Origin of the sequence: Sporosarcina aquimarina (assembly GCF_023715615.1) — a bacterium.
Classification (GTDB): Bacteria; Bacillota; Bacilli; order Bacillales_A; family Planococcaceae; genus Sporosarcina; species Sporosarcina aquimarina_A.
Map to the genome: position 1 here is coordinate 1 of NZ_JAMBOM010000001.1, position 115,343 is coordinate 115,343.

At 42.5% G+C, this 115,343-nt stretch carries 110 protein-coding genes and 2 riboswitches (1 of these 112 running past the window's edge); of the genes, 72 read left to right on the forward strand and 38 right to left on the reverse strand.

Annotated features, from left to right (window positions below; all coding sequences use genetic code 11):
- Positions 1-677 precede the first annotated feature (677 nt).
- From M3197_RS00005 to M3197_RS00015, 3 genes are all read right to left on the reverse strand, one after another.
- Positions 678-1,859, reverse strand: coding sequence for a NupC/NupG family nucleoside CNT transporter (locus M3197_RS00005; RefSeq protein WP_251657968.1), 1,182 nt, complete (start codon positions 1,857-1,859; stop codon positions 678-680).
- Between the two features lie 120 nt (positions 1,860-1,979).
- A complete protein-coding gene (gene deoD / locus M3197_RS00010; RefSeq protein WP_251657969.1) occupies positions 1,980-2,687 on the reverse strand; it encodes a purine-nucleoside phosphorylase in 708 nt (235 codons plus the stop codon).
- A 193-nt stretch (positions 2,688-2,880) separates the two neighbouring features.
- Positions 2,881-4,317, reverse strand: coding sequence for an AcpB/EbpR/MafR family transcriptional regulator (locus M3197_RS00015; protein ID WP_251657970.1), 1,437 nt, complete (start codon positions 4,315-4,317; stop codon positions 2,881-2,883).
- A gap of 230 nt (positions 4,318-4,547) precedes the next feature.
- Between M3197_RS00015 and M3197_RS00020 the strand changes: the two genes are divergently transcribed.
- From M3197_RS00020 to M3197_RS00060, 10 genes are all read left to right on the forward strand, one after another.
- A complete protein-coding gene (locus tag M3197_RS00020; RefSeq protein WP_251657971.1) occupies positions 4,548-4,961 on the forward strand; it encodes a BlaI/MecI/CopY family transcriptional regulator in 414 nt (137 codons plus the stop codon).
- A 3-nt stretch (positions 4,962-4,964) separates the two neighbouring features.
- Positions 4,965-5,309, forward strand: a complete 345-nt coding sequence (locus M3197_RS00025; protein ID WP_251657972.1) for a hypothetical protein — start codon at positions 4,965-4,967, stop codon at positions 5,307-5,309.
- Complete coding sequence (locus tag M3197_RS00030) at positions 5,303-5,818, forward strand: M56 family metallopeptidase (protein WP_251657974.1); 516 nt, start codon at positions 5,303-5,305, stop codon at positions 5,816-5,818. Before M3197_RS00025 ends, M3197_RS00030 begins: the two co-directional genes overlap by 7 nt.
- A gap of 36 nt (positions 5,819-5,854) precedes the next feature.
- Positions 5,855-6,508, forward strand: a complete 654-nt coding sequence (locus M3197_RS00035) for a DsbA family protein (protein ID WP_251660000.1) — start codon at positions 5,855-5,857, stop codon at positions 6,506-6,508.
- Entirely contained in the window at positions 6,498-6,902 is a 405-nt protein-coding gene (locus M3197_RS00040; protein ID WP_251657976.1) for a disulfide oxidoreductase, read from the forward strand. The genes M3197_RS00035 and M3197_RS00040 overlap by 11 nt, the downstream gene beginning before the upstream one ends.
- A 28-nt stretch (positions 6,903-6,930) precedes the next feature.
- Positions 6,931-6,993, forward strand: a complete 63-nt coding sequence (locus tag M3197_RS17430) for a 4Fe-4S binding protein (protein ID WP_432813971.1) — start codon at positions 6,931-6,933, stop codon at positions 6,991-6,993.
- Positions 6,994-7,635: 642 nt separating this feature from the next.
- Complete coding sequence (locus M3197_RS00045) at positions 7,636-8,370, forward strand: metallophosphoesterase (RefSeq protein WP_251657977.1); 735 nt, start codon at positions 7,636-7,638, stop codon at positions 8,368-8,370.
- A 25-nt stretch (positions 8,371-8,395) separates the two neighbouring features.
- On the forward strand, positions 8,396-9,043 hold the full coding sequence (locus M3197_RS00050; protein WP_251657979.1) for a response regulator transcription factor: 648 nt from the start codon (positions 8,396-8,398) through the stop codon (positions 9,041-9,043).
- 79 nt (positions 9,044-9,122) lie between these two features.
- Positions 9,123-10,403, forward strand: a complete 1,281-nt coding sequence (locus M3197_RS00055; RefSeq protein WP_251657981.1) for a sensor histidine kinase — start codon at positions 9,123-9,125, stop codon at positions 10,401-10,403.
- A 36-nt stretch (positions 10,404-10,439) separates the two neighbouring features.
- Complete coding sequence (locus tag M3197_RS00060) at positions 10,440-12,746, forward strand: glycoside hydrolase (RefSeq protein ID WP_251657984.1); 2,307 nt, start codon at positions 10,440-10,442, stop codon at positions 12,744-12,746.
- Positions 12,747-13,035: 289 nt separating this feature from the next.
- Here M3197_RS00060 and M3197_RS00065 read toward each other — a convergent pair whose 3' ends face one another.
- From M3197_RS00065 to M3197_RS00080, 4 genes are all read right to left on the reverse strand, one after another.
- The gene (locus M3197_RS00065) at positions 13,036-13,443 is read right to left on the reverse strand and encodes a VOC family protein (protein WP_251657985.1); all 408 of its coding nucleotides are present in this window, start codon (positions 13,441-13,443) and stop codon (positions 13,036-13,038) included.
- Positions 13,444-13,886: 443 nt separating this feature from the next.
- Complete coding sequence (locus tag M3197_RS00070; protein ID WP_251657987.1) at positions 13,887-14,681, reverse strand: DUF4097 family beta strand repeat-containing protein; 795 nt, start codon at positions 14,679-14,681, stop codon at positions 13,887-13,889.
- 3 nt (positions 14,682-14,684) lie between these two features.
- The gene (locus M3197_RS00075; protein ID WP_251657989.1) at positions 14,685-15,257 is read right to left on the reverse strand and encodes a DUF1700 domain-containing protein; all 573 of its coding nucleotides are present in this window, start codon (positions 15,255-15,257) and stop codon (positions 14,685-14,687) included.
- Positions 15,250-15,567, reverse strand: a complete 318-nt coding sequence (locus tag M3197_RS00080) for a PadR family transcriptional regulator (RefSeq protein WP_251657992.1) — start codon at positions 15,565-15,567, stop codon at positions 15,250-15,252. Before M3197_RS00080 ends, M3197_RS00075 begins: the two co-directional genes overlap by 8 nt.
- A gap of 683 nt (positions 15,568-16,250) precedes the next feature.
- Between M3197_RS00080 and M3197_RS00085 the strand changes: the two genes are divergently transcribed.
- Positions 16,251-16,601 (forward strand): protease inhibitor I9 family protein, encoded by a 351-nt coding sequence (locus M3197_RS00085; protein ID WP_251657994.1) that lies wholly within the window; start codon positions 16,251-16,253, stop codon positions 16,599-16,601.
- A gap of 247 nt (positions 16,602-16,848) precedes the next feature.
- Positions 16,849-21,048 carry a S8 family serine peptidase gene (locus tag M3197_RS00090; protein ID WP_251657996.1) on the forward strand — a complete coding sequence of 1,400 codons (4,200 nt, stop codon included), beginning with the start codon at positions 16,849-16,851 and terminating at the stop codon, positions 21,046-21,048.
- A gap of 52 nt (positions 21,049-21,100) precedes the next feature.
- Here the strand turns inward: M3197_RS00090 and M3197_RS00095 are convergent, their stop codons facing one another.
- The gene (locus M3197_RS00095) at positions 21,101-22,378 is read right to left on the reverse strand and encodes a DUF5068 domain-containing protein (RefSeq protein WP_251657998.1); all 1,278 of its coding nucleotides are present in this window, start codon (positions 22,376-22,378) and stop codon (positions 21,101-21,103) included.
- A gap of 437 nt (positions 22,379-22,815) precedes the next feature.
- Here M3197_RS00095 and yedE point away from each other — a divergent pair, with 437 nt between their 5' ends.
- Positions 22,816-24,024, forward strand: a complete 1,209-nt coding sequence (yedE, locus tag M3197_RS00100; protein WP_251657999.1) for a selenium metabolism membrane protein YedE/FdhT — start codon at positions 22,816-22,818, stop codon at positions 24,022-24,024.
- Complete coding sequence (gene yedF / locus M3197_RS00105; protein WP_251658000.1) at positions 24,014-24,253, forward strand: sulfurtransferase-like selenium metabolism protein YedF; 240 nt, start codon at positions 24,014-24,016, stop codon at positions 24,251-24,253. The genes yedE and yedF overlap by 11 nt, the downstream gene beginning before the upstream one ends.
- A gap of 133 nt (positions 24,254-24,386) precedes the next feature.
- Here yedF and yiaA read toward each other — a convergent pair whose 3' ends face one another.
- From yiaA to M3197_RS00120, 3 genes are all read right to left on the reverse strand, one after another.
- Positions 24,387-24,857: an inner membrane protein YiaA gene (yiaA, locus tag M3197_RS00110; protein WP_251658001.1), complete on the reverse strand. Its 471-nt coding sequence runs from the start codon at positions 24,855-24,857 to the stop codon at positions 24,387-24,389.
- A 228-nt stretch (positions 24,858-25,085) separates the two neighbouring features.
- The gene (locus M3197_RS00115) at positions 25,086-25,544 is read right to left on the reverse strand and encodes a hypothetical protein (protein WP_251658002.1); all 459 of its coding nucleotides are present in this window, start codon (positions 25,542-25,544) and stop codon (positions 25,086-25,088) included.
- 127 nt (positions 25,545-25,671) lie between these two features.
- Positions 25,672-26,769, reverse strand: a complete 1,098-nt coding sequence (locus tag M3197_RS00120; RefSeq protein ID WP_251658003.1) for an acyltransferase — start codon at positions 26,767-26,769, stop codon at positions 25,672-25,674.
- Between the two features lie 602 nt (positions 26,770-27,371).
- Between M3197_RS00120 and M3197_RS00125 the strand changes: the two genes are divergently transcribed.
- Positions 27,372-28,220 carry a 5'-methylthioadenosine/S-adenosylhomocysteine nucleosidase gene (locus M3197_RS00125; protein WP_251658004.1) on the forward strand — a complete coding sequence of 283 codons (849 nt, stop codon included), beginning with the start codon at positions 27,372-27,374 and terminating at the stop codon, positions 28,218-28,220.
- A gap of 48 nt (positions 28,221-28,268) precedes the next feature.
- Here M3197_RS00125 and M3197_RS00130 read toward each other — a convergent pair whose 3' ends face one another.
- The 4 genes from M3197_RS00130 to M3197_RS00145 all read right to left on the reverse strand — a co-directional run bounded on the left by M3197_RS00130 (position 28,269) and on the right by M3197_RS00145 (position 33,286).
- On the reverse strand, positions 28,269-28,985 hold the full coding sequence (locus tag M3197_RS00130) for a 3-ketoacyl-ACP reductase (RefSeq protein ID WP_251658005.1): 717 nt from the start codon (positions 28,983-28,985) through the stop codon (positions 28,269-28,271).
- Between the two features lie 331 nt (positions 28,986-29,316).
- A complete protein-coding gene (opuFB, locus tag M3197_RS00135) occupies positions 29,317-30,834 on the reverse strand; it encodes an osmoprotectant update ABC transporter permease/substrate-binding subunit OpuFB (RefSeq protein ID WP_251658006.1) in 1,518 nt (505 codons plus the stop codon).
- A complete protein-coding gene (locus M3197_RS00140; RefSeq protein WP_251658007.1) occupies positions 30,831-31,781 on the reverse strand; it encodes an ABC transporter ATP-binding protein in 951 nt (316 codons plus the stop codon). The genes opuFB and M3197_RS00140 overlap by 4 nt, the downstream gene beginning before the upstream one ends.
- 140 nt (positions 31,782-31,921) lie before the next feature.
- Positions 31,922-33,286, reverse strand: a complete 1,365-nt coding sequence (locus M3197_RS00145; protein ID WP_251658008.1) for an alanine/glycine:cation symporter family protein — start codon at positions 33,284-33,286, stop codon at positions 31,922-31,924.
- 521 nt (positions 33,287-33,807) lie between these two features.
- Between M3197_RS00145 and M3197_RS00150 the strand changes: the two genes are divergently transcribed.
- Entirely contained in the window at positions 33,808-34,788 is a 981-nt protein-coding gene (locus M3197_RS00150; protein ID WP_251658009.1) for a c-type cytochrome, read from the forward strand.
- A 60-nt stretch (positions 34,789-34,848) separates the two neighbouring features.
- Here M3197_RS00150 and M3197_RS00155 read toward each other — a convergent pair whose 3' ends face one another.
- The 4 genes from M3197_RS00155 to M3197_RS00170 all read right to left on the reverse strand — a co-directional run bounded on the left by M3197_RS00155 (position 34,849) and on the right by M3197_RS00170 (position 37,745).
- Positions 34,849-36,042, reverse strand: coding sequence for an alanyl-tRNA editing protein (locus M3197_RS00155; protein WP_251658010.1), 1,194 nt, complete (start codon positions 36,040-36,042; stop codon positions 34,849-34,851).
- Positions 36,043-36,128: 86 nt separating this feature from the next.
- Positions 36,129-37,037, reverse strand: a complete 909-nt coding sequence (locus M3197_RS00160) for an EamA family transporter (protein WP_251658011.1) — start codon at positions 37,035-37,037, stop codon at positions 36,129-36,131.
- Positions 37,038-37,175: 138 nt separating this feature from the next.
- Positions 37,176-37,418, reverse strand: coding sequence for a YczO family protein (locus tag M3197_RS00165; RefSeq protein WP_251658012.1), 243 nt, complete (start codon positions 37,416-37,418; stop codon positions 37,176-37,178).
- A 21-nt stretch (positions 37,419-37,439) separates the two neighbouring features.
- Entirely contained in the window at positions 37,440-37,745 is a 306-nt protein-coding gene (locus M3197_RS00170; RefSeq protein ID WP_251658013.1) for a DUF3243 family protein, read from the reverse strand.
- Between the two features lie 153 nt (positions 37,746-37,898).
- On the opposite strand from M3197_RS00170, the gene M3197_RS00175 reads away from it, so the two are divergent.
- Positions 37,899-38,402: a general stress protein gene (locus M3197_RS00175; RefSeq protein WP_285850996.1), complete on the forward strand. Its 504-nt coding sequence runs from the start codon at positions 37,899-37,901 to the stop codon at positions 38,400-38,402.
- Positions 38,403-38,545: 143 nt separating this feature from the next.
- On the opposite strand, the gene M3197_RS00180 is transcribed toward M3197_RS00175, so the two are convergent.
- Positions 38,546-38,725: a CsbD family protein gene (locus M3197_RS00180; protein WP_251658015.1), complete on the reverse strand. Its 180-nt coding sequence runs from the start codon at positions 38,723-38,725 to the stop codon at positions 38,546-38,548.
- A gap of 220 nt (positions 38,726-38,945) precedes the next feature.
- On the opposite strand from M3197_RS00180, the gene M3197_RS00185 reads away from it, so the two are divergent.
- Positions 38,946-39,353, forward strand: a complete 408-nt coding sequence (locus tag M3197_RS00185; protein ID WP_251658016.1) for a UCP033725 family protein — start codon at positions 38,946-38,948, stop codon at positions 39,351-39,353.
- Positions 39,354-39,388: 35 nt separating this feature from the next.
- Here M3197_RS00185 and M3197_RS00190 read toward each other — a convergent pair whose 3' ends face one another.
- Entirely contained in the window at positions 39,389-40,204 is an 816-nt protein-coding gene (locus M3197_RS00190; RefSeq protein ID WP_285850997.1) for a flagellin N-terminal helical domain-containing protein, read from the reverse strand.
- A gap of 106 nt (positions 40,205-40,310) precedes the next feature.
- Positions 40,311-40,433 (reverse strand): hypothetical protein, encoded by a 123-nt coding sequence (locus tag M3197_RS17295; protein WP_285850998.1) that lies wholly within the window; start codon positions 40,431-40,433, stop codon positions 40,311-40,313.
- 176 nt (positions 40,434-40,609) lie between these two features.
- Between M3197_RS17295 and M3197_RS00195 the strand changes: the two genes are divergently transcribed.
- The 6 genes from M3197_RS00195 (at position 40,610) to M3197_RS00220 (ending at position 46,093) form a co-directional block, all read left to right on the forward strand.
- On the forward strand, positions 40,610-41,419 hold the full coding sequence (locus M3197_RS00195; protein ID WP_251658017.1) for a polyphosphate polymerase domain-containing protein: 810 nt from the start codon (positions 40,610-40,612) through the stop codon (positions 41,417-41,419).
- Positions 41,388-42,071 (forward strand): DUF4956 domain-containing protein, encoded by a 684-nt coding sequence (locus M3197_RS00200; protein ID WP_251658018.1) that lies wholly within the window; start codon positions 41,388-41,390, stop codon positions 42,069-42,071. Before M3197_RS00195 ends, M3197_RS00200 begins: the two co-directional genes overlap by 32 nt.
- A gap of 128 nt (positions 42,072-42,199) precedes the next feature.
- Positions 42,200-43,279: an AI-2E family transporter gene (locus M3197_RS00205; protein WP_251658019.1), complete on the forward strand. Its 1,080-nt coding sequence runs from the start codon at positions 42,200-42,202 to the stop codon at positions 43,277-43,279.
- Between the two features lie 89 nt (positions 43,280-43,368).
- A complete protein-coding gene (locus tag M3197_RS00210) occupies positions 43,369-44,196 on the forward strand; it encodes an ABC transporter permease (RefSeq protein WP_432813961.1) in 828 nt (275 codons plus the stop codon).
- Positions 44,197-44,200: 4 nt separating this feature from the next.
- The gene (locus tag M3197_RS00215; protein WP_251658020.1) at positions 44,201-44,974 is read left to right on the forward strand and encodes an ABC transporter ATP-binding protein; all 774 of its coding nucleotides are present in this window, start codon (positions 44,201-44,203) and stop codon (positions 44,972-44,974) included.
- 27 nt (positions 44,975-45,001) lie between these two features.
- Entirely contained in the window at positions 45,002-46,093 is a 1,092-nt protein-coding gene (locus M3197_RS00220) for an ABC transporter substrate-binding protein (protein WP_251660007.1), read from the forward strand.
- Between the two features lie 47 nt (positions 46,094-46,140).
- On the opposite strand, the gene M3197_RS00225 is transcribed toward M3197_RS00220, so the two are convergent.
- The 3 genes from M3197_RS00225 to M3197_RS00235 form a co-directional block, all read right to left on the reverse strand.
- Positions 46,141-47,106 (reverse strand): DMT family transporter, encoded by a 966-nt coding sequence (locus M3197_RS00225; protein ID WP_251658021.1) that lies wholly within the window; start codon positions 47,104-47,106, stop codon positions 46,141-46,143.
- Positions 47,107-47,118: 12 nt separating this feature from the next.
- On the reverse strand, positions 47,119-48,345 hold the full coding sequence (gene pepT, locus M3197_RS00230; RefSeq protein WP_251660018.1) for a peptidase T: 1,227 nt from the start codon (positions 48,343-48,345) through the stop codon (positions 47,119-47,121).
- Positions 48,346-48,474: 129 nt separating this feature from the next.
- On the reverse strand, positions 48,475-48,696 hold the full coding sequence (locus M3197_RS00235; RefSeq protein ID WP_225217776.1) for a DUF2187 family protein: 222 nt from the start codon (positions 48,694-48,696) through the stop codon (positions 48,475-48,477).
- Positions 48,697-48,939: 243 nt separating this feature from the next.
- Here M3197_RS00235 and M3197_RS00240 point away from each other — a divergent pair, with 243 nt between their 5' ends.
- The 3 genes from M3197_RS00240 to M3197_RS00250 all read left to right on the forward strand — a co-directional run bounded on the left by M3197_RS00240 (position 48,940) and on the right by M3197_RS00250 (position 52,133).
- Positions 48,940-49,206 carry a metal-sensitive transcriptional regulator gene (locus tag M3197_RS00240; protein ID WP_025785245.1) on the forward strand — a complete coding sequence of 89 codons (267 nt, stop codon included), beginning with the start codon at positions 48,940-48,942 and terminating at the stop codon, positions 49,204-49,206.
- 140 nt (positions 49,207-49,346) lie between these two features.
- Positions 49,347-50,282 carry a hypothetical protein gene (locus M3197_RS00245; protein ID WP_251658022.1) on the forward strand — a complete coding sequence of 312 codons (936 nt, stop codon included), beginning with the start codon at positions 49,347-49,349 and terminating at the stop codon, positions 50,280-50,282.
- Between the two features lie 332 nt (positions 50,283-50,614).
- Positions 50,615-50,729, forward strand: a riboswitch (SAM riboswitch).
- A 114-nt stretch (positions 50,730-50,843) separates the two neighbouring features.
- Positions 50,844-52,133 carry an O-acetylhomoserine aminocarboxypropyltransferase/cysteine synthase family protein gene (locus tag M3197_RS00250; protein WP_251658023.1) on the forward strand — a complete coding sequence of 430 codons (1,290 nt, stop codon included), beginning with the start codon at positions 50,844-50,846 and terminating at the stop codon, positions 52,131-52,133.
- Positions 52,134-52,182: 49 nt separating this feature from the next.
- Here M3197_RS00250 and M3197_RS00255 read toward each other — a convergent pair whose 3' ends face one another.
- The 3 genes from M3197_RS00255 to M3197_RS00265 all read right to left on the reverse strand — a co-directional run bounded on the left by M3197_RS00255 (position 52,183) and on the right by M3197_RS00265 (position 55,359).
- Positions 52,183-53,679, reverse strand: coding sequence for a BCCT family transporter (locus tag M3197_RS00255; RefSeq protein WP_251658024.1), 1,497 nt, complete (start codon positions 53,677-53,679; stop codon positions 52,183-52,185).
- Between the two features lie 950 nt (positions 53,680-54,629).
- Positions 54,630-54,860, reverse strand: coding sequence for an excisionase family DNA-binding protein (locus M3197_RS00260; protein ID WP_251658025.1), 231 nt, complete (start codon positions 54,858-54,860; stop codon positions 54,630-54,632).
- Between the two features lie 13 nt (positions 54,861-54,873).
- Complete coding sequence (locus tag M3197_RS00265; protein WP_251658026.1) at positions 54,874-55,359, reverse strand: QueT transporter family protein; 486 nt, start codon at positions 55,357-55,359, stop codon at positions 54,874-54,876.
- A gap of 9 nt (positions 55,360-55,368) precedes the next feature.
- Positions 55,369-55,414: riboswitch (PreQ1 riboswitch) on the reverse strand.
- A 325-nt stretch (positions 55,415-55,739) separates the two neighbouring features.
- On the opposite strand from M3197_RS00265, the gene M3197_RS00270 reads away from it, so the two are divergent.
- From M3197_RS00270 to M3197_RS00295, 6 genes are all read left to right on the forward strand, one after another.
- Positions 55,740-55,955 carry a KGG domain-containing protein gene (locus M3197_RS00270; RefSeq protein WP_251658027.1) on the forward strand — a complete coding sequence of 72 codons (216 nt, stop codon included), beginning with the start codon at positions 55,740-55,742 and terminating at the stop codon, positions 55,953-55,955.
- Between the two features lie 267 nt (positions 55,956-56,222).
- On the forward strand, positions 56,223-56,552 hold the full coding sequence (locus M3197_RS00275) for a four-helix bundle copper-binding protein (RefSeq protein WP_251658028.1): 330 nt from the start codon (positions 56,223-56,225) through the stop codon (positions 56,550-56,552).
- A 172-nt stretch (positions 56,553-56,724) separates the two neighbouring features.
- Complete coding sequence (locus M3197_RS00280) at positions 56,725-57,099, forward strand: GntR family transcriptional regulator (protein ID WP_349774099.1); 375 nt, start codon at positions 56,725-56,727, stop codon at positions 57,097-57,099.
- Positions 57,096-57,992 (forward strand): ATP-binding cassette domain-containing protein, encoded by an 897-nt coding sequence (locus M3197_RS00285; RefSeq protein WP_251658030.1) that lies wholly within the window; start codon positions 57,096-57,098, stop codon positions 57,990-57,992. Before M3197_RS00280 ends, M3197_RS00285 begins: the two co-directional genes overlap by 4 nt.
- Positions 57,976-58,731: a hypothetical protein gene (locus tag M3197_RS00290; RefSeq protein ID WP_251658031.1), complete on the forward strand. Its 756-nt coding sequence runs from the start codon at positions 57,976-57,978 to the stop codon at positions 58,729-58,731. Before M3197_RS00285 ends, M3197_RS00290 begins: the two co-directional genes overlap by 17 nt.
- Complete coding sequence (locus tag M3197_RS00295; RefSeq protein WP_251658032.1) at positions 58,728-59,435, forward strand: hypothetical protein; 708 nt, start codon at positions 58,728-58,730, stop codon at positions 59,433-59,435. Before M3197_RS00290 ends, M3197_RS00295 begins: the two co-directional genes overlap by 4 nt.
- A gap of 42 nt (positions 59,436-59,477) precedes the next feature.
- Here the strand turns inward: M3197_RS00295 and M3197_RS00300 are convergent, their stop codons facing one another.
- A complete protein-coding gene (locus M3197_RS00300) occupies positions 59,478-59,651 on the reverse strand; it encodes a hypothetical protein (protein WP_285851000.1) in 174 nt (57 codons plus the stop codon).
- Positions 59,652-59,795: 144 nt separating this feature from the next.
- On the opposite strand from M3197_RS00300, the gene M3197_RS00305 reads away from it, so the two are divergent.
- The 4 genes from M3197_RS00305 to M3197_RS00320 all read left to right on the forward strand — a co-directional run bounded on the left by M3197_RS00305 (position 59,796) and on the right by M3197_RS00320 (position 65,326).
- Positions 59,796-60,485: a response regulator transcription factor gene (locus M3197_RS00305; protein ID WP_025783152.1), complete on the forward strand. Its 690-nt coding sequence runs from the start codon at positions 59,796-59,798 to the stop codon at positions 60,483-60,485.
- A gap of 156 nt (positions 60,486-60,641) precedes the next feature.
- Positions 60,642-62,864, forward strand: a complete 2,223-nt coding sequence (locus tag M3197_RS00310; RefSeq protein WP_251658033.1) for a sensor histidine kinase — start codon at positions 60,642-60,644, stop codon at positions 62,862-62,864.
- Positions 62,865-62,984: 120 nt separating this feature from the next.
- Positions 62,985-63,251 carry a hypothetical protein gene (locus M3197_RS00315; protein ID WP_251658034.1) on the forward strand — a complete coding sequence of 89 codons (267 nt, stop codon included), beginning with the start codon at positions 62,985-62,987 and terminating at the stop codon, positions 63,249-63,251.
- A gap of 170 nt (positions 63,252-63,421) precedes the next feature.
- A complete protein-coding gene (locus M3197_RS00320) occupies positions 63,422-65,326 on the forward strand; it encodes a mechanosensitive ion channel (RefSeq protein ID WP_251658035.1) in 1,905 nt (634 codons plus the stop codon).
- Between the two features lie 46 nt (positions 65,327-65,372).
- On the opposite strand, the gene M3197_RS00325 is transcribed toward M3197_RS00320, so the two are convergent.
- The 6 genes from M3197_RS00325 to M3197_RS00350 form a co-directional block, all read right to left on the reverse strand.
- Positions 65,373-66,008: a response regulator gene (locus tag M3197_RS00325; protein ID WP_251658036.1), complete on the reverse strand. Its 636-nt coding sequence runs from the start codon at positions 66,006-66,008 to the stop codon at positions 65,373-65,375.
- Positions 65,983-67,029, reverse strand: coding sequence for a sensor histidine kinase (locus tag M3197_RS00330; RefSeq protein WP_251658037.1), 1,047 nt, complete (start codon positions 67,027-67,029; stop codon positions 65,983-65,985). Before M3197_RS00330 ends, M3197_RS00325 begins: the two co-directional genes overlap by 26 nt.
- Positions 67,026-67,727 (reverse strand): cell wall-active antibiotics response protein LiaF, encoded by a 702-nt coding sequence (liaF, locus tag M3197_RS00335; protein WP_251658038.1) that lies wholly within the window; start codon positions 67,725-67,727, stop codon positions 67,026-67,028. The genes M3197_RS00330 and liaF overlap by 4 nt, the downstream gene beginning before the upstream one ends.
- Before the next feature lie 32 nt (positions 67,728-67,759).
- Entirely contained in the window at positions 67,760-68,647 is an 888-nt protein-coding gene (locus tag M3197_RS00340; protein ID WP_251658039.1) for a hypothetical protein, read from the reverse strand.
- A 154-nt stretch (positions 68,648-68,801) separates the two neighbouring features.
- Positions 68,802-69,410: a PspA/IM30 family protein gene (locus tag M3197_RS00345; protein WP_251658040.1), complete on the reverse strand. Its 609-nt coding sequence runs from the start codon at positions 69,408-69,410 to the stop codon at positions 68,802-68,804.
- A 12-nt stretch (positions 69,411-69,422) separates the two neighbouring features.
- Positions 69,423-69,770, reverse strand: a complete 348-nt coding sequence (locus M3197_RS00350; RefSeq protein WP_251658041.1) for a lmo0954 family membrane protein — start codon at positions 69,768-69,770, stop codon at positions 69,423-69,425.
- 199 nt (positions 69,771-69,969) lie between these two features.
- On the opposite strand from M3197_RS00350, the gene M3197_RS00355 reads away from it, so the two are divergent.
- The 25 genes from M3197_RS00355 to M3197_RS00475 all read left to right on the forward strand — a co-directional run bounded on the left by M3197_RS00355 (position 69,970) and on the right by M3197_RS00475 (position 101,695).
- Complete coding sequence (locus M3197_RS00355; RefSeq protein WP_251658042.1) at positions 69,970-71,118, forward strand: thiolase family protein; 1,149 nt, start codon at positions 69,970-69,972, stop codon at positions 71,116-71,118.
- Between the two features lie 27 nt (positions 71,119-71,145).
- The gene (locus M3197_RS00360; protein WP_251658043.1) at positions 71,146-72,294 is read left to right on the forward strand and encodes an acyl-CoA dehydrogenase family protein; all 1,149 of its coding nucleotides are present in this window, start codon (positions 71,146-71,148) and stop codon (positions 72,292-72,294) included.
- Positions 72,295-72,349: 55 nt separating this feature from the next.
- Positions 72,350-73,963 carry a long-chain fatty acid--CoA ligase gene (locus tag M3197_RS00365; protein WP_251658044.1) on the forward strand — a complete coding sequence of 538 codons (1,614 nt, stop codon included), beginning with the start codon at positions 72,350-72,352 and terminating at the stop codon, positions 73,961-73,963.
- A gap of 413 nt (positions 73,964-74,376) precedes the next feature.
- Entirely contained in the window at positions 74,377-74,988 is a 612-nt protein-coding gene (locus M3197_RS00370) for a DedA family protein (protein WP_251658045.1), read from the forward strand.
- 6 nt (positions 74,989-74,994) lie between these two features.
- Complete coding sequence (locus M3197_RS00375; protein WP_251658046.1) at positions 74,995-75,822, forward strand: undecaprenyl-diphosphate phosphatase; 828 nt, start codon at positions 74,995-74,997, stop codon at positions 75,820-75,822.
- A 174-nt stretch (positions 75,823-75,996) separates the two neighbouring features.
- On the forward strand, positions 75,997-76,701 hold the full coding sequence (locus M3197_RS00380) for a response regulator transcription factor (RefSeq protein WP_251658047.1): 705 nt from the start codon (positions 75,997-75,999) through the stop codon (positions 76,699-76,701).
- Positions 76,691-78,046, forward strand: a complete 1,356-nt coding sequence (locus M3197_RS00385; protein ID WP_251658048.1) for a sensor histidine kinase — start codon at positions 76,691-76,693, stop codon at positions 78,044-78,046. The genes M3197_RS00380 and M3197_RS00385 overlap by 11 nt, the downstream gene beginning before the upstream one ends.
- Positions 78,047-78,089: 43 nt before the next feature.
- Entirely contained in the window at positions 78,090-78,824 is a 735-nt protein-coding gene (locus tag M3197_RS17300) for a PepSY domain-containing protein (protein WP_285851001.1), read from the forward strand.
- 885 nt (positions 78,825-79,709) lie between these two features.
- Positions 79,710-80,612: a chemotaxis protein gene (locus M3197_RS00395; protein ID WP_251658049.1), complete on the forward strand. Its 903-nt coding sequence runs from the start codon at positions 79,710-79,712 to the stop codon at positions 80,610-80,612.
- 161 nt (positions 80,613-80,773) lie between these two features.
- Positions 80,774-82,180, forward strand: coding sequence for an alanine/glycine:cation symporter family protein (locus M3197_RS00400; RefSeq protein WP_251658050.1), 1,407 nt, complete (start codon positions 80,774-80,776; stop codon positions 82,178-82,180).
- 144 nt (positions 82,181-82,324) lie between these two features.
- Complete coding sequence (locus tag M3197_RS00405) at positions 82,325-84,442, forward strand: methyl-accepting chemotaxis protein (protein WP_251658051.1); 2,118 nt, start codon at positions 82,325-82,327, stop codon at positions 84,440-84,442.
- 430 nt (positions 84,443-84,872) lie between these two features.
- Positions 84,873-87,095: a ribonucleoside-diphosphate reductase subunit alpha gene (locus M3197_RS00410; RefSeq protein WP_251658052.1), complete on the forward strand. Its 2,223-nt coding sequence runs from the start codon at positions 84,873-84,875 to the stop codon at positions 87,093-87,095.
- A complete protein-coding gene (locus M3197_RS00415) occupies positions 87,080-87,529 on the forward strand; it encodes a flavodoxin (protein WP_251658053.1) in 450 nt (149 codons plus the stop codon). Before M3197_RS00410 ends, M3197_RS00415 begins: the two co-directional genes overlap by 16 nt.
- Entirely contained in the window at positions 87,499-88,536 is a 1,038-nt protein-coding gene (locus M3197_RS00420; RefSeq protein ID WP_251658054.1) for a ribonucleotide-diphosphate reductase subunit beta, read from the forward strand. Before M3197_RS00415 ends, M3197_RS00420 begins: the two co-directional genes overlap by 31 nt.
- 709 nt (positions 88,537-89,245) lie before the next feature.
- Positions 89,246-92,923 carry a nitrate reductase subunit alpha gene (locus tag M3197_RS00425; protein ID WP_251658055.1) on the forward strand — a complete coding sequence of 1,226 codons (3,678 nt, stop codon included), beginning with the start codon at positions 89,246-89,248 and terminating at the stop codon, positions 92,921-92,923.
- On the forward strand, positions 92,913-94,520 hold the full coding sequence (gene narH, locus M3197_RS00430) for a nitrate reductase subunit beta (RefSeq protein ID WP_251658056.1): 1,608 nt from the start codon (positions 92,913-92,915) through the stop codon (positions 94,518-94,520). Before M3197_RS00425 ends, narH begins: the two co-directional genes overlap by 11 nt.
- Positions 94,513-95,082, forward strand: a complete 570-nt coding sequence (narJ, locus tag M3197_RS00435; protein WP_251658057.1) for a nitrate reductase molybdenum cofactor assembly chaperone — start codon at positions 94,513-94,515, stop codon at positions 95,080-95,082. The genes narH and narJ overlap by 8 nt, the downstream gene beginning before the upstream one ends.
- The gene (narI, locus tag M3197_RS00440) at positions 95,075-95,755 is read left to right on the forward strand and encodes a respiratory nitrate reductase subunit gamma (RefSeq protein WP_251658058.1); all 681 of its coding nucleotides are present in this window, start codon (positions 95,075-95,077) and stop codon (positions 95,753-95,755) included. The genes narJ and narI overlap by 8 nt, the downstream gene beginning before the upstream one ends.
- Before the next feature lie 51 nt (positions 95,756-95,806).
- A complete protein-coding gene (locus M3197_RS00445) occupies positions 95,807-96,271 on the forward strand; it encodes a GAF domain-containing protein (RefSeq protein WP_251658059.1) in 465 nt (154 codons plus the stop codon).
- Positions 96,268-97,353: a sensor histidine kinase gene (locus M3197_RS00450; protein ID WP_432813962.1), complete on the forward strand. Its 1,086-nt coding sequence runs from the start codon at positions 96,268-96,270 to the stop codon at positions 97,351-97,353. Before M3197_RS00445 ends, M3197_RS00450 begins: the two co-directional genes overlap by 4 nt.
- Positions 97,331-97,978, forward strand: coding sequence for a response regulator (locus tag M3197_RS00455; RefSeq protein ID WP_125102618.1), 648 nt, complete (start codon positions 97,331-97,333; stop codon positions 97,976-97,978). The genes M3197_RS00450 and M3197_RS00455 overlap by 23 nt, the downstream gene beginning before the upstream one ends.
- Positions 97,979-98,008: 30 nt before the next feature.
- Positions 98,009-98,533: a hemerythrin domain-containing protein gene (locus M3197_RS00460; RefSeq protein ID WP_251658060.1), complete on the forward strand. Its 525-nt coding sequence runs from the start codon at positions 98,009-98,011 to the stop codon at positions 98,531-98,533.
- A 63-nt stretch (positions 98,534-98,596) separates the two neighbouring features.
- Positions 98,597-100,087, forward strand: a complete 1,491-nt coding sequence (locus M3197_RS00465) for a nitrate/nitrite transporter (RefSeq protein ID WP_251658061.1) — start codon at positions 98,597-98,599, stop codon at positions 100,085-100,087.
- Between the two features lie 68 nt (positions 100,088-100,155).
- The gene (locus M3197_RS00470) at positions 100,156-101,175 is read left to right on the forward strand and encodes a ThiF family adenylyltransferase (protein WP_251658062.1); all 1,020 of its coding nucleotides are present in this window, start codon (positions 100,156-100,158) and stop codon (positions 101,173-101,175) included.
- Positions 101,176-101,209: 34 nt separating this feature from the next.
- Positions 101,210-101,695: a MogA/MoaB family molybdenum cofactor biosynthesis protein gene (locus tag M3197_RS00475; protein WP_251660026.1), complete on the forward strand. Its 486-nt coding sequence runs from the start codon at positions 101,210-101,212 to the stop codon at positions 101,693-101,695.
- 25 nt (positions 101,696-101,720) lie between these two features.
- Here the strand turns inward: M3197_RS00475 and moaC are convergent, their stop codons facing one another.
- Positions 101,721-102,215: a cyclic pyranopterin monophosphate synthase MoaC gene (gene moaC / locus M3197_RS00480; RefSeq protein ID WP_251658063.1), complete on the reverse strand. Its 495-nt coding sequence runs from the start codon at positions 102,213-102,215 to the stop codon at positions 101,721-101,723.
- A gap of 66 nt (positions 102,216-102,281) precedes the next feature.
- On the opposite strand from moaC, the gene M3197_RS00485 reads away from it, so the two are divergent.
- From M3197_RS00485 to M3197_RS00515, 7 genes are read left to right on the forward strand one after another with little or no spacing between them, the layout of a single operon-like run.
- On the forward strand, positions 102,282-103,529 hold the full coding sequence (locus tag M3197_RS00485) for a molybdopterin molybdotransferase MoeA (RefSeq protein ID WP_251658064.1): 1,248 nt from the start codon (positions 102,282-102,284) through the stop codon (positions 103,527-103,529).
- On the forward strand, positions 103,526-104,035 hold the full coding sequence (mobB, locus tag M3197_RS00490) for a molybdopterin-guanine dinucleotide biosynthesis protein B (protein WP_251658065.1): 510 nt from the start codon (positions 103,526-103,528) through the stop codon (positions 104,033-104,035). The genes M3197_RS00485 and mobB overlap by 4 nt, the downstream gene beginning before the upstream one ends.
- Positions 104,022-104,468 (forward strand): molybdenum cofactor biosynthesis protein MoaE, encoded by a 447-nt coding sequence (locus M3197_RS00495; RefSeq protein ID WP_251658066.1) that lies wholly within the window; start codon positions 104,022-104,024, stop codon positions 104,466-104,468. The genes mobB and M3197_RS00495 overlap by 14 nt, the downstream gene beginning before the upstream one ends.
- Positions 104,465-104,698 (forward strand): molybdopterin converting factor subunit 1, encoded by a 234-nt coding sequence (gene moaD / locus M3197_RS00500; RefSeq protein ID WP_251658067.1) that lies wholly within the window; start codon positions 104,465-104,467, stop codon positions 104,696-104,698. The genes M3197_RS00495 and moaD overlap by 4 nt, the downstream gene beginning before the upstream one ends.
- Positions 104,699-104,702: 4 nt before the next feature.
- A complete protein-coding gene (locus M3197_RS00505; protein WP_251658068.1) occupies positions 104,703-105,257 on the forward strand; it encodes a molybdenum cofactor guanylyltransferase in 555 nt (184 codons plus the stop codon).
- A gap of 4 nt (positions 105,258-105,261) precedes the next feature.
- Positions 105,262-106,278 (forward strand): GTP 3',8-cyclase MoaA, encoded by a 1,017-nt coding sequence (moaA, locus tag M3197_RS00510; RefSeq protein ID WP_251658069.1) that lies wholly within the window; start codon positions 105,262-105,264, stop codon positions 106,276-106,278.
- 37 nt (positions 106,279-106,315) lie between these two features.
- A complete protein-coding gene (locus M3197_RS00515) occupies positions 106,316-108,139 on the forward strand; it encodes an SEC-C metal-binding domain-containing protein (RefSeq protein WP_251658070.1) in 1,824 nt (607 codons plus the stop codon).
- Positions 108,140-108,553: 414 nt separating this feature from the next.
- Here the strand turns inward: M3197_RS00515 and M3197_RS00520 are convergent, their stop codons facing one another.
- Complete coding sequence (locus tag M3197_RS00520) at positions 108,554-109,348, reverse strand: TIGR00266 family protein (protein WP_251658071.1); 795 nt, start codon at positions 109,346-109,348, stop codon at positions 108,554-108,556.
- A 62-nt stretch (positions 109,349-109,410) separates the two neighbouring features.
- Positions 109,411-110,319 (reverse strand): TetR/AcrR family transcriptional regulator, encoded by a 909-nt coding sequence (locus tag M3197_RS00525; protein ID WP_251658072.1) that lies wholly within the window; start codon positions 110,317-110,319, stop codon positions 109,411-109,413.
- A 172-nt stretch (positions 110,320-110,491) separates the two neighbouring features.
- Here M3197_RS00525 and M3197_RS00530 point away from each other — a divergent pair, with 172 nt between their 5' ends.
- The 3 genes from M3197_RS00530 to M3197_RS00540 all read left to right on the forward strand — a co-directional run.
- Positions 110,492-112,033, forward strand: a complete 1,542-nt coding sequence (locus M3197_RS00530; RefSeq protein WP_251658073.1) for a DHA2 family efflux MFS transporter permease subunit — start codon at positions 110,492-110,494, stop codon at positions 112,031-112,033.
- A 692-nt stretch (positions 112,034-112,725) separates the two neighbouring features.
- The gene (locus tag M3197_RS00535) at positions 112,726-114,204 is read left to right on the forward strand and encodes an aldehyde dehydrogenase family protein (RefSeq protein WP_251658074.1); all 1,479 of its coding nucleotides are present in this window, start codon (positions 112,726-112,728) and stop codon (positions 114,202-114,204) included.
- Positions 114,205-114,219: 15 nt separating this feature from the next.
- Positions 114,220-115,343: the 5' portion of a saccharopine dehydrogenase family protein gene (locus M3197_RS00540; protein WP_251658075.1), read on the forward strand. Its footprint extends 43 nt past the window's final position; the window shows 1,124 of its 1,167 coding nt (coding positions 1-1,124); it begins with the start codon at positions 114,220-114,222; its stop codon lies off the right edge, out of view.

Sequence of the window (115,343 nt, forward strand, 5' to 3'; positions counted from 1 at the left end):
GCGTACCCATGGACGTTTGAAGATTCAAATATCTAATTATTATTGTTTATCTGCGTGTCAAAAAAATATTTTTGGCACCCTAACAACGGGTCAAACCGTTGATACATCAACATTTATAGAGGGAGGAAGTTTTATGACAAGCGTTATTTTATAATGGCGTTGTGGGAAAACGGGAAATCCCCTCTTCTGCATGATGAATGGCCACATTAATTTTGAATTCCAAAGGGGTAAAAGGATGAACGCATAGTGGATTGAACTACCAAACCGTTAGAGGTTGTGGTTTTTTGCTTGTCACATTCGTGTCACACAGAGAATGGATTGAAAATGATAAGGTAATATTTGATTGTAAAATACATAAAAGACCATCAGTAACAAGGAATGCCATTAAGCTATTGGAAGTTCTTCAGTAACCTGAAAGTATAACCACTCTAGCAAATCAGATGACGTAACATTTTACGGATATACGTGAATGGAGGAGAATTTGTAACAGGGTAAAAGTTAATTAATGAGTGTAGCTTTGAAATAAAGAAGTTGTTTTGAACAATCCTTGATCACAGGGAGTACCTCCAGTCTTTTGGATGTATAAGACGACTAACGTTCTACTAGACTTGGGGAGGTACTCCTTTTTTATGTCTTCCACCCCTTGGTGTGCAAAGGATGAAAATCGTTCAAATCAATTAAAATACAAGGCCGATGATGATGGCAGATAAAACACTTACAAGAGTTGCTCCATATAACAATTTTAGTCCGAAGCGAGCAACGACATTCCCTTGTTTTTCATTTAATCCTTTTACCGCGCCTACGATGGTACCGATAGACCCAAAGTTAGCAAATGAGATGAGAAATACGGATACAATGGCTACTGTACGTTCACTGAGACTTTCTTGAATCTTCACGAAGTCAAGCATGGCAACAAATTCGTTGGCAACAAGCTTTGTTGCCATAATGCTACCGGCTTGAACGGCTTCATGCCATGGGACACCCATTAGAAAAGCAATTGGTGCAAATACATATCCTAAAATTCCTTGGAACGTAATTCCAAATACCCCATTAAAGACTCCGTTGATTAAGGCGATTAACCCGACAAAACCAACTAACATGACTCCAACGATGACAGCTACTTTAAAACCATCCATAATATATTCGCCTAGCATTTCAAAAAATGTTTGTTTTTCTTCTTCCTGGACCTCAATAATATCTTCTTCGGGATTTACTTCATACGGATTAATGATAGAAGCGATGATGAAGCCACCAAATAAGTTTAACACTAATGCAGCTACTACATATCTAGGCTCCAGCATGGTCATATAGGACCCGACTATTGACATAGAGACCGTCGACATTGCCGAAGCGCATAGTGTGTACAAACGATTTTTATTTAATAATCCGAGCTGGTCCTTTACTGAAATAAAAACTTCATTTTGCCCAACAATTGCTGCTGCAACGGCGTTGTACGATTCTAATTTCCCCATGCCATTTATTTTACTGAGTACAAAACCAATATATTTAATGATAAAAGGCAGGATTTTAAAATGTTGTAAAATCCCAATGATCGCTGACATGAATACAATTGGCATCAAAACATACAGGAAAAATGTATGAGCTCCTTCATTAGCCATTCCACCAAATATAAAGTCAATACCTTCATTGGCGTATTCTAGTAATTTTGCAAAGCTACCGGCAAAACCTTTAATTAAAAATTCTCCGACGCTTGTCTTTATTAAAATAAACCCTAGAATCATTTGAAGAATTATCATTGTAATGACGGGGCGATATTTAATATTTTTCTGATTATAACTCGCAAGCCAAGCCATGACTAGAACAAGCAATAGACCCACAATAGAAATTATATAATGCATTTTTCTTCCCCCAGATTATTGGTTAATGTGTAAGCGGTCGAGATCTAAATTGTTAGATCACTACATCAATACGATTATTTGAGAAGTGTGGCTATCAATGCCATCATCTTTAGGAATCTTTTAGTGAGCAATAGCCGTATTCAAGGCGATTTCCGCCATTTCGTTAAACGACTGTTCACTTTCCTGATGAGTTAGGTGTTCATTAGTTAACAGTTGACTTCCTACTGTGAGAATAGAAAGTGCTTGTACACCATATTTAGCAGCTAACGTATAAAGAGCTGTACTTTCCATCTCGACTGCTAACACACCAAAATCCATAAACTTATGAAGTCTATCTAACGTTTCACGATAAAATTCATCTGAATTGTAAATGTTGCCGACAAAGACTTTTGCATGTTTACTTTGTGCCTGTTGAAATGCCGTCATTAGCAATGAAAAATCTGCTACTGGAGCATAATTACAACCGTAAAAAATCTTATCGGTTAAATTACTATCTGAAGAAACCGCTTGGGCCAGTATAATATCGCGAATATTTACTTCTTTTTGCATCGCACCACATGTACCGATACGTATCAATTTTTTAGCACCATAATCATTTATCAATTCAGTAGCGTATATACTCATAGTTGGATTTCCCATTCCTGTCCCCTGCACCGAAACAGGCACGCCTTTGTACAATCCAGTGTAGCCATACATGCCTCGAACTTCGTTATAGCAGTAAGCCTCGTCTAAAAAGTGTTCGGCCACAAACTTAGCTCGCAAAGGATCTCCTGGAAGCAAAACGCGTTCTGCTATTTGTCCTTTTTTTGCTTCTAAATGTCTACTCAAATGTTGTTCCTCCCTTTTTCACAAGCAACCTCAAGATTCCCGAAGAAACCGTTTTCATTTCCAAATAAGAACATCTGTCCAAAAAACGGTAATCATTTAATTCAGTATAATCGGCTGCTTTGAGCATAGGACTTTTTGTAAACACAAGCTAGACCAAAATATTATGTTGCATCAGGGAAATAATTGTCCCCGTTTATAAAAGCAATTCTTTTCGAATGTTTTCCAAATCCTTTTTAGTTGGGATGGTAGAAATTATGACTACTGGTACGTCGCTTAATGCAATAGGAAAATTGCTAATGACAAAATCTATCTCGTGTTGCTTTACAATATCATCCGTCAGCTCTTTCATAATCGAGGTATTCACGATCAAATCGTCCCCAATTTCTTTTTTGATGAGCTTGGCGACATAATGTCTTATTGAAAATTCTTCTCCTATTACTAAGAAAGCTTTTTTACTTTTATAACGTAAGCTTGAACTTACTAATAGTGTTAGTTTTACTAAATGGGAGTCATTATATATGACTGAAGGGTGAAGTGCAGTCCACATTTGCATACAAGCTTGCATTTCTTGATAAATCTGCAGACACTCTTTTTGAACATACTCCGTCAAATTATTCTTTGAAATGGCCATCCATTCGGGAATGGCATTATCGATTAATAACTTGTCAAAGAACTCATACACTTCCAGGACAAAACGTTCTTTCATATCAAGATTGGGATAATGCCGTAATAATAGTGCTAGAAACTGATTCACCATCAGAAATTCTTCTTTACTCTTACGCAATTCCACTTCTTTACTCCTTGCCGAGTTGGTTCCATCATAATAGTTGTACTGACTAAGACTAAACATAGACTGCATAAAAAGAAGTTCGCTTTTTGTCCATGTAACCGTGGTCATTTTCTCGAGTGATTTTGCGAAGTTCGACACGGGTCTATAAAAAATGCCACGTTCCCAAGGGTAATGATTATCAGTGATGTTTACATACCTCTCGGAGTGAATTCTTTCTAAAACAATTGCCACTAAAAAGGTTAAACGTCTTTTAGAATTAATAAAGAAAATGATGTTTTCCTCGCTCTCAATCGTAGTGATCAATTGGTTGATGAAAGTAAAATCAATTCTAGCAAATGGCCATCCTGTAAAATCATAAGCATCACAATATAACTTCCAATAAAAATAACGAATATGGATTTCGTTCCCTTTCACTGTTGGGGAGGCATGCGAAATACGTAAATTATATGGTTTCAGATCGTTATTATTTAATTGGATAATCAATTTTTTCAAAGATGAGGTGCTCATAAACATCGCATCAGCAAGTTCTTCTAATGTAAGCTGACCCTCTTTCGTAAATAAGAGGTGCATTAGCCGATAAAAAGTGGTTTGTCTAAACATAATTGAAATTACTTCACTAATTGTTGTACTGTGACCATCCCGTTGGAGAAGGACTCCTTTTCCTCTAAAAACTTCAATGATGATGGAAGGAGGTAATTGTTTGCTTATTTCTTCCACCATTTTGCGTATTGTTTTATCGGAAATCCCTAACTTTTTTTCGATTTCAGCTAAAGTAAACCATCTTTTTTCTGTATCGAGCAGCGTTAATAGTTGGCTCGCTAATTTAAAGTCCTTATCCACTTTCTCACCCTTTCCTATTGAAAACCTATATGATTATTGGTCCTCATGTACATCACTATACTAAAAGGAACCACTGCAATAAAAGTTTACAAGTAAGCACTCGCAGTCTAGCGTGAAGCAGGACCTTATTTAAAAAGGTGTTTTGCTTAGTGGACGGAATAATTTCAACTAAGTATTCTTGACGGGCTAATTACTTCACACTACAATGAGTAATGTGAGGTGAATAGCAGGTGAGGATACGAAAGTTTAAAATCAATGAAAGTGGATTGAACCGTTTTTTTGGACCTCTTGAAGCCAAAATTTTGGACGTCTTATGGAATGACGGTGAGAGAACCATTAAAGAAGTTCAGCAAGCCCTTGAAAAAGAAAAAGTGACAAATTTCAATACTGTCATGACAGTGATGAATCGGTTAACAGAGAAAGGGGTCCTTCAAAAAAGAACCGAGGGGAGATCTTCCTTGTATAAACCGGTTACCTCAAGAACCGAGTTTTTGAATACGCAGTCGAGAGAGATGACAAATGAACTGATGGAGGAGTTTGGATCGGTTGTCGTAAGTCATATGCTCGATGCGCTTGAAGATGTGGATGATGATCTGGTCGCAAAGCTCGAAAAAAAAATTAAAGAATTGAAAAAGGACGTTTAAGGTATGTCCAAACGTCAATCAAGCCTTATGCTTTTCGGATCACTTATCATCTCAGGAATGATTTTTCTTCAAATGAGTATCTACATTCTCTCGATGTTTGCAGGCTGGAACGTCCGGTTTAATCTTGTTGCAGTTTGTCACAGTTGGCTTAAAGTAATCGGTCTATCTTACCTTGAATATGTTCTCGATGTGTTTGTTATATATACGCTATTATTTTTGTTGTGGAAAATGACAATTCATTGGTTCCATGCAATGCAAATGAAAAAACGATTCGAGCTATATAAAGAAAATGCGCTCACAAACGAGATGAATAAGAAATACAACAATGAAAAAAAGCTTTCATGGTGATCTCACATCCTGCGGCAATTGCAATTACAATGGGACTTGTTCGACCTAGAATCGTCCTATCAACAGGTTTGATGAAACTTTTAACTGATGATGAGTTAACAGCAGTTATATATCATGAGATGTATCATAAAGAAAATCACGATCCGTTAAAAAACTTTCTGATTTCACTTTGCTCATCGACGTTATGGTACATCCCGATTCTTAAATGGTTTAATCAGAAATATAGAATTTTTAAAGAATTATTGGCGGATGAGTTTGCAATTGAAAAACAAGCAACATCTCTGAATCTGGGGAGTGCACTTTTGAAAATGCTGAAAGTGGGCAAGCAAGAAAAAATTCTTTTTGCTCATGCATCATTTGCTGATACATCGGTTAACTATCGGATTAAATACCTTTTGAATCCGTTTAGTGAAATTCAGTTAAGGATTCCGGTAAGAGTCGCATTTCTTTCAATATTGGTTTTTAGTTTTATCTGTACGCTCTTTATGTACGCACTTGTGTATGCATAGTACTTAAATACACTACAAAATGTAGTTGAAATGGAAGTGTTTGTATTGTCAAAGAAAATTTTTTGGATTATCGGGATAGTGGCTGTATGTATCATTGGAGTTATTGTGTTAACGGATGTTAGCGAAAAGTCGGTTGTTTTGGACTATGAGGGTCAACCTTTTTTAGGTGAAGAGTCTGCACCAGTTGAAATTGTTGAATTTGGCGATTATAAATGTCCAAGCTGCAAAGACTTTAATGATAATCTATTTCCAATTATTTATAAGGAATTAGTTGAAAATGGGAAAGCGAAACTTTACTTTATGAATTATTCATTTATAGCTGCTGATTCGACAACTGCTGCTCAATTTGCGGAAACTGTTTATCAGGAGCTTGGAAATGAAGAATTTTGGAAGTTCCATGAATTATTGTTCAAAAATCAACAACCAGCTGCTGAACAAACCAATTATTTCACCGAAGCTTTTTTGGAAGAACTTCTGGCTGAAGTAGCAAGTTCCGAAGATGTGAAAAAGGTAATGTCCGCATATCAGAATCACGAAGGGGAAGCTGCTTTGAAGAAAGATATGAAAATGGCAAAAAACCTTGGAGTTTCTTCAACTCCCACAATCTTTATTGGTGGGAAAGAATTCAAGGGACGTACAATGAGTGACTTTACTAAAATGGTGGAAGAGGCGGCTGCGGATGGTAAGTAAACCATTGCTCTTTGCTTGGATAGCCTCGATCACTGCGATGATTGGAAGTTTGTTTTTTAGTGAACAGATGGGATTTGTTCCTTGTACGCTCTGTTGGTATCAGCGTATTCTGATGTATCCTCTTGTTCTTTTCCTAGGCATCGCATTCTACCGGAATGATCGGGATATTGTTAAGTATGTGCTCCCATTGTCTGTAATGGGTGTGCTAATGTCCGGTTATCATTATGCTTATCAAAAGATTCCTTCACTGCATGAGTTTAGTGTATGTACGAGCGGAGTCCCTTGTTCAGGGCAGTATATAAATTGGTTTGGTTTTGTAACGATCCCTTTTTTGTCACTGATCGCTTTTGTATTTATTACGATTATGATGCTAATCCTCTGGAAACGTAAGTGATCGTTTGTTAGTAGTTTTTTAGCGTCAAGTGCAGCAGCGGCACTTGACGGGGAATTGCGTAGAGGTTTGTCCTGTTGAAGCGATTAAATGAGGTATCAGAAGAGGAATTGGCATCAAATCTTATTGCGAAAGAATACTTAGCCGATAGCGAGGAATGGATACTTTTTCTAAAGGTATAAAGAGCAATAACAGTTGTTGCGCAGGAGATGGTGTATTCCCCTTAAATATGGATCTGAGATTGCTTTTGCATTTGTACGTTTAAAATCCATGTTACTAGCTCTTAAAAACATTTAGTTGTTTAGGCGATAGGTCTTGTTATTCAAGACAAATTATCGATACAATTCCATTATTTGATCTGCAATATAGTCCGAGCTGAACTGAATACCATGGATAGTGTTTTAAAATTAATGAAAGCCGTTTTAGAAGGGGTGACCTTCCGAAACGACTTTCTTTTTTATTGTCATTACGCATAAAAAACCCAATGATCCATAGTTATTTTAACTGAAATACTACAGCTTTATAGTTAACTGACTCACTTCCTTTAGGTGTGGGTTTTTGGTCGTAACATTGGTGTCACACAGAGAATATATCGTAGTAGTTAGTCTTTAGACAGTAGGAAGGTAGTGAAACTTTGAAAAGAATAATTTGGAGAGTTATCAAATGCTCTTTCATTCTAGGTATAGTTGTAGTTGGGATCATATTTTATGCATTTAAAATAGAGCCAAAACGTTTGGTGACTAGGGAATTTGAAGTGGAGCTATCATCTGAAGATGGAGATTCCATCAGAGTTGTTCAGTTTTCAGATGTGCATCTGGGTCCTCATTATTCATTGCAACAGCTTAAGAAATTGGTCGAAAGAGTAAATGAGCTTGAACCTGACGTCATCGCTTTTACAGGTGATTTGATAGATGTTCCATCTGCCTTCGAGGGAAGGTCAGAAATAAGTGATATTTTGGGTAAACTACGCAGTAGATATGGTAAATATGCTGTTTGGGGAAACCATGACTATGGTGGCGGTGGGGTTAGGTTTTATGAAAATATTATGAAAGAATCAGGGTTTAAGTTACTTGAAAATCAGAATAGTGTCATAGAGCTTGATAGTGGACAAAAAGTAACGATTATTGGGTTGGATGATGCGATGCTTGGACACCCGGATATTGAAAAAGCGTATACAGGTGTTGATGATCAGGGAGACAAGTTGCTATTGCTGCATGACCCAGATCTTGTAGACCATATAACGATTGAACGTTTTGATTTGGCGTTGGCTGGTCACAGTCATGGTGGACAAGTTGTTGTCCCATTATTTGGTCCCTTGGTAACACCGCCTTTAGCTAAGAAATACACAAAAGGGATGTATCAGCTAGCGGAAGACAACTATTTGTATGTGAATAGTGGAATCGGCACGACGAGGATAACTGTGAGATTTTGGAATCCTCCGGAGTTATCAGTATTTGACTTAGCTATGTAAAATTGTTGCGAAGGGGGAATGGGAAATGACTATTTTAATCGCAGATGATGAGCCGCAAATGCTTAAGGTACTTTCAGCATATTTTAAAAATGAAGGCTTTGATGTCCGGACGGCTAAAGATGGTCAGGAAGCATTAGATATAGTGGAGTCTACCAAGATTGAGTTGGCTATTTTAGATTGGATGATGCCGAAAATTGATGGTATAGATGTATGTAACTATATAAAGGAAAATAGCCAAACTAAAGTTCTGATTTTGACAGCGAGAAGTCAAAATCAAGATGAACTAGTGGCCTTAAATACAGGTGCTGACGACTATATCAGGAAACCGTTTGATCCACAAATATTGATAGTAAGAGCTAAAAAACTTATGAATAGTAGCAAAGAAATTAAAGTAAGTGATATTCGGATTATGGAAAATGAAAAAAAAGCGTATAAGAATGATGAACTAGTTCAGCTAACTAAGACCGAATATGATTTGTTGTTGGTTTTCAGTAGAAATAAAGGTGTTATTTTATCGAGAGAAACGCTAATTGACCGAGTTTGGGGCATGGATTATGATGGTGACCCTCGAACGGTTGATACGCATATCCGGAGGCTAAGAGCTAAAATTGGTACTGAGCTTATTAAAACTTACAGAGGGGTGGGCTATTGTTTGGAGGTGAAGGGAGATTAAAATCGGAACCAAGTTTTCAGTGGGTGTGTCATCGATTGTTATTTGCACGTTTATTGTTTCAATAGTAGCAAATTTTTTCTTGGTCGACAGATATTATATATATGAGCAAAGAAAGATTTTAAACGAGGTAGCGAATGATATACGTAGTGTTTCTGAAAATGATTTTGCGAGTAATTTGAAGCGCATAGAAGAGGAACACACCGTAACAATTGTCTATTCAGAGGTCAGTAGTAACTTGGATCAACTGAATGATAGTATAAGATCAGAATTTGAAACGAAAAAATTAAAACTAAACAAATTTTGGATTACGGAAAATACGTTAAATACTTTACAGAACAATAGTGTAAATAAAATATATGATCAAGGCGTAACAAAATATAAAGTTCTAACAAAGTTTATAAAAATAGATGATTATATTATTGCCATAGCGTTGCCTTTACCACATATGGAAGAAACAGTCCTAATCATCAATCGATTTAATATGGTTCTGATGACTTTTTCAGTATTACTGATAATTTTTTTAGTACTTATTCTATCTAACAAAATCACAAGACCTTTAGAATCCTTGAAAGGTTTGTCCCAGGATATAGCCAGTTTGAAATTTAGGAGAGAAGAGATTAACACCAATGATGAGGTAGGCGATCTAGCGAAAAGTATAAATAGTATGAGTGAGAAATTAGAGAAAGCCCATAACGAGGTCAGTCTTCAAAATAAGCGATTAAGAGATTTGATGTCAGATGTGTCCCATGAGTTAAAAACGCCACTATCCATAGTGAAAGTGTATGAACAAGGTATAGTGGACGGTTTAGATGACGGAACGTATAGGGAGGTAATTGAAGAGCAGATTGAGAAAATGGATTTATTGATAGGGAAGCTTTTGTTCTGGACAGAGTTAGAAAATAGTTCATTAAATAAATGTGATTTTGACATAGGCAGCAGAATTATCGATATTACTGGAAAGTACACGCTGATACTACAGGAAAACTGTATTGATTTATCATTGAATATAGAGGACAAGGACTATATTATTCGTGCAGATCAAGAAGGGATAGATGTTGTACTCGATAATTTAGTTACCAATGCGATTAAATATACCAATGACAAATGTATTGAAATTACGTTAACTAAAGATACTAATGGTGTGAACCTTACTATTGCTAACGGAGTTGGGGAGATAGACGAAGGCGATTTAGAAAGTATATGGAGACCTTTTTACGTATTAGAAAAATCAAGAAGTAAGGAACTTTCGGGGACAGGGTTAGGCTTGCCTATTATCAAGACCATTTTGGATAATCACAAACTAGATTATGGGTTCAAGTTAAAAAATAATAGGTTAACGTTTTTTGTAACATTCGTGTAACGCACTCGCATTACTCTAATGGTGGAGGTGTGATACATGAAAAAAATACTACCAGTCATGTTAATAACTGCAATGGTAACTAGTGTTCTTGCGGGGTGTGTGAATGACAAAAGCGTACCAAGCAAAGTGGACAATACCCAAATAGCTAATCTGGATTTTAACTTTCATGTGGATCCAGAGACCCTAGCGTTGGAGGTAGAGTCCAATGGAATTGCTGAGAGGGCATCGGAACCACTGGAGAAGATGGAAGTTTCAAATTTAAAAGACAGTGGAGACACTATTACCTGGTCCTATTTAGAAAAAGATATTGATGTTGAAATTAAGAAAAGTGATAAGTATGTAGATGTAACTATAAAAACTAGCAAAGATGAGGACAACAAGTTTGCATGGCCAAAAGTGACTGGGGACGGATATATGCTCCCGTTAAATCAAGGGAAGTATATTCCAAGCAATGATTCTATTTGGAAAGATTATTTAAATGGAGAAAAAATGAAGGTGATTGAGGCTTTATCTATGCAGTTTTTTGCAGTCGATAAAAGTGCATATTCGCTAGTCTATATAATTAATAATCCTTACAATAGTGAACTTAATTTTAAAACAGACAATAAAATTGAGTTTACTTATAATCATGAGTTTCCAGCAATTAATGAACAGAAGGAATATGGTTTTAGAATATATGTAACGGATAAAAAACCAGTAGATGTTGCAAAGACTTATAAAAATTATTTAATCGAACAAGGGGCATTCAAAACCTTGGCAGATAAGGCAGAAGAAAATAGTAATATTGAAAAACTTTACGGTGCACCCCATGCTTACTTTTGGGATAGAACTGTGATTTCAGAGGAAAATATAGAGTGGAATAAGCTGAGAGACCACCTACCAGAAAAACTGAAATTATGGATTCAGGGATTATTAACTACTAAAGTTGAGGATGGATCAGAACTCTCAGCGGCCTTCGATGATTTAAATAACTTAGATTATGTAGACAAATATACTGAAAATAGAATAGTAAAAGGCTTAAGTACCGTGATGCAACTAAAAGAATTCTATAATCCGGAAATATTTACTGGAATAGATAAAGAAACACAAGAGCTTGTAAACCGGAAAACAGAAAACTTAAATCCTATTGAGTTGATTGACCTAAATAAGAGATTGTTTAAAAGCGAACTTGGAAATGCAGTTGACCCCATCGCGAAATGGGCAGATGCAAACACTGTCGATGTGATAAAGGATATGAAGGATTCAGGGTTAGGAAACATGTGGATTGGACTGGATGACTGGCAGGAAGGATTTATTAAACCAGAATTAGTGAAAGAAGCAGAAGAACTCGGCTATTTAATAGGTCCCTATGATTCGTATCATTCAATCCATGAACCAGGTAAAGAGAAGTGGGAAACCGCTAAGTTTAAGGATACCTCACTATACGAGAAAGCAACTGTGACTAATAAAGATGGGAATAAGATTGAAGGATTCCAAGGTGAAGGTAGAAAGTTGAATCCCACGCTTGCAATGCCTAGTGTAAAAGAAAGAATAACTTCGATTTTAGATACTGGCATTAAATTCAACTCATGGTTTTTAGACACGGATGGTACTGGAGAAATCTACGATGACTATTCGCCAGAGCATATTACCACTGAAAAAGAAGACATCCAGGCTAGAATAAAAAGAATGGAGTATCTGCAGAAAAAGTGGAAAATGATAGTTGGAACAGAAGGCGGCAATGATTTTGCAAACAAGACGATTGCCTTTGCTCATGGAATAGAAACGCCATCTTTTTCTTGGATGGATGAGGATATGAAAACAAACAAAGAAAGTAAGTACTACGTCGGGAGATACTATTCAAGTAGTGGTGGGGTTCCAGAACTGTTTTCTAAACAAATACCTATAAAGGATAAATATAAGAAATTATTTATGGATTCAAACTACACGATTCCATTGTATAAGTTAGTTTACAACGATTCAGTGATCACGACTTATTGGTGGGGATGGGGAACCTTAAAAGTAGAAGATGAAATTACAAATAGGATGTTGTATGAGGTACTCTATAATGTCCCTCCCTTATATCATATAGATAAACACGAGTGGGATAAACATAAAGAAACAATCGTAAGACATTCTAATGTTTGGTCAAACTTCAGTAGAAAAGCAATAACAAAAGAAATGACAGATTTTAAAATTGTTTCAGAGGATAGACATGTCCAAATGACAGAGTATGGTAAATCATTAAGTGTAATAGCCAATTTTTCAGAAGATGAATTTAATTATCAAGGAGAGACAATACCAGGTAAATCATTATTAATCATTGATGGAAATAGTAAAACTATCTATACGCCGAAAGAGTGAGCGCGAATATTGCAACATTCTAATTGCTTATATTTACTGAAACAATTTTTCAATACCTAATATTTCTTGGTAGATTGCTCTCGCCAAAACTTATTGCTAGTATTAAAAAAACATGTTACGTGCTTAAATGTAAGAGGGGATTGGTCAAATCCAAACGAATCAAAAGGCATCGTTTACTCATTTTTTGAGAGAACGATGCCTTTTTTTGATGGGAATATTTTTAGTTATTAGAAGGGTCGAATACAAATAGAGGCTTTATTATAAAATTGATCGCTTACAATATGACTCGTCAATACAAGGGATGAGTTTCATTGAGCTCTAGTAAATCCCATAAGTTTCCGTATAAATCTTTGAAAACTGCTACAGTTCCATACGATTCTTCACTGGGTTCCCTTGCGAAATCTATACCTATAGAGACCATTTCATTGTAATCTCTCCAAAAATCATCTGTCCTTAGAAATAAAAAAACGCGCCCGCCAGATTGGTTTCCAATGAATTGCTCTTGTTCAGGTTTTGAAGCTTTTGCTAATAGAATCGCGGAACCAGATCCTGAGGGAGATACTACTACCCAGCGCTTATCTTGCTTCGGCTGATACGTATCCTCCACTAGGTTGAATTTGAGCTTTTTTGTATAAAATTCTATCGCCTCATCATAGTCTTTAACTACCAAAGCGGTATGCAATATTGACTGTGTCATTACTTTACACTCCATTCATCTACACTTTTGGATTTCCTTGCTCCACCTTCGTTTGTTAGCATTGCATGCGCTTGTATGACAAAAGGAATTTTCCTATTAACAATTCTTACTCTTTCAGCTAACCCTACATGTGGGAGTAAACACACTGCTGTATAAAGCACATCTAGACACGTACTTTCAGGAGCTCGTCAGAATGTTACAGAAAATTCTCACGCCTATTAGCAGAGCTCATCAAACGCGTTGCCTTATTTTATCAGCGTGCTACTCGATGTAATGGAAACCATACACAGTGTTGTCCCTCATTGAACTCCTCGATATAAAACAATATTTTAGAACTAAAAACTACCTTATCTATGCCGCAATTGTGGGAGCACATTTCATATGAATCAGGGAAGTGTGCACCCACATATAAGACAGTTCAATAGACATTTTGAGAATCTAGGTTATTCGACGAATTCGAGATTGATGTCCCCGTTATTTGCCCCAACATCTAATGTTTTATCTCCACCTTTTTTGGTTTCGGGGAGATTATTGTCACCTTTGGAGACCTCACTAATAATTTCAAACATATCATACGAACCTTTCACAGTTCCGGTAATATCTCCATCTTTTGTCCTTAGCTTTAATGTATTGCCGACTGATACATTCGAAACTTTAGCGCCGCCTTTGTTAGTTGTGGCTTCAATGCTGCCTTCAGTAATCACTTCGTTCAAAATAATATCATCATTTTTGGTTTTCATTGTTATATTTTTGTTAGCTGTTATATTCGAAGCTTCAATTTTCCCTTCATTTGTTTTGGCTTCGACTAATCCATTTATTTTCAAATCAGATAAAATGATATCCTCATTCGATGTTTCGATGGTAATTGCGCTAGAAATGCCATTAGGAACAGCGATTTTTACTAGGTGATGTTCTTTGTCTGTTTTTAACCCTACATAATCTTTCCAGTCTTTATCTGTTACTAACTGCATCACTAAATCACCGTTATCTTGAAGATCCACATTATAAGATTCTTTATCACTTTCAAAATAAGTGATATGAATTTCATCATCCTTGGACGCTTCTAACTCGACACTTCGCCCTTTTGTGGATAATGAGATTTGTTGTACTTTTGAAGCCTCTGCAGAATAAGTTTTTTTCTCATAAGACACTTCTGAATCAGATGAACACGCTGCAAGGATAACGATTAAAGTACATGCAAAGATACTTCCTATAACTTTTTTGAAAGAGATATTCATTGTTTAGTCCTTCTTTCTTATGAATTTTATTTTAATATACCTTATTACCAATGTGGTTAATCCCCATAATTTTTTTGAACCCTTTTTAATAGGGGCGTATAACACGATACCAATTCCGATAGAAAACAAACTGACGATAAATATAAGTATATTTATCGGTATGTTATTTCTGAAATCTACAATCGAGGCAACTATTCCTGCTAAACCAACTAGCACAAAAGAAATATTAATTAAATACAGAGCACTAATAACTAACCATACAGAAAGATAAATCAATATAACGATCCCAATTAATAAAATGATTAGGGGAGAACACAAAACTAATAAAAAAATATCTGAACTGGACAACGGCCTGTTAGGTAGAATGAATTTCGAGATAGGTGTAGCATCGAGCACTATTTCCTGAGCGATTTCATCAATATCTCCAAGACCAGATACAGCGACTTCCTCACACATGCCGTCTTCCATTCGGTCTGCAATTATTTCTGAATAATATGCGAGGGATTTGTTGATTTCGTGTTGTGGCAAGGTATTAAGTCTAATGGAAAGTTCTGACATGAACTTCGACTTATTCATCTTTCCCACCCCCTTTAACAAATTTATATATTGCTAAAACAGATTCCCAGTCATTTAAAAATTCTTGAATCTTTTCTTGACCCACCTGTTCTATTTTGAAGTATTTCCGTAACCGACTTTTATGTTCAACCGTGTAAGCGGACACACAATTCTGTTTCTCCAAGCGCTTTAAGATTGGATACAGTGTTGATTCAGTAATCTCAACATGCTCTGATAGGTCTCGAACAATTTTGTATCCATACGAATCTTCTTTTGACAAAATGGTCAATACACATACTTCAAGCAAACCTCGTTTTAATTGTGTGTCCATAGCACCCCTCCTGAAACTAAAAAAATTATTGAGACCTTTTATCCCCACGCATTGAAAAGTATTGGTTTTCACAACTTCAAAGATACTTGTTAACACAATATACTATGCAACACGTAGTATGTCGAGAAAAAAGGTTTTTTTAACTAAAAAATAACAATTCCGGTTATTCATCACTACTTTTATACAGTTACCATGTGTTTTCTTTTATCTTAATAATCAATTCATCCTAGACATCGCTTTAAACAATAAATATCAAAATAAAAATCACTTCTCAGAAATTCACAGAAGTGATTTTTATTAATTGGAATCGCACTCACAATTTCTAGAAGTTAGAACTTATAAGCAGTTGTATTTTGCAAAATGAAAGTACTTAGATTTGCAATTAGACTAGGCTTCTCGACTTTAAATGGAGAGGCGCTATATCAAGTTGAAACATTATGGACTTCTCGTTTCAATCAGCAAGTAATTTCAGGACGAGTTTCATTATTTCCTCATACCAATAGTTGCTGTGTAGATATTTTTTAATATTCATTTGGATAGGTAACATAAGGGTTCCTTAAAAAACTCTTAGAAAATTAAAAGAACTTTTTGCATATGCTTCTTTATCAAGATTGGATGTGTCATGTAGAATTGTTTAATAAGGGATGGTTTCAGGTCATGAACATTCAGGGAGGAGGAACGCGATGATTTATATCAATCCAGATGTGGATTTGCATACTAAGGAATTTGTACAGGTCATTATTGAATTCATAACGAGCCCTGCCCATGTCGCCGTCTTAACAAATTCCTTTTTGTCATTGGAACAAGCGTCAGAACAAGTCGAACAATGCCATAGACACTTTCAAAAGGAACTTGAAATTTTCTTGGGGAAAAAGCATTATCCATATACGATCATGCACTATTATAAAAAAGGTATAAACGGTGTCGCTTTAGAAATTCAAGGAATCGCTATCCAGCAACTGTTGCCTTCCCGGGTGATAAAATCAATCTATCCGAATCGTGAAATGAGGATTCCTGAGAACCCGCTAATGTGACAACTCATTCATAATAACAATCAGCCCATCTACGTAAAAATTACGTGCAGATGGGTTTTTCGCGTTTGAAAATAAATAATTTGAATTGAATATTCGAATTATTTAAATTACCCCAATTTACAAGTCGAAAATTATTGGTACGCTTAAAGTAGAATCCTCGAATTATTTACTAGAAAAGGGAGTGGTTGAAAAAAGTTTTTGGTGGATAAAACGCACAAAAAATCTGAGGTCAGAAAGGAAGAAGATGATGAGCAAACGAAAGACGAAACGTTTTATGACAGTGGCTATGTCCACATTTCTAGTTACAGCTTCATTAATAGGGCCACATGCACTTGCGATCCAAGCAAAACAGAATTCAAATGATGCAAGGGAAATTTTGGACAAACTAACTAAAGAACAGCGTGCTGCGATTCAAGAACTTGAAAAAGAAGTCGGATTTACAGTTCACCCATCCATTAATCAAAAAAGTAAAGCACCAGTAGAGCTCATTATAGAATTTAAACAAGATCCCGCAAAGGTAGCAGTGGCTAAAAGTCAGCTCCAAGAAAAACGGAGCGTGATCTCTTTAAAGGATGCAAAAAACAAAGTGGAGGCGTCTCACAACGAATTTAAGAATGCGATTAACAGTTTGGAAGTTCAACCTTATAACAAATTAGGCTCCCATTCTGTTGGAGGAAACAGCGTCGAAATCACGAGAGAATATCGTGATGCGTTCAATGGAGTAGCTGTTACGATGCCTGGAACAGCAATAAAGGAAGTGCTGAATACGGGTTTAGTGAAAAGAGTATGGAAAAACGAAGAATTGAAGGTAGATCTGCCGAAAATTACAGAAGAAACAATTGAACCCAAAATGATTGATAGCATCCCTCAGATTGGTGTAGACCGACTGCACGCGGATGGGATCACTGGTGAAGGTATCAAAGTCGGTGTTATCGATACAGGAATCGATTACAATCACCCAGACTTAGCGAATGCCTACAATGGCTATCAGTCTTCAGAGGGAAAAGATCCAGCTACAATTGCCCCGGATAGTGTAAAAGGTTGGGATTTTGTAGAAGATGATGCAGATCCAATGGAAACAACTTATAAAGACTGGTTAAAATCTGGACAACCTGAATTTGACCCTTATCAAAATAGTTATTATACATCTCATGGCACACACGTTTCTGGGACAGTTGCTGGACAACAAGAAAATGACGTAGACTATGCCGTTAAAGGTGTCGCACCGGGTGTCGAGTTATATGGATATCGTGTTTTAGGGCCATACGGAACGGGAGACATGATTGGGGTAATGGGTGGAATCGACAAATCAGTCCGTGATGGGATGGATGTCATCAACCTCTCTCTAGGGACCTCAGTGAATGACCCTTTATCCCCTGTGTCGATTGCGGTAAATAATGCAATGCTTTCGGGTGTTGTTAGTGTCGTAGCAGCAGGAAACGCGGGACCTAATGCACAAACAGTGGGAGCACCTGGAACTGCAGCACTCCCAATCTCTGTTGGTGCGAGTGATGTATCACAAACTTCGCCGACGTATTCAGCTACTACTGAAGAATCATCGTTTAGTGACGTGAGGTTATTGGCAAAAGACTTTTCCGATAAGATTGAAGAATTTCAAGGTCAATCGTACCCGCTAGTTTATGTAGGTTTTGGTGGGGAGGGTGAATTTGAAGGAAAAGACGTAACGGGGAAAATTGCATTGATTCAAAGAGGACAGCGTTCGTTTGATGAAAAGCTAATGAATGCAAAGAATGCAGGTGCTAAAGCGGTAATCGTTTTCAACGATTCAGAAGGTCAGATTCCTTATTACGTTGGCGAAAACACGTCATTCCTACCTTCTTTCCGTGTATCTAATGCAGATGGTTTGAAATTGGTAGAATCCGCTGAGAAGAATAGCAGTTTTACATTTGGAGAACTGAGCAACATCAAATCTGAAGGAGATTATCTGGCTGCATTCAGCTCCAGAGGACCCGTCGCAAGTAGTTATGATATTAAGCCGGATCTTGTTGCGCCAGGGGTATCTATTTTCTCTACATACCCAGCGTATGTAAACGATCCCATTGATAATAGCTATGAGAGTGCTTATGCACGAATTCAAGGTACTTCAATGGCGGCGCCACACGTGGCGGGAGCTGCAGCACTTATCTTGCAACATCATCCTGATTACACGCCATTCGAAGTCAAGACGGCATTGATGAACAGCTCAGTAGACATGAAAGAGGATTATTCGGTCTACGAAGTGGGAGCGGGACGTATTAATGTGTACGATGCCGTGTATGCGGATACAGCTGTAACTGTGCTTGATCAAATCAGCATGGTAGACGATGAAGAACCAATTACACTGGAACACGAAACAGGTTCTCTTCGATTCGGTAGTTACTATATTACTGAAGGGGAAGCCATTAAGAATGCTAAAAAAATAGAACTAGCGAACCTTGCGAATACGGAGAAGTCTTATTCGATTGAAGTGGACTTCTTACAAGCAAACGATAAACGACCAGATGCCGCTGCCAATGGCGTCGTGCTTAACGTGCCAGAGAAGGTGACGGTAGCTGGCGGTAAAGTGGTGGAATTTGAAGCTGAAATTAGTGCTTCTGAAAAAGCAGCATTCGGAACGTATGAAGGGTATCTTCGAATTTCGGATGGAGACGGTGCAACACATCAAATTCCATTTGCACTTCGTATCTCCAGTAAAGGATTCGCTTCCATGGACTTCGATCGTCCAGCCGTTCCAAACGTGTGGAAGTATCATCCGTTTTTGCTTCCATTCATGGGGTTGAAATTGAACTTAAAAAGCCCAATGGAAACGGTTGACTTGGTTATCAAAGACTCTAAAACAAACGAGCCACTAGGAATAGTGGGTACGTTTAACGATTTGAAGCCCGACGTGGATTATGTTGCATCTAAAGGTTTCATGGGCAACATTCTACCCTTCACGGGAGATCCCAAGAACCCGATTGGCGCTGATTGGGTCCGCTTACCAGAAGGAGATTATCTCTACGAACTATTGGGGACGGATAAAGATGGTGCCGAATACTCAATGGAAAAAGTTGTAGTGGTAGACAACACGCCTCCTGAAATGACGACCCTAGATCACAAACCAGGGATTATTGAGGTCGATGAAACAATGTATACAAACGAATTTGGTTTCAATGCGTTTTGGGTGCATACGAATATTTATGATTCAACGATTGACTTGTTAAATGGAAAAGGATTGAAATACGACCAATCTGGAAATATCGTCACTGTTTATCAAAATAAGTCGTTTCCAAATGGACTTGGGGTAGCACCAGATGGCTCAATGAGTTTCGGAGTATTACCGGAGGAAATTGAAGCTGGCCCCGTGGAAATTGACTTAGTACCTGTAGATTTAGCATCCAATGCAGATACAAGAAGTTTTACGAGATATACGGTCGTCAAAAAAGGGACACCATATGCGTTGCAAACATACGACAAAGAGAAGTTGTATCTCAATGATCAATTTACGATGACCCTGAATTTATCACAAGTTGAAAATTTACTCTCAGGGACATTTGGTGTGGAGTATGATCATGAAATCTTTAAGTTTGAAAGTATGTCGTTAAATGATGAATTTAAGAAGTTTGCAGATGAAAATGGAATTGAAGTACAGTTGGATGAACCTAAAATCGATGAAGGAGAGTGGTTTAACATGCTTCACGTTGGCGCCACACTTCAATCTGAAGCGGAATTCAAAGGGTTTACTGGAGACAGCCCATTCATTGACGTGACGTATACAATGATTAGTGATGCGTATTATGAAGGTGCAGGCGCATTAGGTGTTGACGCCTTCAAATATAAGAAACATGATGAGACAGAACTACAAGATTTACCTGTATTTCTTAAGGATCCATTTGAAGTTGTACCCAAGCATTCAATTCTTTCAGGATTCATCACACCAGAAGCATTTACCCATGATGGATTTTTAGACATACAAGATTATGACAAAATGGGTGCAAAAGTATATGCGAAATCTAAAAGTGGTAAAGTCTATCATACAAAAGTAGATGAATACGGGGAATACTTCTTCTACAATATGCCCGTTTCGGAAAAAGAGTATACTGTCTATTTTGAAGTACCTGGACATTTAAACAAGCAACGGACAATCCGACCGGGTGTTGAGTACAATGGTGAGTTCGTTGGGGAAGAATTTTGGGTAGATGCTGTAGATGCCCCTGCCGGAGATGTGAACAATGATAGTGTTATCGATATCCACGATGTCATGCGTGTTGTTGCACAATACGGTAAAAACCATCCGAGTACAGACATTAATAAGGATGGAATTGTAGATGAAACTGATATTCGTTACATCGAAAAGAATTTCTTGAAAGTCGGAGACGACGCTAAAAACAAAAAGCCACTTGAAAAACTCGGTTCAAAAAGCTTGAACGATTTCTTAAAAGCATTAGGACTTGAACCGAGGGAATGAAAAATAAAAGCGACATCCAAATGGCCAAAGCCTTTTGGATGTCGCTTTTTTCTTATTTCATCGGTAAGTCGAACGTGACAGACTGCTCTTTGAATAATTTTTTAGCGTTGCTGTCCGTTAGCGGACCGAATTGCAATTTGAGTTCTTTTAATAGGCCGAATTCGTCCTTACGGAAAAGGAAGACAGTTAAAATTTCTTCCGATTCACCTGGTTGCATATCTCCATAGAGCGTAGGCTCCAACATTCCTTGTGATAACATGGTGCCTCGGTTCTGATCTAACAACAACCGACTTTCCATCATAGATTTTGAAATCGCTACGCTGCTGTCATTCTTCACTTGGAACTTGGCCGTTACCGCAACAAGCGGGCCGTCACCAAAATTGCGGAAGCGCTCAGCGTGTGCAGCTGTTGGCTTGACGTCAGCATATTGGACACCTTCTAGGGTGATTGCAACGCCATCAATCTTTTGAGTTTCGTTAACATCTTCCTTTGCGAAAAACAGTTCTTTATCCGCAATCGTGTCTGTTACCATTTTATCGGCATAGAGTGCAGAGCTCTTCGTTGCTTTCTCAGCCCCATCAGCGTTGAATGGGACTTTAAAAATGGCGTCTTTGCCGATTCGCTTATTAAAGTCATCTTCTAACAATGGAATGTCAATGGTGTATGTCGGAGCAGTCAAACGCTGGTACTGATCCTTAGTCATCGTGTAAGATTGCATGCCGGTATATTTGCCAGGAGCGAACTGACGGCCGGCTTTGTCTTTATCGCCTTTTAGCCAATCAGCTCGATCGACAAGACCAATCCGCATGTATAAGTTTTCCGTGCCATCGTCGGAAAGCATCATTGTACTTGCGTTGAAAAACACATCCTCATCTAAATTGTTTTCAAAGGCAAGTTTGTATGTGATGACATACCCTTCGTCTTGGTCTTCAAAATTGTGTTTCGCCGACTCATTCATATTTGTCACATGGGCAATCTGGTATTCCTCTATGGAGATTGTGACTTTGTCCGAATAGGCATGTATTAGCCCTGGTTCGGTATTTGTGTAAACAATTTCTATGTCTCCACCTGTCTCTTCTTCCATATAGGGATTCATGTTTTCTGAGGACTCGCTTTCCGCACTCCCTGTATCTTCTGCAGTTTCTGTAGCGTCTTCTTCTATTTCAGTTTTTGGTTCGCTCGCATTTGTCTCAATTTTTTTCTCGGTTTCTTCACTTTTTGGTGGCTTAGCAGCTGCTGCTTCCTCTTCCTTATCTTGCGTTTTCCCACAAGCACTAAGTACAAGTATCGCTACCAATGTGCTGCTGATTACTAATTTTTTCATATTCATTTCGTTGCTCTCCTTTGTCAACATAGTTATCTAAATAATTGTACCAGTTCGATTAATAGAATAACGAACTATTTAGAAAATGAATCTTAAGTGATTCCTTTAACGGAATGATATGTGGAAAGTCCTGGGTGAAACAGGAAGAAAAAAAGAACTATAACAACTGTTCGTTCAGAAGGGGTAGATGGAATTTAAAAAGTCATACTTAACAGGCAGAAGCCCATGAATGGACCTCTGCCTTTTCTCACACTTAAATGTAGAAAAGAACTTCCACACAAATTTTTTGTTTAATGCGATCTGGTGGTTTAGGCTTGTTGCCAACGATGAGCGTGGTGATCTGGACACTTACCGAACTTACTGTTGCATACATGTTTCGTGACTTGCTTTCTCCCCAATAAGGTCTAAAATAGAAAAGTACTTTATTGGAGGAGAAACACTATATGAAAACTTTTGTGCAACTTATTTTTCAACGATATTGGAATCCTTATGTCGTATTGCTGATTGCAGGGATTCTTAGCGCATTATACTTTGGCCTGACTTCTACAGTTTGGGCGGTCACAGGTGAATTCACTCGTCTGGGGGGAGATCTCCTGAAGCTGTTTGGGGTGGATATTTCCGGCTGGGAATATTATGACATGGTACACCTGAAAGGAACGACTTGGAGCCGTCCGGATGGCTGGATTGTCTGGGGAATGTTTATCGGTGCCTTGATGATGGTGTTATTGAGTAATAATTTCAAGATTCGTCTTCCGCAACAGAAACGCAGATATATTCAAGGACTTGTCGGTGGCGTCATTGCGGGATTCGGAGCACGTTTGGCACTTGGCTGTAATTTGGCCGCATTTTTCACAGGAGTTCCACAGTTCTCATTCCATTCATGGATTTTCATTGTCGCAACTGGAGTTGGTACGTTCTTTGGAGCAAAGTTGACGAAGATGCGCTGGTGGAAAGGTAAGCCGACGTTAACGAGAGGCGCTGCAAAACCAACTAAGGTGAAAAAACATGTCATCCAGCCTTATGTGGGAGTCGCGATCGCAATTGTCTATCTTGGTTTGATGATCTACTTCTTTGCAACTGGACAAAAACTGCTTGGGTTAGGTGCTCTTTTCGGACTCGCATTCGGAATTCTCATTGAACGCGGTCAAATCTGCTTTACTTCTGCTTTTCGTGATCTGTTCCTTGTAGGACGCAGTGTCATGGCAAAAGCAATTATTGTCGGAATGGCTATCAGTTCCGTACTAACAGTTATTATTATTTCTGTATATGATTTGACACCAATTACTCAAATCGCAGCACTTAGCACATTTGTCGGTGGCGTATTGTTCGGTCTCGGTATTGTTATGGCTTCTGGCTGTGAAACCGGAATGATGTACCGACTCATGGAAGGACAAGTTTTGTTCTTGCCTGTATTTGCGGGTAACATTATCGGCGCTACGTTCCTTGCCTACGCATGGGATCATCTAGGCGTCTATGATGTACTCGTCAAAAGTGGAACAAAAATAAATATTTTGGACTCTTTTGGTCCAGTCGGTGCCATTCTTGCAACGCTCGCAATGTTAGGGGTACTATATGCATTAACGATTTATCGAGAAAAAAGCTATCATCGCCAGTTGGCAATGAAGAGAGGAGTGAACCAACATGCAAGCTAACAAAGAAGCTGATTTCACACTCGATCTACGCGGTGAATCTTGCCCCTATCCTGTCATTTACACACTTGATGCACTAGAAGGCATGAACAAAGGTGAGCTTTTACAAGTCATCACAGATTGCCCAGGCTCTTTCCGCAATGTGCCGGAAGAAGCAATCGCGCATGGGTATACCTTTGCACAAGATCCGATTAAAAATGGTCAAGAATTTCTTTTTTATATTTATGCTTGATGTGAAAGAGTAATCTGTTTAGATAAAATGTCATAAGTAACAGTATTGATCATATTAAGAAAAGCTGTCATCTAAAGCCCTTATTGGACTTTGGATGACAGCTTTTTTGATGGGTAAAAACAGGTTGCTCTACTTAATTGTCCTCTCTAGCTTTTTGTGTATCCCTCACATTTTTCTGAACAGTGATAGCTGCAAAGATACTCAAAACAAAAGCCATTCCGTAGAAGCCTTTTTCGCTCAAAATGATACTACCCGCATTGTACAGTCCAATTGCCATGAGCGAAATCGCTACAATGAGGGCGAACCAACTGAGCCCGTAGTAAATGTTGGTGACAGGAATCTCCTCGTCTCTATCTCGCACTGCTTTTTGTAGGGAAACTGCTGCGTAAAGACCAAATATTAAAATAGCAAAGTAGTACCCTTTTTCGTTGAGCTCCATAGCGGCATTAAACAATCCAACGAGATACGCACTAATACCGATGACGAGCGCTACCCAAGAAGCGCCTTTAAATGCTGGAGTTGGTTCCCCGTCTTTTCTTTCGATTTTTCGTTTAGGTTCATCTCTACGTTCTCTATCAAAGAATTCTTTAGAATCGTTTGTCATAGAAAGTCTCTCCTCCTCTTTTCAACATCATATCCAAACGTGTATCTATCGGCAACTCTTTTTGAAAGATTCCGTTAGTTTGGTGAATGGTGGGATCTTCTGAATGATGCTGTTAATTTGAGTAAAGATATAGTAGGAACATAATTTTACCAAGAAATGAAAAAGTGAACCTCGCAAAACCCGTTTGAATAAGTAGGGAAGTGAGGTTCACCTTTTTCTATGTGTAAATTATTTCTGGTCTACGAATACGGCACGCACCTTAGGAACGTCTTGCTCGTCTGTATACGTATAGCTTCCATATACCGTTACAGTGGTGCCTTTAGGGATCTCCGTACGTTCACCTAAGCGGATGTCATCTACCCATAGGACATCCTCATTAGAATCGGTAACATCTTTCTTCAATCCGAATCGACCATCTTCAACAGAAAACACAGTCCCTTTAAAAGTGACTTTCGTGTTAGCAGGAACGTCTCCCTTAGTGATGTCTTCATACTCGACTTCAGTAGAATCAGCTTTCAAACCTTCTTCTAATCCAACTTGATCTTCTGCTGAATTAGAGTCCGCTTGTTCCTGTGATTCCGAAGCAGTTGGTTTTTTATCTGAATCTGAAGTGCTATCAGATTTGTCCCCATTTGTGCATGCAGCGAGCATTAAACCTGCTGCTAGTAAAATGAATGCTTTTTTCATTTTCATCGCCTCCCCTTGTTTATGATAATCAATTCTGTGAAAAAAGAAAACTGAAGAATAGTGTTGGGGCTAAAAAAACCTGTGAAGAATATATCTTCACAGGGAGTGGATTACTATGATTCCATCGCTAGTCTTTAATCTGCCAGAATAACTTTGCATTCTTCGGCAACTTCCCGAATACGAAGCTGGCAAAAGGTACAAAACGATGGAAAAACCAGATGATGAGATAACAGAGAATGACTGTAATCGTATACTGCAAAACGATTGTTATATGGAATGATAAGGGTGTGCCACGTGTTGGCAAGTACTTCATCACTTGGAACAAAACGAGTGGATGCATCAGGTAGAAGCCAAACGAATAGTACGCAATACTGCGCATTCGGTGAACGGATTTTTGACTCGACCAACGCACCAAATACTCCGCGAAATAGAAGAAGAACAAGCTACCGATCACTTTAAACAAAATCCCAATCATTTTGTAATAGTCATCATCAATTGGCAATCTGTCAAAATACGTATTGCGATATCGGATGAACACGTAGGTTAATCCGAAGAGAAGACCACTGATCCCGGCAATCACCATCTTCTTTTTCGTCATTTTTTCAATAATTGTCTCGTAATGGACTCCTATCCAGGCACCTAGCATATACGAACCAATAAAGCTGAACATAAGAGGCACTGTTACGTAGTGAGTATGAATGGAAAACTGGAAATAAGCGTATTCTGCGAGAATCCCAAAGAGCCATAAGTACTTCCGGAAAAAAGCGAATTTGCGGACCAGCATCATTAGTAAGGGGAATACTAAATAGAACTGCACAACAATGAATATGAAATAAAGCTGGTATTTACTTTCCCCAAACAAAAGTCTGTGGAGGATGTCCGACATAACTAGTGGACGATCCTGGTAATGCCACATTTCCACTTCGTAAATGAGAGACCAAACAATATAGGGAATGAGAATATACGTCACACGTTTTTTCCAATAGGAGAAAAGCACATCCTTAGTAAAAGGACGATCGCGATACATATAGAAAAACACAATTCCCATAATCATGACGAACATTCCGCCCTCAACACGAACAATATTATTCAGAAAAAAATAAAATGTGTTCTGAATTGAAGGGGCAGGAAATAGGTGCCGGTATTGAGCTGTAGTATGTACAAGCACAACAAATAGCATTGCAAAAAATCGCACATAGTAGATGGAAGCGATTTCTTTTTTCATCGAAAATCATTCCTTTACCGGCTTATAGTATGGACCAACTGTCAGTATACCGTAAAAATAGATCGGATTGCAAAAAAATCCAAGTTACAGAAAGTACAGTTGCATTAGGAGTTCCTCTTATTGGTACACGTTCGCCGTAGTAATAAATAAACTAAATGCATGCTCAATAAAAATAGGGAAGTAATCAACCAGTCTAATGTCTTGTGTGTCAGATAGTTAAGAAGCATAGCTGGGAAATAAATGATGATTAAAAGAACAAGATGTAAATACTTTCTTGGATGTGACTATCATTTCCATATGTTCCGATTACCTAAATGGAAATTTCTATAGTCCCTAATGTTACGTGATTCTTTGCTCAAAAGAAAGGTGATTCATCATTTTGTGATGAAAGTAGCAGGAACAGAAAACCCCTCAGAAGAATTAAGTTTACAGTCTTTATTTATATAAATATAGGAAAAATTAACCAAAAAAATTTAATTCCCTCAATATAGTTGCACTCTGATATATTGTATTGTAATCTACAAACACGAACTATAACTACTGATTTAAATAAAATCGTTCGTATAAAAGATGACGGGAGTTATTTAATTATGAGGGATCTTATGAAGTTGAAAGTTTTTACTGCAATGCTTATTTGTGCACTAGTTCTGGCGGGTTGCTCAACCGCAACAGGGGAGACAAACGTTTCTAAAGAGGACGAACAGAACGAAGTACAGCCAATCGCAATCCAAGGTGCGATGGATGTTGAGATTTCCGCCCTTCTCGAAGAAATGAAAGACTACAAAGAAGAGCAACATGGAAACTACACATTCTACATAGGTAAGATTGCCGGTACGCCCGTCGTAGTCTCAAGAACAGAAGTCGGTATGGTGCATGCCGCGGCATCGACAACCGTATTAATCGAGAAATATAATCCAAAGGCAATTATTAACCAGGGAACAGCAGGTGGACATGATCCAGACCTTCATGTATTTGATACGGTAATTGGGACAGAAGTGATGAATATTGGGAATATGCGTACGGAACATTTAGATGAAGGGCAAGGTATGAAACCTGATGAATGGCTTTTCATGTCGACTGATATGAGAGAAGATGGAGAAGAGGTCGAATACGAAACCTTTGAAAGCGATCCTGAGCTTGTAAAGATTGCGTTAAGTGTAGCGGATCAATACAAATATGGTGAAGTTGTGGAAGGGAAAGTCGGTAGCGCAGATTTCTGGAACAGAGAAATAGATCGGATTCAATGGTTCCATGAAAATGCAGGTACGAGTGTTGAAGAAATGGAAGCCGCTTCCGTCGCCCAAGTTGCTAAAGGGTTCAATGTGCCGTATTTATCGGTACGCACCGTTTCGAATTCGGAAGTCTCTAATGATAATATTGAAGACTTGGAGACGGCTGGACAATATGGAGCAGAATATGCAGTTGAAATTGTAAAGGCAATGAGCAAGTGAGTTGTTTGTTGAAAAAAAGGACCCGTAATGGGTCCTTTTTTACGTCAATTATGGATTCGTAGACCAGAGCCCCGCAGATTTTAATAACACGCGTGGGTGTAGTTTTAACTGTGCGACCATGACATCTGCTAAATCTTCGGGTTGCATTACTTTTTCCGGGTTACCATCTGTTAATTTTTCGTCAATTGCCAAGTCTGTTGCCACAGTGCTTGGCGTGAGCGCACTCACACGGATATTGTGCTTACGAACTTCGAGCATAAGTGACTCAGTAAGGCCAAGTACTGCGAACTTAGATGCGCTATATGCGCTTGTAACTGGAGCTCCTTTTTGACCGGCAGTGGATGAGATATTAATGATGTCTCCGGACTGTCTTTCGATCATTTCAGGCAAAACGGCTCTCGTCGTATAGTAAACGCCCATTAAATTGACATCAATGATATTTTTAAATACTTCAGGAGACAAATCCATGAATTTGCCAAATTTCCCGATACCAGCATTATTCACAAGGATATCAATCGGTCCAAGTTCAGTTTTAATATGTTGAACGGCAGCTGTTATGGATTCCTGATCGGATACATCCGCTGAAGCCATCGCAACATTCACGCCGTATTGACGTAACTCTTCGGCTACGTTTTCCAAGTTAGCTACGGTTTTTCCGATTAGTCCTACGTGGATACCTTCTTTTGCAAATGCTATTGCGGTAGCGCGTCCGATTCCTCGACCTGCACCAGTGATTATGGCGTTTTTACCTGTAATGGGTTGCATGAATTTGCTCCTTTTCAACTGGATTTCTAACTTATTGAAGTATAGCAAATGAGAGGGTTCCATACTAAGAATCCAGCTTGATGGGAGTACCATAATTGGCTAGCCGTCCCTAAAAGTAGGAAAGTGCATTCCATTAATCCCTTAATGAGGTTGAATTGTTTCCCGATATCGAGAAACTTCGCTAAGTGTCCGAGAAATTTTGATGTGTGAAGGATAAATGCCTAGAACTGTAAGAGAAAACACTCGGGATGTCGGACATTCTCTTCGATGTGACGGAGAACGCATAAAATCCCTGTTTTACGCAAAAAAGGCTGCCGCGGCAGCCCTTTCGTCAATTCAACAATCCAGCATTCACAAGAAACTCACGTGCCACAACCTCAGCTTTTTCTCCACCTGAATTTACACGGAAATTCATATCACGCATTTCATCGTCTGTCACTTTTCCAGCAAGCTTATTCAATACTTCTTCTAGCTCAGGATATTTCTCGAGTGTCTTTTTCAACAAGAGAGGCGCCCCTTGATAAGGTGGGAACAGTTCCTGATCATCTTCGAGCACTGTCATTTCATACTCTTTCAATTCACTGTCTGTAGAGTATGCATCCATTAAGTTGATGTCGCCTGTTTCAATTGCTTGGTACCGTAATTTAGGTTCCATCGTTTTCACTGAAGGAAAGTCTACACCATATAATATTTGAATGCCTTTGTACCCGTCTTCACGGTCGTTAAATTCAAGAGTGAATCCGGCTTTTACGTTGGCTTCTACTGCAGCTAAGTCTGAAATAGTCTTTACACCAGTCTGTTCTTCAAATTGCTTGGAAATCGCTAGTGTATACGTATTGTTATAAGACATTGGCGGCAACAGCGTCATATCGAACTGATCAGCAAGACCATCTCGAGCCTGTTTGTATACCTCCTTACGATCATTGCTTACAGCTTCTTCTTTTAGAAACTCGGAAAGTGCAGTCCCTGTGAATTCGGGATACATGTCGATACTTCCTGATTTAAGAGCGTTGAATACGAACGATGTTTTGCCGAGACCGGGTTTCAGTTCGACAGTCAGGTCAGTTTCGTCTTCAATGAGGAGTTTGTACATGTTAATGAGGATTTCCGGTTCAGCACCGAGTTTGGCACCGATTACTAACTGCTTATTCGAGCGCCCTGACAAAAATGGGAACACGATAACGAGCAAGCTAATTATGAAAAATACTATGAGAGCGGTAGCAGCCCGTTTGAATGAAAGACTTTCAAACTTCTTAAGCAACAAGTCGAATGCAAGCGCTAGAAGTGCTGCAGGAATAGCTCCCAGTACAATAAGAGAAGGGTTGTTGCGGTCAATCCCAAGAAGGATTAAATCTCCTAGACCACCCGCTCCGATGAGTGCAGCAAGCGTAGCTGTTCCGACAATTAGCACCATCGAAGTACGGATACCCGCCATAATGACAGGCATTGCAAGAGGAAGTTCAACCTTAGCCATTCGTTTCCACGTCGTCATCCCCATTGCAGTGGCAGCCTCTATTAATGAAGGATCTACTTCTTTGATACCAGTATACGTGTTTCGTAAAATCGGCAACAATGCGTATGCGACAAGCGCGATAATGGCAGGTACTTTCCCGATGCCGAGTAGCGGGATGAGTAATCCAAGCAAAGCGAGGGATGGAATAGTCTGCAACACCGCACTTGCACCAATGACACTTTCCGCAATCCGTCGCTTGTTCGTTAGATAAATACCAAGTGGTATGGCTATTAATACAGCAAAAACAAGCGCAATCAAAGAAATTTGGATATGTTCTAATAGCGCACCCGCCAATTCACCCTTACGATCTTGAAAAACGTCAAAGAAATGACTCATGCCGTCTCCGTCCTTTCTTTCTCATGTGTTGCTAAAAAGGAGAGTAACGCTTCGCGTGACAGCATGCCGACAATGTCGCCCTTGTCTTCAACAGCAACTATTTCAGCCTTCAATAGTGCGTCCAATACGGTACTCCATCCAGCATCAATTGCTACAGTTGGTGCGTCAAGATGTATAGGTTCAGACGCAGGTTCCATATGGTCCCTGATGACAAATGGTTGAGTGCCACCACTTCCGATGAATTCTTGTACAAAAGTTGTGGCAGGAGCAGCAGTAATCTCATCAGGCGTCCCGAGCTGTTCTATTTTCCCGTCTTTCATAATGCAGATACGGTCACCTAGTTTCATCGCCTCCTGAATGTCGTGCGTAACAAATACGATGGTCTTTTTTATCGTTCTCTGTAAATGCAACAAGTCATCTTGTAGCTTCAATCTACTGATGGGGTCGAGTGCACTGAATGGTTCATCCATCAATACAATATCGGGATCTGCCGCAAGCGCCCGAACCACTCCGATTCTCTGTTGTTGTCCACCAGATAATTCACTAGGTTTACGCCCTCTATATGTATCAGGATCTAACTCGACCATATTCAACAATTCAGTCACCCGAGTGTAGGTACGGTCTTTTTTCCACTGTTTGAGTTCAGGCACAATCGATATATTCTCTTCTATGGTCATATGTGGAAACAATGCGATCTGCTGTAAGACATATCCGATTTGCCAGCGTAGTTCGTGAATCGTATAATCACTAATTTTTTTATCATGAATACATATCGTTCCGTCTGACAAGGGGATAAGACGGTTAATCATTTTTAGTGTCGTAGTCTTCCCACATCCACTCGGTCCGATTAATACAAAAAACTCCCCTTCTGCAATCTCGAAGTTTACATCTTCCACGACGTTTGTTTTTCCATCGTATGATTTAGAGACGCCTTTAAATTTTATCATCCACACCGCTCCTTGTTTTTTCGCAAGCTCTCTTATCCTCGATTTGCTAGAAAGAGATCTATATACCTATATCCTTAATTGTTAAAAAAAAACCTCCGTCGTACATATATTTGTACGACTGGAGGAATGAATGTATTCTATTATTTTTTTCTTTCTATTGGATAAAGATTCGTAAAGTAATCATTGGTTACTTCACGAACTTTTCCACTTAAGAACAATACAGCGATAACGTTCGGTACGACGACAATCGCGAGTAGCAAATCAAGGAATTTCCATACGAATTGTAATCCTCCAAGTGCCCCAATAATAATAGCGACGATATAAACCAAACGCATTACTTTTGAAAAACCAGTCCCAAATAAGAATTCTGCTTGCTTTTCTCCATAGTAGACGATGACAACGACGGTTGTAATGACGAACAAGAAGAGGACGACGGAAATAATGATGCCACCAATGGTTGCACCGAAAACTGTGCTGTACGCTTCTGTTACCATGGAAGACGCGTTATTGGCGTCAATGACTTTCCAAACTCCTGTGGTCAACACCACCATTGCTGTCATTGTACAAACGATAAGCGTATCTACAATGACTTCAAATACTCCCCAAAACCCTTGCTTTGCTGGATGATTATTCACCGCAGCAGCGTGGGCAATCGGTGCCGTTCCAATACCTGCTTCGTTCGAGTAAAGTCCGCGTGCCAATCCCCAGCGAATAGCTGCGGCAACACCAGCACCTGCAAATCCACCTGCTGCAGATAACGGTTGAAATGCATATGTAAAAATAAGGCCGAATGCTGCGGGCACCTCTGTAATATTAAACGCAATTACAATGAGTGCGCTGACAATATATAAGACGACCATGGAAGGTATTAGCCTCTCTGTCACACGTCCAATTGCTTTTATTCCTCCAAAGGAAACAAGCGCTACTAAAAGTGCAACAATAATTCCGGTAATGTACGGAGGTAATCCGAACGAACTTTCGACTGTGGTCGCGATCGAATTGGACTGAACCATCGTACTGGCAATAATTTCGATCATCAGTGCAAATGCAAAGAGGTAAGCGACCTTTTTCCAGCCAAGACCTTTTTTAATATAATACATCGGTCCGCCGACATAATCCCCAACTTCGTTCTTTTCCCGATACTTAATGCCAAGGACGACTTCTGAATATTTTGTGCCGATTCCAATAAGTGCAACGAGCCACATCCAAAAGATTGCACCTGGACCACCTAAGGCAATGGCAACAGGCACCCCGACAATATTGGCGGCACCCATCGTGGATGCAAGTGCTGAAGTTGTCGCCTGGAAAGGCGTCAACGTGCCGTCTCCAGAGCCTTTCGACATAATTTTTCCGAAGGTCTGACGAAGAATATGTGGCATGTACTTGAATTGAAAAAATCCAAGTCGTATTGTGAGAAATAGTCCTCCGCCAATCAGCAAAATAATAATTGGTGCGCCCCATAAGAAATCTGAAACAACTTCTACCCATTTTGTAAACGTATTCAAATGTGCCATCCCCTTTTGAGTGCTTGAAACCGTGCGTAGAAGTTTCAGATTATACATGCTGAACAAATAGTGAATTCCGAATTGCCAATCGGTTTAAATACTATACTAGTGAAACAATAAAAGAGTTGTCAATCATTTTTATATAACAGAATATACTGTCTATTATTATTGTAATAGTAAATAATTACTATTCATAAAGAGAATAACCATGTTTCTTTAATACATGGTGTGAATACAAAATATCCTGCGTATCGTTCCCGTAATGATAAATCGCAACGACAGAAAAACGCATCAATGGAAGTATAGTTCGTAGAATGAATTATGTAGAACTTGAAGAAAATGATAAGGATTTGTCAGCAATGGCTCCTTACTTATAGGGGATACCCGTGTATGCTCTTTACGTCGCGTGAAAGTTTATAATTCACTAAGGGAATTCCCTATTTCAATCCAATTTACTTTAACTCCATAGCTTAATAGAATACCGTTTGATACAATAGTCACAAACAAAGGAGGAAGTAAAAATGAGAAAAACCTCTACTTTAGTATTAGCTGTATTAGTGGCTATTTTTGCACTTACCATCGTCCTTATGTCTTTCCAATTAAAAACGAACAAAGCTGCTGAAAATGAAGGTGTTGCAGATGTAACTGAAACTGAATCTAATAATACTGCGGGTGGTGAAATCCAACATAATCCACCTTCAATGGATGACGTTCCAGACGATGAGCTTGGTGATGCAATCAAGCGCGGATACGATCTTGTAAACGACACTTCAACTGTATTACGAAGTGAAGCTCCCACTGCAGAAGACGGTGAGAAACTGGTGAACGAACTATCATGTACTAGTTGTCATGCAGGTGCTGGTTTGGACAGCGAAGTTTCTTCATTAGTAGGAATGTCAGCGGTGTATCCGATGTATATCGGACGCTCTGGTAAAATTGTATCACTGGAGGATCGTATCAATGGTTGTATGGTTCGAAGCATGAATGGTACAAAGTTTGAAAGCAATGATCCAGATCTAAAAGCTATGGTTGCATATATGACTTATATTTCTGAAGGAATTCCAGTAGGTGCAGAGTTGCCATGGCGTCACCAGAATAGTGTAGATGACATGCCGATTCCAAGTGTTGCCGATGGGGAAAAGGTGTATCAGCAATCATGTGCGACATGCCATGCAGGGGACGGTAGTGGAACAGGTTCAAACACAGGTCCTGCGTTATGGGGAGGTGGCTCCTTTAATGACGGTGCTGGTATTGCTCGCCTAACTAAAATGGCAGGTTACGTGAACAACAATATGCCAGTTGGAAACCCGGGAAGTCTTTCTGAACAAGAAGTTGCTGACGTTTCAGCATTCATCCTCTCACAAGACCGTCCAGAGTTCGCTAACCACAAAGGAGATTGGCCAAATGGCGGACGACCAAGCGACTCGATGACAAAAGAACGTCGCGATGAAATCAAGGCCGGCACAATCGACTGGGAAGCAGTTATTGGTAAGAAGCAATAAGTGAAAACCCCCAACTACTCATTTTATGTAGTGGTTGGGGGTTTTTGGGTGCACTTGTTATTACACATGAACGGGAATGGATTGTTCAAGTAACTCTGATAGGTCTTCTGCAGACATGGTTCGTGCGCCGCCTCCTTGAACTGATGATGCCGAGCCTCCGCCTTTACCTTCTATTGCAGGAAGCGTAATGGATGAAACCGTACGCATATCTGGTGTGAGCGAATTCGTACGCGATGCCACGAATTGTAACTTCTCGCCATCATCCGAAACGAGTAAAACAATGGCTTGTTCACGAAGAGCGATTGTTTTGCGAGCAAGCTTTTGCAACTCTTGCATGGAACGATCTTTGTATGATTGTCGAATGACAATCGTTTTTCGTTCTGCAAGAGATGCTGCTTCAACGTCAAGCAACTGATCGTTCGCGGCTTCTAATTGCTTTTCCAACGAATGTTGCGCCTCCAGCATTTTCTGTGTGGCATCAGCTGCCTGGCCCAATGGAGCGCTCAGTAAACGTGCAACATCAGAAAGTTCATCATGAACTATACCTAGCTGATGGAGCACCCGCCCTCCGCACACAAAGTGGATGCGTGTGTTCTTTTTTTGCTTTTCAGTGGAAAGGACTTTTAACGATCCGATTTGTCCGGTGGAGCTAGGGTGTGTTCCTCCACATCCGTTTGTATCGAAGTCCGGAATGATTACGAGACGAATTTCTTCATCGACGCTAACTTGTTTACGAAGCGAATAGGCTGACAGTTCTTCTTGAGTCACCCATCTCTGCTCAATCTGTCGGTTTTCAAGGATAATAGCATTGGCGAGTTTTTCAGCAGCACGCAGTTCATCAGAAGAGACATGTTCAGTCGCGAGATCAATGGTCACGATTTCTCGACCAAGGTGAAAACTGATGGTAGGGTAGTCAAAAAGTTCAACGAAAGCAGCAGTCAGAACATGTTGACCGGTATGCTGTTGCATATGGTCAAATCTTCGATCCCAGTCGATTTCAGCAGAAATCGTTCCCCCAGTGGTTAATGGAGTTTCCAAATAATGTCGAATTTCTCCGTCGACATCTTCTACGTCCACAACTGCAATGTTTGCAATATGTCCTGTGTCATGAGGTTGTCCGCCACCAGTAGGGTAAAATGCAGTATTCTCAAGTACTACGAACGGTCGTCCTTGTTCATCGACAGCGTGCTGTGTCACGACTGTTGTGAAGCTGGTGCGGTAAGGATCTTGATAATATAAGCGGTCTTGCAACATCGAAAAACTCCTCTCTAGTTTGTCTTATTTTCCATATATTCATTGTACGAGGTTGCTGTCTTATATGCAAAAACGTCTGAACTGCATTAGAGCGGTTCAGACGTTTTGTGGGGGAGAGGTTTCCGTCGTCTCTGTGCAAGTGATGGTAAAGTCATCCCGAATAATATGATTAAAATTCCAATGATTTGTATGAACGTAATATGTTCTCCCACTAATACAACGGAGGCGGTCATAGCGACCGGGAGCTCCATGGCACTAAGAATGGACGTCATTGCGGTACCCACTTTAGGAACTGCGATGGAAAAAAGATAAATGGGAATTATAATTCCGAATAAGCCTAGGATAAGTCCGTATAATAAGAGACTTGAAGTGAATAATTGTCCCGTCCAAACAATTTCAGGTGATTGGAATAACAAGATTACAATTGCTGCAAAGAATGAAGTGAATAGTAGGCGGGTGGTAGTATCCATTCCTTCAATCGCTTTCTGGTTTGCCATCACGAATGAGGCAAAACTTGTTGCTGAAGCCAGCCCAAATGCCCAGCCTTGCCAAGGAATACCACTCAAGTCGACATTTAAAATTCCTGCTGCAAAAATCGTACCAGAGAAAAGAAAAACGAGTGAAATCACTTCCACCCTCTTCGGTAAACGTCGACTTGCGATACAGTCAAATAGCATGCCAATCCATGTAAATTGAAAGAGCATAACTACTGCCAGTGAAGCAGGCATATACTCAACTGTTTTTCCATAAACAATTCCTGTTAAAGCAGTGAAAAATCCTGCAAGTATAAGTGTCCAGCCCCCGCCAAAACGAGGACGCTTGTGTTGAATAATGACGTAAAGTAAAAGGGCGACTAAGAACCCTATGAAGAATTGGCTCGTAACAGCTTGAGAAGCCGAATAACCATCTCTAATGGCTAATTTAACAATAGACGAGAGAATTCCGTAACTGCTAGCTGCGACAATTACGAGTATCGGATATATCCAAAATTTCATAATGCATTTCCTCCTAAGCTAAATAGTATATCACGCTGATTACCATATTGATACATAGGAAGTCAGACCTTTCATTATTCCCCGGGAAATGAAACGAAAAAAGACACCTTCTAATTAAGAAGGTGTCTCGGAGGTCGATTATCTACCCGCGTATTTTTCTTCGCTTGATGAATGATCCTTGGATTTACGATGATTTTCTTGCTTTTCTTCTTCCCATTCCATATTAGTATCTTCAACAGGAACAGCATCTACCGTTTGCATATCTTCATGCATATCGAAAAGGGATTCTTTGTCAGTTTTAACAGCATCAGGATTATCCAAGTAAGGTTGGATAACCTCTTTTCGATCTTCTGCAGTGAATGACTTTTTCTTGTCGTCCATGAATAGTCCTCCTTTTAGGAGTTACTCCGCTTTGACGAGTTTCAGCAAAAGACTGGACAGTGCTTTTTGCTCTTCTTTGTCGCCGACTTTCCAAAGTTCTTGAAGCACATATTGCTCACGGTTTTTCGGTTCTTCGTGTTTTGCCAAATATCCCGCGACATACTCTGTAGCTTTCGTCAGTTGTTCCTCACTGAGCCCCAACTTTTCACCTTTACTTACTTTGTCGGAGAGATAATCTTTAAACGAGGTAAAGTTTTTCAAGATATCTTCTTTCTTTTCACTGTCCATATTATTCAGTTCGCCTTCAACTTTGCCTTTGACGTCCATAGGAAGCGTTCACTCCTTTTGTGTGATAGTAACAGTATTGACTAATCGGGAAAAAATAAACCTTACAAAATTAGTGTTTCTAAAGTGGCCGGTTTGGGGAATAGATACTTACACATGGATCGACCAATTGTATAGGGAAGGAAGTGAAGGATTATGAAGCAAAAACGGTATGTGGGGACTTTTCATTCTATTGACAATGTGTTAATTAAAATTACACAATTAAAATCGTTTGGTTACACAAAGGACGAAATCCTGGCAGTTTCCAATTTGGATGATAATGACAGGATGCTTGAAGATCAAACAGATATTGTGTTAGCGACGAGAGAACAAGACGGATTTTTAGGACGTATGAAATTCTTCTTTACAAATGATGAACCAGCTAAAGAAGCATTTGAGCAGCTCGGTTTCAATGAACAACAAACCAAGGCTTTTTACAACGAGGTCAAAGATGGCGGTGTGGCATTATTTGTTTTGGACGATCCAACATCACCACGGCACCCTGATCTTTTTAGCGAGAATGATAAAATCGAAATTAACGGATCAGACAGTTCAAGCGAGATTTCAGAAAGCGGAGTACCTCTTGAAAATGCGGGTGAAGATGCGGGAGCTGAAGAAAACGCAGGCAGATATCCTCGCATCAATACAAATAATCTCTAATAGTAAAAACCGACTTAAGGGAAGTCGGTTTTTTTTGTATGGAGCATTTACTGAGAGTAGTATTCTTTCAGAAATTCGGTTAACAATAAGAAAGTTGCTAGCGCGTCAAAAATGTCCGACGTTCTAGCAACTCGATAGTTCAATCAATGCCGATTATCTTTCATATTGCCAATTTTTTCTTGCACATCGCCTTTTATTTTATCCATTTTACCTTCTGCTTGCTTTTCGGCATCGCCGGTTGCATTCCCGTATTGGTCTTTTGCTTCACCTTTAGTCTTGTTAACTGCACCTTTTACTTTGTCTGAAAAACCGTGATCTGCCATATCAAAAACCCTCCTTGTAAATTATAGTCATTTCATACCCCTACTATGAAGTTGTTAAACACGTATTAATAAAGGGTATAGATAATACCTACTAACGGAGTCGTAGGAGAATGCTCCTTCACTCTTAAAGCGAAATAGGACAATCCATATCTATTGAAAACTTATAATACTTTGTATACTAAGAGATATGTATTGTTACGAACTCTTCGGAGGTGATGAGATGATTCGCAGAGGAAGATTCGCCCGTTGGAACGAGAAGGAATACGAGATCAGTTCTAGAAACAAGCAAATCTACTTATCAACCACAGACTCTAGTGAACTACAAAATGGTTTTACACAAATGGGGGGCCCGACGGCTTCACTGCTTAGAGCGGTAGATGTGAATGAGCTGGATGACGCTTATGAAATCGTACCTTATGCAATACTGGACGGACATCGATTTGCGATTGAAGGAATCGATCCACAAACGTCAATGGTTAAACTGGTGACGAACAACGCATTTACCTTAAAAAAATTAAAGGTACATCCATACGGAAGCGATGAGTATATGATTGAACTGCCACTTCATAGCATTACAGTAGAAGAAGACCGCATTCCGATTCTTGGTTTTGAAAATCGTTTCGTCTAAAAACCCCGTCACGCCTTTTTCCAGGCGGACGGGGGTTACTGTTTCAGCAACTGCAACACGGATTGAGCTTGCTGCATATGCAGAGACAATACATATTGTCCCACTTGCGCAAGTAAGTTTGCCTTTGTCAGTGCCATCATCTCTTTTGCAATATCGGCATCGCGAATGCGAGATTCAGCACTGGTCAAATTTTCTTCCATTGTCACCGCGTTGTTATACGCATGTTCTAATCGGTTGCTGATTGCACCGAGCTTTCCGCGTTCGGATGATACAGTTTGAACGGCCTTATCCAATAATTCAATTGCTTTTTCTGCATCTTCTTGCGTCGCAATCGAAACGTCTTTAAGTCCTAGAGAAGTCGAACTCATTGAGTTAATGCCAACAGAAATTGTTTGTCCCGCGTTCGCCCCTACTTGGATTTTTAAATCTGTCTGAGACCCATCTAGTAGTGGTTTTGTGTTGAATTCAGTGTCTTTAGACGTGCGTTGGATTTCCTGCTTAAGCTGCTGGAACTCTTCGTCTAGCATTTTGCGGTCTGCATCCGACAAAGTGCCATTAGATGCTTGAACACTCAACTCACGCATGCGTTGCAACATGGAATGAGTCTCGTCCAGAGCTCCTTCGGCTGTTTGAATAAGCGAAATCCCATCCTGAATGTTGCGCTGAGCCATAGCCAACCCTCTTATTTGACCCCGCATTTTTTCTGAAATGGCTAGACCCGCAGGATCATCTGCCGCACTATTGATACGTAAACCCGTGGAAAGACGGCGCATGGACACAGCCGCAAGAGAATGCTGGGCATTCATGTTCCGAATGACCATGAGTCCTGTCGATTGCCATTGACCGAGCAAAGAAATTACCCCCCTTTTACCTAATATCGGTAAATAATCTGAATTGTTAATGCAAAAAGCAGCCAGGGATATCCCCCAGCTGCCTATATCGAATCTAGAGCAGAGCTTATTTCGAAGAACTGCTTCCTGCGAATGAGTCAAGTTGCTTCATCATCTTATTCCGGGAGTCTTCGTTGCGCATTAAGTACGCTACTCCAAGACCGAGAGCCACCAGTGCCGTCTTTTTCATAATGAAACACACCTCCTCAAATACATTCGATTCTTCTATAACCTACCCACAATCAACGATAGTATACAAAAAAGTTACATTCTCATCATTTTCTAATGATTCCTTCAGAGAGTTCACATTTCAATCTTGTAAAGTCGTCTTTACAAAGAGAAAACAATTGAAGAGGAGGGACTGTTATGGCGATCGAGATCTTTAGCAGAAAAGAACAGAAGTATTTAATCACGCGCCATCAATATGAAGAATTGGTAGAACGTATTGGTCCTAAAATGCGGAATGATAAAAATGGTACGGAAGGAAGATATTCCGTAACTAGTCTATACTTTGACAGTCCGGACAAATCGATTTATTTTGAAACCAAAAATAAATTAAAGTATCGTCAAAAACTACGGTTACGTGTGTATGACGAAGCGGATTTGAATAGCACTGCTTTTTTTGAAGTGAAGCAGAAACATAACAAAGTAGTTAACAAACGTCGGATGCTGTTGCCATTGGGAGAAGCTTATCGCTACCTAGAAGGTGATGTCAAAGAAGATATGTCAGATATTAATACCTCCAATCGTCAAGTTATGAAGGAAATTGACTATTTTCGAAAATATTATAACTTGAAACCAGAAATGGTCGTCAGTTATAGCCGTCACGCATTGCATGGGGTGACAGATCCTGAACTTCGCATAACGTTTGATTTTGATTTGAAATGCCGGAAAGAGGACTTACATATCGAGAACGGGCCATATGGAAATCACTTTATCGACTCGGATCTTGTTGTGCTAGAGGTGAAAGTGGATCATGCGGTGCCACTTTGGCTTACGCGTATCTTACAGGACTTGAACTGTGAGCAACGTAGTGCATCGAAGTTCTGTACGAGTACGGAGTTATTAGAAGGTGAAGTTTTGCCGCAAACAGGGTATACGGAGCCGAAAGAATTAGAACAACCAACAATTGGAGGAATGGAAGATGGATCAGATCACGAGCTTGTTTACATCTAATGGTTTACAAGGAGCACCAACAATTTGGATGAGTTTGGTGGCAATGGCATTAGCATTTGTTCTTAGTTTAGTCATTACGAAAGTGTATCAAATTACCTTTACGGGAGAACGCTATTCACAAGCGTTTGTTCATACAATTATTATGATGAGTGTTGTTGTATCTGTTGTGATGAACGTAGTGAGTGACAATGCAGGAGTTGCATTTGGGTTGTTCGCTGTATTCTCCCTTATTCGTTTCAGAAGTGCTGTCACAAATGCGAAAGACATTTCATACATTTTCTTCGGTCTATGTGTTGGGATGACAGCTGGCTTGTTCCAGTTCCCACTCGCAATTGTGTTAACCCTGTTTGCAAGTCTGATCTTCTACTTATTGTACAAAGTCGATTACGGCAAAGGAAAAGATACACAGCTATTGAAAGTAACTGTACCTGAAAACTTGAACCATGAGAGCTTGTTGGATGACATTTTGGATGAAAAAACAGACTTTTATCAGCTTCGGCAAGTCGAAACAACGAATCTCGGCACGATGATTTTATATACATTCGCTATTCGGAGCAAGGTTGACACGAAAGACCAAGTACTCCTTGATGCAATTCGAGAACGCAATGCCAACTTAAAAGTCTCTCTTTCTTACTTGGAAATGCGCGACTAACAAAAAAGAGGTCATCCCATTACATAGGAATGACCTCTTTTTGATGTTTTCTGCGTTAGACACCAGGCATGGAAACTCGTATACTAATAACAACTAAACAATATAGATATGGGAAAGGAGGCTGTGTCTTGACGAAGAAACTGTGGTTTCAATCAGGCGTTGCCATATTACTCGCGTTATTGATTATTAAATTCTTTTTAGAAATCAATTACATCTTTGCGCCGATTGGTATTATTGCCAAAGCCATCATCCTCCCGCTCGTTCTAGGTGGTGTATTGTATTACATGACCGAACCGATTCAGCGTTTTCTTGAAAAGCGGAAAGTGCCGAGATGGGGAAGTATTCTTATCATTTTCGTCATCTTAATAGGCGGGGTGTATGCGTTCTCTGCAGTTGTCGGTCCACCTGTCGCGAGCCAGGTGAACACCTTGGTAGACAATGGACCCAAAATCGCTAAGGAACTGACCCATTTAACAGACGTGGCGCTCGAGCAGAAGAAAGACTTACCTCCAAAACTTGAACAATCTCTCAACAGTGCGGCAGATAAAATACAGTCGTATGCGCTGAAATTTGGGGGGTGGATTGTTACGTTTATCCAATCCTTCATCCAAGCGATTGTCTTGCTTGTGCTTGTACCTTTCTTCTTCGTCTTTATGTTGAAAGATCATGAGAAGCTTGCCCCTAAAATCTATAAATTTTTTAGTGGGAAGCGTCGTGAGTGGGTTAAGAAAACCATTCATGATATTGATCATGTGTTACGTAGCTACATTCAAGGTCAATTTTTAATCAGTGCGATTCTTGCGACGATCATATTAATCGGTTATTGGATTATCGGTCTGCAATATGCGCTGCTCATTGCGATTTTTACGTTATTCATGAATTTGGTTCCGTTCATCGGACCATGGATTGCTGTAATGCCTGCGATTCTCATCGCATTTACACAAGATCCGAAATTGGTTATTTGGGTTGCTGTCATCACGTTAATCGCCAACCAAGTGGACAGTAACTTCATTACTCCGAACGTAATGGGGAAATCTCTCGATATTCACCCGCTTACCGTCATCACGCTGCTACTTGCAGCCGGTAATATCGCAGGATTTGTTGGAATTATTGTAGCTGTGCCTGTATATGGGGTAGCTAAAGTAATTGTCACAAATATTTATGAAGCACGACAAGATATTAAGAAGACCGCCACGAAAACGGTTTAGAAAAGCCTCCGCCTCCTTTACTGGAAAGCGGAGGTTTTTTATATAATTGCCCACCCAGCCTAGTAGGCCGATGCATAGATTGTGGTGAGGTGGTGAAAGTGACTCAATCAGGTAAAATTGTGCAAGATCCTGTGCGTGTAGAACGAGCCGAATGGAAACGTCAGCAAACGAAAGCACGACTGCAACAACTGCTTACAATTGTCTCTCCAGTCTTTTTACTTGTGCTGTGGGAAGTCCTATCGCGAACCGGTGTCATGGATATCCGTTTCTTCCCACCCCCGACCGCAATTGTGCAAACGTTCTGGGAACTGTTAGTAAGCGGAGCAATTGCAGAACATGTAGGTGTCTCTCTGTATCGCATTGCGCTAGGATTTCTCGCAGGAGTGATTCCTGGAATCATTATCGGTCTGATGATGGGGCTATTCACACCAATCCGGCACTTTGTTTCGCCGCTCGTGATGGCGCTCATGCCGATTCCGACACTCGCATTACTCCCGATTATCATTATTCTATTCGGGATTGGGGATTTGTCGAAAGTCATCACAATCGCAGGTAGTGTATTTTTCCCTGTTGTTATCAATACCGCTGCGGGAGTTCTGAACATCGACAAAATTTACTTAGATGTCGCAAATAACTATGGTGCAAGTAAGTCTCAATTCTTTTTCAAAATCGCACTCCCTGGCGCGCTTCCGGTTATGCTAGAAGGCATTCAGATGGGGCAGGCGATTGCGCTATTAACAATAGTGGCTGCGGAAATGATGGGTGCAACTTCGGGTATCGGCTATCTGATTTGGACGTCTTACAAAGCATTTTTACTCCAAAATATGTTTGTTGGGTTGATCATGATTTCGTTCTTTGGTTATTTGTTCTCGTTGCTGTTGAGGGGTCTTCAGAAAAAATTGCTGCCATGGAGGTGAACAGATGCCCCCTAAAATTGAAATTGACGATTTGACGAAAGTGTTCGTGAAGAAAACGGGAAGTGTGACAGCGCTGCAAAATATTTCTCTCACAATCGAAGATGGTGAGTTTGTCTGTCTGGTCGGTCCGAGTGGTTGTGGTAAAACCACATTACTCCGAATTTTAGCAGGACTGGAGAAACATAGCGCAGGGAATTATAAGATTAATGCTGAACAGTCGAAACGCCCGTTGCAGTCTATGGTATTTCAAGAAAAAGGGATATTACCTTGGATGACGGTTCAAGACAACGTCGCGTTCGGTCTTGCAATGCGAAAAGCTCCGAAAGACCTCATTGCAAAGCAAACTGCTTACTATTTGGAGAAGACCGGTCTCACCCAATTTGCGAGTTTGTATCCAAGTGAATTGTCGGGAGGCATGAAGCAACGCGTCAGTATTGCGCGTGCGTTTGCAAATGATCCGGAAATCTTGTTGATGGATGAACCATTTGCTGCTTTAGATGAACAAAATAAGTTTATCCTTCAAGAAGAATTATTGAGTATTTGGTCAGAAACGAAAAAAACGGTGCTGTTCATCACTCACAGTATTGACGAAGCACTTATGCTAAGTGATCGAATTTTACTCATGAGCGCACAACCGGGGCAAATCATCCAGGAAGTTCGGATTGACAGACCCCGTCCACGTAAAATCGAAGAAATTCGAAAAGATCCAGAACTGGCAGCACAGTTTGTCGACATCTGGCAGCATCTACAAAAAGAAGTGCAAAAATCGAGGACATGACGAAAGGGGAAGCGTGTGAAACAGCGGATGAAAGTTGGTTGGCTAGCAGTTGTATTAGGGGTTGCCGTTGTCCTTGGTGGATGTGCGGAGAAAGAACCAGTGAAGCCTACGCCTGTCGCAAAGCCGAGCGATGGAGCTGAAACAGGTCAGCTCACACCGCTCGAAAAACGGACGAAAGTCGTCATCGCAGAAGACGGGGCAGCGTCCGGAGCTGGATTTTATATTGCGAAAGAACGTGGATATTTCGATGACTACAACATTGACGTGGAATTCACCGATTTTGCAAATAGTGATGACATGCTTCCAGCACTTGCTGCTGGGGAAGTCTCGATTGCTGGCGGGGTTTCTACTGCTTCCTTCTTCAATGCAATCGCCCAAGGAATTGACGTGAGGATCATTGCCGATAAAGGCCACAACATGCCTGGCGAATCGTATTTTTCTTTCGTCATTGGCAATCACATGAAAGATGTCATCAAAGACTATCCAGATTTTAAAGGTAAAAAAATTGCGGTCTCATCACGCAATTCAATTGACGGATACATTTACGAGGAAATGTTGAAGCATGCCGGTCTTACAGAGGAGGATGTAGAGTACGTCCACATCGCAGATTTCGGTGCAATGCTCGGTGCGATTGACTCTGGAACAATCGATGCTGCTCTCAATATAGAGCCATTAATCGCACAGGGGATTGACAAAGGATTCCACGTACGTTTCGGAGACGCCACGGACTATGCTCCAGAATCCCAGATTGCAATGGTACTCGCATCGCCACAGTTCATGGAGGATGAAGAATTGTCTATCCGCTTCATGGCTGCCTATTTAAAAGGAGTTCGGGATTATAATGACGCGTTTTTCGAAGAGGTAGACGAGGATGCGATCATCGACATCATGGTGAAGCATACAGCTCTGAAAGATGCGGAATTGTGGGATAAAGTCTCTGTAACGGGTCTTGATCCTGACGGCAAGATGTTTGTGGACGACATTCAAAAACAATATGATATGTATAAAGCGAACGGAGCGATTATTGGAGATATCGATTTCAACAAAGCGATTGATACGTCTCTTGCAGAAGAAGCAGTTGAATTACTTGGGGAATATGAGGCTGCAACGAAGAAATAAAAGTGACTGTCCGAAACGTCAGGTTGTCTGACGTTCGGGCAGTATTTTTATGGGTTTTCTCGTAATTGACTTTTTGCGGCGACAGCCGTTTGCCAACTATGTAGGGACATGCCGATAATAATGACGGCGACACCAACCAATGATATTGGACCGGGAAGCATCAGATTAAGGAGTATCATTTCACCTACCATCGCAAATATGAGTTCAAGTGACTGTGTCGCTTCAACAGCAGCAAGCCGTCCCTGATCATGTTGAACGAGATCGGTTGCCATGAAAAATAGGGTCGTCGCAATGACTCCTGAACTCACCCCGACAACAAAAGACTGACCGAGCTGGCTCCAAGAAGGGAGTCCCACCGTTGCCCAAGCATAGATCGCAAGTGCAATCCAAATGGGCAACGTCATCAGTGTCATCGCAAGTACCCGCTGAAACGTATCAAGTGATCCCCCTAATAGCTCCATCATTTTGCGATTCCCAAGTGGATAAGCAAAGGCCGCAACTAGAACAGGTAATGTTCCAAGTGCGAGAGCTTTCCCAGATACTGACTGTGCATGAGGGATTTGAATCAAGACCACTCCTGCCAGTATAACCAGTGATATCAAAAGCGAGGGTAGGGGGGTCCGTTGTCTAACACGATGCTGTCCTTCAGCCGTTTCTACAGTTAGGAAAAAAAGTGGAGCTAGTAAAACTCCCGCTACAATGGTTAACTGCCACGTCCCTGCAAGCAGCCAGCCTGGAGCGTATGCTGCTGAAAAGGTTAAAGGACCATAAAATAACACGAACGCAACAAAACTCCATGCGAAAAAGGGCCCCGGTTTGGCAGTCATTTCACGTTTGACCGCCCCGAGCCCCTTTCGCGCACCTACAATAGCAAAGAGAAACGGAACCATGAAGAAATAGCGTAGTGACGCGCTCCACATCCAGCTGCCTCCTGATAATTCCATTGAGCGGTTTAGTACAAATGTAACCGCAAAAAAGACAGCGGCGAGTACGCCAAGCCAAATTCCTTTCATGGTAACGCCTCCTTATGCGCGAGATTCGTATAATTTTACAGCTTCAATGATGACTTGGGCCGCTTTTTCCATCGTTTCCGCAGAAACAAACTCGTAGCGGCCGTGGAAGTTTTCTCCTCCAGCAAAAATATTAGGAGTTGGAATGCCCATATAGGAAAGCTGAGATCCGTCAGTACCACCACGAATTGGTTCAATTATTGGAGATATCCCTAATTTGTTGAATGCTTCCGAAATGATATCGACAATTTCCATATGCGGCTTAATCTTCTCGCCCATATTGAAGTACTGGTCTTCCAACTCAAGTTCAATGGCGTCTACGCCATAATCCGACTGCATCTGAGCAACTGTATCGAAAAACAGTTTCTTGCGTGCTTCATACGTTTCCTTGTCAAAATCACGAATAATATAGTCCAACACAGTCTTTTCAACAGAACCTTGAATGTCCATTAAGTGAATGAACCCTTCGCGTCCATCCGTTAGCTCAGGAATTTCTAAGCTAGGCATTGCTGCTTGGAATTCTTGTGCACGTAAGATAGAGTTCACCATTTTCCCTTTTGCAGTACCTGGGTGGACGTTCGTTCCTCTAAATGTAACACGTGCCCCTGCTGCATTAAAACTTTCATATTGCAACTCACCAAGTGGACCACCGTCCATTGTATACGCAAAGTCGACGCCAAAAGCATCCACGTCAAATTGGTGTGGACCACGTCCAATTTCTTCATCAGGTGTGAAAGCAACACGTAACTTGCCATGCTTCACTTCTGGATGCTCTTGGAAATAAGCCATCGCTGTCATGATTTCCGCAATACCGGCTTTATCATCAGCACCAAGTAGTGTCGTGCCATCGGTTGTGATCAATGTCTGTCCGATATAGTTTTGAAGCTCGGGGAAGCGGCTAACAGAGAGAACCGTGTCTTCATTCAAAACCAGATCATTGCCGTCATAGTTGTCATGACGCTGTGGATTTACATTTTTACCGGTGAAATCAGGTGATGTATCAACGTGCGCTAAGAAGCCGATTACAGGAATTTCTTTGTCTGTATTCGCAGGAAGTGTTGCAAACAAGTAGCCGTTCTCATCGAGCGTAATGTCTTCCATACCTAGTGTTGTGAGCTCTTCCTTCAATAGATGTAACAAATCCCACTGGTTAGCAGATGAAGGTGTTGTAGAACTATTTTCATCAGATTCGGTGTCAATCTTTGCATAGCGGATGAATCTTTCCAATAGTTGTTCTTTCATCACGTTAAAAAATCCCCTTTCAATTCTATGTACTAGTGAGTCGTCTCATACAAATCTGATAATTGGACAGACGACAAAACCGACAGAACTGGTGTGGTCTGTCGGAGGTTGAGGTAGGTGCTCTCTAGATTATTCGACTGTATAATTTTTGTGAGCGACAACGGTCAGCGTGGAGGCTGCTCCAATCAGATCGGCGTCCTCTTCAGAAATTTCTACAATAACGGAGTTCTCTAAAATCTTGTGGATTGTCCCTATAACAAAAACATCATTACGAGTGAACGAAATTTTTTCTCCAATTTTACGTGCTGCGATAAAATCTGAGACAGGATGCTCCTTACGCGGAAAAGCCAAACGAATCCCTCCTCTAGTCTGTTTCAATCTCTTTCATAGTGCGAAGACCCATGGCCATTCAGAAAAACAGACAGTGTGTTGTGCGGTTGGCCTAGTGGTTTGGAACATTAAAAATTGTAATACTACTATAAGTATAGCATAATTCGAACAATTTCGCGCTTTTCTTGTCGAAAGAGGTGGAATTGATTGACCTTATACCAGAAGGGGTATATTATTGACGTAGTTAAGAGAGGAGGCGAGATCATGGAATACGATGCAAAAGTAGTCAATCGTTTAAAACGAATAGAGGGTCAAATTCGTGGTGTCCTACGGATGATCGAGGCTGGTGATGAATGCAAAGACGTCATTACACAGTTGTCTGCGTCTCGCTCAGGAATTGATCGAACCATCGGGTTAATTGTGAGTACGAATCTGATTGCCTGTATGGAAAACGAAGAGCTTTCGGATAATCCGCAAGCAAAGGAGATGCTCGTAAAAGAAGCCGTCGACTTATTAGTAAAGAGCCGCTAACTGCAGGCTCTTTTTTTCTTGTGCTGAAATATTAAAACCTTCTTACAGTTCTCTCATCAAGTCCTAATAATCATCTCAGAGTCCTCTCAGAGTGTGGGGTTATGATATAAGTATCCCAACAGGAAAAGGAGAGGAACAAGATGAAAAAGACATTAATCACAGCAGTAAGCGCATTACTTATTTCCGCAGGAGGTGCAAACGCAGCGACATTTACACATGCAAATCAAAGCGCAGATGCACAAAGCTCATACGCACACGTACAACACAACTCGAACTACGGTCAGCAAGTTAACCAAGACATTACAGGTCTGGAAGAGTATGCATCAGTTGCTTCTGTCATCGACCCTACTAGCTTCACTACACGTGTTACTGAAGACAACGTGTCCAACCGGGTAATTCTTTTCTCTGATAACTACGGTCGCACACAGTACAAGAGTGTCTTCGTGAAAAAGACAGGACTTTTGAAAGTCATCAACTTAAAAGGTGGCGGTGTTGTCCTTGAAACGACTGTAAAGGTTGACGCACCACAAAAACCAGAAGTGAAGCCTGAGCAACTAGGAAGTACTATTAGCAATCTCCCTGAATACAAAACATTGGCTTCAGCTATAGACTTGACTGCTTTGACACCGGTCATCGTATCAGACAACGACAACAATCGTACGATCTTATTGAAAGATGCGAACGGTCAGGGACAATACAAGAGTGTCTACGTAAAAAAAACCGGCTTATTAAAAGTCATCAACCTAAAAGGCCAAGGCATTGTCATTGAAACAGTCGTAAAAGAAGACACAGCAACACCTGCTCCAGAAGTGAAACCAGAACAAAAGCCTGAAGCGAAACCAGAACAACCTGCAAGCGCAATCAGTAGCCTACCAGAATACAACACACTCGCAGCACAAGTTGACCTAAGTGCACTCACACCGGTAGTTGTATCTGATAACTACAACAATCGTACAATTCTATTGAAAGATGCAAAAGGACGCGAGCAATTCAAAAGCATCTACGTAAAACGCACAAACATGCTTAAAATCATCAACCTAAAAGGCGGCCAAATCTTCTACGGCGCAGCTCAATAATCAATACCTACCCACAAACCAGGACTCTGGTTTGTGGTTTTTTTATTTCTTCTCCTTTCCTGTTTCATGTAGTTAGTTGTCATATAAGAATCCGTTGATTAAAGCGGAAGACAGCGACTCCTGCGGATACAGCGAAGATCGAAGACCCTGGACTGAGCAAAGCGAAGGAAGCGGCTGAGATCGAGCCCGCGGAAAGCGCCTGTCTGCAGTGGAAATCAACACTGTCTGATCTGTAACAGTTAAACTATCAAATAATTTAGATTTAACTGTTGACTTTCTTTTTTCAACCACGTATACTCAGTTCCAAGATGGAAAACTGAATAAGTCACAAACTCTTATCAAGAGCGGCGGAGGGACTAGGCCCTGCGATGCCCGGCAACCGGCAAGCTTACCAGCTTGCAAAGGTGCTACTTCCTACAGATCTATTATGGATCTGAAAGATAAGGGGAAGTGCCAGCAATGGCAGATCCTCTTCTATAGGTAGAAGGGGATCTTTTTAGTTTCCCCATCACCCGTCCGGTGTGCGCAGTTCCATCAATCTAATTTCCGGAGGTTATGTATATGACAAATTTTCAACCCGAAACACTTTTGCTGCACGGTGGTCAAGAACCCGATCCAACAACTGGATCACGAGCTCTTCCTATCCACAGGACCACATCATTCGTATTTCGTGACACAGACCACGCCAAAAATCTTTTCGCACTGCAAGAAGCAGGCAACATCTACACACGTATTACGAATCCAACAGTCGCCGTATTTGAAGAACGCATTGCGTTGCTCGAAGGAGGCACTGCAGCTGTTGCACTCTCTTCTGGTATGGCGGCAATCGCGTTCTCTATCTTGAATATTGCAGAAGCTGGTGACGAAATCATTGCAGCAGCCAACCTTTACGGCGGAACGTACAACTTATTTGCCACAACGTTGCCGAAGTACGGGATTACTGTAAAATTTGTCGACTCTACTGATCCGGAAAACTTCCGTAGTGCCATTACGGAAAAAACGAAAGGTGTGTTTGCTGAAACAATCGGTAACCCGAGCTTGCAAGTGCTCGATATCGAAAAAGTTGCATCAATTGCACATGAAAATGGCGTTCCACTTTTAATCGACAATACATTTGCGTCCCCATATGGATGCAACCCGATTGAATTTGGCGCAGATGTCGTCATCCATTCCGCGACAAAGTGGATTGGCGGGCATGGAACAACAATAGGCGGAGTAGTAGTGGACGCAGGAAAGTTCGACTGGACGCAAGGTAGATTCCCCGCCTTCACAGAGCCGGACGAATCATATCACGGATTACGCTACGGTATCGACACGGCAAGCGCTGCATTTGCGACAAAACTCCGTGTCCAAGGACTTCGTGATTTCGGTCCATGTCTAGACCCTGACAGTGCATTCAACTTCCTACAAGGCTTGGAGACGCTTCATTTGCGAATCCAACGTCATGGAGAGAACGCACAAAAGGTTGCACAATTTTTAAATGAGCATCCATCAGTTGAATGGGTTACGTACACGGGTCTCGACGAGCATCCAACTGCAGAACAGGCCAAGAAGTATTTGAAAAATGGAGCAGGGTGCATTATTGTTTTCGGAATTAAAGGCGGGCGTGATGCAGGACGTCGTGTGATCGACAACATCGCTGTTTGGTCCCATGTAGCGAATGTCGGAGATGCAAAGTCGCTAATCATCCATCCGGCTTCAACAACGCACCAACAGCTTTCTGGTGAAGACTTGAAGAATTCAGGTGTTACTGAGGAACTCATTCGTCTCTCAGTGGGACTTGAATCAGCAGACGACATCATCGCAGATCTAGCACAAGCGATTGAGAAGGCAGCTCCAGTTAACGTATAATTTTCATAAAAAACACCCGAGTCCTCATTTGGATTCGGGTGTTTGTTTATTAATGTCGAGGATGTTTGTTCTTTTTAAGGTCCTTTTTTAGCTCTTTAAAGAGTGAATAGACCATGAACAGGATGATGAATGAAAAGGGAAGGGCTGCAATAATTATCGTATTCTGCAATGCGGAAAGACCGCCGACAGATAGTAAAATAACCGCAATTCCGGATTGAATTAATCCCCATATCACTTTCACGCTGTTAGGTGGGGTTAACGAGCCATAAGTCGACTGCATCCCAAGCACAAAGGTCGCTGAATCTGCCGATGTGATGAAGAACGACGTAACCAGTAAGATTGCAAACGCAGATGTAAGTGTAGCCCAAGGCAATTGGCTAAACATCTGGAAAATAACAAGTTCCGTATCAACGGATGCAAGATCCGCAACGCCGGATTTCTGGATCTCAATCGCAGTCGTCCCGAAAGCTGAGAACCAGATGAAACTGAGAATACTTGGAGCAAGCAATACGCCCACCATGAATTCACGAATTGTACGACCTTTTGACACACGCGCAATAAACATACTGACGAATGGAGCCCAAGAAATCCACCAAGCCCAGTAGAAGATTGTCCAAGTGTCTAGCCATTCCCGATTCCCAGCATTCAGGGGAGCGGTACTTAAACTCAAGTCGATGAAATGAGAGATATAACCGCCGACTGAATCTGTAAAGATGTTCATAATAAGCAAAGTAGGTCCTAAAATAAGCATGAACCCAAGTAACGCGAGAGCAAGTACAAGATTGGTATTCGATAAGTATCGTATACCTTTACTTAGCCCTGACCACGCAGACATGATGAATAAAACGGTAACGATTGAAATGATAATGAATTGGGACCTTATGCCGATTTCAAACCCAAACAGATAGTTCAGGCCGGCATTAATTTGAACAGCGCCGAAGCCGAGAGACGTAGCCACACCGAATGACGTTGCGAAGACTGCGAGGACATCGATGATTGTGCCCCATGGCCCTTTCATTTTGTCGCCAAAAATCGGCTTCAGTGTTGCTGAAATTAATCCTGGTTCCCCTTTACGGAATTGGAAATACGCTAAGCACAGCGCAACGATTCCGTATAGTGCCCAAATGTGGATTCCGTAATGAAGAAAAGTTTGACGCATGGATTCTTTGAAAGCTGCATTCGTTCCAGGCTCTGCAGTTGCAGGGTTTACAGCGAAATGTGAAAGTGGTTCAGCTGCGCCATAGAAGACGAGTCCAATTCCCATCCCAGCTGAAAACAGCATGGCAACCCAGGTAATTGTGGAGAATTGTGGACGATCCGTGTCTTTCCCTAGACGAATTTTTCCGTACGGGCTGAAGATTAAGTAGATACTGACGCCAACTAATAGCGTCATTAATAACATGTAGTACCAACCGAATGTAGTGGATACGAAGTTTTTCACGATCTCAGTTCCTGCTTCAAAACGCTCAGGATCAATGACACCGTACCCAACAGCTAAGACGATTAGACCAATTGTTAAATAAAAGACATTTGATATTTTTCTCATGGTTCCCCCTTAGCGACGATAGTTTTCACAAGCAGTTTACCACTATACTATTGATCTTGATGAAGTGCAACCGTATAGCTAGCGCGCCCGAGGGGAGTTCTAAGCTTATGGATTGTTTCTATTATTTACAGTATTCAATGAAGGTAAACCTGAAAGCGAGCGTTTCGCAAAATAAAGTTGGACATTAGTTACAAAGTTACGTGAGGGGAATTAGAAAACATGCGAAGTAATCATAAAGCATGGAAAGTGCTCATAAGCTTGGGAGAGTGATCATAAAGCATGGAAAGCGCTCATAAACTTGGGGAAGTGATTATAAAGCATGGGAAACGCTCATAAACCCGGGGAAGTGATCATAAAGCATGGAAAGCGCTCATAAACCCGGGAAAGTGATCATAAAGCATGGGAAATGCTCATAAACTCAAGAAAGTGATCATAAAGCATGGGAAATGCTCATAAACTCAAGAAAGTGATCATAAAGCATGGAAAGTGCTCATAAACTCAAGAAAGTGCTCATAAAGCATGGAAAGTGCTCATAAACTCAAGAAAGTGATCATAAAGCATGAGAAATGCTCATAAACTCAAGAAAGTGATCATAAAGCATGGGAAATGCTCATAAACCCAGGAAAGTGCTCATAAAGCATGAGAAATGCTCATAAACTCAAGAAAGTGATCATAAAGCATGGAAAGTGCTCATAAATCTCCTCAGGCGAGTAATAACCCTAAAACAAAGCACAGCGCACCCTACAAAATCCTTAACGTACTTGAATGGTGTCTCATTTCCGATTAATTCACTCGCATTGCTGATTCCACTCCCGACAACTCCGATTCTTCGCTAAAACTACTGATTCACGTCGTCCTCATACCTATAATTATTAAAATTGCACATTCCTATCGAAACATGCCCACAAAAAAACGGGGAGTGATCAGATTGTTGATCACTCCCCAGTTATTCAATCTTCATCTTTAATATCACGATCTGGTGGTATGGGTTCGCTGCGCCACTCCTCAATTTGTTGCTTAAGTTGCTTTAATTGTTCGAAGTAAAGACCAAATTGTCCTTCATTGATCAAAAACTGTGTACCGTCGTGAACGGAACGAATTCGCTTGTCCAATACATATTGTCGTACTTGTTCAACGGGCATCCCGAGTTTGACAGCTGTCTCTTCAATCGTCAGGTACATACCTCAACCTCCGTCAAATCAATTTTGAGAGTGATATTCGTTTGTTCAATGTATGCATAAGTGGAATTCCGATTGCCATGACAATAAATTCACTGATGGCAAGATATCCCCAAGTGACCCAGAACGGGAATCCGAGCACTAGATGTAGTTGCCAAGAGATGATGCACATCGTCGTCGTAAAGACAGCGGTATTGACCATCATCCGTTTCACGGGACTAGAGATCCTTTTTATAAGAAAAATCGTGATGCTTAACGAGATCATCGTATGGCCAACGCCAAATAGAAGGTCAATTGGGCCGACTTCGGATAATAGTAAGTTTGACACAAAGACACCGATGACGATGCCTACGAAATATTTTTTGTTGAAGACGACCAGATGGTTAAAGATTTCAGCTAGACGGAACTGAATGTTCGTAAAGCCGAACGGGGCTAAGACAATCATAACGGCCACGTAAAGTGCGCCAATTATGCCGCTTACTGCGAGTGTTTTTGTTTTCATTTCATTATAAGCTCCTTAGTTTTTTTTCGTGGGAGGATTTTCGAACCACGTAATTTGAACGCTATTCAGTTTAGCACTTTCTGAGGGGGGCGTACAGTCGACAATAGGGATTGTTAGCAAAGGGATTGTCGGATATGGATTAGATCGGTTCTTCGGCGTTAAAAAGCAGAGCTTATCTCAAGCCGTAATGGATGCAAGTAGTACGGAAAGTGGTAACTAACCCTTACTTCAGCCTCCTGATAAATATCACAAAATAATAAATGTCCACCACACTGTTAAGGATACAGTGTGGTTTTTCTTGCTCAACAAGTTTGTTCCAAGAAGAACTGGGAATATAGTCAATAACTATGAACAGAATTATTACGTTGGGAGGACTGATGATGGCAAACCAAGAGAGTAAGGAAAAGATGTCGAGAGAAGAAGCAGGACGCATGGGTGGGAAAGCGACGTCAAAGAAGCATGATAAAGAATTTTATCGAGAAATTGGTAAAAAAGGTGGAGAAGCAACCGCTCAGACTCATGGCAAGGAATTCTATGAAGAAATTGGACAAAAGGGTGGCGTAGCTCGAGCTGAACATAGGAGTAACAAAAGCTAACAGCAAGTAATAGGGTGAGTAAAGTCTTTCTCTAGGAATTGTTGTTATCCCTCTGAATCGTGAAGTTAAGATTCGCTTGTGTACATGTATCTGCTAGTTGTAGAATTTTCTCGCAGAGCTATAGATGATGTTTTCATTCAATCAGGAGGGGAACATAAAAAAGAGTACGACCTAAAGGGCAGACAGTTCGTGCATATCACTTCCATCCTCACTAGACGGAGCATATGTCCGCGACTGGCTGCCTAACTCATTAAAGGAGGAATTCGTATGACGCCTCAACACTATCAAGAATGTCTAAAAGCATGTATGGAATGCCTAGAAGCCTGTAACAATTGCTTCGATGCTTGCCTAAAAGAAGATGATGTAAAAATGATGGCAGAATGCATAAGACTGGATCGGGAATGCGCAGACATCTGTGCATACGCTGTTCAAGCAATGACACGTAACAGTCCATTTGCGAAAGAGATTTGTCAGCTATGTGCTTACATTTGTGACCATTGTGCAGAAGAGTGTGGTAAGCATGACCACGATCATTGTCAACGTTGTGCTGAAGCATGTAAGAAATGTGCGGATGCTTGCCGTAAGATGTTAGCATAATTCACAGCGGGACAAGTCGGACTCCTCAAACATAAATATAATAAAACAAGTGAGCATGCCATTTTTCGACGGGCATGCTTTTTTTGTGTTGCAATTATCTGAATTAATATGTATAGTACATTACAACAGTAATGTACTATTTGACATGAAGGGAGTGACGGTTTTGCATGACGTGGATGGAGAAAAGCCAATTTATATACAAATTGCCGATTGGCTAGAGAATGCAATCATCGATGGCACATTGCAGGCAGATGAAAAAGTCTATTCGCAATATCAGCTGGCGGAACTCTTCACCATCAATCCTGCCACTGCGGGAAAGGGGCTGACGATTTTGCTGGAAGCGGAACTTGTCTACAAAAAACGAGGGCTTGGAATGTTTGTCGCACCCGATGCTCAAGAAAAACTCCGCGCCAAAAGGAAAGAACAAACACTTCTGAAGATAGTTCAAGATTTACTCAACGAAGCGAGTCTCCTCGACATCGGTACTGACGAACTAGACCAGATAATCGAAAAAGAACGGAAGCAACGGAAGGGGAACCAGACATGACGGTAATATCTATGAAAAACGTCAGTAAAAACTATTCTAGAATCGCTGCATTAACCGATTTAACTGTCAAGATTGAAGAAAATGTCATTACAGGTATCGTAGGAAGAAATGGTGCGGGAAAAACGACGTTGCTTAAAATGATTGCAGGATTTCAGAAGGTAACAAAAGGTGAATTGCGTGTGTTCGAGGAAAGCCCATTCAGAAGCATCCTCGTCTCTGCTAATTCTATCTACATCGATGATGCAATGAGTTATCCAGGTTCGATGAAACTGCACGAACTACTCGATGAATTCAATCGGTTTTACGCAAATTGGAATGAAGAACTTGCGGTTCGTCTTATGGAATACTTTTCAATTCCGCTGAACACGCGGCATCGGTTTTTATCTAAAGGAAAACGAAGTACGTTCAACGCGATTGTCGGGATTGCGGCGCGTTGTCCCCTCACGATTTTCGATGAACCCACGACAGGAATGGATACAGCAGCGCGCAATGACTTCTATCGCGCCTTACTGAAAGACTACATTGCGTTCCCGCGAACCATTTTGTTGTCCAGTCACTATATCGATGAAATGAAAGACGTACTGGAAGACTTACTTGTAATCCATCGAAAGGGGATTCGCTATCACGGATCGGTTTCTGACTTGCAAGAGGCATACTTGTCGCTACGAGGATCATCTGAACAATTGTTACGAGTTACATTAGGTAAAACCATTGTCTCTAAAACAAAGCGAGGTCTGCTAGAAGAGTGGATTGTGGAAAATAACTTTTCAGATGCAGAACGTGCAGAACTCAACCGACAGGGCATTACCAATTTGACCGTTTCACTGAATGATGCATACTTAGCCTTGACGGAACAGCTGAGAGGAGGGATTGACGATGTCTTTAACGCATAGAACGATGGGTGAAGTTGTGAAACAGCAGTTTTTGTTTAAGTTGAGAAGCAATGCGGCAGTAATTACGGTTTTATTTGTAATGCAAGCTGTTGTTTGGGGACTTATGATCGGCGGAGCAAACACAGGATTGAGTATGTCAACGTTTGAATTTAGGTGGAAATTAATCACTAACGATGGGGTTGTGATAGCTAGTCTGTTATGGGCGCTAGTAGTTGGGGTAATATTGACGACCCCTGGACAGCGAAATGCTTCTTTTACATATGTGTCATCTCCGGTTACAGAGAACCTAGCGAATTTTTGTTTCTTTGGCCTAGCAGCGATAATTGCTGGGGTAACCACAGTTTTGTCGGGCAGTGTTATGAAATTAGTGGTGTTCATGAAAGATGGAAACAGCATAATTGAAACGGGGGGATTAATTGCAGCGCCGTTGGATTTCTTTTCACGCATAGTAGTTATGATTTTATACACATTGTTAATTATGGTTGTAGTTTATACTTTTATGCTTTTTGTTCAAATGAATCGCTTGATGATTGTCCCAATCGTTCTATTGGTGTTACTTAGTACTAAATCGAGTGTATTTGGCCATCTTGGTATTGAGGGTAATATAGTTACGTTCTTTGACTTTTTCTATAATGAATCCTCCTTTTGGTTGTTTTTAGTAAAGACAGGTGTAGTAATGGTAATAGTGAGCATACTTAGCTTCTTTCCTTCTTCCCGAATTGAGGTGAAACAGTCATGACAGCAATTGAATCAGTCCTACCGATAATTGCTGTTATCTTGCTGTTTTTATTTGTCTGGGGGATTCAGCGTGCGTTGCAAAATCGTTTTATGAGAAAGACTCATTATAAAGTAATAATTGGATATATAACATTTTTGCTCTTTGCGTTGATTGTCACAGAAATCTTAGAACAGACAACAAGTTTGAATCTCACGCGGATAACATCACAAGAAAAGGTGGATGTAGGAAGAGCCATATTATCAGATAAATCTATCCCGGAAAACCAGTTGGTTACTGAACGAACCCATGAGGTAGATGGCAAATTATCAATAAAGGCTGAACAACGTGAATACGAAACTATCTTTTATATAGAAAGATCATTCGAGAATGGAAATACCGTGACTGAGCGTGTTTATAAACCAAGCTTGACAATTGGAGATGGTGGAAATGGGGGCAAGAGCTATGATTTGTCCCAATATGTAAAAGTTAGTTTGCCGGTATGGAAAGGACAAGAAGTGGTAATGCCATTTCAATCCAAGCAGGAACTCGTTATCTCTGCATACCGAGACTCTATATTCATTAGTCAATTAACAAGTAACCAGGTTGGCAATCTTTATGGGGGTTCCGAGATGAGTTACGGTATTGTTCATCTTATCATTCCGGAAGACATTGAACTGGATATTCAATTAGACCCCGAGTACTATGTAGAAGTTCATCGCGATTAACAAACAATTATGCCCCCGTTTTTAAAATGGGGGCATTATCAATCACCGTTTCGGTTTCTTCTGTTCCATTCCTTGTCCCGCTGCTTTTTTCTTTTTCTTCGCTGCATCGTTCTGTCCAATCACGTCAAAATCATCGGGACTTAAATCCATCCCGTATCCGAACTCTTCACGGCCTAGCTGATTTGCTTTCTGTTTACGCTTCTCTTCTTTATCCAATGAAATCACCTCCATTGAAAAGTATGTGCATCCTCAAAAGAATCATCCCCGAACACATCTTAAGAATTTCTTCATACTTTCCCTTCTCAAATGTTAAGAAGTCCCTGTTACAATAAAACTATCGAGCAAGAAAGAGGTGCTGACATGGCAGCAATGACGATTTTAGTGGCCGATGACGACAAAGAAATCCGTGATGGCATAGAGATTTATTTGAAAAACGAAGGGTATCGTGTACTAAAAGCAGCAGATGGACGGGAAGCACTGGATTTACTTGAAACCGAGGAAGTGCACTTACTCATTCTCGACATCATGATGCCCAATATGGACGGCATAACAGCGACTTTCAAAATTCGTGAAGCCCAAAACGTTCCAATCATTATGCTCAGTGCAAAAGTGGAAGAGTCGGATAAAATCCATGGACTTTCTGTCGGTGCGGATGATTACGTTTCAAAACCGTTCCAGCCGATGGAACTGATGGCTCGTGTAAAATCACAATTGCGACGCTACGTCCAGCTCGGTACGTATGATGGTGGAACGACGCTAGAAATTGATGGATTGGTGTTGGACGAAGAAGCAAAAACGGTTACTCTCGAGGGCACTCCAGTCAAATTGACGCCAACCGAATTCAAGATAACAGAGTTGCTTATGAAACATCCCGGACGAGTTTTTTCCATCAATGAAATCTATGAGCGTGTATGGAACGAAGAAGCGTATAATGCTGAAAACATTGTGGCTGTGCACATTCGTAAAATCCGTGAAAAGATAGAAGCAGATCCGAAAAATCCGAGATATGTAAAGGTGGTGTGGGGCGTTGGGTACAAAATCGAGAAATAATACTTCACTTCTCTGGTCTATTGTTTCCATCGTTATTGCGTTCGGAAGTATTGTTTATTGCTTCCCGCATATTACTGACATTGCAAGTGACGGTATCGCCCGAACCACCCGAACGGTAACGTACTTCATCCAAATTATAAAAGGAGGCACCGTGTGATGAAACGTTACACACCGATAATGATATGGGCATTACTAGTTACGGTCGCGGTCAGTGGGCTCGTAACACTAACAAGCAGAGGACCTGAAATAATTTTTAAAAGCTATCCTCAATCTCAACAATTTCAAAATCATCTAACAGATATTTACGACGAACTCGGGCGAACTGTACTGAACCCGATAGATCTGGAAGCAGCCGAGAAGAAACTGTCCGTCACATCTGCTGAAATCGAAGAATACAGGATGTATTACGGCAGCTTGGCAGAACAAATTGATAACATCCAGATGCAATACGAAGATCGCATTCGTGAAGCGGAAGCGAAGGCAACAGTCAAACAGGCGCTCGTGGATGAACGAGATGGGTTAATCGAAGACATCCGAAAGAATTTTGAGGATGATAGCTATGTGGAAGAGAAGATTTTGAGTGGGAAAAAACGTCAATTGGCACAATTGGTACAGGATTATAAAACTAGAACTAGTGCTCTAGGTATCCCGATTGTTTATGATTTGACTCCCGTTGCAGGGGGAGACCCCCACAAGAAAGGGGAAGTTAACGGATCGTTTGGATATGAACGGATGTTTACTGAGAACACAGGATATTTAAAAGTTGCAGGCTTGGATTCTGATTTATATGTTGGCAACTATGAAGTCTCAACGTATAAAGACGAACTGTATAACGTGGCAGGTATTGCATTGTCCAGTGAGGATATAAACGCAATTACTCCTTCTTCTATGCTATATAAAGGTACGGTCGCTGTTCCTTCTTCTGTATTTAATCAAGGTGGTGTGCTCTATGAAGAAGTGAAGGACTACAAATCAATCAAGATTATGCTCATTATGTCAGGGATTGCAGGTATCGGAGCACTTATTGCGCTCTTCACGGTTTACAAGTTTAAATGGACTTGGTTTGTCGATCTTCCATTTACGAAACGTTATGATTCCCTTCGAATCGATTTGAAGGCTGGGATTTTTCTCATCCTATTGTTAAGTCTTTTGAATTTTTCACGGGACGTATCTGGAAGACTGAATAACATGGCAAGCGGGGGCTATGCATTTAGTATTCCGAATGCAGTGTTCATCTTCGCGCTAGGTGCAATCGTCATCGCTTTACTTGCGTTCCAAATCGGAAATGCCATCACGCGTTATCAGGAGCCGGGTATATTGGAAAATGATTTTAAGAACAGTTACACCATGCAACTTGTGGCCAGTGTGAGAGAAGTGTTCTTAAACCGGTCCATAGCAATTCAGACCTTCATTTTGCTTTTTGGTTTCTTTCTTGCGGGAGTTGGATTTATATTCGGTATGTTCGAACCCATGCTCCTTCTGATATATGCAGTTTGTGTGCTATTTCTAGGCTTTCCAGCTCTGTTCATCTACATGCGCCGCATGGGCTATTTGAGCAGAATCCTAAAGGCTACGGACGATATGGCAGCAGGAAGGCTAAACAGTGATATCAAAGTGATGGGTCGTTCACCACTAGCTAAACACGCTGTCAATTTGAATAACCTTCGTGAAGGAGTGGAGCAATCAGTTAGCAGCCAGGCGAAAAGTGAGCGCTTGAAAACCGAATTGATCACCAATGTCAGCCATGATTTACGGACGCCACTCACCTCAATCATCACGTACACGGATTTATTGAAAAACCCAAATTTATCTGATGAAGAGCGCGCGGAATACGTGGATGTATTGGACCGAAAATCACAACGATTGAAAACGCTAATTGAAGATTTGTTCGAAGTGTCTAAAATGTCGAGCGGTACGATGGAATTATACAAACAGCGTGTTGATCTCACGCAACTGGTGCAACAAGCAATTGGGGAGCATACTGAAAAGATGGCTGAAATTCCACTTGATTTTAGGATATCGGTACCTGAAGAACCAATGCCCGCCGTCCTCGATGGACAACGCTGGTGGAGGATGCTTGATAACCTGATTGGCAATGCATTGAAGTACTCGCTCCCGGGAACTCGGGTATTTGTAACGTTGCGTGAGGCCGGTAATATGGCAGAACTAATTATTAAAAACATTACAGCGTATGAGCTGAATGAAAACGTGGACGAATTGTATGAACGGTTTAAACGTGGAGATGCATCGCGCCATACGGACGGTTCTGGTCTCGGACTTGCGATTGCGCAATCGATTGTTGACATGCATGGCGGCACGATGGCAATTGACGTAGATGGAGATTTGTTTAAAGTGACGGTTCGTGTGCCGTTCGCTTGACGGGAAGAGACTGAGGGGGGAAGTTCCTTCAGTCTTTTTACGTTTAACTTTTAGAGTATAGGGAACTGTATAAGGATATCAAGAGCGGTTAATTGAACGAATATAGAGGGAGTGATGGGAATGACCATTAAAGATGGGAACTATCCAAACAAAGAAGACTTGGAACCAAAAGTGCCGAAAAAGGGGAAACCAGCAGGACCTGCGAATGAGTTACCATTGTCTGATCCAGCTGATTCAAACTTCACCCATGAGTTTCTAGAGAACGAACGGGACAAAACCGGGGAGCATGCGCCTTCTATATTTAAGGAAAGTGAAGCGAAGTCCTCTGAGCGTATTCACAATGAAAAAGCCCACGCGGAATGGAACGAATCTAAACGCAACACATAAGCCAGCTGACGCATCCAGTCAGCTGTTTTTTTGTGCTTAGAGGTGAAACAGCTTTGCTACTTCTAGAATAAATCTGTAACCACTATTTTAGAATTGCATAATTAGCAGGTTTACCAATCTCCAATTGTAGGAATAGATGACTAGACTATTTACTAGAATGGAGGATCTTAATGTTTAGAGACCCGTATTATTCAAACCTTTTTAGCTGGCTACCAGATTTACTGCTCGGCATTATTGTACTTATCATCGGTTTTATTATTGCTAAAGTTGCCGAAGGTGCAGTAGTCAAAGCCATGAGGAAGGGTCGCGTGAATGAAAGATTAAATATGCAACATCAAAAATGGAGTGCCGATCGAATCGCCAGTAAAATTGTATTCTTCGGTATTTTACTACTGACCATTCTGATCTTCTTTAATATGATGAACCTCAACACAATTACTTCACCATTCCTGAATGTATTTGCAGGACTTAGCGGTGCGGTACTTGGGATTTTAAAAGCAGGTTTGATCCTGCTACTGGCTTGGGTACTTGCAACTCTTGTGAAAAAACTGATCCTGTCTGCGGGACACAAAGTAAATGTACACAAATACGTCTCTAAAGTAGGCGGTTCTGCAGAGTCTGTTGATAAAGCACATTGGATTTCGACGGCTGCAAACGTTGCGTTCTACTTGATTTTACTTCTGTTTATTCCCGCAGTATTGAATGCGCTTGGATTAAGTGGAGTGAGTGGTCCATTTGAAAACTTGTTAACTGGATTTGTCGCATTTGTCCCTAAGCTTGTTGGTGCGGCACTTATCTTTGTAGTAGGTATTCTTATTGCCAAAATTGTTCGCATGATTGTGACGAAGTTGCTCGAATCAATCGGAACAGACAAAATTGCAAGTAAGTTAAACATGTCGTCTGCTGTGAAAGGGACGAGCATTTCAAAAGTGATTGGAACCATCGTATTCGTTTTAATTTTGATACCGGTTACGATTTCAGCACTTGAAGTACTAGACTTGGAAGGGATTTCACAGCCTGCTATTGCCATGTTGAATGACATCATGGTCATGTTACCGAAAATTATCGTAGCGATTGTATTGATTCTCGTTGGTGTGTTTGTGGCGAAGTGGATGAAGGGCGTTGTGGAAACGTTACTCGCAAATCTCGGTGTGGACTCTCTATCGAATAAGATGGGTGTGAAGTCAACAAACCGTTCTGGCAGTTTTACGGTTTCATCTGTTATCGGAACGATTGTGCAAATTGTAGTCATTCTATTGTTTGTTGTAGAAGCGCTTCAAATTGTACAACTTGCGTTCATGGTGACACTGGCAACTGCGATTTTCGCTTATTTGCCAATGGTCCTTGCTGCTGTACTGATTCTTGCAGTCGGGTTCTGGCTTGCGAACCTTGCAGAGAAATTCATCGGAAGTGTCATGCAAACGAAGCAAGGGAATCCACACATTCTCCGCTACGTGGCGAAATACGCTATCTTAGCGTTTGCATTTTTCATGGCGCTTAGTCAACTTGGTATTGCACCGGCAATTATCAACGCTGCGTTCATCCTCATCTTGGGTGGCGTTGCACTTGCATTCGGTCTTGCTTTCGGACTTGGTGGACGCGATCATGCATCCCGTTACTTGTCTAAAATGGAATCTAGTTTGCAAGATGTAGATGTGTCCAAAGAAAGTTGGGAGCAGCAAAAAGAGGAAATGAAACAAGATGCGGAGCAAGCAAAGCAACAGGCGAAAGACGGAATGGCTGCTACAAAAGCTCAGGTGGAACAAGAAAAGGAACAGATAAAACGAACAACTGAGCAAGCTCCTCCCGTTCCTCCTTCAGACAATATCCCTGGAGATCCGGAAGCTGGTTTAAGAGGTCCTGCGCATTCTGATGTGAATGATCTACCGCCAGCTGAGAAATTTGGAGGAAATGATCCAATTACGTTCACAGATGATGACGTGGATACGGGATATAACGAAGTGGAACCAGGCGAAGATTATCCATATGGTGACCACAATCCGCATAGCCGATTTAACAAAGAAGCTCACGAGCAGTGGAACAACCAAAAGCCTAAAGATGACCAAACTCATTAATACCAATGAGAAACGCACAGTCGGGATATCCCTGACCGTGCGTTTTTCACTGAACTAATTTATGGTGAAATGCATAAATGACCGCCTGGGTACGGTCTTGAACTTCTAGTTTTGAAAGCACATTACTAACGTGAGTCTTGACGGTCTTCAAGGAAATGAACAGCTCATCTGCGATTTCCTGATTGGACTTTCCTTGTGCAAGGAGCAACAAGGTTTCTAGTTCACGCTGCGTCAACTGTTCATGTAGAGGTTGGTCAGATCCGACACTCCTCATTTTTTCCATCATTTTGACCGTCACTTCCGGTTCCAGAACAGTTTGGCCTTGGACGGTCTCTCGGATGGCTTGGGCAATTCGCTTAGCATTCGACGTCTTCAAAATATAACTGGCAGCACCTGCTTCGAGCGCTGGATAGACTTTATCGTCATCTAAAAAACTCGTAACGACAATGATTTTTGCTTCTGGCCATTGTTGAATAATTGCTTTTGTTGCTTCTGCACCGGTCATGATAGGCATGACCATGTCCATTAAAATGATGTCCGGCCGTAATTCAAGTGCTTTTTTAACCGCCTCTCCGCCGTCGATCGCTTCTCCAACGACTTCCATATCAGGTTGAGTCCCTAAATAGGCAGATACCCCTATGCGAACCATTTCATGATCATCTGCGAGTAGTACGCGTATCATGGGTTTCCTCCTCCTCTGTCAAAACCGGTAATTTCACTTCTACTATCGTTCCTTGCGAAGGGACGGATACAATTTTGCAAACGGCCCCAATTTCAACGGCACGCTCTTTAACATTTTGAAGACCATACGAGCCACCTTTACCGCCTGAATCACTAAATCCGACTCCGTTATCTTGTACACGGAAAATCGCCAGTTCCTCCCGTTCGATGAAGACTACATCGACTTCCGTTGCTTGTGCATGGCGGAGGGTGTTCGACAAGGTCTCTTGTGCAATGCGGAACAAATGATCTTCTGCACCTTTTGAAAGAGGAACATCTTCCAGTCGGAATCGAATGGTGAACGTTACTTTTTCGCTCAGTTCCGTCAGCAATTCCTCAAGTCCTTCTTTAAGAGATTTGCTATTGAGAACTGCAGGCCGTAAATGAAGCAGTAATGCGCGCATCTCGAGTTGCGCTTGTTGCACCATTCGTTCCACTTGGAGCAATGGTTTTTGGAACGATGTTTCATCGGGGTGTTCGGTAAGTGATGACAACAGCATCGATGCTGCGAACAATTGCTGGGAGACGGAATCATGAAGTTCGCGAGCGAGACGCTGACGCTCTTCAATCAGTCGCTCCTGAATGAGTTGGTCTTGGTCCTCAGCCCGTTGGTCGGTAATCCTCTGTAAACTTCGTTTTTGCGTCTCCAATACTTCCGATACAGAAGCGATGGTGCGATTTAGCTTGCGAGAGATGCTTTTATTCGAACGGGCAGTACCTTCTTCTGCGAGCTGGTTAAGTGTGCGTTCAATTGACTTTTCCTTTGAGCGTGCAATGTTATAAATCCAGTATGAAAAAAACCAGCCGAGAGTAATTGGGATAACGAGCAACCAAATTCCAACAGGCACATCCAGGAAGTTTTCTTTATATAGAGATTGCCATTCGAGAGATGGAGTGTATTCAATGATGTAATAAACCCCACCAGCACAAACTACGGTAAATAGTGTGGAAAGTAGAATTCCACGCCAAAAGAGTCCGGTCATTTTCGAATCACCTCGACATCCCCAAAACGGACAGATAGTGAGATGATGAGTTCCGCTTCTGTACCAATTGCGCGATCATATCCATCTTTCATATGGATGGATTCATTTAGCAATCGCTTAGGGGTTAAATCAAACAGGCGACATTCACCAAATAAGACGGAGCAATGGATGCGCACGGGCAAATCGTACGGCAATTCGATTTTAACACGACCAAATTCTTGCCGGATGGAAATGAAGGAAGTTTGCTTCGGCAGCACCGTGTCTGTCACATCGATATAGAAGTCTCCAACGACTCCTTGTACGTGAACGTCTTGCCATTCATAGGATGTGAACGGGGTCGACTGGCTGGAGAAGAGTCGATCTTTCCAAATACCGTTCTGTGTTTCCCGAGTTGTTTCTTTTAGAGGACGCATGATCTCTTCTGCAGGCGTCCCTTTCCACAATCGGAAGACCAGATAAATCAGCATGCCGAAAATGAGTAAACGCAAACTCCATAACGAGAGCAAGGCAATCACGATAAAAATGCCACCTGTTATAACGAGCCATTTCGAGCGACGCTGAAGCCCGAAGTACATGGCAATGGCACCGAGAAAGAAGAAGATGACGTTCCCGTTTCCAAACAAACCAGCTTCCACAAATACAAGGAGCGCAAACCCCATAACCCACAATGTAGTCCGTTCTGTTTTGCTCCTCTTCATTCTGCTTCCACTCCTTTCTCGATGTCAGTACTTTACTGAGGGTAGAGGCTCAATATACACGTAGTTACCCGCTCGTTTCGTGAGGCGACCCGCTCGTTTCGTGAGGGAACCCGCCCATTTCGCGAGGAGACCCGCCCGTTTCGTGAGGGACCCGCCCGTTTCGTGAGGCGACCCGCTCGTTTAGTGAGGGAACCCGCTCGTTTCGCGAGGGACCCAGCTCGTTTCGCAAGGAGACCCGCCCGTTTCGCGAGGGGACCCGCCCGTTTCGTGAGGGAACCCGCTCGTTTCGCAAGGAGACCCGCCCGTTTCGTGAGGGAACCCGCTCGTTTCGCAAGGCGACGCGCTCGTTTCGTGAGGGAACCAGCTCGTTTCGCGAGGGGACCAGCTCGTTTCAAGAGGGAACTCGCCCATTTCGCGAGGGGACCCGCCCGTTTCGTGAGGAGACCCGCCCGTTTCGCAAGGTAACCCGCTCGTTTCGTAAGGCGACCCGCTCGTTTCGTGAGGGAACCCGCTCGTTTCGCAAGGCGACCCGCCCATTTCGTGAGGGAACCAGCTCGTTTCGCGAGGCGACCCGCTCGTTTCACGAGGGAACTCGCCCGTTTCGCGAAGCGACGCGCCCGTTTCGCGAGGGAACGCGCCCATTTCGTGAGGCGACGCGCTCGTTTAGTGAGGGAACGCGCCCATTTCGCGAGGCGACCCGCCCGTTTAGTGAGGGAACCCGCTCGTTTCGCAAGGTGACCCGCTCGTTTCGCAAGGCGACCCGCCCGTTTAGTGAGGGAACCCGCTCGTTTCGTGAGGCGACCCGCCCGTTTCGCGAAGCGACCCGCTCGTTTAGTGAGAGAACGCGCCCATTTCGTGAGGCGACCCGCCCGTTTAGTGAGGGAACCCGCTCGTTTCGCGAGGCGACGCGCTCGTTTCACGAGGGAACCCGCCCGTTTCGCAAGGAAGCCCGCTCATTTCACGAAAGAAACCCGCCCGTTCAGCAGGGTAATCCTCTCACGTTCAGAAAAAAGAACTGCCGAGCGGTCAAGGATGTCCCTGATCACCCGGACAGCTCCTTGCTGTCTTTTCAGTTTACACGATTTTCTCGATGGTTGCTTCTTCTGCCGTCAAATCGTCTAGACGACGTCGCATGGAGGCGATGTCATCGTCTTTGGAGGAAGTCCGATTCACGGGTTCGACAGATGAAGAATCGAGATCTGCCGAGAAAATACGATCCATCCGGCTGTTTGCCCGTTTTGCATTCTCTTCCCCCATTAACTTCAAGCGGCGGACTTGCATATCTTTCACTTTGTGCTTCATGCTTTCAAAACGTCGTTCCAATGCAATCATGGACTCCGTCGTTTCTGTTTCAAGAGAACGCAATTCGTCACGGCGTCGACTATAGGCTTCGGCCTCATCTTTCGCGTAGTTAATAAGCGCTTCGTCTCCGGTTGCTTCAGCTAAAGAGAGTTGTTCAGTTCGTTTGTCCGTTAGCTGTTCTGCTTCAAGTAGTTCCTTTGCGATTTCATCGCGCAAAATTCGTTGACGCTCCAATAATTTCCCGACTGCTTTCGTTTGCTGCTCGGCTTCCTTGATGGTTTCATTTAACACATCTGCGGCATTTTGTGTATTGCGTTTTGCTGATAATTGCTCAAGATCCTCTTGTACGGCAAATTTGAATTTATACCATAGTTCATTCATCAAAAGCCCTCCTTATTTATTGAATTCGTTCCATTGTTTTTCAAACTTTGCGAACGGGTCTGCATCGATTACATTGCTGTTTGTACGTTGGTTTAATTTCCATTTGCGCCATGCATAGTAAACTCCGGCTGCAGCAAGAAGTCCGATGAATGCAGGGATGTTTGAAATTCCTGTTAGTACTCCAACTAACATGATGATTCCCCACAGAATACGGCCGATTGTTGAGTCACTTTTACGGAAGTAGTGCCAACCGAAAACTGCGGCAGCTGCTGAAAGTGCCAGTGCTACGATCGACCCGATATTGGCAACTGCTACAATCGCGGCGATTATTCCGAAGACAATAAGTAAAAAATTTTTCATAATTGGTTGTGCCTCCCTTCGTTTGTACCCTAATGATAAGGCGGAATAGAATTTATCCAAACAGGCTTGGTGTGGAGTTTCGTCTCATACTTTAGGCTGAGATCTTAACGAGACTATGAAACAACAATTGAAACCGCTTTCAATAATTGATATAGTTATTAGAAAACTAGGACTATTTTAATGCGAAGGAAGTGTCGTAATGAGAGAGACTGTAATCGTAGCAGGCGTAAGGACACCAGTAGGAAAAAGGAAAGGAAGTCTCGCCAACACTCGACCAGATGAACTTGCGGCGCTTGTTTTGGATGAACTGATGGAGCGGGCGGGCGTTGCAAAAGAAGAAACGGACGATGTCATTTTTGGGTGTGTCACACAATCAGGTGAACAAGGTGGAAATATCGCACGTACAGCTGCGCTCATCGGTGGATTTCCGATAACTGTTCCAGGAGTGACGATTGACCGTCAGTGTGGATCGAGTCAACAAGCGGTACACTTCGCTTCACAGGCAATTGCAAGCGGAGATATGGACGTCGTGATAGCGGGTGGAGTGGAAAGTATGACGCGTGAGCCGATGTTCTCCAATTTGCATGTCGCAAAGCCTAGCGGGAAATTGATGTCACAGTATGAAATCATCAATCAAGGATTGTCTGCCGAACGGATTGCAACAAAATGGAAGCTATCGCGTGAGACGCTTGATCAGTTTGCATATGATAGCCACCAAAAAGCCATGCAGGCAATCGATGGAGGACGGTTCGATGAAGAGATCGTTCCCGTTGCTGTTATGGACCAAGAAGGAAATTCGAAACTATTTTCTATAGATGAAGGACCTCGACCTGAGTCGACGCTAGAAACGCTGGCTGAATTAAAAACGGTATTTGATGAACAAGGCGTCATTTCAGCAGGAAACGCGAGTCAAATGAGTGATGGGGCATCGGCAGTGTTACTCATGAGCCGGGAAAAGGCCGAAGAACTTGGCGTCAAGCCGATTGCGCGGATTGTGGCCCGTACAGTAGTCGGTTCAGATCCGACCCTTATGCTAACGGGTCCGATTGAAGCGACCCATCAGGTGTTGAAGAAATCGGGGTTGACGATTGACGACATGGACCTCTATGAAGTGAATGAAGCGTTTGCGCCTGTACCACTTGCATGGCTCGCAGAAACGGGAGCGGATAGTAAGAAATTGAACGTAAATGGCGGAGCGATTGCACTCGGCCATCCCCTTGGTGCAACGGGGACAAAGTTGCTTGTATCGCTGATGCACGAATTAAAACATTCCGGAGGACGTTATGGGTTACTCGCGATTTGTGAGGGAATGGGAATGGCCAATGCAACAATTATTGAAATGATTTAATCCCAGTGAAAAGGGAGGTTAATATAAATGAAGCGCTATCGTTTTGAGACGGAAGAACATGTGTTATTCAGAAAGACGCTTCGGAAATTTCTAGAAAAGGAAGCAGTACCACTTTACGACGAATGGGAACAGCAGCGTCTTGTGCCAAAACCGTTTTGGAGGAAGCTTGGTGAGATGGGATTTCTTTGCCCTCAAATTGACGAACAATATGGTGGATTGGGATTGGATTTTAGCTACGGTGTTATTATCGGCGAAGAGATGGAAAGAGTCGGTGCAGGTTTGACAGGAATTGGTTTGCATAATGACATCGTTGTTCCATATATTGAATCGTACGGGACAGACGAGCAGAAGGTGCGTTATTTACCTGGATGTCTGACGGCTGACTTCATCACCGGAGTAGCCATGACGGAACCAGGGACAGGATCAGACTTAGCGAATGTCCAGACGAGTGCTCGTAGGGAAGGCGAATTCTATATTGTGAATGGTCAAAAGACGTTCATTACGAATGGAGTTAACGGCAATCTGTTCTTGACAGTTGTCAAAACGGACTTCCAAGCTAAGCCAAGGCATCGTGGAATCAGCCTTCTGCTCATTGAAGAAGGAATGGAGGGATTCACAAAAGGGCGTAAGCTGGACAAAGTCGGGATGCATTCCCAAGATACGGCAGAGCTCTATTTTGAAGATTGTAAAGTGCCTGTTGTCAATCTGATTGGCGAGGAAAACAAAGGCTTTCACTACTTAATGCAAAAGTTGCAGCAAGAGCGTCTCATTGTTGCACTATCTGCACAAACGGCTTCAGAAGACATGTTAGAGATGACGCTTGAGTATGTGAAGGAACGGCATGCATTCAGCAAGCCGATCGGATCGTTTCAAAACACACAGTTCAAGTTGGCGGAAGTGGCAACAAAAGTGGAACTTGGAAAGACCTTCTTGGAGTCATTAATTGAAGAGCATATGAGCGGTTCGGATGTCGCCATAAAAGTATCGATGGCGAAATACTGGATTACGGAAAGTGCACGGGAAATTGCAACAGAGTGCATGAAATTGTACGGTGGGTATGGTTATATGGAAGAGTATAAAATTGCCCGACGCTATCGAGACATCCCCGTAACGTCGATTTACGCAGGAACAAACGAAATTATGAAAGTGATCATCGCTAAAAATCTCGGTCTTTAATTCATAAGTATGACATGCGCATGACCAATTTAATGGACAAAGGGAGCTGGCCATAATGATGCAAACACCACTCAATTTAACGTCGTTCATCCGACGTGCTGAACAGTTTTTCCCGGAGAAGCTCATCATTTCACGGACCGCAGCAGATACAATCCACCGCATTCCATATCGCGAATTTGCAAAACGGACGCGGAAGCTTGCAGACGCACTGACGAAACTAGGAATGCAGCACGGAACGAAAGTGGCGACGTTTGGTTGGAACCACCATCGTCATCTAGAAGCCTACTTTGGTGTGCCTTGTACCGGTGCGATTTTGCATATGGTCAATATCCGCTTATCTCCTGAGCATATTGCGTATGTCATCAACCATGCAGAAGACGAAATTCTCTTAGTGGACGATAATTTGTTCCCGCATCTTGAGAAGTTGGCTCCGCTTTTGAAAACAGTGAAACACTATGTCATTATGGGCGACAGTAAAGAAGTACCAGAGACGAACTTGCCGAATGTCTATGCTTACGAAGCACTTCTCGACGATGCTTCGGACACATTCGAATTTCCTGAGGACTTGGATGAAAACACGCCGGCGGGCATGTGTTATACGTCCGCAACAACAGGCAATCCGAAAGGGGTCGTTTACACGCACCGTGGGATTGTGCTTCATAGTTATGCTCTCGGACTAGCAGATGCAATGGGACTGCATGAGCGAGATGTCATCATGCCCGTCGTACCAATGTTCCATGTCAATGCTTGGGGGCTGCCGTTTGCTGCTGTCTTCTTTGGTTCTACACAAGTGCTCCCAGGGCCAGGAATTATCCCGGATTTATTGCTAGATTTGATCGAACAAGAAAAGGTGACGCTGACAGCAGGGGTACCGACAATTTGGCTAGCTGTATTGAAATCTCAAGATGCCAAACCACGTGATCTGTCTTCGTTACGCGCGGTTGTCTGTGGCGGTTCGGCTTCGCCGAAAGGGTTGATTCGCGCATTTGAGGAACGTTATCAGGTTCCGTTCATTATTGGATACGGCATGACAGAAACCTCGCCACTTGTTAGTTTGTCGGTTTTGACATCGGAAATGGATGACGTCACGTTGGATGAAAAGATTGATATTCGTGCGTTGCAAGGTCTTGTGATGCCTGGATTGGATGTGAAGATTGTCAACGAAAATGGTGAAGTTCCATGGGATGGCAAGACGATGGGTGAGCTCGCGGTGCGAGGACCATGGATTGCGAATGAATACTATAAAGATGAACGGACATCAGAGGCATTCCGTGACGGTTGGCTGTATACAGGAGATATTGCGGTCATGACGGACTTCGGCTACTTGAAACTGACGGATCGGACGAAAGATTTGATTAAGAGTGGTGGCGAGTGGATTTCATCCGTAGACTTGGAGAATGCGCTCATGTCACATGATGCTGTGTTTGAGGCAGCGGTAATTGCAGTGCCGCATGAGAAGTGGCAAGAACGTCCTCTTGGCTGTGTCGTATTGGCGGACGGTCGGGAAGCGAATGAGGCCATGAAGGCGGAACTTCTGGAGTACATGGAAGGGCAATTTGCAAAGTGGTGGGTCCCGGATGACATCATCTTTATGGAAGAGATTCCGAAAACCTCTGTCGGGAAGTTCTTGAAAGCCGAGTTACGCAAACAACTGGTTGTATCGAAGTAAGTGTGGAGAATGAAGCCCGTCTGGCGAAGAGTGCTGGACGGGTTTTGTTGTGCTGAAGTCATAGAATGGAAGCTTGTTTCGTAAACTAATAGAGATTGGGCGAAACTTGTAACGGGGGATGTCGTCTATATGACAAGCTAGGCGAGAAGGGTATGATGAGCATTCGGGATTTATGAGCGGAATGCTTTGGTTATGATCAGATTTCGGGATTTATGAGCAGAATGCTGGGGTTATGATCAGATTTCGGGATTTATGAGCAGAATGCGTGGTTTATGATCAGAATCTGTCATTTGTGAGCGGAATCCAAGTTTTATGATCATACTCAGTGTTTTATGAGCATTTCCCCTATGATGTAGGAGCAATTGTAATGGGCGATATGGAGTTTCGCGACAACGAGTGACGGGAGGGTGTGGATGGAAGAGTGGATTATGGAGTTGTTGGCGGAATATGGCTATTATGGCGTGCTTGCACTCATCTTAGTGGAAAACCTGTTTCCTCCGATTCCCTCTGAACTGATTTTGACATTCAGTGGTTTTTTAGTGGCATCCCACAGTCTATCAATGGGATGGATGATTGCGGCGGCTACGACCGGATCAGTAATCGGAGCCATGTTCCTATATGGTATCGGCATGTTTCTTGACGTTCCCCGGCTCGAACGACTTACAGATCAATATGGTCGTTGGCTCAGGCTGAAGCGGAAGGATATTCGTCGGGCGGATGCATGGTTTCACAAGTATGGACCTTGGACGGTGTTCTTTTGTAGAATGATTCCGCTTGTTCGTAGTCTCATTTCGATACCAGCCGGAATGTCTGGGATGAACTTCCCTCTTTTCATCATACTCACGACTTTAGGAAGTCTGGTTTGGAACAGTGTACTCATTTTCACAGGGGTCAAGCTTGGGGCGAACTTTGAATCGGTCCTCGGATATATGGACATCTATTCAAACGTTGTGTATATTTTAATAGGAATTGGCGGAGTGGTCGCATGCATCTCGTATGTCAGACTTCGCAGAAAGTGGGTATAATCAACTATGGATTTATTTGAACTTTTAAAAGCGCTTCTGTTAGGATTTGTTGAAGGAATGACGGAGTTTGCGCCTGTTTCGTCCACGGGGCATCTAATTATCGTAGATGACATGTGGTTGAAAAGTGAAGAATTTCTTGGGAAATATCCTTCTATCACATTTAAAATTGTCATTCAACTCGGTTCAATACTAGCCGTTGTTGTCGTGTTTTGGAAGCGGCTATTCAGTTTAGTCGGTCTTTATAAAGTAGATGGTCAAAAGGCGAGCAAAAGTTTCAACTTGCTTCACGTGATCGTTGGTATGTTGCCTGCTGTAATCTTAGGATTTGCTCTAAAGGATTTGATCGATGACTATTTGTTTGGCGTTGAAACGGTTATCGTCGCGCTTGTCGCAGGTGCGATTCTCATGATCGCGGCTGACCGATTCGGACCCAAGACTCCACGCGTAACAACTCTTGACCAAATTACATACCGTCAAGCCTTTACCGTTGGACTCGTTCAATGTTTGTCACTATGGCCAGGATTTTCACGATCAGGAGCCACGATTTCTGGTGGTGTATTATTTGGGATGAACCATAGAACCGCAGCGGACTTTACGTTCATCATGGCGGTTCCAATTATGATGGGTGCCAGTCTCGTTTCTGTGATGAAAAACTGGGAGTACCTATCGATGGATCATATCTCGTTCTATGTCGTAGGATTCATCAGCGCATTCGTGTTCTCGCTGCTGTCAATCCGATTCTTCCTGAAACTGATCTCGAAGATCAAACTCGTTCCATTTGCAATCTATCGTATTGTATTAGCGATTATTTTAGCGATTATCGTATTCGTCTAAGAAGCATACCCGCTCACAAAGCGGGTTGCTTCTTTTTTCATACTTGCATTTAATTTCTCTTACTAGACAGAAAACTGATAGAATTAAAGAAAAACTTGTTTTGACAAAATTCGCAGACTAAGACTAAAAGCGAATGAAGTCTAGTAACTAAGCGACGGAAAAGGTGATTTGTTAATGGGTGGAAAAGTATTGATTGTCGAAGATGAAGAAAGTATCGCTCGCGTCTTACAGCTGGAACTTGAATTTGAAGGATACGAAGTGTCGACGTGTCATACCGGAACGGACGGTCTGATTATGTATCGTGAACAAGAATGGGACCTGGTTCTGCTGGACCTCATGTTGCCAGGTCTTAATGGTCTGGATGTACTGCGACGCATTCGCGCCGATGAAACGAGGACCCCGGTTATCTTGTTGACGGCGAAAAGTGATATGGAAGACAAAGTGACGGGACTTGACTTAGGAGCCAATGATTATGTCACGAAACCCTTTGAAATTGAAGAATTGCTCGCAAGAATTCGTTCAGCTTTAAGGTTCTCTGCCAAAGAGGTACCTGAAGAAGCGGATGTTCATTTACATGAGTTTAATGGCATTTCCATTCATGACCAAACACGGGAAGTCCGCTGCGATGGAAGCCTCATTGAACTGACCCCGCGAGAGTATGACTTGTTATTCCATTTGCTGAAGCATCCGAATCAGGTGCTGACGAGGGAACAATTACTCGATGCAGTGTGGGGATATGATTATTACGGAGATACGAATGTTGTCGATGTCTACATACGATATGTTAGAAAGAAGATTGACCCCGAATGTGGTCCGTCGTACATCCATACTTTGCGGGGAGTTGGATATGCACTAAAGGACTCGCGTCATGAAGCTTAAAAATAAAATCCACTCCCTTTCTACTTTGATGATGCTGATTTTACTGATTCTTAGTAATTTAGGAATTTACTTCACGTTCGATCGGACTCAACATAAAACCGAATACAGTCAACTGCTGGGGAGTGCGAAGGAATTAACGGTGGCGCTCAGCAAAATGACGGACGAAGAAGAAGCTGAAATTATTTTACGTGCGTATGTACCTCCGAATGGGGCTCTCCGAATTGTTGGGAAGAACGGCAACGAAGTTTTGTCAGTACAGTCAATGGAAGGGTTAGACCGAAATTTCCCAGTTCCGGACAAGAGCGAGCAATATACATTAGTTCCTTATAATGGGTATGAAGCCCTTTCGATTGCCATCCCTACAATCTGGCCAACTGGAGAAGTGGTCCAGCTTGAGGTCACTCAAGTACTGACGGATTTAAAAGCGAATTTGAGATTGTTGAAGATGGTTATGATTGGCATAACGTTGTTTGCCATGATCCCAATCATTATTTCAAGCATCACACTTGGAAGAATCGTTACACAGCCAATTGAGAAACTCATCCAGGCGATGACGGATAGTCGACGCTCAGGAACATTTCAGCAAATTGTTGTTCCAGAAAAAGGGAAAGACGAATTGACACAAATGGGTCAGACGTTTAATGAACTGATGGTTCAGCTGGAACAAAACTATCGCAAGCAGGAAAAATTTGTGTCAGACGCCTCTCACGAGTTAAAAACGCCAATTACAGTCATAGACAGTTATGCGAGGCTACTCGAACGTCGCGGAATGGACAAGCCGGAAATTGCCCTAGAAGCACTGGCAGCGATTCGTAATGAAACAAAACGGATGACTGAAATGATTGAGCAAATGTTGGACCTTGCCCGCAACAACGAACCAGCTTCCTACATATTTGAAGAGACAGATATTCGTGTAATTGTAGATGATGCCGCCCAAATGATTACGAGCGCCTATGGCAGAGCCGTTCAGATTAAAGGGTTGGACCAACTGATTTTATCAACAGATGGGACTCATTTAAAACAGCTTTTAATTATCTTGCTCGACAATGCAAGGAAATATAGTGATCGTGAAATCGATGTTGAGATGGAAGAGCGAAATGAATATGTACGGATTAGTATCCAGGATTACGGAAAAGGGATTCCTGAAAAAGATATCCCATACTTATTTGACCGTTTTTATCGGGTGGATGAAGACCGTAACCGAAAAACGGGGGGAACAGGCTTAGGACTTGCAATTGCAAACGAAATCGCGATTGGTCTAGGGGCGAAGCTCGACATTGAGAGTAAGGAAGATGAAGGGACGAAAATAACAATTTGGCTATTGAACGCATCAGTTTCTCAGTGAATTTTAATGTCTACCTGGTACTCTAAAGGAGAGGTGAACCGATATGAAAAAGAGCAGGAAGTTTTTGCTGCCATTCAGTCTCGTGCTACTCCTGGTGGTTGCAGGTATGTTTTATATGAAAAGCATTGTTTCTCACGCGGATACTATTCCGTCCGATTCGATCAAGAACCAATTGGAAACCATGTACAATGGCGAGGTAAACAATTTATTATTGCATGATAATATATATGGAGCCACACTCACACGGGAAGGATCTGTCTATGCGGTGCGTGTGGATGGAGAAACGGGGAAAGTTCTATCAATGGTTTTGAAGGAGCCTTCGACAGAACTGGCTTCAAAACAAAAGGAAGCTGCTGAAAAAGCTAAGAAGGACGAGTCATCGGTTGGAAAACCGGAGGAAGTTCCTTCTCAGTCAGCTCCAGAAAAGCCTAAGCCACAACCGGAGGCTCCAACTGAGGCTCCAAAACCAGCTCCGATTCAGCCGAAGCCCGAGTCCAAACCCAAACCCAAACCCAAACCGCAAGAGAAACCTCAGCCGAAGCCACCTGTAAATAAGCCAGCACCACAGAAAACGGTTTTACTTACAGAACAACAAGCCATTCAAATTGCATTGCGTCAATTGAATGGTGAAGTGGATGACGTCGATTTTGTCAAAACGTCAGAAGGAGGCTATTATCTCGTCGAAATTGAAATTGACGTAGATGATGGCCCTGATGAAGCTACCTACCAAATTCATGCGATTTCTGGCAAGATTATGTCCGTCACGTGGGACGACTGATTTTTTAATGGATATTGGATGAAAACCTACCGATCAGCCTGTGCTGATCGTTTTTTTATTGTAAACAATTATGATTAATGAGCACACTCCAGGGTTTATGATCACATTTCGAGATTAATGAGCGCAATCCAAGGGTTATGATCACATTTCGAGATTTATGAGCACACCCCAGGTTTTATGATCACATTTCAAGATTTATGAGCGCAATCCAGGTTTTATGATCACATTTCGAGATTTATGAGCGCAATCCAAGGGTTATGATCTCATTTCGTGATTTATGAGCACATCCCAGGTTTTATGATCACATTTCGAGATTTATGAGCACATCCCCGGTTTTATGATCACATTTCGAGATTTATGAGCGCAATCCAGGTTTTATGGTCACATTTCGAGATTTATGAGCGCAATCCAAGGGTTATGATCACATTTCGAGATTTATGAGCACATCCCCGGTTTTATGATCACATTTCGAGATTTATGAGCGCAATCCAAGGGTTATGATCACATTTCGAGATTTATGAGCACACTCCAGGGGTTATGATCACATTTCGTGATTCATGAGCACATCCCAGGTTTATGATCACATTTCGAGATTTATGAGCGCAATCCAGGTTTTATGATCACATTTCGAGATTTATGAGCGCACCCCAGGTTTTATGATCACATTTCGTGATTTATGAGCATACCTCAGAGTTTACGATCACATTTATTCCTCTCACAGACACAGTTCTGCCAACAGATCCTCATAATTTGAGAAAAAGAGGGAAGAGACCTCAATGATTGGATACTTTATGCCGAAATAGACTAGTAGAGCTGCTTCGCACAGAATGGCGGGGCATGTGACGAAGGATTAAAATTGCGACTACATGAAAAGGACTGATTGCAATGGCTTATGAAAGCGGAATACTATTAGAGAGCGGTACAAACGAACTGGAAATTGTAGAATTTGAAGTGGCAGGGAGCCGTTATGGCATTAATGTCATTAAAGTGAAAGAAATTATAGTGCCGATGCCGATTACACCCATTCCACACTCGGATCCTGCAGTAGAAGGAATCATTCAATTGCGCGGCGAAATCTTGCCCGTGATTAGTATGGAACGCGTATTGGGAATGGGTCCGTCTGCGAACCCACAAAATGATAAGTACATCGTTTCATCTTTCAATAAACAACAAGTTGTATTCCATGTACACAACGTGACGATGATCCACCGGATTTCATGGGATGCAATTGAGAAGCCATCTGGTGCATACTCGGCAGAAACCTCTCCAGTCATTGGCGTCATTAAGCTTGGCGGCGACATGATGTTGTTACTGGACTTTGAAAAAATCGTCATGGAAATAAGCCCTGAAACAGGAATTCGCCTAGAGCAAATCAAGAAATTAGGGAAGCGGGAACGTTCTGATAAACGTTTACTCGTTGCGGAGGACTCTCCACTATTACGGAAGTTGTTGCAGACGACGTTATCAGAAGCGGGTTATGAGCAAGTAGAGTTTTTTGAAAACGGGAAAGATGCCCTCTCCTATTTGGAAAAGGTTGCAGAAACAGGAGATGTGGCGGATGCGATCCAACTCGTCATTACGGATATTGAAATGCCGCAAATGGATGGCCACCATTTCACTAGAAGGATTCGAGAACATAAAGGTCTTGCAAAACTACCGGTCATCATCTTCTCATCTTTAATCACAGATGAACTAAAGCACAAAGGAACAAGCGTAGGTGCAGACGAACAAATCAGCAAACCTGAAATTGCAGAGCTTGTCTTAAAAATTGATCAATACGTGCTTTAAAATTATTCTGTGTATATATATTTCTATTGCAATTCATGCAGTGTCGGTGGTTTACTAAACCATCGGCATTTTTCTTTTGTCTACCTTTTTAAATTTGAGGGTATAGAAGAAACAAGTTGGATTGAAGTTTAATAGAATAGAAAAAGTGGAGGTGTGGCTTGATGCTTACAGATTTTTTAAATTGGATAACTGGTTCATTCAGTAATTATTTGTGGTCGTATGTACTGATCGGCTTGTTGCTAGTACTCGGTTTTTACTTCACCGTCGGCACGAAGTTTGTTCAATTTCGTCTCTTCGGTGAAATGTTCCGATTGATAACTGAGAAGAAAGATAGTGAAGACGGGGTTTCAGCATTCCAAGCGTTTACAATCAGTGCAGCCTCTAGAGTGGGGACAGGAAATGTGACTGGTGTCGCTCTTGCCATTGGAATCGGTGGTCCGGGTGCGGTATTTTGGATGTGGATTATTGCAATCATTGGAATGGCAACGGCTTTTATCGAGAGTACGTTAGCGCAAGTTTATAAAGTGCGAGATGGTGATACGTTCCGAGGCGGACCGGCGTACTATATGCAAAAGGCTTTGGGGTTAAGAGGGTTAGGAATTGTGTTTGCTATATTACTGACACTCTGTTTTGGTTTTATATTTAACGCAGTTCAGTCCAATACAATTAGTCAGTCGTTTTCGGATGTGTTTAATGTTCCGGATTGGGCTGTAGGTATTGTTCTTGTTGTGTTAACGGCAATCATAATATTTGGCGGTGTGAAAAGGATTGTAAAAGTAACTCAAGCGATCGTGCCGGTCATGGCCACATTATATATTATTGTCGCTTTGTATATCGTTATAGTGAATATTACTGAAATTCCTGCAATGATTGCTTTGATTGTTGAGCATGCATTCGGCGTTAAGGAAATGGTAGGTGGCGGTATCGGAGTTGCAATCATGCAGGGTGTTCGTCGAGGTTTATTCTCGAACGAAGCAGGTATGGGTAGTGTGCCAAACGCTGCTGCAACGGCAAACGTAACGCATCCTGCGAAACAGGGACTCGTTCAGAGTCTTGGAGTGTTCTTCGATACGATTATTATTTGTTCAGCGACAGCATTCATTATTCTACTTGCTGGTCTTTATGATAAAGGCGAAACAGATGGAATCCTGTTAACACAAGCTTCCATGGCGGAGCACGTGGGTTCTTGGGCTCCTTATTTCGTAGCGATTGCAATTTTATTTTTTGCTTTCAGTTCAATAATCGGAAACTACTATTATGGAGAAACAAATATTGAATTCATCAATGCGAACAAAGTTTGGATGACGGTGTATCGTCTCGCAGTACTTGGCATGGTCATGTTCGGCGCAATGGCGAAGGTACAGACTGTATGGGACCTTGCGGACGTCTTCATGGGTCTGATGGCTGTGCTGAACCTCATTGTTATCGCGTTCTTGAGTCGAGTCGCCTTTAAAGTCTTGGATGACTTCACCATCCAGCGTCGAAAAGGGTTGAATCCTAAGTTCCAAGCAAAATCGATTCCAGGTCTAAAGGGAACTGAATGCTGGGGCGAAGAGCAGCCAAAGTAATTTTAACTTATGAATAGACAAAAAGAGTCACTGGATGGTTCAATAGTCCAGTGACTTTTTTGTGTCTTTTAGTCTAAAATGCACACCTTATCTATATCTTCAGGTATACTACTTAAATGTTAAAGTATAGAAGGGGTGTATGTAATGAAAAAGTCCAAAAGTATCGTCTTTAAACTCTCCTCACTCATAATAGGGGTGTTTTTCCTGTTATTTGCGATTTATGCATTAGGAACTATGATTTATACACATGGCATAACCGTAAATGATGCTGAGGAAATTGCGACAACGGAAACAGAGCGAGTTGCACTGAAGTTAAGTGAGCAATTTAAACAAACTGATGAATCACTTAGTACAACTAAACGAGTATTGGAAACGATGAATTCGAATTCGAAATTGGCCGCGACTGATGTTCTATCAGTCCTCCAGGCGAACCTAGAGGGAAATCCGAATGCAGTTAGTATGAGTGCTGTATTTGAAAAAGGTATTCTTTCTATCGATGGGTTATCGGAGTCTAACCAGAAACTCATAGATTCAGAAGGTAGATTCGTTCCTTATTTGTTGAAAACCAAAGATGGAATTCAGATAAACTCTGCAATTGGTTATGAGGAGTCGGGTGGAGGAGACTGGTATTTAAATCCAAAGGCTGATAAGAAATCATATTTCCAAGAACCGATATCATATGAGGTAGACGGGAAAAATGTGAATTTCACTTCATTATCGGTGCCATTAGTATCGAAAAATGGGGATTTCACAGGTGTTATTAGTACGAATATGTCCTTAGAATTTCTAGGGGAGTTAACAAAAGAAATCGCACCTGAAGGCGGGTATGCTTCAGTCATATCTGATGATGGAGTTCTTATACAAAACAGTCTGAAAGAACAGATGAACAATTCGAATATGAAGGATGCCATCGATTGGCAGCCTGTGAAAGACAAATTAACGGAAGGAAAAACAGACTCACTATATGTGGATTCAAAAACGTATGATGAAAAAGCATTCAATGTCTTTGCTCCGATTTCATTGAATGGACTTGATCAGACATGGTCCGTCCAAACAGTATTACCACGAACAGTAATCGTTGCTCCTTTTGCACGTATTGTAGTCTTTACGTTAATTGCATCTGCAGTTATGGTGGTATTAATGGGTCTCGTTACAGCATTTTTCGTATACCGCCACATAAACCCACTGACACGCATTCAGAAATCGATGGAGATGGCGGCTTCAGGAGATTTGACGGAACAAGTAGATGTGAGGAAGTTGAAGCAAGACGAAATTGGTTCTGTTGCCACTTCATACAACCATATGCTTAGCCAAACCAATGAAGCCCTAGTGGAAGTGCTGTCTGCTTCTTCACGTCTTACGGAGTCATCTTCACAGGTAAACCATGCGTTTGAAGAAATCGTTGCATCCAGCCAAGAGGTCTCTGTTGCGACCGAAGAGATTGCTCAAGGGGCATCTAAGCAATCAGAAGACACGGAAGAGACGAGCCATCGGATGGGCGACCTCGCAAATCAGATTACTGCGATTTCCACACTATCTGAAAACATGGATGACTTATCACGTCAAACAGTAGAGTCTACGCAAAACGGACTTGCAGAAGTCGATCGGTTGCGAGAACAAAATGAGTTGGCGAATCGTATGAACGAACAAGTGGAACAGCAAATGACAGCCTTAACGGAAAAAATTTCAGGCATTAACCATGTGATTACATCCATACAGGATATTACGGCTCAAACGAACTTGCTTGCGCTTAACGCGAGTATTGAAGCAGCACGTGCAGGCGAGCACGGAAAAGGTTTTGCCGTAGTTGCTGAAGAAGTACGTAAGCTTGCGGAGCAATCGAGCAGCGAAACAGGAACAATCCAACAGACCGTACAAGAAATTCTGGATCAGTCGAAAGCTACAGTTGACGTGATTGCTCAAAATACGAATTCAATGAAGACTCAGAGCGAATCTGTTGCGAGTACAGAAAAGTCATTTGCACTCAATGCACAACTAACTGATGAAATGAACAAATCAATCGCGGAGCTCTCGGCGAATTTATCGGAAATGATTTCACATAAAGATCAGGCTGTACTTGCAATTCAAAGTGTATCTGCAGTTTCAGAAGAAACAGCTGCATCTGCAGAACAGGTGAGTGCTTCTTCAATTGCCCAGCAACAAGAACTTGAACGTGTTGCAGGTTCTGTGCAACAAATGTCACGCATTGCGAGTGAACTTCAAGAAGTTGTCAAACGGTTTGAATTAGCGAAACAAGATTAAGTATATTTGGTAGTCAACAAGTAAAACAGAGGTTGAGATTGCAAAATTTCTCCTCTGTTTTAAATTTGTCATGCATGAAAATGCATCTATCTGATAAGCGGAATAGGAAGAAAAGAGCAAGGATTTTGTTTCTAATAATTTGGAGCGGTGCGAGTTACTGTCCTAACTCAATGTGTGATAAACTAGTCTTTCGAGAGAAAATCCCGGGTGCAAAACACATATAGGCGACAAAGGGAAATTAACGTCACTTTTTGCCTATTTACTGTTTGGACACAAGATGTTAGGGTAGATATTGAATATAAACACTATATATAGTGCTGATGCCGAAATGCCGTCATAAAGGCTTTCGCAGGAAACGCCTTTGAATCGCGTTTTCTCAGCTCTTTTTTAATTGCTAAAATATGAGAGAAATTGGAAGGAGACAGTCGATATGACATTAACCCGTGAAACGAATGATACAACACGCATGATTGAAACTTTGCAGGAGGAATTTGGTGCAGAACGAATCGCTCCACTTACAGAAGCGAGTGAAAAATGGCTAGCAAAACATCCAGGAGGACCGCTCTCTGAGTGGACAAATGCAATGGTTCTTGAAACGTTGAGTCTGATTGACGAAGCATCTAGCTATTGGACGTTCGTTGCAGCACGTTTATACTTGCAAAAATTGTATGCAGACCAGCAGCAACTTCGCGGGAAAGCTGTTTATTCGAACTTTGCGGGTCATGTCGTGTCTCTAGTTAAACAAGGTCTTTATACGGAAGACTTGGCGAAAAACTATACAACCGACGAATTGACAGCAATCGGGGCTCTGATTCAACCAGAACGGGACAAGCTGTTTACGTACATCGGCTTGAAAACACTGATGGACCGTTACGCAGCTGTCAACTACTCAAAAGTTCCTGTTGAGTTGCCACAAGAGCGTTGGCTCGTAATTGCAATGACGCTTATGCAACGCGAAACAGAGGATCGTATTGGGAAAATTGCTGAAGCGTATTGGGCGATGAGCAACTTGTACATGACAGTTGCAACACCGACGCTTTCAAATGCAGGAAAACCACACGGTCAGCTTTCCAGTTGTTTCATTGACACAGTTGATGATTCATTGACTGGAATTTACAACAGCAACACAGATATCGCAAACTTGTCGAAATACGGTGGCGGTATTGGCGTCTATATGGGGAAAGTCCGCTCACGTGGATCATCTATCCGTGGTTTCAAAGGTGCTTCCAGCGGAGTCCTCCCGTGGATCAAGCAATTGAATAACACGGCGGTTAGCGTAGATCAGCTTGGACAACGCCAGGGCGCAGTAGCGGTCTATCTGGACGTTTGGCATAAAGATATTTTCACATTCCTGGATCTTAAATTGAACAACGGTGACGAGCGTCTTCGTGCACATGATATTTTCACGGGCGTATGTTTGCCGGATCTATTCATGGAAGCTGTCGATGCTCGCGCAGATTGGCACTTGTTTGACCCACACGAAGTTCGTACGGTAATGGGGTATTCACTAGAAGACTCTTACGATGAAACGAAGGGTGCCGGAACATTCCGAGAGCGATATGAAGCGTGTGTAAATCATCCTGAAATTTCAAGAGATACCGTCCCCGCGATCGAAATCATGAAACGTATCATGCGTAGCCAGCTTGAAACGGGTACACCATATATGTTCTACCGTGATGAAGTAAACCGAGCAAACCCAAATAAGCACGCAGGTATCGTGTATTCAAGTAACTTGTGTTCAGAAATTATGCAAAACATGAGTGCCACTGAATTTGAGTCCGTCACATTGGAAGATGATATTGTTGTGACTCGTTCGAAACCAGGCGACTTCGTCGTTTGTAACTTGTCTTCCGTCAACTTAGGTAAAGCAGTTCCGGCAGGTGTATTAGAGCGCTTGATCCCAATTCAAGTTCGTATGCTCGACAACGTAATCGATTTGAATAAGATTCCGGTTGTCCAAGCGCAGCGCACAAACAGCCGATACCGTGGAATTGGACTCGGAACTTTCGGATGGCATCATCTTCTTGCTCTTGAAGGAATTCAGTGGGAGTCAGACGAAGCGGTTGAATTCGCAGATCGTCTGTATGAACAAATTGCATATTTGACGATTCGTTCTTCTATGGAAATTGCTGGCGAAAAGGGAGCGTATCCATTGTTCGAAGGATCTGATTGGGAAACAGGAGCGTATTTCGACAAACGCTCATATGTTTCAGACGAGTGGAACGAGCTACGTAAAAATGTTGCGGAAACCGGAATTCGTAATGGTTATTTGATGGCAGTTGCACCGAATAGTTCAACATCCGTCATTGCGGGTTCTACAGCATCGATCGATCCAGTGTTCAAACCGTTCTACCACGAAGAGAAGAAAGACTATAAATTGCCGGTCATTGCACCGGACTTGGATCATAATACGTATGATGTCTACCGTCGTTCAGCATATATTGTCGATCAGCGGTGGTCGATTAAGCAAAACGCTGCGCGCCAGCGTCATATTGACCAATCCATTTCATTTAACTTCTATGTACCGAATAATATCCGTGCTTCTGTTCTGCTTAACCTGCACCTACAAGCTTGGAAATCAGGAATGAAAACAACGTATTATACACGCTCAACAGCTTCAGAAATCGAGGAGTGCGAATGGTGTCATTCTTAATTGCCTATGCTTCTTGGAGCGGCAATACTGCGGAAACTGCGGAATTAATAGAAAAGACATTAGTGGCTAGCGGTGCATCAGTTCAGATGCATCGCATTGGCATAGGTCCAGTACCAGATTATCGAGATTTTGACGCGATGATTGTCGGATCGTTTACATGGGACCAAGGCTCAACGCCTGATGAAGTGAAAGATTTCGTACTGGATGTCGGCGTAAAACCGGATCACGTGTATGTATTTGGAACGGGTGATACACAATTCGGTGGCGATGATCTATTTTGCAATGCAGCCGTGAAATTGGCCCGTTTTTATAACTCGGCGCTTGAACCGCTGAAAATTGAACAAAGCCCGCGTGGTGCGCAAGAAATTCGCGTGGTAGACTGGGCAGAGGGAGTGCTAGACCATTGGAGACACTTACACGAGTTAACGTACTAAATCCAGCAAATCCAAACAAAGCAACAGCAATATTCGGTGGGGAAGCGAGTGGTATCCTGAACTGGAACAACTTAGCACACCCGCATTTCTATACATTACGTCAAAGAATCCGATCGTTATTCTGGACGGCAAACGAAGTGGATATGACACAAGACGTAAAGCAGTTCGCGAATCTTTCAAAAGCGGAACAAGACGCATTTTTAAAAATTATCGGTTTGCTAGCAACATTGGATGGTCCGCAAACGGTTATTGCAATGAAGATTGCAGACTTTGCGACGGATCCATCTGTTAAGTCAATTATGGCAACAATCGCCGACCAAGAAAGCGAACACAACCATAGCTATGCCTATGTACTTTCTTCGGTGACAACGTATGACAAGCAAGTGGAATCGTTTGAAATGGGACGGTCAGACGAAGTATTAATGAAGAGAAATGAACGCATCGTTGAAATCTACAACGAATTTGCGACGAATCCGACAATTGAAACAGTATTGAAAGCCATGGTCTATACGACATTGCTAGAAGGCCTGTTTTTCTATAGTGGTTTTGCATTCTTCTATAATATGGCGCGCCATCAAAAAATGGTGGGTACGTCAACGATGATTTCGTACATCAACCGTGACGAATTACAACACGGAAAAGCAATCAGTGATATTTTCCGAGCAGCACTTGCTGAGAATCCTGAGTACAACACAGAGGAATTCACGGAATGGATCTATGACCAGTTCCGTCATTCTGTGGAGCAAGAAACAATTTGGAGCCGCTACGTGCTCGCTGATATCGATGGCATCGATTTGGATGAAATGGACGGCTATGTCAAATACCGTGCCAACAAAATGCTTCGTATGCTCGGACTCAGCGAAATCTATCCGGAATTCATCGACAATCCCATGAAGTGGATCCGTGCCTATACGGATAATTTCGATGGAACGAAAACAGACTTCTTCGAACAAACTTCCCGTCAATACGTGAAAACGAGTGATTTGAACGGATTCGACGATCTATAAATACCAGAAAAGCCAAGTGTTCAGCAGATTGCTGATCGCTTGGCTTTTTTATCGAGCAAATACAAGGCGATAAATCGAAAATCCCTAAATGACTCCAAGTCATCTCTCAAAACAATCGGAATGTAGCCAAGTAGTGATTTACTCAAGTAGCTATTGTATAACGTGATAATTTTGATGATTAAACTACTCTGTATGGTGGATACTCTTTTTCAAATGAAGTGGAACTGGTCTAATTTTGACGAATTAAGCTAAAAAACGTGTAGTGAATCGTTCTGTCAAGAGAGTTTCTTCTGAGCAAACCGACTTCATCCCCCCTCCATTTCCCTAACTCCACCGGAAATATGGTGAAAAACCATGGTGAGAAATAGGACTTACCCTCATATATATCCAAGGAATTCATCGATATACTCAAATTAAGGCACAAACCAGTGCTGTAAAAAGTAATGGGAATTAGGGATGGACTGGACATAAAACTAATTATGACAATACTCTCCTAATAAGGACCGGTGCTGTATTCCCGAGAATAGAATCATCTAAACTGATACTTTATATCAATATTCCTGATGAGAAAAAAGAACTGAATTCAGTAATAGGGAAAACCCTAATAGGAAATTGTCAGAATACATTGTAGGATAAAGATATAGGAAAATTCTAGAATGCATTATCACTGCACATCCTGTTAGTCATTTGGAAGGGAGCATGAAATTCAATGAAGAAAACGAAATTCAATTTGAATTATTTCAAACCGGTTGAAAAGTATTCCGGCAATTGGTCTGCGCTTGAAGAAAAGAATCGTGATTGGGAAAACATGTACCGTCAACGCTGGTCCCACGACAAAGTAGTCCGGACAACACATGGAGTGAACTGCACAGGTTCATGTAGCTGGAAAGTGTTCGTCAAGAACGGAATCATAACTTGGGAAAACCAACAGATTGACTACCCTTCCTGTGGCCCTGACATGCCAGAATTTGAACCGCGTGGCTGCCCCCGTGGAGCTTCTTTCTCTTGGTATGAATATAGCCCGCTCCGTATTAAATACCCTTACATCAGAGGGAAGTTGTGGCGCATGTGGGGACAGGCCCTGACAGAACACAAAGACCCTGTCAAAGCATGGGCTAGTATTGTAGAAGATCCAGAGAAATCGACAGACTATAAACAAGCTCGCGGTAAAGGGGGGCACGTCCGTATTCATTGGCGTGATGCAACCATGCTCATCTCCGCACAACTTATCTATACGATTCAAAAGTACGGTCCTGACCGAATTGCAGGTTTTACACCAATTCCAGCGATGTCGATGGTCAGTTATGCATCTGGTGCGCGCTTCATCTCTCTTATTGGTGGGGAAATGCTCAGTTTCTACGATTGGTATGCGGATCTGCCGCCTTCTTCACCGCAAATTTGGGGTGAACAGACAGATGTACCAGAGTCGAGTGACTGGTTCAACGCAGGATACATCATCATGTGGGGATCGAACGTTCCGTTAACACGTACACCAGATGCTCACTTCATGACGGAAGTCCGTTACAAAGGAACAAAAGTCGTGTCGGTCGCACCAGACTATGCAGAAAGCGTTACACATGCAGATGACTGGATTGCAGCGAATCCAGGAACGGATGCAGCTGTTGCTCAAGCGATGACACATGTCATTCTTGATGAGTTTTACGAGCAGCGCAAAGAGCCGATGTTCTTGAACTATGCAAAACAATATACCGATATGCCGTTTCTCGTCTTTTTGGATGAACACGAAGGGGCGTATAAAGCAGGTCGATTCTTACGAGCGAGTGATATCGGTCAAGAATCACAGCATTCAGAGTGGAAACCAGTTATTCTCGATAAAAGCGTCAATGAAATCATTGTTCCAAACGGGACAATGGGGCAGCGTTGGGAAGACGAAGTTAAATGGAACTTGCTCCTCGATAAAGAAGATGGAACTCGCGTAGAACCCGCACTGTCTATTGCGGACGCAGATGCAGAGTGGAAAGAAATTCACTTCCCATTTTTCGATAATTTATCAAACGGAGTCTTCACACGTCCGATTCCAACGAAGGTACTTACGATGGCTGATGGGACAACAAGACGCGTCGCAACCGTTTATGATATCATGCTCAGTCAATATGGTGTGAACCGGATCGGCAGCGAATTGGAAGCGAACGATTACTTCGACAAATCTTCCATCTATACACCGGCTTGGCAAGAAAAAATTACGAGTGTGAAACCGGAGCTTATCATCCAAATCGCTCGGGAGTTTGCACAGAATGCACTGGATACTGGCGGTCGCTCAATGATTATTATGGGAGCTGGTATCAACCACTGGTTTAACAGTGATACGATTTACCGCGCAATCTTAAATTTAGTGACACTTACTGCTTCACAAGGTGTGAACGGTGGAGGTTGGGCTCACTACGTTGGACAAGAGAAATGTCGTCCAATTGAAGGGTGGAGCACAATCGCCTTTGCAAGAGATTGGCAAGCGCCACCGAGATTACAAAACGCAACGTCTTTCTTCTACTTCTCGACAGACCAATGGAAATATGAAGAAGCGGGAACTCAATCCCTTATGTCTCCGCTTGGTGGAGATGCTAGATATGAGCACCCTGCTGATTATAACGTACTTGCGGCGCGGCTTGGCTGGCTTCCTTCCTATCCACAATTTAATCGTAACAGTCTGCAGCTGACGGAAGAAGCCGCGAAAGAAGGTAAAACAACAACACCTGAAATTGTAGAGTATGTGAAAGAACAACTGACTTCCGGAAAGATGAAATTTGCAGTGGAAGATCCGGATTCACCTGAAAACTTCCCGAGAAGCCTATTCGTATGGCGCTCCAATCTAGTTTCTAGTTCAGCGAAAGGTCAAGAATACTTCATGAAGCATTTATTCGGAGCTTCTGATGGATTACTAGCGAAACCGAACGAACGTATGAAACCTGAAGAAATCGTCTGGCGCGAAGAAGTTGAAGGCAAGCTCGACTTACTCGTTGCACTCGATTTTCGTATGACGACAACACCACTATATGCAGATATTGTACTTCCTGCAGCAACTTGGTATGAAAAGGTCGACTTGTCTTCAACAGATATGCATCCATTCGTACACCCGTTCAATCCGGCAGTTGACCCACTTTGGGAATCCCGTTCAGACTGGGATATTTATCGATCCATTGCAGAAACGTTCTCAGAAATGGCGAAAACTCATTTACCGGGTGTCTACAAAGACCTTGTTACTTCGCCACTTGCCCACGACTCCATTCAAGAGATTGCCCAGCCACATGGGGATGTAAAAGATTGGAAGAAAGGTGAAGTTGAAGCGATACCTGGGAAGACGATGCCAGGCATGACGATTGTGGAGCGCGACTATACGAAAGTCTTTGATAAATACATCACACTTGGTCCGCTTCTATCGACAGGAAAAGTCGGGGCGCACGGTGTCAGTTTCTCAGTTGCTGAAGAATACGAAATGATGAAAGCCATTAATGGAGTCTATGAAGACGACACCATCAAAGATGGCTTGCCGAAATTGCATACAGCAAAGCACGCGGCTGAAGCGATGTTAACTCTTTCATCCGCAACAAATGGACGCGTTTCTCAAAAAGCCTTTGTTTCAGCAGAACAAGACACAGGGGTCGAACTGAAAGATATTTCAGCAGACCGTGCAGCAGAGCGATTCACGTTTGCGAGCATCACAGCACAGCCTCGTGAGGTCATTCCGACACCAGTGTTTAGTGGATCCAACAAGCTTGGACGTAGATACTCGCCCTTTACAACGAATATTGAGAGGATGGTACCGTTCCGCACACTCACTGGACGTCAGCATTTCTACTTGGATCACGAACTATTCTTAGACTTCGGGGAAGCGTTACCGGTATATAAACCAACGCTACCACCGCTCGTACTTGGACCGCATGATCGTCCGGTTGCGGGAACAGAAGATTCACTAGTGTTGCGTTACTTGACGCCACATGGCAAGTGGAACATCCACTCGACGTACCAAGACAACCAGCATATGTTGACGTTGTTCCGTGGAGGACCGACTGTATGGATATCCGACATAGATGCGATCGCACATGATATAGACGACAATGCATGGCTTGAAGTGTACAACCGGAATGGTGTCGTCACAGCGCGAGCGGTTGTCAGTCACCGGATCCCTAAAGGCACAATGTTCATGTATCACGCACAAGACAAACACATTCAAGTTCCTGGTTCAGAGATTACGGAAGAACGCGGAGGCAGTCACAATGCACCAACTCGAATCCATATGAAGCCGACTCAAATGGTAGGCGGTTACGCACAACTCAGTTATGGATTTAACTATTATGGACCGATTGGAAACCAGCGTGACGAATACGTAGCAGTCCGTAAAATGAAGGAGGTCAATTGGCTTGAAGATTAAAGCGCAAATCGCAATGGTGATGAACCTGGACAAATGCATCGGCTGCCATACGTGCAGTGTGACATGCAAAACGACATGGACGAACCGCGAAGGTGCTGAATACATGTGGTTCAACAACGTGGAAACGAAACCTGGCATCGGCTACCCGAAACGCTGGGAGGACCAGGAAATCTATAAAGGCGGATGGAACTTGCGAAACGGTAAGTTGGAACTCAAGTCCGGCTCCAAGCTGTCCAAGATCGCTCTTGGGAAGATTTTCTACAATCCGGATATGCCTGAGATGAAAGACTACTACGAGCCGTGGACATATGACTATGAAAAACTGACGACTGCTCCGGAGAGTAAGCATACGCCGGTTGCACGTGCAAAATCCGTTGTAACAGGCGATTATATGGATCTTGAATGGGGACCCAACTGGGAAGACCAACTAGCAGGTGGCCACATTACTGGACCGACTGACCCGAATATCCAAAAAATCGAAGAAGAGATTAAGTTCAACTTTGAGCAAGCGTTCATGATGTACTTGCCTAGATTATGTGAGCACTGCTTGAATCCAAGTTGTGTCGCATCTTGTCCTTCAGGCGCTATGTACAAACGGGATGAAGACGGAATCGTACTCGTTGACCAAGAGGCATGCAGAGGATGGCGCTATTGTATGACGGGCTGTCCGTATAAGAAAGTGTACTTTAACTGGAAAACAAACAAGGCCGAGAAATGTACATTCTGTTTCCCTAGGATCGAATCTGGATTGCCGACCGTATGTTCTGAGACGTGCACAGGAAGAATTCGTTATCTAGGTGTATTGCTGTATGATGCAGACCGTGTTCTAGAAGCTGCAGCAACTCCAGATCCAAAAGACTTGTACAAAGCCCAATGTGATTTATTTCTGGATCCGAATGACCCTGAAGTCATAGAGCAAGCACGAAAAGATGGAATTTCAGAAGACTGGATTTCCGCAGCACAAAATTCACCAGTGTATAAGCTTGCGATCGAATACAAGCTGGCATTCCCGTTACACCCTGAATACAGGACATTGCCAATGGTTTGGTACGTACCACCACTAAGCCCGATTATGAACTACTTTGAAGGGAAAGATTCTATCCAGAATCCGGATATGATCTTCCCGGCTATTGAAGAGATGCGGATTCCAATTCAATACTTAGCGAATATGCTGACAGCTGGAGATACGGAAACGGTGAAAGGGTCCTTGCAACGAATGGCGATGATGCGATCATTCATGCGTGCGCAATCTTCCGGTAAAGACTTTGATGAATCCAAACTGGAACGCGTCGGATTGACGGCATCTTCAACAAAGAAGATGTACCGCCTCCTTGCTATTGCAAAATACGAAGATCGATTCGTTATTCCAACTTCCCACAAAGAAGGACAGATGAACGTATACCGATCACAAGGTTCAGCTGGATACACAGATATGGGGACGTACGGGGAAGCTGCACAATCGGACAACTATAGCTATTCCGTAATGGGATCAAACGGGAGTTGTGACGGATGTGGACCTGCATCACCAAGTGCTCCTGTAAAGACAGGTAAGGAAATTTACGAAGAGAACTTCTATGGGGGGATCTGGCGTGATTGACTTAGACCTTCTCTACGAAAAGAAACAGATCTTCGGATTCTTTGCGAAACAATTTTCATATCCCGACAAAATGACGTTTCATCCGAGTGTGTTGGAAGGGTCATTGAACCCTTCCGATCCTTCCTATAAAGATGTCAAAGAGTATTGGGATAAGATGCATACTTACAGTCTCGATGAAATCCAAGAAATGTACACGTACACGCTAGACTTTCAAAAAGATGCCACGTTATTCATGACCTACGTGAAATATGGTGATTCCAGAGAGCGTGGTCAAACTTTGGCGCGTCTCAAAGTGTTGTACGAAATGTTGGGTCTTGTCATGCCGGATAGTGAACTTTCGGATTCGTTGCCACTCATGTGTGAATTCATCTACGCCGCTGAATGGAAAGGAGATCCACGTGCGCAACAAAGTTTCTCCATGTTGTTAGCTGTCCTTGAAGATGGTTCTTATCATTTGATGAAAGCATTAGAAAAATACGAAAGCCCGTATCATTCGCTAGTGAAAGGGATGAGAGAAGAATTCAAAGCATGTATCCGCCGGGAGGTTCCAGCCAATGACTAGTCAATTTCTATGGGTGATTTTCCCCTACCTTTGTATTGCAGTATTCATAGTCGGACATATCTTTCGCTATAGACACGATCAGTTTGGCTGGACGGCGAAGTCCAGTGAATTCATCGAAAAAAGGCAATTGATGATTGGGAGTTTGCTATTCCATATTGGGATCTTCCCTGTCATTCTGGGACACGTCGCGGGTCTAGGAATTCCAATGGAGTGGACGCGTGCAATGGGCGTCAGTGATCATATGTATCACATCGGTGCAGTATGGGGTGGCGGATTTTTCGGAGTCGTGACTCTTGTTGGAATGATTATTCTGACAAGTAGACGGTTTACAAATAGTAACGTCCGTCATTTGTCATCCGCTTCAGATTTGATTGTGAATTCGTTCTTGCTGTTTATTGTATTTATTGGTGTGTACAGTTCACTGATTACAAATACTACGACACCGGGGTTCGATTACCGTGCGACGATCTCAATCTGGTTCAGATCCTTGCTCATTTTACAGCCTCAAGCTGAGTACATGGCATCCGTTCCTATTGCATTCAAGCTGCACGTCCTCACAGGTTTTCTTATTTTTGCAATGTGGCCATTCACGCGGCTCGTTCACGTGTGGAGTGTGCCGTTGAATTATGTAGGTAGAAGTTATATCCTTTACAGGAAGGATAAGAGAAACTGATGAAGAGAGAGGGGTAGTGAGCACTTTCTCAAGTTAGAGGGAGGATGTCTCATGGAAGGCCAGTCAGCATTTAATTACCAGGAGCAAGTTGAAGAGATTCGCCTTGCAATGGCGTGTGATTTCGTAGCGTTGGCACTTGTACAACCCGAGGAGCGGCACTTTCAAATTCGTTGGGAGTACGCATCAGGGAATTTGAGTCAACGTTTTCGACGCATTGTTCTCCATTCTGGAAAAGGCGTTGCGGGGATTGTATTCAAGACAGGTAAACCCATGTATGTACCCGATGCTCAGAAATATTATAAAAAAGAAGATTTGTATAACTATCCAATTCTCATAGCAGAAGAGCTTGAAAGTTTCGCAGCGATTCCTTTGTTTAAGTACAACCGTGTGAAGGGGATCTTGCTAGCGGGGTGTCGCAAGAAGAATTGTATGTCCTTTGAGAAGTTTGAGTTACTGAAATCCCTAGTTGCACCGACATTCGGACCTTATTACAGTGAGGAGTTGACTGGGAATTGAATGGAATTAGTCAGAGTGGCATGAGTCATCTGTTAGAGCAGTTATATGAAAACTCCACAGAAGCGATATTTTTCTTCAGCCTTGAGGGGAGCGTACTTTCGATGAACAAAGCCGCTGAACAAATTCTCGATCCTCAAGTCACTCAACTTATGCAATCTGGAAGTACAGATGCAATCTGTATGGCGTGCAAAGGATTCACAAGTGATGAAGAAGAACAGACATGCATTTCTTGTTATATGTCGGATCCGAATCGAAACATCCCTTCCTTTCAAGTATTCTTGGAAACGGTTGGGCGAGGAATTGTTCCGTATACAGGAAGTATTCAAATGATCGATGCGGAACAAGGAATTCGCGTGTTCATGCTTCGGGATTTGACGGAGCAATTTAAAACATCTGAAAGCTTACATCAGAAAACACTTGTTAAACGAGTCATTAAAGCACAAGAAGACGAGCGCAAGAGAATCTCACGTGAGCTACATGACAGTGTGGCGCAAGAGATGCTGAGCTCTTTAGTAGACCTTCGTGTGTTGAAGTACATGAATGTGGAAGATGAGGTCTTAAAAAAGGTTAGACAAACAGAAGGATCACTTATGCGTCTACTTGATGATATCCGCCATTTATCGGTTCAGCTAAGACCGGCTACGTTGGATGACTTAGGGTTGGAAGCAGCATTCCGCACACACTTCAAATGGACTGAAAAAAATTATGGACTTCTTGTCCATTTCAAAAGCAATACTCACTCTCAACGATTCGAAGGGGAGATTGAAACCGTCGTCTACCGAGTTTGTCAAGAGGCTGTATTCAATGCATTGAAATATGCAGATGTTGAAGAAGTGGATGTCGAGCTATTACTGTCTCCAGATGAGTTGACCCTGACTGTTAGAGATTCAGGAGTGGGGTTTGACTCAAATGCACCAACGTACAAAGGGACAGGACTTGGATTATTTGGGATGAAAGAACGTGCGGAGTTGGTGGATGCTACTTTAACGGTTCAAACAGGCATTGGAAATGGAACGACAATAATACTCACCGTGCCTCTAAAGAAGGAGGAGACGGACATTGAAAATAATCATCGCGGATGATCATGCAGTCGTAAGAAGCGGCTTCATGCACATATTGAATTTCCAACGGGATATGGAAGTCGTAGCAACAGCCGCGGATGGCTTAGAGGCATATGATTTAGTTGCTAAGCATAAGCCGGATGTCCTATTGATGGACTTGAGCATGCCCCCTGGAGAAAGTGGTTTGATCGCCACTGGGAAAATTAACGAAGACTTCCCAGACACAAAAATTGTAATTTTAACGATGTATGACGACGAAGAATATTTGTTTCATGTATTGAAAAACGGAGCATCTGGATATGTATTGAAAAACTCACCTGATGAAGAATTATTTGCAGCGATTCGTACAGTTTATGACGGCGGTACGTACATTCAACCATCAATGGCGACTTCCCTAGTTCGAGAGTTTGTGAAGAAGGATGGAGAGCAAGTAGAAACAGATCCATTTAAAATCCTTTCTAAGCGTGAAATTGAAGTATTGCCACTAGTGGCGAAAGGATATGGCAACAAAGAAATCGCTGAAAAGCTATATATATCTGTAAAAACAGTGGAAGCACATAAAGCGAAGTTGATGGAGAAGTTAGACTTGAAGAGTAAACCAGAACTAGTTGAATATGCGCTTAAGAAGAAGTTCCTGAATTTCTAAAACTGGTTTATTGAAAACGGAGGCTTCGTCATGGAATCTAAGCGATTCAAATTCGATTTGCCTGCGTTGCAGGTGTTGGAAAACGAGCATCAGTACTTAACGTATTTAATGGATAATTGGCATCCGATTGTTCTAGGATTCGAACGGAATATTTACTCACTTGAAGAAGCTCGTGAAGCTATTGCCTCATTGCGGAAAGCGCTAATTGAGTTTATCGAACCGTTTAAGAATCATACAGAAAAGGAAGAAGACATTTTGTTTCCTGAGCTTGCGCAATACATCGGAGGAGATCAGGGTCCAGTCAAGGCAGTTGAAGAAGAGCATGAAGAGTTGGATGCCTACATCGGACATTTCTTTCACCATACGCGGGGAAGTTTGGATGACTTGTCACTGAAAGATCTTAAAGCCGTTGCAAAAGACGCAGGAGAAGCTTTTGAAGCAATTACTGTGCATTTCATCAAGGAAGAATCGATTGTATTTCCGATGGTGGAATCGATGTTGCGAATTGAGCAGCAAGATGCGTTATTCGAAAAGTTATATACACCAATTGTGTAAGTGGAACAGGAAATATCGGATCTAAAAGAGCCTTTCATTCTCTATAGAAATGGACTGATATGGATGATTAAAAAAGTGCAATTGCCGTTGCAAACGGCAAACTTAGTCGTAGGTTTCATGGTATGGGTACTTATTTCGTCGCTGCTTCCATTCATTCGTGAAGACGTTGCAATCCCAGCATCACGTGTTGCGATTGTCACTGCAGTTCCAGTCGTTCTCGGTTCGATCTTGCGCATTCCGCTTGGCTATTATGCAAACGTTTTTGGAGCAAGGATTATCTTTGCAGTGAGTTTCATCCTGTTACTATTTCCAGTGTTCTACATAAGTGCTGCATCATCATTTACTGACTTGATCATTGGCGGAACGTTCCTCGGAATCGGGGGTGCCGTATTCTCTGTTGGGGTTACTTCACTGCCGAAGTACTATCCAAAAGAAAAACATGGCTTGGTCAACGGAATCTATGGAATGGGGAACGTCGGTACAGCTGTTACAACGTTTGCAGCACCTGTCTTGGCGGTTCAGTTTGGATGGAGTGCTACTGTCAAATTCTATCTAATTCTATTGCTTGCGTTCGCGGCATTGAACTTCGTACTCGGTGATCGCAAAGAACCTAAAGTGAAGACATCGATGATCGGACAAATCAAAGGCGTCTATAAAAATGAAAAACTATGGTTCTTTTCGTTATTCTATTTCATCACATTTGGAGCGTTTGTTGCGTTTACAATCTTCTTGCCGAACTTCCTGGTCGATTACTTTGAGTTGGAAAAAGTCGATGCAGGAATGCGGACAGCAGGCTTCATCATTGTCGCTACGTTGTTCCGTCCAGTGGGCGGGTGGCTTGCTGATCGCTTCCAACCACTATTCCTATTAATGGGTGTTTTTGCAGGACTGACATTTGCTGCCGTTCTACTTGCGTTCTCACCCTCAATCTTGCTATATACGATTGGAATCATGCTCATTGCCCTAACAGCTGGTATCGGAAATGGTGTTATTTTTAAACTTGTTCCGTTTTACTTCAGTAAACAAGCGGGAACAGCGAATGGTATTGTTTCGATGATGGGTGGTCTCGGTGGATTCTTCCCGCCCTTACTCTTATCTGCGGTACATTCAATGACAGGGTCGTACTCAATTGGGTTCATGGCATTTGCCCAGTTTGCACTCGTTAGTTTAGTCCTCGTCATCTGGCTCTATTACATGGACCGTCTGTCTACCGCAAAAGAAGTATTTGACTCGACAGGTTCAGGGATTCTTGTCACAGATGCATCCGGAAAGATTTTATCGGTGAATCCTGCCTTTACCCGGTTGACAGGATATCCTTCAGATGAAGTCATTGGGAAAAACCCGAATGTCCTCAGTTCAGGCAAGCAATCCAAGGAGTTCTACACATCTATGTGGAGCGTCATTGGAAACGAAGGATCTTGGCAAGGCGAGATATGGAACAAACGGAGAGATGGTTCTGAATATCTAGAGCTGCTAACCATCAATGCCATTAAAAATAATGATGGTGACGTAACCCGATACGTTGGAACATTCAGCGATATAACCAGAGCTTAAAACGGGGACGGCCGGTCGATTCGACTGGCGGTCCTCTGCTTACTTTACGCGAAAAGAAGGTGCGTATTTTGGAACAACGTTACTCAAGACAAGTTTTGTTCAATCCGATTGGACAGACAGGGCAAAGAAAATTGGAAAACTCCCACGTGTTTGTCCTCGGATGTGGGGCACTTGGGTCGGCAATTGCAGAGACACTTGTGCGTGCAGGTATTCAGAAACTGACGATAGCGGATCGGGATTATGTAGAGCCTTCGAATCTGCAAAGACAACAACTGTTCATAGAGCAGGATGCTGTTCAAGGCGTGCCGAAAGTGATTGCTGCAGAAGCAAGACTGCGTGCGATTCGCAGTGATGTGACACTCGTTCCGTTGCTTGATCATGTTGATGGACAACTTTTGGAGCGGTATGCGCAGGATGCAGATATCTTATTGGATGCGACCGATAACTTTGAAGCTAGGTTATTACTGAATGACTTCGCATGGAAACATGGTATTCCATGGATTTATGGAGCATGTGTCGGAAGTTCCAGCAGCATATTTCCATTCGTCCCGGAGAAAACGCCATGCTTCAGATGTTTGTTGCCAGTACTTCCTTCTGTCAATGAAACCTGTGATACTACGGGAATTATTGCACCAGCTGTTCAACTCACAGCAGCACATCAAAGTACAGAAGCTCTAAAGTGGCTAACAGGGAACGAAGAAGCGATGCGTACAAAATTGTTACACACAGATATTTGGCATCATACACAAGTGGAAGCCGGTATCACACGCTTAAAAAAGGAAGCGTGTGAAACGTGTGGAAGTACTCCTACATACCCTTCCTTGAATTCCGATGCAGGCACCCACTACGCCGTATTGTGCGGAAGGGAAACGGTGCAAATCATCCCGGCTGCTGAGCGTAAGTTGACAGGAGATGATGTCTATCGCGTTGCAGACCGTCTTGGAACAGTGGAAAAGCATACCCCGTTTTTTGTAGAGTTTTACGCAGAAGGGTATCGATGTGTAGGGTTCTCAAATGGAAGACTGCTCATTCATGGGTTGAAGGATATCAGGAAAGGGCGCAAAATCTATCACCAGCTGTTTGGATAAGGGGAGAATTGATGTGCAAAAAGGGAACTCAGAAATGAAGAGGAAATTGAATGTATGTGTGTTGACAGTTAGCGATACACGCACAGAACAAGATGACAATAGCGGAAGATTGATCAGAGAAAAGGTAGAAGAGGCCGGGCATGAAGTCATTGCTCGCATCATTTGTCCGGATGATAAAAACGCAATTTTAAAAGCGGTGGAGTCATGGATTGGCAAAAAGGATGCGAATGCGATTATCATCACTGGGGGAACCGGTATCAGCTATCGGGATGTGACAATTGAAACGATCCGACCGTTTTTCACAAAAGAATTAACCGGTTTTGGAGAGTTGTTCCGCTATATCAGTTATGCAGAGGATGTCGGCTCGAAAGCGCTGTTAAGTCGTGCAGCTGCTGGAGCTGTCGGAGAAAAAGTTCTGTTTGCGTTACCAGGGTCTGTAAAAGCAGTGGCGCTTGCGATGGATCGCCTTGTTATGCCGGAGCTATTGCACATTCACTATGAGTTAACGAAGCATTTGTAAGGGATATAAAAAAACGGAAGCGAGTTTACGCATCCGTCCTTGTATAATCACCGTTTTTTCCGCCTGTTTTAGATTGAAGCATTGTAGGGCCGATGACCATTTCTTTGCCGGCTGCTTTACACATGTCGTACACCGTTAAGGCAGTCACTGATGCAGCTGTGAGTGCTTCCATTTCAACGCCAGTGAGTCCCGTCGTTTTCACCTCTGAACGAATGAGTACTTCATAGTGTTGTGCGGATTCATCGATATTCCATTCAAATCGGATGTCAACGCCGGTTAGAGGAAGTGGATGACACATTGGAATGATGGTTGCCGTATTTTTAGCCGCCATAATCCCAGCGACTTGTGCCACTGCGAAGACATCGCCTTTTTTATTTTTACCGTCTTTAATTTGATTGTAAATCGTTTCATTGACAAGGATGGATGTACTTGCAACAGCAGTTCGGGATGTAATAGATTTGTCGGATACATCGACCATTCGTGCACGTCCTTGGTCATTAAAATGAGTGAGTTCAGACATTCGAATCATTCCTTTCAACTCTGATACACTCAGTATAACAGAAGAAAGCAGGTGCTTTTAGTGGAGATGAGAAAGCCAATCCCAGTAGCCGAAGCAGTAGCGCAAGTAATGGGTCACGTTCACCGGTTAACAACCGAAACGATTACCTTGGAACAGTCTATGGGCCGTATACTGGCAGATCCGATTGTTGCGCGTCACAATGTCCCGCCTTTTGACCGGTCACCGTATGATGGATTTGCAATTCGAGCGGAAGACAGCAGTGGCGCATCAGGGGACAACCGCGTGGCATTTAAAGTCATTGGTGAGATTGGCGCGGGCTCTGTGGGCGAACAGCCGGTGGGCGCTCATGAAGCATATCGAATAATGACAGGTGCTCAAATTCCTGAAAGTGCAGACGCTGTCGTGATGTTTGAACAGACGGTTGAAACTGAAGAAGGATTTACGATCAGAAAACCTTTTGAAACGGGAGAAAATATCTCATGTGAAGGGGAAGATGCTTCGAAAGGCGAGATGCTGATTCCAGCGGGAACTTTCATTCACGCAGGTACGATTGCATTGCTTGCGACATTTGGATATGCAGATGTAGCGGTTTATCGGCAGCCAGTCGTAGGGGTTTTGTCGACAGGAACAGAATTGTTGGACGTGTCGAATGATTTAGTGCCAGGTAAAATTAGAAACTCCAATGGTCCAATGGTGAAAGCGCAACTTGAGCGACTAGGCATACCATTCAAATCGTATGGCACTTCCTCAGACGACTTGGATGCATGCACAGAAGTGATTGTGCGTGCGCTGCAAGAAACGGATGCACTCATTACAACAGGTGGCGTTTCAGTCGGAGATTTCGATTATTTACCTGCAATCTATGAACGGTTAGGGGCAAAAGTGTTGTTCAACAAAGTTGCCATGCGCCCGGGAAGTGTGACGACGGTTGCAGTCCTAGGGGACAAGTTCTTGTTCGGACTTTCCGGAAACCCTTCAGCTTGTTTTACAGGGTTTGAACTGTTTGCACGTCCTGCCTTACTTTCAATGATGGGATGCACAGCACCATACCTGCCCTATTTAAAAGCCACATTAGCAGAAGATATTACAAAACCGAATCCGTTCACTCGATTTGTCCGCGCGGTTTGGCAAATGACTGAAAAGGGTGTAACGGCAGCTCCTGCAGGGTTCAATAAATCCAACGCAGTGTCATCGATTGCGAGAGGAAACTGTCTGATTGTATTACCAAGTGGAACGAGAGGCTATTCTACAGGCGATGAAGTAGACTTATTGCTAATTGGCGCTGAACAAGGTGTGGAGGATTGGGTGCTTTGAAGACCCTCCATATTGTTGGCTATAAAAACAGCGGAAAGACGACTCTGCTAGAACGTTGGATCGGTGTTTTGAAAGGGAGAGGGCTTGCGGTCGCTGTGTTGAAGCATCATGGTCACGGGGGACAGATTGAGTTGCATTCTGTAGAAACCGATACCGGTCGTTTTTTCGAAAATGGCGCGGATGCGACACTAGTGGCAGGCGGTGGCAGTGCTCAGCTTTTATTAAACAATGAGCCCTCATTTCCCGCATTAAAAGCGCTAGTTACATACGATTCGCCAGACGTGTTGCTGATTGAAGGCTATAAGGATGAGCCCGGCGCGAAGGTTGTTCTCGTTCGCAGCAGCGAAGACTGGGATACATTGCAAGAACTTGAAGGAATTCAGCTTGTTATTGGAGAGGTTGTGCACAGTGAATACTCGATTATCAAAGATCGAGATGATTCGGTGAAACTCGAGAACTGGTTCACTGATTGGCTGAATAAGGAGGATCATCATGAAACCATTTGAAGTAGTAGAAGCACCGATTGATCCGCAAGTATATTGCGATTACGTACTCCATGCGGGTGCAGGCGCGGTCACATTGTTCACGGGTCACGTTCGGGAATGGACGCACGGCGTACGGACGGTGTATTTAGCTTACGAAGCGTATGTACCAATGGCAGAAAAAAAACTTGCTGAAATCGGTGCGGAAATAGAAACGAAATGGCCAGGGGTCAAAGTTGCGATTGCGCATCGCATCGGGGAATTGCACATTTCGGATATTGCTGTTGTGATCGCGGTTTCATCTCCGCACCGAAAAGCTGCCTATGAAGCGAATGAATACGCAATTGAGCGTATTAAAGAAGTTGTTCCAATCTGGAAAAAAGAGGTTTGGGAAGACGGCGAAGAGTGGTTAGGCGCCCAAAAGAAATATCCTGAAAAAGGAGTGGATTCTGTATGATTCGCGTTCAATATTTTGCCAGACTAAGAGAGCTTGCTGGAAAAGGTCAAGAAATGTTGGACCGTGAACAGATGACGGTGCAAGAGCTGTTGGACTGGGCTGAAGAAACCTATCCCGGGTTTGGAAAAGACGATATTCAAGTGGCGGTGAATGAAGAATATGCACTTCCTGAAGACGTCATTCGTTCAGGTGATGAATGTGCTTTCATTCCACCAGTCAGTGGAGGTTGATGTCGTGATTGGCATTGTATTAGCAGGGGGTCAGTCGAGACGATATGGTTCACCAAAAGCATTCGCAACGCACAATGGAAAGTGCTTTTACGAGTATGCGATTGCTGCGTTAACGCCCCATTGCAAGCAAGTTGTAGTCGTTGCTAGACCAGAAGACGTTAATCGGTTTCCTAGTACATGGCATGTCGTCACGGATTTGCAGGAGTTTGCGGGACAAGGTCCACTCGCAGGGGTTTTAACGGGAATGAATACCATTCAAAGCGAATGGTATGCGGTGCTGCCGTGTGATGTTCCGTTTGCAGATGACTCGATTATCCGGGAGTTAATGAATCATAGGACGGGCTATACGGCCGTTGCGATTGAAGAAGTCGGCAAGTTACACCCGCTTCTCTCCATTTGGAGCAAGGAGGCGGAACCGATGATCCGCTCTTCGCTCGAGATGGGGAACCGAAGTGTCCGACCGCTCATTCAACATTGGGTGGATGGACAAGCGTTATTGGGAAAGAAGCCATCCCTTTTTGTTAATGTAAATAGTCCTGGACAACTTGAGGGGAGATGACAACATGGAGCCGATAACAGATAAATTTGGCCGTCCGATTCGTGATTTGAGAATATCCGTGACAGACCGTTGCAACTTCAGATGCTCCTATTGCATGCCGAAAGAGATTTTTGGGGACGATTATGTATTCCTCCCGAAAAATGAGTTGTTGTCGTTTGAAGAAATTGAACGCCTCGCTCAGCTCTTTTCGAAACTGGGTGTGAAGAAGTTACGACTAACAGGCGGCGAACCACTCATGAGACGAGGACTTCCCGACCTTGTGGAGAAACTTGTGCAAATTGAAGGAATTGAAGATATCGGCCTCACAACAAACGCTGTTTTATTAGGTCAATATGCAGAACCTCTTTACGATGGGGGCTTACGAAGGTTGAATATTAGTCTAGATGCACTGGATTCGGAATTATTCGGGGACATGAACGGTCGAGGGGTCAAACCCGAAGTCATCCTGAAAAATATTGATAAGGCACACGCTTTAGGGTTTACCATAAAGATGAACATGGTCGTGAAAAAGGGAACCAATGAACAAGAAATTTTACCGATGGCTAAATACTTTAAAGAGCGTGGTATCACGTTGCGATTCATTGAATTTATGGACGTTGGCAATGACAATGGGTGGAGTTTTGAAAAGGTCGTGACTAAGAAAGAAATACTGGAACGTCTACAAACTGTCCATGAACTTGAGCCAGTTGAAGAAGAATATTATGGTGAAGTAGCGAAGCGCTGGCGCTATAAAGACAATGGAGCAGAAGTTGGTTTCATCACATCGGTATCCGAATCATTCTGTTCATCGTGCACACGTGCTCGTCTTTCATCTGAAGGTAAGTTGTTTACATGTTTGTTTGCATCAGAAGGATTCGATGTCCGCGCGCTTATTCGTGAGGGTGCTACAGACGAAGAACTTGTTGCAGCTGTAACGGGTGTATGGGAAAACCGTGGAGATCGTTATTCGGATGAACGTACAGAACAAACGGTGAAAAATCGTAAAAATAAAAAGATTAACATGAGTTATATCGGGGGCTGACCAACAGCTCCCTTGAATAGTCGGGGGGGATTTGTACATGACTGGAAGAAACGAACCATGCCCATGCGGCAGTGGTAAAAAGTATAAAAAATGCTGTGGGAAAGTTGGCGATGATCTGCTTAGTGCTGTAGTCAATGAAGAGCTCGATCGTATTCTTAGTCAATTTTTCGATACATATCCAACAGGGGACAAGCGACAATCCATGATGCTTCTCATGCGTCAGTGGGCTGAAAAACTGCGCGGCAGTTGGGAGCCGGCACATATAGAAGAGGCGGCTTCTGAATTTTATTTATTCATAGAAGACAATTCCCAATGGAAAGAGTATATACGCAAGCAACAACCCGCTGCGGCTCGTGGAACGGTACAGGACGTTCTTAAGAAGTGGGAAGAGCCGTTTATGCTACTTGGTGAAATTACGGCGGCGAAGCCCAATGCGTTGGAGATTACAAAGTTATTGACTGGCGATGTAATTGAACTTGCGCGCATAGAGGGAATGCCAGCAGATGAAGGTACATTGCTGTTTGGCGTTGTACTTCCAGATACCCGCCGTGGTGACAATGCAGTAGCACCGGTTTCATCCATGCTGTTTTTAGCCAAATGGAGCAAACAGACGAAAAAATCATTGCTTGAGCTATGGGAGAAATCATCTGATCAGTCGCCAGCAGAATTCATCCGCAAGCATACACTTGAAATATACGAGCTGCTCGTAAAACGCAGCATGGCTTCGATGAATGAAATGATTGAAGATGTACTTGCACCGGTGCAGTTGACGGCATTGAAACAGCTTGACGAACAGCTTGCAAAAGCAGATGAGTCTGCAGATGTCAGAGAAATGCTTCAGAAATTGGCGGTTGCATACTTTTTAAATACCGAAATGACAGATGATGCTGAACTGGATGTGTCTGCGTTCGTACAAGCTTCACTTCAAGTCGGACAGTCGTTATCACTGGTGAAACACGAGAGTTCGTTTGAACAGGCAGAAGATACGGTTATGGTTGAACACTTCTCGACTGAGTTGAAAGACTTGTATGATGCAATGATGACAGATGGAAACGCTGCAGCACTTGCTATCTATGAGATTGGTACAGATCCAAGACCTACAGAGTCGGAGTTGTGGGAAACAGCGATGACCACTTCTGGAGTTGTTGAACCTGAACGACGTCCTGGGGTAGATGAAGGGCGTGCTCAGCGACTTGCTTATGAAGCGTTCACTACAGAAAACGAAGAAACGCGCCGGAAATTAGCGGATTCAGCGTTGTCCATTGTACCGGACTTGTCTGATGGGCTATTGCTGAAAGCAGAAACAGAAAAAGACGTGGAGAGGGCGAACGAGCTTTATGAGCAGGCAATCCGAGAGGCGAGCAAACGTTTTGAAGCAGGTGAAAATCCCTGGCAGAATATCCCGAACCGACCGTTCATGCGGGCGGCGTTTGCATATGGGACTCATTTGTTCATGCACGGAGAGTTCAACGAAGCTGCAGAAGTGTTCTTGGATCTCGTTCGCATGAATACGACAGACAACCAAGGGGCGCGCTATGAAGCGATTGCATCGTTAATTCATGCACACCGTTTCAATGAAGCAGGTGAGCTATTAGTGCGCTACGAGCGCGGTTCTGAAAATGATGCCACGTATTTATACTTGGATTGGAAACTCGAAAACGAGGCGACTAGTGGAGAATCTGAAGAAGAGGCAGATATGTTGAAGAAAGCATCTGCGGCAAACGGCAACGTTATGCACTTGATGGCATTCCGTGCTCAAACGATAGATTATCCACGTCATGAGCGTCTTGAATCAGGAAGTAAAGAGGAGGCGCGCTATATTTGGTTGTTATTGAATGGACCAAGTGGTTTGAAGGGATAATGGGTGAAGAAGAGAGTTAAAAAGTTTGAACGAGGCATGGAAAGTGCTCATAAACCCAAAAAATGATCATAAATTAAGACGGCACATCAGCTCAATTCTGAAACTACGAGTTCAAATGAATCACCTTGAGAGAAATAAATGAAACGCCACACCACCAATTATTCTCATTCTCATGCGGAACGGGATGATAGGTGTCAAACAAGGTACTGCAAACTGGCAGTAAAGAACGTAAAAGATTTGATTGGTAAAGAGCACTAAGTTCAAAAACCCTCTTCTGACAGTAGATGAATTGTGCGGCGTCCATCTTGAATGGCATAGAGTGCTCATAATAATGGGATACTGCTCATAAACTCCATTAAACGATCAAAAAAAGCTGTCCGCACTTGAGGACAGCTTTTCATTATGATTTACAACTCATTTTCCGCCCAACAAATCGAACAATCCACCAGCAATACTACCTTCCCCTTTAGAACTACCTCCTGGCACTTGAGGAGCAGAAGCGAATACCCGGCTTGCAAGACGAGAGAACGGAAGTGATTGTATCCATACAGTTCCTGGTCCTCGAAGCGTTGCGAAGAACAATCCTTCCCCACCAAAAAGTGCGGTTTTCACTCCTTTGACTGTCTCGATTGAGTAATCCACATCATGTGTCATCGCAACAAGACAGCCTGTATCGACACGTAATGATTCACCTGGCTGAAGTTTCTTCTCAATAATTGTCCCACCTGCATGGACAAATGCTAGACCATCGCCTTCCAACTTCTGCATAATGAACCCTTCACCACCAAAGAATCCTGTGCCGAGCTTACGTTGAAACTCGATTCCTACAGACACCCCTTTAGCTGCTGCTAGAAATGCATCCTTCTGACAAATGATTTTCCCACTATGTTCACTTAAATCCATCGGAATTATCTTTCCAGGATAAGGAGAGGCGAATGACACATGACGCTTTCCGGATCCAGTATTTGTGAATGTTGTCATAAACAAGCTTTCACCTGTTAGCACGCGCTTTCCTGCTCCCATGATTTTGCCAAACAATCCACCATCACTGGCTGAACCATCACCGAATATCGTCTCCATTTCAATGTGGTCTTCCATCATCATAAGTGCACCAGCTTCTGCTACTACAGTTTCCTGTGGATCTAGCTCAACTTCTACAAACTGCATATCATCGCCGTGGATCTTGTAATCGATTTCGTGATTATTCATTATCAGTTCCTCCGAGATTTAAATTTGTTACTCAGTTATACGCTATAGACAAAGGGAAGGTTTCAATTATCTGTATTCAGAGCCCCTTTTGATCGTAGGTTTGCCAAAATATTAATTTGGCCACACAACTTAGAGATTTCCTCGGCGTACATTGTGGAGGAATAATGTGCTTCGAACGAAATCGTAACGGATTCCAAAATAGTTGGACCACAATTACCAGTAACTAGTTCTTCTAATAGAAATGATACAAATTCTATTCCTTTTTCTTCACGATTTTTCTCGAATCGAGTAAGCATAAGACGTAATTCTTTCATTATCACATCTTTAATATCTTCATTGTCTGTATACGTTAACTTTTCCAGAAGAGCCTTTCCAAGCAATTTGTCCTCACCGGCTATCATGCCTGCCATAATATCGTCAAGTCGTCGGATGGTAAATGGAACAAGTTGATCGTAATTAAACGTATTTTTTTCTCGGCCACCTATTTTTACGAAATGATGAATGTGTTGCATCATACCGACAAGCATCACTGCACCATCTACTCGATATGGCCCCGATTCAGGCCCATAAACTTCAAGTAACCGTCCCGATAGCCAGGAGATTTCAGATAGATATTGTTTTCTCACAAAAGTTCTCATTTCGTCGTCTTTAGAAAAGAAGACTGCTTCATAGATAGGAAGTAAATTTCGTTCTCGATCGACATGTGCGCGGGTAACAATTTGCAAGGCTAAAATGGTTTTATCTGTACGGTCTTGCCCTAGTAGTAATTTTCGTCTTCTCGTAATGGATTCTTCATTTGCCATTTCCAAAATAGCTAACAAGCATTCATTTTTTGAAGTGAAATAATTATAAAAAGTCCCTTTAGAAATACCAGCTGCAGTTAAGATATCTTGAACTGAAGTAGCAATAATCCCTTTTTCTTGAAATACTTGTTGTGCAGCTAGAATTACTTTCAATTTTCGTTCGTTCATCACATCACCTTTTTGTTTGTAAATATACCGCTAGTCTACTATCGAAATGTACATTTATCAACGAATTTTCATCGTTAATATTTTTTTATTGATTTTTTTGGACTATGAGTATAAACTATTCTTCATGATGTTTTTAAGATGAGAATTAACAGCTAAATGGAGGAATTAATAGATGGAAAATAAAGACCATATTAAGAAAATGCACGAAAAGCCGCCCTATGGCATTATCATCATCCTATTCATAGGTGCATTTGTCGCAATACTGAACAATACATTGCTTAATATTGCGCTCCCTACAATTATGGATGAATTTAAGATAGACCCTTCGCAAGTGCAATGGCTGACGACTGGCTACATGCTTGTCGGCGGTATTATGATGCCAGCCAGTGCTTTTTTCATTCTCAAATTCAAGAACCGTAATCTATTTTTGACAGCAATGACTCTATTTTCTTTAGGTACATTTTTGGCGATTATCACGCCGAACTTCGCGTTATTAGTAGCCGCACGGATGATCCAAGCAGCAGGTGCCGCTTTGCTTATGCCACTATTAATGAACGTAATGCTCGTTGCTTTTCCAATTGAAAAACGCGGGCAGGCACTCGGCTATTTTGGACTCGTCATGTTTACGGCTCCTGCAATTGGACCGACTCTCTCGGGCTTCATCGTTGAACATTATTCATGGCGCGCATTGTTCATCATCGTCTTACCGATAGCCTTATTTACAATTGTCTTTGCAATGATTAAACTTCGCAACATCACACCAAACAAACCAGTTAAAGTAGATATTTTTTCAATTGTCCTCTCAAGTATTGGGTTTGGTGGCTTGTTGTATGGATTTAGTTCTGCAGGAAGTAAAGGATGGATATCGCTTGAGGTTCTTGGAACCATTATCATCGGTGCGATTGCTTTAGTAGTATTCGTGACGCGCCAATTAAATAAGTCAGAACCAATGCTTGACTTCCGTATTTACAAATATCCAATGTTCGCATTGTCTTCTGTAATTTCAGTTGTCGTATCAGTAGCAATGTTCTCAGGGATGATCCTAACACCACTTTACGTACAGAGTGTACGCCATATTTCACCACTCGATTCTGGATTGCTCATGTTACCGGGTGCGGTTCTCATGGGGTTCATGTCCCCAATTACAGGGAAGTTGTTTGATAAATATGGACCGAAAGGACTCGCGATTACCGGTCTTTCCATTACAGTCCTTACAACCTATCTGCTCAGCCAGCTACAAATGGATACAGGTTATTACGAATTGATGGCCATTTACACAGCTCGGATGTTTGGTCTGTCAATGGTTACAATGCCGATTATGACGAATGGTATGAATCAGTTGCCAATGGTTTCGAATCCACATGGTACTGCGATGAACAGTACCGTTCAGCAAGTGTCCGGTGCGATTGGTTCCGCAATTTTGTTAACCGTTATGACGAAACGCGCTGAATCATCAGGTGCCCAAATTGCGCAAGATGCAGCAGTATCAGGGAATATCCCGACGGATGCAGCAGGGTTGGCAGCATTTAAAGTGCAAGTAGGTCAGCAAGCCCAACTGGATGGTATTAACCATTCGTTCTTCATCTCCACGATAATTGCTGGAGTGGCGCTTGTCTTAACGTTCTTCATCAAGCGTGTTAAACCGCCGAAGCTCAATGAACAAGCAATGACTGAATCACCAGCTGTAGCACAATCAAATGACAAAAAAGCATAATTACAAGCCCTTTACTGGAAAAAATTCAGTAAAGGGTTTTTTGTATGCAGTTTGTTCGAAGGATAGCTGAACAGTCTTGTTAGTTGCTCATAAACTCGTGAAAGTGCTCATAAACTTGTGAAAGTGCTCATAAATCTTGAGAAGTGCTCATAAACTTGTGAAAGTGCTCATAAATCTTGAGAAGTGCTCATAAACTTGTGAAAGTGCTCATAAATCCTGAGAAGTGCTCATAAACCTGTGAAAGTGCTCATAAACCTTGAGAAATGCTCATAAACTTGTGAAAGTGCTCATAAATCTGGAGAAATGCTCATAAACTTGTGAAAGTGCTCATAAACTCGTGAAAGTGCTCATAAACCTTGAGAAATGCTAATAAACTTGTGAAAGTGCTCATAAACCCTGAGAAGTGCTCATAAACCCTGAGAAGTGCTCATAAACTCGTGAAAGTGCTCATAAATCTTGAGAAGTGCTCATAAACCTCTGAAAGTGCTCATAAACCTTGAGAAGTGCTCATAAACTCGTGAAAGTGCTCATAAATCCTGGGAAGTGCTCATAAACTCCAGTAAACGCTCATAACATGAACAATGTGATCAGAATCTTCACAATTCAAATGAAAGGAAATATCTAGTTGCTGTCGAATAGAGTATGAAAGGGCTTACAAATCTATCAACCTATTTGGAAAGGGGAATGCAGCAATGAAACTGAACAACTACATCAACGGACAATGGGGAACAGATACAGGAGCGGACTATACAGCAGTAAAAAACCCAGCGAACGGAAAAACAATAGCTGACGTGCGTCTATCGACAGCGGATGACGTCAACCAAGCAGTCGCTGCAGCGAAAGCCGCTCAAAAGAAATGGGCACGGGTTCCTGCACCGAAACGGGCAGATTACTTATATGAAATTGGACGCATCATGATTGAAAAGAAAGAGCATCTTTCTCAAGTACTCACAAAAGAAATGGGGAAAGTCATAGAAGAAGCGCGCGGTGAAGTTCAAGAAGGCATTGACATGGCCTATTATATGGCAGGCGAAGGTCGACGGCTTTTCGGGGAAACAGTGCCGTCTGAACTCGATAACAAATTCGCGATGAGTGTTCGTGCACCAATCGGCGTTGTGGGTTTAATCACTCCGTGGAATTTCCCGGTTGCGATTGCTACGTGGAAGTCGTTCCCGGCAATCGTTGCGGGCAACACATTCATCTGGAAACCTGCGACAGAAACACCGATGATGGCGTATGAAATGGCGCTCATCTTTGAGGAAGCCGGCTTACCTGCTGGTGTGGCAAACGTCGTATTCGGAAGTGGCGGCACAGTTGGAACAGCGATGATCGAGCATCCGGATGTCCGTGTTGTTTCATTCACAGGCTCAACGGAAACAGGGAGACGTGTCGCAGAACTGGGCGGTCGTCATTTGAAGAAAGTCTCGCTTGAAATGGGCGGCAAAAACGCAATTATCGTCATGGATGATGCGGACATTGACCTAGCAGTTGAAGGAATTCTCTGGAGCGCATTTGGTACCGCAGGTCAACGATGCACGGCATGTAGCCGGGTCATCGCGCATACGGATATAAAGCAGGAACTTGAGAAAAAGTTACTAGAAGCGATGAAAGCCTTGACGATTGGTGACGGGGCAGACGAATCGAACAAAATCGGTCCTGTCATTAACGCAATATCACTCGAAAAAATCAGCTATTACGTCAATGTTGGAAAAGAAGAAGGAGCAAAACTGTTGGCAGGCGGAAATACGCTGACAGAGGGCCCTTACACAGGCGGGCACTACTTTGAACCGACGCTTTTCACAGACGTTGCGGCGGATAGTCGCCTTGCGCAAGAAGAAATCTTCGGACCTGTTATTTCGTTGATTGAAATTAGTAGCTTAGAAGAAGCAATTGAAGTGAATAACAGTGTGGTATATGGCTTGTCCAGCTCAATTTTCTCAAGAGACGTCAACAAAATTTTCCAAGCACAACGTGACCTTGATACAGGAATCGTCTACGTGAACGCTGGAACAACTGGCGCGGAGATCCACTTGCCATTTGGCGGAACGAAGGGAACGGGCAATGGTCACCGGGACTCAGGCGTTGCGGCGCTCGACGTCTTTACAGAGTGGAAAAGCATTTACGTTGATTTCAGTGGCAAGTTGCAACGGGCTCAGATCGATAACAACTAAAAGGAGGCTGATTGGATGAAAGTCGTCGTATTAGGTGCAGGGTTAATGGGGAAAGAAGCCGTTCGAGACTTGGTGAAAAATGATGAGGTGACAGCCGTCTATTTAGCGGATCAAGACGTTAGAAAAGCGGAGCATTTTGCAGATGAACTCTTGTCAGACAAACTCAGTGTTTTAGTACTCGATGCTCGTAATGAACTGCAATTGAGTGAAGTCATTTCGCTCGGTGACGTCGTTATCAATGCATTGTTCTATACATTCAATGAGCAAGTCGCAAAACTAGCGATTGAAGCTGGCGTCCATAGTGTAGATCTCGGTGGACACATCGGTGGTGCGACAGATGCCGTTCTTCAGATGAAAGAACAAGCAGAAGCACGCGGCGTCACGCTTATCCCAGATCTAGGTGTCGCACCAGGGATGATCAACATCCTTTCAGGCCATGGGGCAGATAAATTGGATAAAGTCGAGTCCATCCGCTTGTTTGTCGGGGGCGTACCCGTCAATCCAGAACCTCCACTTAACTACAACATTGTGTTTTCATTAGAAGGTGTATTTGACCATTACACGGATTCTTCGCGTGTAATACGAGACGGAAAAATTCTAGAACTGCCGTCACTTTCAGAAATTGAAACTGTTCATTTTGATGAATTCGGCGACATGGAAGCCTTCCATACATCAGGCGGAACTTCCACTCTTATAGAATCATTCCCGGATGTCCACACACTTGAGTACAAGACATTACGTTATCCAGGTCACGCGGAAAAGTTCCAATTGCTCGTAGATCTTGGCTTGTTGTCACGTGAATCGACCATTCAAGTTGATGGAAAACCGTTACGTGTCCGCGATGTCATGCGTGAACATCTCACGCCTCAAATGCTGCTTGGCGACAAAAAAGATGCCGTATTGTTACGCGTCCTCGTAAGCGGGGAGGCTTCAGGCATGACAGCGACTTATGAGTACAACATGACTGTAACCAAAGATACTGATATGAATGAAACTGCAATGGCTCTTGCGACTGCGAATACGATTTCTGTTGTCGCCCAAATGATTGGTGGAGGGACCATTACAAAACGTGGCGTTTATCCTCCTGAATCGATTGTTCCAGGCGATCTCTATATTGAAGAGATGGGCAAACGTGGCGT

Excerpts from the sequence above, each read along its gene's own strand:
- M3197_RS00465 (WP_251658061.1), top strand. The coding sequence starts at position 98,597 with ATGATTAAAAAAGTGCAATTGCCGTTGCAAACGGCAAACTTAGTCGTA.
- M3197_RS00485 (WP_251658064.1), top strand. The coding sequence starts at position 102,282 with ATGAGAAAGCCAATCCCAGTAGCCGAAGCAGTAGCGCAAGTAATGGGT.
- M3197_RS00115 (WP_251658002.1), bottom strand. The coding sequence starts at position 25,544 with ATGAAAAAAGCATTCATTTTACTAGCAGCAGGTTTAATGCTCGCTGCA.
- M3197_RS00320 (WP_251658035.1), top strand. The coding sequence starts at position 63,422 with ATGTTTAGAGACCCGTATTATTCAAACCTTTTTAGCTGGCTACCAGAT.
- M3197_RS00090 (WP_251657996.1), top strand. The coding sequence starts at position 16,849 with ATGAGCAAACGAAAGACGAAACGTTTTATGACAGTGGCTATGTCCACA.
- M3197_RS00355 (WP_251658042.1), top strand. The coding sequence starts at position 69,970 with ATGAGAGAGACTGTAATCGTAGCAGGCGTAAGGACACCAGTAGGAAAA.
- M3197_RS00255 (WP_251658024.1), bottom strand. The coding sequence starts at position 53,679 with ATGAGAAAAATATCAAATGTCTTTTATTTAACAATTGGTCTAATCGTC.
- M3197_RS00225 (WP_251658021.1), bottom strand. The coding sequence starts at position 47,106 with ATGAAAGGAATTTGGCTTGGCGTACTCGCCGCTGTCTTTTTTGCGGTT.
- M3197_RS00125 (WP_251658004.1), top strand. The coding sequence starts at position 27,372 with ATGAAGTTGAAAGTTTTTACTGCAATGCTTATTTGTGCACTAGTTCTG.
- M3197_RS00515 (WP_251658070.1), top strand. The coding sequence starts at position 106,316 with ATGACTGGAAGAAACGAACCATGCCCATGCGGCAGTGGTAAAAAGTAT.
- moaD (WP_251658067.1), top strand. The coding sequence starts at position 104,465 with ATGATTCGCGTTCAATATTTTGCCAGACTAAGAGAGCTTGCTGGAAAA.
- M3197_RS00215 (WP_251658020.1), top strand. The coding sequence starts at position 44,201 with ATGCCCCCTAAAATTGAAATTGACGATTTGACGAAAGTGTTCGTGAAG.
- M3197_RS00155 (WP_251658010.1), bottom strand. The coding sequence starts at position 36,042 with ATGTTGCAAGACCGCTTATATTATCAAGATCCTTACCGCACCAGCTTC.
- yiaA (WP_251658001.1), bottom strand. The coding sequence starts at position 24,857 with ATGACAAACGATTCTAAAGAATTCTTTGATAGAGAACGTAGAGATGAA.
- M3197_RS00005 (WP_251657968.1), bottom strand. The coding sequence starts at position 1,859 with ATGCATTATATAATTTCTATTGTGGGTCTATTGCTTGTTCTAGTCATG.
- liaF (WP_251658038.1), bottom strand. The coding sequence starts at position 67,727 with ATGAAGAGGAGCAAAACAGAACGGACTACATTGTGGGTTATGGGGTTT.
- M3197_RS00495 (WP_251658066.1), top strand. The coding sequence starts at position 104,022 with ATGAAACCATTTGAAGTAGTAGAAGCACCGATTGATCCGCAAGTATAT.
- M3197_RS17300 (WP_285851001.1), top strand. The coding sequence starts at position 78,090 with ATGAAAAAGAGCAGGAAGTTTTTGCTGCCATTCAGTCTCGTGCTACTC.
- M3197_RS00140 (WP_251658007.1), bottom strand. The coding sequence starts at position 31,781 with ATGATAAAATTTAAAGGCGTCTCTAAATCATACGATGGAAAAACAAAC.
- pepT (WP_251660018.1), bottom strand. The coding sequence starts at position 48,345 with ATGAAAGAACAACTATTGGAAAGATTCATCCGCTATGCAAAGATTGAC.
- M3197_RS00180 (WP_251658015.1), bottom strand. The coding sequence starts at position 38,725 with ATGGCAGATCACGGTTTTTCAGACAAAGTAAAAGGTGCAGTTAACAAG.
- M3197_RS00040 (WP_251657976.1), top strand. The coding sequence starts at position 6,498 with ATGGTAAGTAAACCATTGCTCTTTGCTTGGATAGCCTCGATCACTGCG.
- M3197_RS00065 (WP_251657985.1), bottom strand. The coding sequence starts at position 13,443 with ATGACACAGTCAATATTGCATACCGCTTTGGTAGTTAAAGACTATGAT.
- M3197_RS00195 (WP_251658017.1), top strand. The coding sequence starts at position 40,610 with ATGGCGATCGAGATCTTTAGCAGAAAAGAACAGAAGTATTTAATCACG.
- M3197_RS00290 (WP_251658031.1), top strand. The coding sequence starts at position 57,976 with ATGTCTTTAACGCATAGAACGATGGGTGAAGTTGTGAAACAGCAGTTT.
- M3197_RS00265 (WP_251658026.1), bottom strand. The coding sequence starts at position 55,359 with ATGAAAACAAAAACACTCGCAGTAAGCGGCATAATTGGCGCACTTTAC.
- opuFB (WP_251658006.1), bottom strand. The coding sequence starts at position 30,834 with ATGAGTCATTTCTTTGACGTTTTTCAAGATCGTAAGGGTGAATTGGCG.
- M3197_RS00310 (WP_251658033.1), top strand. The coding sequence starts at position 60,642 with ATGAAACGTTACACACCGATAATGATATGGGCATTACTAGTTACGGTC.
- M3197_RS00445 (WP_251658059.1), top strand. The coding sequence starts at position 95,807 with ATGGAAGGCCAGTCAGCATTTAATTACCAGGAGCAAGTTGAAGAGATT.
- M3197_RS00075 (WP_251657989.1), bottom strand. The coding sequence starts at position 15,257 with ATGAATAAGTCGAAGTTCATGTCAGAACTTTCCATTAGACTTAATACC.
- narI (WP_251658058.1), top strand. The coding sequence starts at position 95,075 with ATGACTAGTCAATTTCTATGGGTGATTTTCCCCTACCTTTGTATTGCA.
- M3197_RS00370 (WP_251658045.1), top strand. The coding sequence starts at position 74,377 with ATGGAAGAGTGGATTATGGAGTTGTTGGCGGAATATGGCTATTATGGC.
- M3197_RS00030 (WP_251657974.1), top strand. The coding sequence starts at position 5,303 with ATGGTGATCTCACATCCTGCGGCAATTGCAATTACAATGGGACTTGTT.
- M3197_RS00095 (WP_251657998.1), bottom strand. The coding sequence starts at position 22,378 with ATGAATATGAAAAAATTAGTAATCAGCAGCACATTGGTAGCGATACTT.
- M3197_RS00350 (WP_251658041.1), bottom strand. The coding sequence starts at position 69,770 with ATGAAAAATTTTTTACTTATTGTCTTCGGAATAATCGCCGCGATTGTA.
- M3197_RS00330 (WP_251658037.1), bottom strand. The coding sequence starts at position 67,029 with ATGACCGGACTCTTTTGGCGTGGAATTCTACTTTCCACACTATTTACC.
- M3197_RS17295 (WP_285850998.1), bottom strand. The coding sequence starts at position 40,433 with ATGAAAAAGACGGCACTGGTGGCTCTCGGTCTTGGAGTAGCGTACTTA.
- M3197_RS00425 (WP_251658055.1), top strand. The coding sequence starts at position 89,246 with ATGAAGAAAACGAAATTCAATTTGAATTATTTCAAACCGGTTGAAAAG.
- M3197_RS00170 (WP_251658013.1), bottom strand. The coding sequence starts at position 37,745 with ATGGACGTCAAAGGCAAAGTTGAAGGCGAACTGAATAATATGGACAGT.
- M3197_RS00365 (WP_251658044.1), top strand. The coding sequence starts at position 72,350 with ATGATGCAAACACCACTCAATTTAACGTCGTTCATCCGACGTGCTGAA.
- M3197_RS00025 (WP_251657972.1), top strand. The coding sequence starts at position 4,965 with ATGTCCAAACGTCAATCAAGCCTTATGCTTTTCGGATCACTTATCATC.
- M3197_RS00185 (WP_251658016.1), top strand. The coding sequence starts at position 38,946 with ATGATTCGCAGAGGAAGATTCGCCCGTTGGAACGAGAAGGAATACGAG.
- M3197_RS00200 (WP_251658018.1), top strand. The coding sequence starts at position 41,388 with ATGGATCAGATCACGAGCTTGTTTACATCTAATGGTTTACAAGGAGCA.
- M3197_RS00050 (WP_251657979.1), top strand. The coding sequence starts at position 8,396 with ATGACTATTTTAATCGCAGATGATGAGCCGCAAATGCTTAAGGTACTT.
- M3197_RS00260 (WP_251658025.1), bottom strand. The coding sequence starts at position 54,860 with ATGTACCTGACGATTGAAGAGACAGCTGTCAAACTCGGGATGCCCGTT.
- M3197_RS00475 (WP_251660026.1), top strand. The coding sequence starts at position 101,210 with ATGAAGAGGAAATTGAATGTATGTGTGTTGACAGTTAGCGATACACGC.
- M3197_RS00535 (WP_251658074.1), top strand. The coding sequence starts at position 112,726 with ATGAAACTGAACAACTACATCAACGGACAATGGGGAACAGATACAGGA.
- M3197_RS00275 (WP_251658028.1), top strand. The coding sequence starts at position 56,223 with ATGACGCCTCAACACTATCAAGAATGTCTAAAAGCATGTATGGAATGC.
- M3197_RS00175 (WP_285850996.1), top strand. The coding sequence starts at position 37,899 with ATGAAGCAAAAACGGTATGTGGGGACTTTTCATTCTATTGACAATGTG.
- moaC (WP_251658063.1), bottom strand. The coding sequence starts at position 102,215 with ATGTCTGAACTCACTCATTTTAATGACCAAGGACGTGCACGAATGGTC.
- M3197_RS00520 (WP_251658071.1), bottom strand. The coding sequence starts at position 109,348 with ATGAATAATCACGAAATCGATTACAAGATCCACGGCGATGATATGCAG.
- M3197_RS00325 (WP_251658036.1), bottom strand. The coding sequence starts at position 66,008 with ATGATACGCGTACTACTCGCAGATGATCATGAAATGGTTCGCATAGGG.
- M3197_RS00245 (WP_251658022.1), top strand. The coding sequence starts at position 49,347 with ATGAAAAAGACATTAATCACAGCAGTAAGCGCATTACTTATTTCCGCA.
- M3197_RS00385 (WP_251658048.1), top strand. The coding sequence starts at position 76,691 with ATGAAGCTTAAAAATAAAATCCACTCCCTTTCTACTTTGATGATGCTG.
- M3197_RS00060 (WP_251657984.1), top strand. The coding sequence starts at position 10,440 with ATGAAAAAAATACTACCAGTCATGTTAATAACTGCAATGGTAACTAGT.
- M3197_RS00085 (WP_251657994.1), top strand. The coding sequence starts at position 16,251 with ATGATTTATATCAATCCAGATGTGGATTTGCATACTAAGGAATTTGTA.
- M3197_RS00160 (WP_251658011.1), bottom strand. The coding sequence starts at position 37,037 with ATGAAATTTTGGATATATCCGATACTCGTAATTGTCGCAGCTAGCAGT.
- M3197_RS00250 (WP_251658023.1), top strand. The coding sequence starts at position 50,844 with ATGACAAATTTTCAACCCGAAACACTTTTGCTGCACGGTGGTCAAGAA.
- M3197_RS00460 (WP_251658060.1), top strand. The coding sequence starts at position 98,009 with ATGGAATCTAAGCGATTCAAATTCGATTTGCCTGCGTTGCAGGTGTTG.
- M3197_RS00130 (WP_251658005.1), bottom strand. The coding sequence starts at position 28,985 with ATGCAACCCATTACAGGTAAAAACGCCATAATCACTGGTGCAGGTCGA.
- M3197_RS00315 (WP_251658034.1), top strand. The coding sequence starts at position 62,985 with ATGACCATTAAAGATGGGAACTATCCAAACAAAGAAGACTTGGAACCA.
- M3197_RS00150 (WP_251658009.1), top strand. The coding sequence starts at position 33,808 with ATGAGAAAAACCTCTACTTTAGTATTAGCTGTATTAGTGGCTATTTTT.
- M3197_RS00240 (WP_025785245.1), top strand. The coding sequence starts at position 48,940 with ATGGAATACGATGCAAAAGTAGTCAATCGTTTAAAACGAATAGAGGGT.
- M3197_RS00165 (WP_251658012.1), bottom strand. The coding sequence starts at position 37,418 with ATGGACGACAAGAAAAAGTCATTCACTGCAGAAGATCGAAAAGAGGTT.
- moaA (WP_251658069.1), top strand. The coding sequence starts at position 105,262 with ATGGAGCCGATAACAGATAAATTTGGCCGTCCGATTCGTGATTTGAGA.
- M3197_RS00220 (WP_251660007.1), top strand. The coding sequence starts at position 45,002 with ATGAAAGTTGGTTGGCTAGCAGTTGTATTAGGGGTTGCCGTTGTCCTT.
- M3197_RS00410 (WP_251658052.1), top strand. The coding sequence starts at position 84,873 with ATGACATTAACCCGTGAAACGAATGATACAACACGCATGATTGAAACT.
- M3197_RS00295 (WP_251658032.1), top strand. The coding sequence starts at position 58,728 with ATGACAGCAATTGAATCAGTCCTACCGATAATTGCTGTTATCTTGCTG.
- M3197_RS00400 (WP_251658050.1), top strand. The coding sequence starts at position 80,774 with ATGCTTACAGATTTTTTAAATTGGATAACTGGTTCATTCAGTAATTAT.
- M3197_RS00120 (WP_251658003.1), bottom strand. The coding sequence starts at position 26,769 with ATGAAAAAAGAAATCGCTTCCATCTACTATGTGCGATTTTTTGCAATG.
- M3197_RS00070 (WP_251657987.1), bottom strand. The coding sequence starts at position 14,681 with ATGAATATCTCTTTCAAAAAAGTTATAGGAAGTATCTTTGCATGTACT.
- M3197_RS00375 (WP_251658046.1), top strand. The coding sequence starts at position 74,995 with ATGGATTTATTTGAACTTTTAAAAGCGCTTCTGTTAGGATTTGTTGAA.
- M3197_RS00270 (WP_251658027.1), top strand. The coding sequence starts at position 55,740 with ATGGCAAACCAAGAGAGTAAGGAAAAGATGTCGAGAGAAGAAGCAGGA.
- M3197_RS00285 (WP_251658030.1), top strand. The coding sequence starts at position 57,096 with ATGACGGTAATATCTATGAAAAACGTCAGTAAAAACTATTCTAGAATC.
- M3197_RS00530 (WP_251658073.1), top strand. The coding sequence starts at position 110,492 with ATGGAAAATAAAGACCATATTAAGAAAATGCACGAAAAGCCGCCCTAT.
- yedE (WP_251657999.1), top strand. The coding sequence starts at position 22,816 with ATGAAAACTTTTGTGCAACTTATTTTTCAACGATATTGGAATCCTTAT.
- M3197_RS00305 (WP_025783152.1), top strand. The coding sequence starts at position 59,796 with ATGGCAGCAATGACGATTTTAGTGGCCGATGACGACAAAGAAATCCGT.
- M3197_RS00415 (WP_251658053.1), top strand. The coding sequence starts at position 87,080 with ATGGTGTCATTCTTAATTGCCTATGCTTCTTGGAGCGGCAATACTGCG.
- M3197_RS00525 (WP_251658072.1), bottom strand. The coding sequence starts at position 110,319 with ATGAACGAACGAAAATTGAAAGTAATTCTAGCTGCACAACAAGTATTT.
- M3197_RS00345 (WP_251658040.1), bottom strand. The coding sequence starts at position 69,410 with ATGAATGAACTATGGTATAAATTCAAATTTGCCGTACAAGAGGATCTT.
- M3197_RS00405 (WP_251658051.1), top strand. The coding sequence starts at position 82,325 with ATGAAAAAGTCCAAAAGTATCGTCTTTAAACTCTCCTCACTCATAATA.
- M3197_RS00080 (WP_251657992.1), bottom strand. The coding sequence starts at position 15,567 with ATGGACACACAATTAAAACGAGGTTTGCTTGAAGTATGTGTATTGACC.
- M3197_RS00380 (WP_251658047.1), top strand. The coding sequence starts at position 75,997 with ATGGGTGGAAAAGTATTGATTGTCGAAGATGAAGAAAGTATCGCTCGC.
- M3197_RS00360 (WP_251658043.1), top strand. The coding sequence starts at position 71,146 with ATGAAGCGCTATCGTTTTGAGACGGAAGAACATGTGTTATTCAGAAAG.
- yedF (WP_251658000.1), top strand. The coding sequence starts at position 24,014 with ATGCAAGCTAACAAAGAAGCTGATTTCACACTCGATCTACGCGGTGAA.
- M3197_RS00395 (WP_251658049.1), top strand. The coding sequence starts at position 79,710 with ATGGCTTATGAAAGCGGAATACTATTAGAGAGCGGTACAAACGAACTG.